The following is a 110,890-nucleotide window of genomic DNA, read 5'->3' as shown; positions in this document are numbered from 1 at the left end:
GTCCTGAACACCCTCCTGGCTGGCGTCGTAGAGGATCAGCGGATGAAGGTTGCCGTCCCCGGCGTGAAAGACGTTGGCCACCGGCAGGGAGTAGCGGCGGCTGAGCAGCTCGATCGCCGCCAGCACCGCCGGAAGGGCGCTGCGGGGAACTACACCGTCCTGGACGTAATACGTGGGCGTGATCCGGCCCACGGCAGCGAAGGCCGACTTGCGGCCCTTCCAGAGCAGGGCCCGGTCGGTGTCTGATTCGGCCCGGCGCAACGACCGGGCCCCGGCCCGGCGGCAGAGCTCCATGGTCCGCAACGCCGCGGCATCCACCTCCTCCAGGCGACCGTCGAGCTCGATCAGCAGCACTGCCGCCGCATCGCGGGGGTATTCATCGCAGCCGAAGAGGTCGTCGACGGCATTGATCGTGAAGTTATCCATGATCTCCATCCCCGCCGGCAGCACCCCCGCTTCCGTGACGCGTCGCACCGCTTCCCCGGCGGCTTCCATCGAGGGGAAATCCGCCAGCAGCACCTGCACGGTCTGGGGCTGACGCAGCAACCGCAGGGTGATGGCCGTGGCGATGCCGAGGGTGCCCTCGCTGCCGATGAAGACTCCACGCAGATCCAGGCCGGGCATTTCGGCGAGGGAGCCCCCCAGCCGGGTGATCCGGCCGTCGGGAAGCACCACCTCCAGCTCCAGCACATGGTTGCTGGTGACGCCGTACTTGAGGCAGTGCACCCCCCCGGCGTTTTCGGCCACGTTGCCGCCGATGCTGCAGACCACCTGACTGGAGGGGTCGGGGGCGTAATAGAAACCATCGCCGGAGACGGCGCGGGTGACCCAGCTGTTGATCACTCCAGGCTGAACCGTGATCCGCTGATTCTCGAGATCGAGGGCCAGCACTGAGCGCATCCGACTGGTGACCACCAGCAGAGACTCCTGCTCGGCCACGGCTCCGCCGGAGAGGCCGGTGCCGCTGCCCCGGGCCACGAACGGCACCCCTTCCTCGTGACAGAGGCTCAGCACAGCCGCCACCTGCTCGGTGGTTTCCGGCAGCACGGCCAGGGGAGGCTCCTGCCGGTGCAGGGTCAGGCCATCGCTGTCGTACGTGAGCAGCTCCTGGCGCCGGGCCACCACTGCCCTGCCGGGCAGAAACTGGCGCAGGCGCCGCTCGATCCGCCCCCAGGGCAGGGTCAGGGCAGGCGGCTCGGCCAAGGGGTCAGCCAACAAGGACATGCATCACTCAGACCATAGCGAGGGTGGCGTTAGGACACCCCCCCCGGAGCAGGGCCATGGGGATCACAGGGGGAGGAGGCGCCGGCATTCCTTCTTCCAGCCGTGCGATCCGCACCGCTTTGGGCGAGGATGGATCATGGTCTGGTGGTGGAGAGGGTGGTCCCCAGGGATCAACCCGATTCCAGACTTCTTGAACGTCCGCGGATCACGCTTTGACTTCGGCCCCTGTATCGGTTCCTGCCCTGAACACCTCCCGTTCCCAGGACCTCTTCAGTGCCGCCCTGCAACTGATGCCCGGGGGAGTCAGCTCGCCGGTGCGGGCCTTCCGTTCGGTGGGCGGTGAACCGATCGTCTTCGACCGCGTCAAGGGGGCTTACGCCTGGGACGTCGATGGCAATCGCTACATCGATTACATCGGCAGCTGGGGTCCTGCGATCTGCGGTCACGCCCGCCCCGAGGTGATCGCCGCCCTGCACGAGGCCCTCGACAAGGGCACCAGCTTCGGTGCTCCCTGCGCTCTGGAGAACACGCTGGCGGAGATGGTGATCGATGCCGTCCCCAGCGTCGAGATGGTGCGCTTCGTCAACTCAGGCACAGAAGCCTGCATGTCGGTGCTGCGGCTGATGCGGGCTTTCACCGGCCGCGACAAGCTGATCAAGTTCGAGGGCTGCTACCACGGCCACGCCGACATGTTCCTGGTGAAGGCTGGGTCGGGCGTCGCCACCCTGGGGCTTCCCGACTCCCCCGGGGTGCCCCGAACCACCACCACCAACACCCTCACCGCCCCCTACAACGACCTGGAGGCGGTGAAGCAGCTGTTCGCCGACAACCCCGGCGAGATCGCCGGGGTGATTCTCGAGCCCGTGGTGGGCAACGCCGGATTCATCACCCCTGAACCGGGCTTCCTGGAAGGACTGCGCGAACTCACCACCGAGCACGGTGCGCTGCTCACGTTCGATGAGGTGATGACGGGCTTCCGCATCAGCTACGGGGGTGCCCAGGCCCGCTTCGGCATCACACCCGATCTCACCACCCTTGGCAAGGTGATCGGCGGCGGCCTGCCCGTGGGCGCCTACGGCGGCCGGGCGGAGATCATGGCGATGGTGGCCCCTGCCGGCCCGATGTATCAGGCCGGCACCCTCAGCGGCAACCCCCTGGCGATGACCGCCGGCATCAAGACCCTGGAGCTGCTCAAGCAGCCCGGCAGCTACGAACGGCTCGAGGCGATCACCAAGCGCCTTTCAGGCGGCATTCTTGCGGCGGGTCGGGAAGCCGGTCTGCCGATCTGCGGTGGCTCCATCAGTGCCATGTTCGGCTTCTTCCTCTGCGAGGGCCCTGTGCGCAACTTCGAGGAAGCCAAGGCCACCGACAGCCAGCGCTTTGGCCGGTTGCACCGGGCCATGCTCGAGCGCGGCGTTTACCTGGCTCCCAGCGCCTTCGAGGCTGGGTTCACCTCCCTGGCCCACAGCGACGCCGACATCGAGGCCACCCTCAGTGCCTTCCGCGACTGCTTCGCCGCCATCGCCTGATGGAGGCCGGCCAGCGCTCTCTTCCCGGCGCTGCCCTGGCGGGCGCCCTGGCCCTGGCTGCCGCTCTGGCCGCCTGCGGCCCCCGCGCCGACGACCTGCCGCTTCAGGTCGAGGGCGGGGTCCCCGTCGGGGCTGTGCTCTCGCTCACCAGCAATGCCAATGCCTACGGCCAGGATCAGCAGATCGGGCTCGAGCTGGCCCAGGCCTGGCACCAGAAGCGGAGAAAGGCTGATTCCCCCGGCGCCCCGGAGCTCAGCCTGCGCCTGGAGGATGGCGGTGGTGATGAGGCCACCGCCACCCAGGCCTTTAATCTGCTGATCGATGCCGGCGTGGTGGCCCTGGTCGGTCCCACCCTCTCTCAGCAGGCTTTCGCGGCCGACCCGATCGCTCAGCGCCGGGGGGTGCCGGTGGTGGCCCCGTCCAACACCGCCACCAACATCCCCCAGATCGGCGGCTTCATCAGCCGCGTGTCGGCTCCAAGCACCGAGATTGCCCCCCTTTCGATTGCCAAGGCCCTGGAGCTGAACCCCTCGATCCGGCGAGCGGCGGTGTTCTATGCCCAGGACGACGCCTACAGCACTTCCGAGAGCGCCATTTTCCAGAAGGCTCTCGCCGACAAGGGGCTGAAGCCGGTCACGGTGCAGCGCACCCAGCTTAATGACCAGGATTTTCAGAACCAGATCACCGGCGCCCTGCGCCAGACACCTGATCTGATCGTGATCTCCGCCCAGGCGGTGGATGGGGGCAATCTGATCCGTCAGCTGCGGGAACTGGGCTACAAGGGCTCAATCGTGGTGGGCAACGGCATGAACACCCCGAACATCTATCCGATCTGCCAGGCCTATTGCGACGGCATCCTGATCGCGCAGGCCTACAGCCCGGAGCTCGACACGCCCATGAACCGTGAGTTCGTGGCCCTCTACAAACTGGCCAAGGGTGGGGCGATTCCGCCCCAGCTCACCGCCCAGGCTTTCAGCGCCTACCAGGTGGTGGCCGAGGCCCTGCAGCGACTCAACAAACGCCAACCACTGAGCCAGTTCTCCCTTGCCGATGCCCGAAAGGCGCTGATGGCGGAACTGCTCTCCGGCCGCTATGACACCCCCCTCGGCGAGATCGCCTTCAGCCCCGATGGCGAAGTGGTGCAGCAACGCTTCCACGTGGCCCAGGTGCAGATGAAGCCCGGCAGCCTGAACGGCCGTTTCGCCCTGCTGCCCTGAATCTGGCGTGGTTCACCTCCTGCAGATTCTGATCAACGGCCTGGCTTCCGGGGCGGTCTATGCCCTGTTCGCCCTGGGTTACACCCTGGTGTTCTCCGTGCTGGGGGTGATCAACTTCGCCCACGGGGCCGTGTTCACGATCGGGGGCTACCTCACCTACCTGCTGATCGGTGGCGCGGTGGGCGCCAATGGGCTGCTGGCTGGCCTGCAGTTGCCCCTGGCCCTGCCGTTCTGGCTGGCCCTGGGGCTGGCCGGGGCCGGCTCCGCGCTGGTGAGTCTGGTGGTGGAGGCCGTGGCCTTCCGCCCCTTGCGAAAGCGCCAGGCAGAGCCGCTGCTTTCTCTGATCTCCAGTCTGGGGGCGGGGGTGGTGCTGGTGAATCTGGTGCAGCTGCTGATGGGGGCCGAGAGCTACTCGATCCCCTCCTCCACCCTGGCTGGGCTGCCGGCTGCGCTGAACCTGGGCGGCGCCCAGATCCGCACCGTGCAGCTGCTCCTGCTCCTGGTGGCCACCCTGCTGCTGGTGCTGCTCACCCTCTGGCTGGAGGGCAGCCGCGGCGGCAAGGCCCTGCAGGCGGTGTCGGAGGATCCCGTCACCGCGCGCCTGCTGGGGATCGATTCAGGCGCGATGATCCGCCTCGCTTTCGCCGTCAGCGGCTTCCTGGCGGGGGTGGCCGGTGGGCTGGTGGGGCTGAGCGTGAGCATCGCCGGGCCTTACTTCGGAATCGGCTACGGGCTCAAGGGTCTGGGGGTGCTGGTGCTGGGTGGGCTGGGCAGCGTCCCGGGGGCGGTGCTCGGCGGCCTGATCGTGGGGCTGGCCGAGGCCCTCGTGCCCTCTGATTTCTCCGGCTACAAGGACGGGGTGGCGTTCGCGATTCTGTTCCTGGTGTTGCTGCTGCGGCCCCGGGGACTGCTCGGCAAACCCCTGGCGAGCAAGGTGTGAGGGATCTGTCCCTGCTGGTGCAGATGGGCTTCGGGGCCCTGCTGGCCCTTTCGGTCTATCTGCCTCTGCGCTGCGGGCAGTTGTCGCTGGCCACACCGGGCTTCTACGCCATCGGCGGCTATGTGGCCGCCCTGCTCTCCACCCGCTGGCCCGCCCTTTCGGGCGGGGGAGCCAGCTATCCCCTCACCTCCCTTGCCCTGGAGCTGCTGCTGGCGGCCCTGGTGGCAGGCGCTGTGGCCCTGGTGCTGGGGCGACCGGTGTTGCAGCTGCGTGGGATCTATCTGGCCATCGCCACCATCGCCCTGGTGGAGATCCTGCGGGTGCTGAACCTGAACATGGCCTGGAGTGGCGGCGCCGTGGGGATCTTCGGCATTCCCCAGCCTTTCGACGGCCCCGCGGGCTATGCCCTGGCCACAGGGGTGCTGCTCGCCCTCACCTGCTGGCTGTGCTCCCGGCTGGAGGCCATGCGGCTGGGGCGGGCCATGTCGGCCATCCGAGAAGACGAACTGGCCGCCCGCTGCATGGGCATTCCCACCGCCGACGTGAAACTGATCGCCTTCGTGCTCAGCGCCGTGATCGCTGCCCTCACCGGCGTGCTGGCCGCCCACTTCCTCAACACCTGGAACGCCCGTCAGGGCAGCTTCGATGCCAGCATCACCACCCTGGCCTTCGTGGTTTTCGGCGGCTCCCGGATCTGGCTGGGGCCGGTCCTTGGTGGACTGGTGATCACGGCTCTGCCCGAACTGCTGCGACCGGTGGGGGATCTGCGCCTGATCCTGTTCGGCCTGGTGATCCTGGTGGGTCCGATCCTCTTTCCGCAGGGGGTGATCACCCCAGAGGGCCTGGCCCGCATCCGAGCAGCCGTGAGAAGAGCCTGATGCCGGCACCCCTGCTGGAACTGGAGGCGGTGACTTGCCGCTTCGGTGGCCTGCTCGCCCTCGATCAGGTGTCCCTGCAGGTGGAGCAGGGGGAGATCTTCGGGTTGATCGGCCCCAATGGGGCCGGCAAGACCACCCTGTTCAACCTGATCTCCGGGGTGGGCCGTCCCACAGCGGGGTTGATCCGCTGGAGCGGGGAAGCGATCGGCGGCCTCCCGCCCGATCGCATCAACCGGCTGGGCATCGCTCGCACGTTTCAGAACCTGCGCCTGTTCGCCAGGCTGAGCGCTCTGGAGAACGTGCTGATCGGCCTGTACCAGCGGGGGCACTCCCCCCTGCTCGGCGCCCTGATCGGCGGGAGGTCCTTTCGCCGGCACCAGGTGGAGTTGCGGCAGCAGGCCCTGCAGTTGCTGGAACTGGTGGATCTGTCCGCTGTGGCCCAGCAGCCGGCGGGCAGCCTTCCCTACGGATCGCAACGGCGTCTGGAGATCGCCCGTGCACTGGCCACCGGCCCGCGCCTGTTGCTGCTTGATGAACCGGCCGCCGGCATGAATCCGATCGAGAAAGAGGAACTTTCAGCCCTGATCCTCGGCCTGCGCGCCCGCTCCGAACTCACCGTGCTCGTGATCGAGCACCACGTGCCGCTGATGATGCGCCTCTGCGACCGGCTGGCAGTGCTGAATTTCGGCCGTCGCCTTGCCCTGGGCACCCCTGAGCTGGTGCGGCACGATCCCGCCGTGATCGAGGCCTACCTGGGGGTGAGTTCATGAGCACCCCCGCCGCGCCGCCGTTGCTGGCCCTGCGGGGGGTGTCGGTGCGCTATGGCCCGATCAGCGCCCTGCAGGACATTGATCTGCAGATCCAGCAGGGAGAGCTGGTGGCCCTGCTGGGCTCCAACGGCGCCGGCAAGAGCACCACCCTGCGGGCCATATCTAGGCTGGTGAAGCCGGTCGCCGGGCTGATTGAATGGCGGGGCCGCTCCCTGGCCAGGACCGCCACCGAGCGAACGGTGCGGCTCGGCATCGGCCACTGCCCCGAGGGACGGCGGGTGCTCGCCCGCCAGAGCGTGGCGGTGAACCTGGAGCTCGGAGCCTATCTGCGCCGCGATCGGCGTGCCATCGCTCGCGATCTGCAGCGCTGCTACGAGCGCTTTCCGCGCCTGGGCGAACGTCGCTCGCAACCTGCCGGCAGCCTCTCCGGCGGCGAGCAGCAGATGCTGGCGATCGCCCGATCCCTGATGGGTCGGCCTCGGCTGCTGCTGTTGGATGAACCCAGTCTTGGACTCGCGCCGCTGTTGGTGGCCGAGGTGATGGCAATCCTCCAGCAGTTGCACCGTGAGGGGCTGACGATCCTGCTGGTGGAGCAGAACGCCCATGCCGCCCTGGCCATCGCTGACCGGGGGGTGGTGCTCCAGGCCGGCAGCATCAGCCTCAGCGGCAGCGCCGCCGAACTGATGGCCCACCCCGACCTGAAAGACACCTACCTGGGGGAAGGGGAGCCAGGCGATGGTTGATCTGATCCGACAGCTTCTGGTCAGCCGCTGGAGCCTGCTGCTGCCCTTCACCCTGCTGACCCTGCTCTCCAGCGCGGGGTTGGGCCTGAAGGGGATCCCGGTGGTGCTGAGCTTCGCGCTTCACGGTCTGGGGCTTGCACCGCTCGGACGGATGGTCGCCGTGCTGGTGCATGCCCTGGCCCGGAGGCTGGGCAACCGTCTCGGGGGTCTGGTGAGCGTGACCCTGGGCAATCTGGTGGATCTGGTGGTCCTGTTCACCGCCCTGAACAGCGGCCTCTATCCGCTGGTGGTCACCAGCCTGGCGGGCGCCGTGATCACCAACTGCCTGCTGGTGCTGGGGTTGAGCACCCTGGTGGCCAGCCGACGGGTGATCGCCGTGCCGATCCATCCCCACAGCACCCAGCTGCAGACCCAGCAACTGCTGATCAGCTCCATCCTGCTTTCAGTGCCGACGATCTTCCTGCTTCACCAGGGGGAGGGAATCTCGGCCGGCACCAACAGCTTCGAGGGCTTTGCCCTCTACTCAGTTCTGGTGTCGGCCCTGGTGCTGGGCTACTACCTGCTCTCGTTCGTCTATCAGCTCGGCACCCATCGTCGGCTGTTCGCCCAGCAGGAGTCCTCGGTGAGCGAGCGAATCCAGCCCCAGGCTTCGATGGCCTCGATCCTGGGGCTGATCGCCCTGGTCAGTCTGATGCTGGTGGGGGTGTCGGATGCCCTGGTGAACTCCCTGGAGCAACTGGTGGAGCAGCTGAACCTGAGTCCCCTGTTCGTGGGGCTGTTCCTGCTGCCACTGTTCGGCAGCTTCGCGGAAGCCCTTGTGGCGATCCAGGCGAGCGCCGACGGCAACATGGATCTGACCATGAGCAGCACGGTGGAATCCAGCCTGCAGCTGCTGCTGTTCGTGCTGCCCGTTCTGGTGCTCTCGGGCCTGGTGATGGGGCGCTACCTGCACCTGGCCTTCCCTCCAGTGGCCCTGGCCTGCCTGGGCTGCACCGTGCTGGTGGTCGACTGGATCAGCAAAGACCGCCAGCTCAGCTGGTACGAGGGCCTGCAGCTGCTGCTCCTGTATGCCAGTTTCGCGCTCGGGGCACTGCTGCTCCCAGCCGCTTCATGACTCAGCCCAGCATCAGCCCCCCCTCCTGGCGCAGGCACTCCTGGGTGCTGCGCAGGTCGTAGAGCAGTTCCTCCAGGGTGAGACGGGCCAGCTCACGCTCCAGAGCCAGTTGCAACCGGCTCTCCAGGGCCAGGGCCACCTGTTCTCCCGCCTGCTCAGGGGCTGCCGCAGTGGAAGCCTGCTGGGAGGGGTCCGCCTCCACGGCCCGCAACACCTCCAGCAGGGGAATGGCGGCGGCAGCACGCTGGAGCCTGTACCCGCCATGGCGGCCGCGCCGGGCCTCCACCAGCTCGGCGCGGCGCAGCTGGAGCAGCACCTGCTCCAGCATCGGCTCGGGAATCGCCTGGCTGGCGGCCAGATCAGGGCCCGAGCGCCAGCTCTCGGGCTGCAGTGCCAGCTCCAGCAAGGCCTGAATCGCCTGAAGGCCCCGCCGCTTGAGCATCACCGCCAGGGGGAGAGCATCGCCCTACGCCCTGCGAGCCGCCAGCCTCTCGAGCACATGCTCGAGGGTGTAGCCGAACAGCGCCGGATCGGGATCACTGGCGTCGATGTCGGAGAGGCCCAGCTCGGCCCAGCGGCGATCCACCTGGGCCTCCTGCTCGGCTGTGCGGCGCAGCGGTTCTCCCCAGTCGTGTCGCTTCTCAGGGCCGATCTTGGTGGTGGCGTCGATCGCCAGGCGACCACCGAGACCGAGCCGCTCGCTGGCGAAATCCAGGCTGTCGAACGGGGTGTCTTCAAGCACGAACAGATCCCGCTGGGGATCCACCTGGGCACTGATCGCCCAGATCACCTGGCGTGGATCGCGGATGCTGATCGTCTTGTCGACCACCACCACGAACTTGGTGTACGTGAACTGGGGCAGGGCGCTCCAGAAGGCCATCGCCGCCCGCTTGGCCTGGCCGGGGTAGGCCTTGTCGATCGCGATGACCGCCAACTTGTAGCTGAGGCCCTCCATCGGCAGGAAGAAGTCGACGATCTCCGGCACCTGCTGGCGCAGGATCGGGGTGTACATCCGGTTGAGAGCGATGGCCAGCATCGCTTCCTCTTTGGGAGGGCGGCCGCTGAAGGTGGTGAGGAAGATCGGATCACGCCGCTGGGTCACGCAGTGGAAGCGCACCAGGGGGGAATCCTCCACGCCGCCGTAGAAGCCCATGTGATCCCCGAATGGGCCATCCGGGAGCACCTCCCCGGGAGCGATCGTTCCCTCCAGGACCACCTCGCTGTGGCTGGGCACCTCCAGATTCAACGTCTTGCACTTCGCCAGCCGCACCCCTTCGCCGGCATAGATGCCGGCGAACAGCCACTCACTCAGCTGCACCGGAATCGGCGTGGCGGCGGCCATCACCAGCAAGGGGTGGACGCCGATCGCCACCGCCACCTCCAGGGGCTTGCCCAGGGCCGCAGCCTTGCGCAGGTGGCGGGCGCCACCGCGCACACTCAGCCAGTGCACGGTCATCGTGTTCAGCGACTGGCGCTGCAGCCGGTAGACCCCCACGTTGGGCACGCCGCTCTCCGGGTCCTTGGTGATCACCAGCCCGAGGGTGATCACCCCACCGGCATCACCGGGCCAGGGGCGCACCAGCGGCAGGGCGTCGAGGTTCACCTGGTCCCCCTTCATCACCTGCTGATGACAGGGGGGAAGCAGGTCGAGGTCGGGACGGGCCTTGACCACATCCCAGAGCACACCGCCGAAACGGGCTGCTTCGCGCAGACCCTTCGGGGGGCGGGGCTGCTGCAGAAGCGCCAGCCGCTCGCCCAGGTCTTCCAGCTGCTCAGCCCGCTCGAGGCCCATGCTCCAGACCACCCGCTCCACCGTGCCGAGCAGGTTGACGGCCACCGGCATCGGGCTGCCGATCACGTTCTCGAACAGAAGTCCGGGCCCACCGCGGGCGAGCACGCGGTCGGCGATGGCGGCCAGTTCCAGATCGGGATCAACCGGAGCGGTGATCCGCCGCAGCTGGCCGCGCTGCTCCAGCAGCGCCAGAAACCCTCGCAGGTCGCGGGTGGTGCTCCGCGGCAACACTGCCTGCATCCGTCCTGTTCCGTTGCTGACTACTGTGGCGCACCCTCCCCGTCCGCCGTGCCGTGCTGATCCATACCTTCCACACCTCAGAACGTGTCCCCGCCGCCGAGCGAGCGGAAGGCGGCAGCCCCGATGCTGCGGTGGTGATCGATGTGCTGCGGGCCACCACCACCATGGCCTGGGCCCTGGAGAACGGTGCTGAGGCGATCCAGGCGTTCGCCGACCTGGAGGCCCTCAAGACCAGTGCCGCCGCCTGGCCCGCCGAGCGCCGGCTCACCGCCGGCGAACGCGGCGGGGCCAGGGTGAAAGGCTTCGATCTGGGCAACTCCCCCCTGGGGGTGACCCCGGAGCTGGTGGCGGGAAAGCGGATCTTCATGAGCACCACCAACGGCACCCGCTCCCTGGATCGGGTGCGGGAGCTGCCGCTGCTGCTCACGGCCTGCCTGCCGAACCGCACAGCCGTGGCACGGCGGCTGATCGAGCGGGGTGTGGAGAACGTCTGGATCGTGGGCAGCGGCTGGGAAGGGTCCTATTCGCTCGAGGACAGCCTGGCGGCGGGCGCGGTGGCCGCCGCCCTGCTCGACCTGGCTCCCACCGCCGGAATCATTGTGGAGACCGGCAACGACGAGATGGTGGCAGCCCTGGCCCTCTGGCGGCAATGGCAGCACGACCCCGAGGCCTGCCTGCGCACCGCCAGCCATGGCCAGCGACTGATCAGGCTGGGCAACCACGACGCCGACTTCCAGTGCTGCGCAGCCGTTGACAACCTCACGATCGTGCCGATGCAGGCGGAGCCCGGGGTGCTCAAGGCCAGCTGAGGCCAGCCCGTGAGGGGGCCGATCCGGCCGGAACCCCGACGAACCTCCCCCTAAAGTTCCGCCGACCTGGCACTTCCTAACGGTGACGAGCTTTCTGGCTGCCGCAGTGCAACTCACCAGCACGCCCGATCCGGACGCCAACTTCGCCGCCGCCGAGGAGCAGATCGAACTGGCCACCCGGCGCGGCGCCGAACTGGTGGGCCTGCCGGAGAACTTCGCCTTCATGGGCGACGACGAACGCCGACTGGAGCTGGCTCCGACCCTGGCGGAGCGCTGCAGCCGCTTCCTGGTGACGATGGCGCGCCGCTACCAGGTGACCCTGCTCGGTGGTGGCTTCCCCGTCCCCGCCGGCGAGCGACTCACCTACAACCGGGCGGAGCTGGTGGGCCGCGACGGCCAGCTGCTCTCCCGCTACGACAAGATCCACCTCTTCGATGTGGATCTGCCTGACGGCAACACCTACCGGGAATCGGAAACCGTCCGATCCGGCACTGCCCTGCCGCCCGTGGTCGATGCTCCCGGTCTCTGCCGGATCGGTCTCTCGATCTGCTACGACGTGCGCTTTCCTGAGCTCTACCGCCATCTGGCCGGTGCCGGCGCCGAGCTGATCATGATTCCGGCGGCCTTCACCGCCTTCACCGGGAAGGATCACTGGCAGGTGCTCCTGCAGGCCCGGGCGATCGAGAACACGGCCTATGTGCTGGCCCCGGCCCAGACTGGCCTCCACTACGGCCGACGCCAGAGCCATGGCCATGCGCTGGTGATCGATCCCTGGGGGACTGTCCTGGCCGATGCCGGCATCGGCGTGGGGCTTGCGGTGGCCCCCGTCGACCCGGACCATGGCCAGCGGGTCCGCAACCAGATGCCCAGCCTCAACCACCGCCATCCTTCGCTGTTCTGATCCTGAGGACACCACGCCTACCCCGTCTCGGCCCCCTGAGCACCCTTCTCCTCGGGGGAGTGATTCAGGGCGCCCTGCTGCTGGCGGCACTGCCGGCCATGGCAGCCAGTGCCCTCGCGGCCTGGCGCATCAACAGCAATGGGGTTCTGGAGCTGCGCACCTCCCCCTCGATCTCACTTCAGGCCTTCTACGAGGCCGGTAAGGGCAATGTGGGACCCAGGGTGTGGGTGGATCTGCCTGGGGCACCCAGCCGGACCCGCAGCATTCGCGGCAATGGCGTTCTGCGGGAAGTGCGCATCGGCAAACCCGATCCCAGCACAACCCGCCTGGTGCTGGAGTTTCAGCCCGGCACCCGGCTTGATCCCCGGCGTCTGCGCCTGGTGGGCACGTCGCGCGACCGCTGGAAACTCGATTTCGAAGGACTGCCCAGGGGCAGCCTGCGCACCATCGGTGAGGGCAACCTGAACGCCAGGACTGTGCCATGGCGCTCCAGCCCTGGATTCACGCCCGGCTACAGACGCACACCCCTCTCCTCGGCGGGGCTGCCCACTGTTCCCCGCGGGCGCTACCGGGTTGTGATCGATCCTGGCCACGGGGGTCCCGACCCCGGGGCCGTGGGAATCAGAGGGCTGCGCGAAACCGACGTGGTGCTCGACATCAGCCTCCAGGTGGCGCGGTTGCTTCAGGCCCAGGGGGTGCAGGTGGTGCTCACCCGCACCTCTGAAATCGACGTGGACCTGCCGCCGAGGGTGTCGCTCGCCAACAGCAGCAGGGCCACGGCCTTCGTGAGCATCCATGCCAATGCCCTGAGCATGTCCAGGCCGGATGTGAACGGCATCGAGACCTTCTATTTCCAGAGCTCCCGCTCTCGGGCCCTGGCGGCCGCCATCCAGTCGGAAGTGGTGGCGGCCTCGCCGGGAAGTCCGGACCGGGGCGTGCGCCCCGGGCGCTTCTTCGTGATCCGCCGGACGGTGATGCCCGCCGCGCTGGTGGAAACCGGGTTTGTCACCGGCAACATCGATTCTCCCCGGCTGGCCACGGCTTCCCACCGGCAGCGGCTGGCCCAGGCAATCGCCCGGGGTATTCTCCGCTATCTGGCAGGGGGCTGATGGAGCAGCGGATCGGCCTGCTGGACAGCGGATTGGGCGGGCTGACGGTGTTGCGGCGAATGCTGGAGCATCACCCTGAACTGCCCTTTGTCTATCTGGGCGACACGGCACGGGTGCCCTACGGCCATCGCTCCCCCAACGAGATCCGGCGGATCGCGGCGGAGGTGGTGGTCTGGTTGAGGGAGCAGCAGGTGGACGCGGTGCTGATGGCCTGCAACACCACCAATGCCCTGGCCTTCGACATCGCCGTGGCCGAGGCCGGTGCAGGTGTGCCGGTGTTCGGGCTGATCGACTGCGTGGCCAGCCACCTGCGTGGTGGACGGATCGGGGTGCTTGCCACCCCAGCCACGGCGGCGAGCGGCGCCTACGGGAGAGCCCTGCGCCAGGTCGATCCCTCCCGCCATGTGATCGAGATCGGCTGCCCGGCCTTCGTGCCCCTGATCGAAGACGGCAATTTCGAGGATCCGCGCCTGCGGGCAGCGGCGATCGCCTACCTCGAGCCGCTGCTGGCCGAACGGGTGGAGGCCATCGTGCTGGGCTGCACCCACTACCCACTGCTCGAGGAACTGCTGCGTGAGCTGCTGCCCCCCGAGGTGGTGCTGGTGGATCCGGCCCAGTCGGCGGTGGACCAGCTGGGTCAGCGGCTTGGCAAGACTCCCCTGTTCACGGCACGCTGCTGCGGCCTGCACCCCCGGGTCGTGCCGGTGGAGCGGGGGCGGTTCTGCGTCACGGGCGATCCAGAGGCCTTTGCCCTGGCCGCTGCTCCCTGGCTGGGCTGGCAACCTCAGGTGGAACGGGTGAGCCTCCGCTCCTCGGTGGGAGCCTTCTAGGATCTGCTCCCCGGTCGGGAGACATGGCCACCGTTGCAGAGCTGCTTCAGCCGGTCGAACACGACCTGGAAACCCTGCTGAGCGATCTGCGCAGTCTGATCGGAGCGGGCCACCCCATTCTCCAGGCCGCTGCCGAGCATCTGTTCAGCGCCGGAGGGAAGCGGATCCGGCCCGGCATCGTGCTGTTGCTCTCCCGCGCCCTCTCCCCCGACGGCGAGCTGAGCAGCCGCCACAGGCGCCTGGCGGAGATCACCGAAATGATCCACACGGCTTCCCTCGTGCACGACGACGTGGTGGATGAGGCCTCCACCCGGCGCGGTGTGGACACCGTGCACAGCCGCTTCAACAATCGCCTGGCTGTTCTGGCTGGTGATTTTCTCTTCGCGCAGGCCAGCTGGCACCTGGCCAACCTCGATGACCTCGCCGTGGTCAAGCTGCTCTCCAGGGTGATCATGGACCTGGCCGACGGCGAGGTCCGTCAGGGTCTCTACCGCTACGATACCGGCCAGAGTTTCGAGACCTACCTCGACAAGAGCTACTGCAAGACGGCCTCTCTGATCGCCAACAGCGCCAAAGCGGCCGGGGTGCTCAGCGGCCTTCCCAGCGACCGCCTCGAAGACCTCTACCGCTTCGGCCGCCAGCTCGGTCTCGCCTTCCAGGTGGTCGACGACATCCTCGACTTCACCGGCAGCGATCAGCAGCTGGGCAAGCCGGCAGCCAGTGATCTGGCCACGGGCTACCTCACCGCCCCAGTGCTGTATGCGCTCGAGGAACGCCCGGCTCTGGCTGGACTGATCGAGAGGGAACTCTGCGAGCCCGATGATCTGTCCCAGGCACTTGCGCTGGTGCGTGGCTGCGAGGCGATCCCTCGCTCCCGTGCTCTGGCCGAGGGATTTGCACGGGAAGCCGGCGAAGCCCTGCAGTGGATCAGACCATCACCCTCCTGCACGGCTTTGGTCAGCCTTCCCGAGTTCGTGCTGAGCCGGCTTTACTAGCGCCGAAGCCTCGGAGGACGCTCACCCGGCTGGTTGGCCACCAGCAGCAGGCCAGCCATGATCGCCAGATTCTTGAGCAGCTGGATGCGCTCGGCAGTGTCGCCCAGCTGGCCATGGAAGATCAGGCTGGTGGGGACCAGGAAGATCAGCAGCAACACAGCCCCCAGACGCCGCTGCCAGCCGCTGATCAGCAGAGCCGATCCCACAGCCAGCAGGGCGATGGCCAGCGACAGGAGCACGGGGGCCAGGGGCAGGCCCTTGGCGGCGATGGTGGCCGTCACCGCGGGGAAGTTCATGAGCTTGCCCACCAGGGCATGCACGAAGATCAGCCCGAGCAGAACCCGGGCGACCGTCTCGATCCAGGGGTTACCGCGCGGGCGCTGGGCTGAACGGGACAGGCGCAACTGGGGCCTGGAACTCCTCATCGGGGACGGTGCAATGGCCTGCAGTCTGCTGGCACCAGATTGGGTCCCGTCCTGGCAGAGTGCAAGGGCACGGCAGGATTTCGAGAATGATCGGCCCTGGCCTTACCCGTGCTGCATCCGTTCTGGCCGAAGGCTCTGCCGCCCTGGCAGCTGCGCTTCTGCTGATCCAGCCCGCCGTGGCCGAACCGGCGATCCGAGCGGAGTACCGCTGCGGCGAACCTGGAGAGGAGCGCCTCGCCACGGCGTTGTTCTTCCCCCTGGAACCCCGGCAGGTGGTGCTGATCGTGGACGGCCAGGCTGAGCGGTTGCTCCAGGCCCGCTCCGCCAGCGGTGCCCGCTACAGCTCCCAGAGCCAGGAGTTCTGGGTGAAGGGTCGAGAGGCCAGCTGGATTCGCAGCGCCGCCACCAGCGAACAACCCCTGCCCTGTGTGGTCACTCCCGCCTCCCCCTGAGCCCAGGTGTATGGCAACAACAGCTTCTGCCTGAACAGGGGCTTCCGTTCATGATGGATCGACACCCCGACAGCAGCACGAGCGTGAGCGAGCGCGCCTCCCATCCAGCCGAGGCCGGCGAATCGGCAGCCGCAGCCGACTCCCCCGGCCCCGAGCGGCTGGCTGCCCTGGTGGATCTGGGGCGCAAGCTCGCCGAAGCGCGTCAGGCCCAGGGCATCCCCCTGCCGGTTCTTGCCGAGCAGAACTACCTCTCCGCCGACCGGCTCGATGCCCTGGAATGCGGAGATCACACCCGGCTCCCGGAGCGGATCTACCTGATCGCCCAGGCCCGCCGGGTGGCCACCAGCCTCGGTCTTGATGCCGATGAGCTGACCGAGCCCCTGCTGAACATCCACCTGCCTGGGGTGAGCCGCAGCGCCAGAACCAACCCGGCCTCCCCGGCACCGGGGCAGACCTCGGCACCCGTGGCCAGGGTGAGCCTGGCGGCTCCCGCCATGGCCCCCCGGGAGTCGAGCACCGGCGCCCTGCTTCAGTCGACCCGCAAGCCCAGGCGGGGCGCGATGCCCTGGCTGCTGGCGGGGGGCGCCGGCGTCCTGGCCCTGGCGGCGGGTCTGGCCATGGGCTGGAACCAGAGCCGACCCACGTCCAGCAAGCTGCCGACCCCACCGCTCACCCCAGAGGCCAGAGAAGCTGCAACCTCCACCCAGGAAGAGCCTGCTGAGTCCGCCGCTCAGGCTCAGCCGGGACAGGGAAGTCTTCAGCTGAGCAGCCGTGAGCCCAGCTGGCTGGAAGTGCGCAACGGTGAGGGGAAGGAACTGTTCCGGGGCCTGTTCACCGGCACCGGAAACTTTTCCCTGGCCGAGGGTCTGCAGGTGCTGGCCGGGCGACCGGACCTGATCACCGTGACCACAGCGTCGGGCGAGTCCGAGACCCTGGGCACGATCGAGGAGATCAGCTGGCAGCGGTTCAGCAGCTCGGGAGAACGAGACTCCCCCCCAGCCGATCCTCTCGAGGAGACACCCTGATCGAGCGCGTCTGCGAACCTGAACTGATGGAGGGGGCCGAGCAGGCCCAGGCCTATGCCGAGGCAGATTTCAGTGCCACGGACCAGGCCATGGTCGAGCGGATCGCCGACCTCTATGGCGACAGGCTGGGAGCGCGCATTGTGGATCTCGGCTGCGGCCCGGGCAACATCAGCTTCAGGCTTGCTGAGCGCTATCCCCTCTCTGAGGTGCTGGGGGTCGACGGGTCAGAAGCCATGCTGGCCCTCGCCAAGGCGCGATTGGAGCAAGAGCAGCAGTGCTCCAGTCCAGCCGGTTCACTGCGCTTCCAGCAGGTCCTGCTCCCCGCCCCAGGGCTGGAAGGGGGGTATGACGCCGTGGTGAGCAACAGCCTGTTGCATCACCTCCACGATCCCCAGGTGCTCTGGAGAACGGTGCGCCAGCTGGCGGCCCCTGGAGCGGCGGTCTACATCAAGGATCTGCGGCGGCCCGCCGACCAGGCCGCGCTGGAGCGGTTGGTGGCCACCCATGCTGCCCAGGCCCCGCCCGTGCTCCAGCACGACTACCGCCAGTCTCTGCGGGCTGCCTTCACGGCCCCGGAGGTGGAGGAGCAACTGCGCCAGGCTGGTCTCGAGCAGTTGCTGGTGAGGGACCTCGATGATCGCTATCTGGAGATCATGGGCCGACAACCGGCCTGAGCCGGCCATCACCCTTCCCACTACTCTCCCCTGAGGGAAGTTCATCACCCAAACCATTTGTTCACTCTGCTCTCGTCTGGAGGTTGATGCGGCCCCAGGCTCTGCTGCTGCTTGGCCTTGCCCTGATCCAGCCTCTGATCGAGTCTGGAGTCGCCCTTGCTGAAGAGGGAACCACCGAGGCGATCCCAGGCAGTGCCGACGAAGGCCCTACCAGCACAGAGGAGAAGCAGATGGCCGAGCCCCCCCCCTCCCCCTGGAGTGCCACGGCGGAGATCTACGGGTTTTTCCCCCTGCGCACCACCGGCAGCACCACCGTCAAGGGATTGACCGCCGATTTGGACCTCGATCTCGAGCAGGTGCTGCGCCCGCTGACCATGGCCGCCTATGTGCGTGGCAGCGTGGAGTACAAGCGGCTGGGGCTGCTCACTGACCTGAGCTATGTGTCCCTGCGTGGGGAGGAGGCCACGACATCTCCCTCAGGGGTGAGGAAAGTGAGCGCGACGCTCAACAACATCCAGGGGATCTATGACCTGGCCTTGCGCTATCGCTTCGGCGACAGGGAACAGGCCATCGCCAAGGGGGGCAGCTTCAATGTGATCCCCTACGCGGGCGTGCGTTTCGTCGATATGCGCTACGAACTGAGTGCCCAGTTCGACGGACCGAACCGGAGCCTCTCCGGTTCCAGGAGTTTCGGTGGCACTGTGACCCAACCATTGCTTGGAACCCAGGCCAGTGTGTTCCTCTCGCCGCGCTTGCGCCTGTTCGCCCGGGGTGATGTCGGTGGCTTCGGCGTCAACAACTCCGATGATTATTCCGCCAATGCCCAGGTGGGAGTTGGCTATGCGGTGGGCAACAACACCCAGCTCAATCTCTCCTGGCGCTACCTGCATCTGGGAGGCACCAACGATCAGTCCCCGGAGAATGCTTACAGCATCGACCATAATGGAGTGGAGATGGGGGTGAAATTCTTTTTCTGAGTTGAGCCAAGGCAGGCTTTCCAGCCAGGCGCCAGCCGATCGAACCGAATCGCCCACCCATGGCCTGGTTTCCGCTGCTGCTTTACGTGGTGCTCAAGGGGCTCAATGCCACCGCGTTGAAAGGGCTGCAGGCCTTCGGGGCGTCTCACCCGATCGGGGGCGAGAACCCGATCAGCTTCTGCAACGTCTTCTTTGTGGCTCAGATGATCGTGGGCCTCACGGTCCTGCTGCCCGGACGGGCCCAGCTGCCGGCACTGCTGGAGCAGTTGGAGGGGGGTGATCGTCGTCTGCTGGTGCTGGACACGGTGCTGGGGCTGTTCCTCGGACCCGTGGCCTTCTACTTCGCCCTGGACGCCCTTTCGGTGATCAGCCAGACCCTCCTGTTCGCCCTGGTGCTGCCGCTATCAGCCCTTCTGGCCAGGCGTCTGCTGGGGGAAACGCTGCCGCGGGGTTTCTGGCTGAGCTTCGGGCTGATCGTGCTCGGGCTGCTACTGCCCCAGCTGGCGATGGCCCGCATGGACGGACCGATGGACGAAGTGCGAGGGGTGATCTGGGCCCTGGTGGGGGTGGTTGCCTTCGCGGGTGCCGGGGTGAGCGGCCGCGCCATTGCCCAGCGCGGCTGGCCGGCGGCTCTCACGGTGGGGCTCACCACCACGGTCTCGGCCCTGGTGTTCGGCGCCCTGGCCCTGATCCTGTTCGGACCCTCCCATTTCCACCTGCTCAGCGCCGCGTGGGTGGTGGGGGTGATCGTGATCTACGGAATCGGCCTGTCCCTGGGCAGTGAACTGGCCCTGCGTCAGGCCTACCGCCACTGGAGTGTGGCCCAGGTGTCGTTGTGGGGATCGCTGACGATCGTGGTGGCCGTGATCAGTGCAGCCCTGGTGCTGGGGGAGGCCATCCACCCCGTCACGGTCGTCGGTCTGCTGCTGGTGCTGCTGGGCACCAGGATGGGCACCGGTGTCCGCCCAGCCTGACGTGATCCAACGCAACACGCCTGCTGCGGCCAGCCTGGCCCTCGGGGCCCTGCTGGGGTTCAGCTCCCTGCCGGCACACGCCCAACCCGACCACTCCCCCCGGTCCAAGGCAGCGCCTGCTGCGACGCTGGAGGGAAGCGCCTGGCTGCTGGAGTCGATCCCAGGACAGCGGGCGGTGCTGCCGCCGGCACCGACCCTGCGCCTCGAGGCGGGTCGGATCAGCGGCAGCGATGGCTGCAACCGCTACAGCGCTCCTGTTCAGGTGAAGGGCTCCAGCTTCCGCGTCAACCAGCCGGGTCCATCAACCCTGATGGCCTGTCCCCCCAGGCAGAGGCGCCAGGCCGAGACCTTCCGTGCGGTCCTGGGATCCGCACGGCGCTATCGACTGCGCAACGGCAGATTGGAGCTTCTCACCACGGGCGGCAGGCCGGTGGCACGCTTCAGGCCCCAGCCGCAGGAGATCGCAGGCAGCGTCTGGATCGTGACAGGGTTCAACAACGGCAGGCAGGCGGTGGTCAGCACCCTGGCCGGCAGCACCCTCAGCCTGGAGCTGAAGAGTCGCGGGCGACTGACGGGAACGGCCGGCTGCAACCGCTATGCCGCGGCGGTGCAACTGGGTGAGGGCACCCTCAAGGTGAAGCCGCCGGTCGCCACCCGCAGGATCTGCAGCCAGCCCAGGGGGGTGATGGAGCAGGAGGTCCAGTTCCTGAGCGCCCTTGAATCCGCCGGCCAGTGGAGGATCGAGGCGGAGCGCCTGGAGCTGCGCCGCCCCGATGGGGCCCTGGCTGTCACCCTTCGCAGGGCCGGCACCCCATGAATGGGCTGGCCACCGCACTGGAGCTTGGGCTGGCCAGCCTGATGCCACAAGCGATGGCGGGCACAACCACGGCGGCCTTGATTCAGCTGGGGGGTCCACCCCTGGCCGCTGGCACGAGCAGCGGCCAGGTGAGCGTTCCCCTGGTGCGGGCCACGGGCGGCGACACCCCCGTGCTCAGCCTGCGGAGCGGACGCGGCCAGGTGCGTGTGCTGCTCGACACCGGGGCCTCCACCACCCTGGTGACACCAGAGTTGGTGCGGCGGCTGGGGCTGCGGAGCCAGCCGGTGGATCCGAAGGCGTTCTCGCTCGCCGGAGCCGGTGATGGTTGCCCGGAGCTGCGGCCCCAGCGGGTGCAGCTGCCGGAGCTGGTGCTCGCCTCCGGCGCTGACCGCCTGAGGATCAGCGGCATGGAGGCGCTGGTGCTGCCGGTGGCCGGGCTGCCGGAAGGGGTCGATGGAGTGCTGGGAGCACCGCAGCTGCGGCAGCAACCGCTCTGGATCGATCCCCAGGGCGGACGTCTCAGCCTGGGCCAGCGGGCCATTGCCGAGGCGGAGTCCCACAGCCGAGCAAGCTCTGAGCGTGGCGAGCGGCCCACCACCCTGCCATTGGTCTGGCGCCAGCAGGTGCCGCTGCTGCCCCTGACCACGCCGGCCGGCCCATCCCGGGCCCTGGCCGACACCGGGGCGGAAGGGCTGTTCATCACATCGGCGCTGGCGGCACAGCTGCGGCCACTGGCCCCGGCCAAGGGCCTGCGGCTGACGGGATTCTGTGGTGAACAGCGGGTCCGGCGCCAACCCATGGCCGGACTGGCCTTGCCCGGTGGAGATCCGCTCAGGGCCGTCGATGCCATCGTGACCGACAACCCGATCTTCACGAGCCTGAGGGTGGAGGCGATCGTGGGCCAGGAGCTGTTGCGAAGGCGGGCCCAGCTCTGGCGGTTGGACGCCACGCCTGCGACGCTGACTCTCTGGCCCTAGGGCAGCCCCGATGCCGCCAGGACTCCCATGGATCGAAGGCCTGAGAGGCGCCCGTCGCCGGCTGGGGCGTCTGCTCAAGAGCCTGCTGCAGCGATCGGGGACCCTCAACGACCAGCCCCTGAACAAAGCCAGCCTGCTGGTGATCGTCCTGGTCGATCTGGTGCTGCTGGTCAACATCTTCAGCGGCATGGCCGCGATCGGCCAGTGGCCCCTCAGCCCGCAGCAGGCCTTCCCCTGCGAGGCCGAGTGGAGCCTCTACCGGGAGGCCGGTGGCGACCGTCGAGAGCAGGGTCTGGCGATCCTTCGCCGGGCGATTCCGCGCCGGGCCCCGGGCGAGACGCAGAGTTCAGCTCCCGCGCCGGGCTTCCGAGCCAGTGCACAGGAGGCCAGCCGTGATCATCTCGGTCGTGTGGACCCCCTCTGCCTGAAGTTCGCCGGCCACCAGGACCGCATCGCCGCCCAGCCGGGGCTGCGACGGCTGCAGCGGGACCTGGATCGGGCCGAGCGCGAGATCGCCACCCTGGAGCAGAGCAACGCCACGATCCGCTCGCAGTACGACTCCAGCCTGCTGGAGCAGATCGCCGCTCAACCTGCCTCCCAAGCCCTTCAGCCGGTGCCCGCCGCCGAGGCGCGGCAACGGATCGAGGCCAACGACGCCCGCATCAGCGTGCTGCGAAGTCAGGTGGTGGCCCTCCAGGAGAAGCTGCTGGAGGCCCCTGAGAGCCAGGCCTTCCTCGGTTTCCTGAACCGCACGGCGAGCTTCGAGGCCATGGAGCAGCGTTTCGAGAGGGCTCTGTTCTGGGCCCCGAGCCAGCGCCTGCTGCTCCAGAGCCTGTTCCTGATGCCACTGGTGCTGCTGAGCCTGCAGATCCACCGCCTGGCCCTGCGCGGCGGCCATGGCCTGCTCGCCCTGGTGAGCTGGCACCTGCTGGTGCTCACCCTGATCCCGCTGCTGCTGAAGCTGGCTGAGATGGCCCAGGTGGGGGTGATCTTCAGCGTGGTGCTTCAGGCCGTGCAGGCCCTGGTGGGCAACCTTCGCTTCCTGGTCAGCTATCTGTATCTGCTGGTGGTGCCCGTGGTGGGCTTCGCCCTGATCAAGTTGCTGCAGACCCTGGTGTTCAACCCGAGGGTGCAGGCGGCGGAGCGGGCACAGCGCCACCGCTGCCTGCGCTGCGCCCGCAGGCTCCCGGCCGGAAGCCGCCACTGCCCCCACTGCGGCTACGGGCAGTTCCGCGACTGCGTGCTGTGCCACCAGCAAACCCACCGCCATCTGTCTTACTGCAGCCAGTGCGGAGCCGCCCAACTGGACGTGGCTCCATCAACGCTGCCCCCACGCCGATGAGATCAGCCCCTGCCCTGCGGGTTCTGCTGCTGCTGCTGACCCTGGCCGTGTCGCTGCTGCTGACTCCGGTCCAGGCGGGCGGACCCACACCCTCCGGGTCAGCCAGCGACCCCATTCCCGGCAGCAGCTACGCCCTGGCGCAGGCCGCACCCTTCAACCGTCCCAGTCACTACCCGCTCAGCCAACGGCCCGACCCGCGGCGCTACCGGCCCCATGCCGACTGGATCGGGCGGCTGATCCTGCCCGGCGCCGAGGAGACCGGCCGGGAGCCGGGTGACTGGGTCTGGATCGAGATCGAGCACGCCCCTGCCACGGCCCGGGGGCTGGAGGGGCAGGTGCTGCGGCTGGGCTGGGTGGATCAGCCGGAGCTGAAGGAGCTGGTGGAGCGGGTGAGCACCGATGTGCGCTTCACACCGGCCGCGCTGAAGATCGAGAAGCAGGGGAATCTGCTGCCGCGGCGCCTGGACGGGCGCCGGAAGGTGGGCCCTCTCCAGTCGCTGGCGGGGGCACGCCCCAACGACGATCTGATCGTGCAGCTGGAGAAGGTGCAGCTGGAGCCGCGACCGGATGGCTCGACGCAGCTGCGCATCGGCGAGCCACCGGTGCAGATCAGCGGCCGCTACGTGGGGCTGGTGCGGATTCTCGGGCCCGTTCCCGGAGAGAAGGAGCGCTTCCGGGTGCGCCACTGGAATCCGGAGCGGCATGACTTCAGCGGCCCCACGGACGTGGTGCGGGTGCCCCAGCAGCCGCGGGACCGTTACGGCCGCTGGATCTCCACGCCCCTGGGGCTGATCACCAATCCCGTGGGCCGCCAGGGCTGGTACCTCTACGGCGCCCCCGACGCCGAGGGGACGTTCACGGCCCAGGCACTCAGGCCCCGGGCCCTTCATCAGCTCCGCCCCGAGGCCATCCTGCCGGCGGGCCGGGAGGGGATTCCCTACATCCTGCGCGGTAACTGGGCCGACACCCCGCAGCAACGGGGGCGCCTCAGGCGGGTGCTGCTGGAGCCCTCCGCCGCCACGGGGCCTCTGGCCGAGCACTGGCGGCCGGGGGAGAGGGCCCTGCTGATCCACAGCTTCGGCGGGATCGGTGGCCCGGGAGGTGAGCGGATCAGCGGCGCCACCGTGACCGGCCACTTCGCCTTCGGAGACGCGCGGGTGGTGAGCGATGCCATCACCGGCGAGCCCCGCTTCGATCTGCATTACCACCAGATCTATGCCAACAACCCCAACGGCATCGTTGCGGGGACGCAGGACTGGACGGCTTTCAGCGGAGATCTGCAGCGGGGCTGGATGGGCTCCCGGCCGATCTCCGATGTTGTGATCAAGCTGCAGCCCTTCGACGACCTGACAGTGGACGGGCAGGAGCTCTCGCTGCTGCGGGAGCTGGCGATCCAGGCGGAGGTGCTGATGGCCCGCTACCGCAGTGGCGATGGCAGCGGGGTCTCGACAGTGACGCCCTCCACCTCCTGCGTGCAGGATTCGAGCCAGGCGCTCTTCATCGCGATTGATCGACTAAGGCGCCGGGTGGAGGCCGATCCAGGTCTGAGGGGCTGGCTTGCGGAGCATCCTCAGGAGAGCTCGAGCCTGGCCTTCCTGAAGCTGGCCAGCCTGGCCCGCTCCCTCGACGACCTGCTCACTCCCTTCGGCACAGTCCGCGCGGATTGGCGTCACAACGCCGAAGTGGTGGCCGGTGAGAGGTTCATGCGCGGCGAAACTGGCCTGGATGCCCTGCTGAGCTGGCGCTCGATGCTGCCCCGCCGCGCCCACGACGACATGGCGCGGGTGTTCCTGCAGCACGGTGCCGGCATCTGGTTCCTGCGCACCAACCAGCTCGCGGGCGGTGACACCACGATCGAGCCCCTCGCTCCCACCCTGCTGCTGGGTCAGATCCCACCACTGTCCACCCTGCTGCGGCGCCTCAGTGATGCCCTGTTCGCCCCCCTGGGCCCAACCGCCCTGGCCCGCAGTCTGGCGATTCTGGCGGCCTACGCGGCGCTGGCCCTGTCCCTGGGCTGGCGCTCAGGCTTTCTGACCCCCTGGCGGCTGGAGGCAATCGGTCCGGCCCTGCGGGCGGCGCCCCGCCTGATGCTGATGCCGGCCCTGGGGGAGGAACTGCTCTTCCGCGTGGCCCTGATGCCCCATCCCCTCGAAGGCGGCTCGATAGCCAGCAGTGCTGCCTGGGGGGCCCTGAGCGTGGGCCTGTTCGTGCTCTATCACCCCCTGGCCGCGATGGTCTGGTATCCCCCGGGCCGGGGAGTGTTCCGCGACCGGCGCTTCCTGGTGCAGTGCACCCTGCTGGGGGTGGCCTGCGTGCTGGCCTACGGGACCACCGGCTCGCTCTGGCCACCGGTGCTGCTGCATGGGCTGGCCGTAACGCTTTGGCTCTGGGGCCTGGGGGGGAGGGCGAGGATGCGAGGGCAGACGCAGGCCCCGACGTGACCCTTGATCGTTTCAAGCAGGCCCTGGCGGCCCTGATGGAGAAGGCGCCGGCAGATCCGCTGGAGCGGGATGAATTCTTTGAGGTCACACCCCTACCCGCCGAGGACGGGCCGTTCGAGGTGGTGGTGGTGGATGAGGAAGCGGCGATTTTCGCGGTGCTCTACCTCGATCGGCTGTTTCCAGATGAGGACAGCACCGGACAGCAGGAGGTGGAAGCCCTAGTACCGCCCTATCTCAGCTCCCGGTTCCAGCTGGAGCCAGGGGAGTGGACCTCCACGGCCCCGTTCGATCTGGGCTGGAGAAGTCGCGATTTCCTCTGGTTCCAGGAGTTCACGGTGCCTGGCCTGACCCCGGAGTGCCGCTACGACTGAGCCGAGGCTGTGGGGAGCCCCGGCTTGCGCACCACCATCAGCGGCGGCCGTTGACGATCACCGGTGTGCCGCCGCCCGCCGTGCCCGGCAGGGCAGGAACCACAGACGTCTGACCATCCCACTTGTCGAGGAAGAGCTTGAAGAGCACCTGATCATCCAGGCTGGAGTTGAGGATCTGGTAACGCTTGGCTTCCTGCTCGGCAATCTTCACTTCGGTCTGGGCGCGCAGCAGCCGCTGATCGGCGATCTGCTTCTGCTCAATCGCCGAACGGTATTCCTCCGCGATCTGCAATCCGGTGAGGTCAAGTCCCTGCACTTTCACATAGTCAAACTTGCTCAGTTCCTGGGCCACCATGTCCTGAACCAGCTCGGAGATGCTGTTCCACTCGGTGGCGATGGTCACCAGTTCGTACTGGGAGAACACCGATTTGAGTGCCTTGAGCAACGACGGCTGGATGATGCGCGGATAGATCTGCTGGTTGTCTGTGGCAATCGTTTCGTAGATCCGGCCCGCTTCCTGCGGCTTGATCGAGTACTTGACCGTGGCAGTGGCCTCGATCACCTGCAGGTCCTTGGTGAGGGTGGAGAACTGCTCAGGCCGTACCTGGGTACGCACATCAAAGAAGGAGGTGGCCTGAATCAGGGGCACCTTGACGTTGGGGCCGGGGCTGCGCTGGCCGCCCGTCACCCGTCCGAGGGTGGTAACCACTGCCACGGTGCCGGCCGGCACGATGAAAATGGTCTGGGTGAGCAGGATCAGCAACGCCACGGCCACAGCGGCGATCAGCTGAAAACCAGCTCCTGGTCCGTCGCCACCGGCCGGGCGCATCGAGCTCTGCATCAAGAAAGGACTCTGAAGGCTCAGACCCTAGGGCCAAGGCCTCGTCCAGTGCGCCTGGGCCGTCCGGCGTCAGCACCGATCTAGGGTTGGATCAAGACCGACCATCCCATGCAACCCCTGGATCTGATCGATCACCCCGAAGGAGGGCGATTCCGAGAGGTGTTTCGATCAACCGTCCACGTGAGTACCACCACGGCCGTCGATCGCAGCGCGCTCACCCACATCTATTTCGAGCTCAGGGCGGGGGAACGAAGCCTGTTTCATCGTGTGGCCTCCGATGAGGTCTGGAATCTTTACCGGGGACATGGCCTGAAGCTCTACAGCTGGGATGGCACAAGCCAGCTCCCCAGCTGCGTCACTCTTTCAGCAGAAGCCAACACCTTCTGTCATGTGATTCCATCGTGCCTCTGGCAGGCGGCGGAACCGATCAGCGAGGCGGTCCTGGTGGGTTGCAGCGTGGCGCCTGGCTTCGAGTTCGGTGATTTTCAGCTGCTTGATCCTCACTCCCCCCAGGCCCGGGCGCTGCTGGGCCGTGATCCGGCGCTGGCACGGTTTCTTCCCCATGAAGAAGATCAGCTCTGCGCAAGCCAGCTTCGGTGACGGTGAGTACCGCTACAACGACCCGCTCCTGGGAGCATGGCATCGGCTGTTGCCTATTGCCGCCCGTGCCTGAAGTCCATCTCACCCTGCAGTGGCCCGATGGCCTGAGCTCACAGCTCTATTCACCTTCCACCGTGATCCTTGAGCATCTTCCACCTGGAGAACAGATGACCGTGGCGCAACTGCAAAGCAGAGGGATTGAAGGCTTGCACCGGGCCTCCGAGCGGGTGAGGGCTCGCTATGGATTCGCCTGTACGCGCACCGACGAGGAGGCCCTGAAGCTCCGACAGAGCCTGAGCGCCTACCGCTCTGATCAGCTGGTGACGATCATGGCCGGCAGCTGAGACACCATCACTCGATACAACCAAGGATTTCCCTGTGACCCCGAAACCTCCCCTGCCACCCTTCGATCGCGATGGGGCGCTTCAAAAGGCCCGCATGGCCGAGAATGCCTGGAACTCCCGCGATCCAGGCAAGATTGCTCTGGCCTACAGCGAAGACAGTGTCTGGCGCAACCGCTCGGAATTCATCCGTGGCCGCCAGGAGATTGAAGCATTTCTGAAACGCAAGTGGGCCCGCGAACTCGACTACCGGCTGATCAAGGAAGTGTGGGCTTGGCACGACAACCGCATTGCCGTGCGTTTTCAATACGAATGGCATGACGACTCCAACAACTGGTTTCGAGCCCATGGAAACGAGAACTGGGAGTTTGATGAGCAGGGATTGATGCGTCGCCGTGAGGCCAGCATCAACGACGTTCCGATCCAAGAAACCGACCGGCTGTTCCTCTGGCCCCAGGGCCCCAGGCCTGACGATCACCCAGGTCTGAGCGAACTGGGGCTGTGAACCCTCCGGTCTCAGGTCTGCAGGATCACCCCCTGGCCGGTGCCATCCAGAACCTGGCGGAGCTGCGGCTGTTCATGGAGCACCATGTCTTTGCGGTTTGGGACTTCCTGCTCCTGGCGAAGGCGCTGCAACATCAGCTCACCAGAGCACCTCGCTCCGATCAGTCATGCAGACTGGATGGGGCCATTGCCGTGATCAACCGCATCGTTGCGGAAGAGGAGTCTGATCAGGCACCCGCCAATCCCTTCGGCGCCAGCCGTCTGAGCCATCTGCAGATCTATCTGCTGGCGATGCAGGAGGTGGGGGCCTCCACCTCCTCGATCCAGCAATTGATGGCACGGTTGCAGGGGATTGAGACCTGGGCCCTGAGCGGCGCTGAGCTCTGCGCTGTTCTCGATGGTGTGGCGATTCCCGAGCCATCGCGCCGGTTCATGGCGTTCACCTTTCAGGTGATCGGCAGCGCTGATGCGCTCACGATGGCTGTGGCCTTCACCCATGGCCGTGAGCTGCTGGTGCCGTCGTTATTCCAGGCCCTGTTGGATCGGGCCTTGATCCCACCGCAGCGGGCCCCCTCCCTGCATTGGTATCTGACCCGGCACATCGATCTGGATGGCGATGACCATGGCCCCGGGGCCTTGGCCATGGTGGACGAGCTCTGCCACCACTCCCCGTTCAGGCTTCTGATCGCTCAGGTGATGGCCCGTCGTGCCGTTGAGGCCCGCAGACAGTTCTGGGATGGAATCCACCGGTCCCTGACCATTCCTGGTCAGGCTCCAATTACCGTGTAAGCCATACACCCCATCCCAACAATGAGATCAACGGAAAGGATCATTCGGTTTGGGGGCGTGGGGATTGCAGCCACCTCCATCCATTATTTCTTTCTTTATAGCTTATCTCTGTATTCACAGAATTTATCTGCAGTCAACGTCATTTCGTTCTTGATTGCAACGGGTTTCTCGTTTGTCATGCAACAGCGATTTACATTTAGGGATCGGCTTCGCGGGAAGAAACTCAATGGATATGCTCTTTTCAGCTTAATTCTGATCAACTCAGCCATTAACTGGCTCGGTGGGATTCTGGCTCTAGAGAATCTCTGGCTGAAGCCTGCTCTTCCCCTGCTGGCAGCCGGGGCTAATTTCTGCACTTACGGCATCATGGTGTCACGGCCATTCTTCCATAGAATGAGATAAGAATCCATGGATCAGAGGCCCAAAGTTTCACCGCGAGGCTTTCGAGGCTTCTCCCAAGAGTCCTTTGCAAGAAATTGCTCAAGATAATCCAGCGGGCTTGCTCGCAGCGAAGAGCTCGAGGTTATAATCAAGAGCAAGGCGAGTCCAAACAAGTTAATTGCAATCATAGATCCAAAGCCAATCAGAACCAGTGAAACGATGGACGCCCAACCTGGGAACACTTCGATCATCCCCGTAAATCGTATTAAGCCGGCTGCAAATACTCCAATCAGCACCATGCCCAAGCCCAGCAAGACAAACATCATAAGGCGTACGGCTATTCTGTCTCCAAACACCGTGTAGGCGCGAAAGCCATGCAAGACTAGGGACGAATACCCACCCATCCGCGATTCTCCACTATAACGCTTGCGGCGATCAGACGAAACCTTCCTGAATGGCATCCTAGAGTGCAGAACGGAAGCCGCAATGTGGACAGTTGTTTCTGGTTTTCTGGCAAGAATCTTCAGCGCAGCTGGACGAAAACAAATAAAGTTGCCATAGTCGATGGATGTACCGATAAGTAAGTACGAGAAGGACTTGTAAGCCTTGTAGCCCATTCTAAACAGAAGCCTCTCCATTCTCACCCTCCTCCTGGCTACGCAAGCGAGGGAAGACGGAGAATCATTGCTTAGTGTTTGGATCATTCTGATGATATCAGAGGGATTATCCTCACCATCTGCATCAATAGTCACGATGTATTGATAGTCATCAAGCTCAGGCAAGAGCCATGCCAAGCCAATAGCCAATGCCGCCTGGTGACCAAGATTTGCATTGAGTTCAAGCACTCGAAGATCCATTTCACGTCTCTCCAGCTGGCTTCTGGCAAGCAACTCATCACTGATTTCAACCCAAGGAGAGTCATTGACAACAATCACTCTGAACCTGATATTTCCTACAGCATTGGATAGACGATCCAGCTCCCTGACGAGCTCCAGGACACAACGATAGTCATTAAATGATGGGGTAACGACAGCTACAGATGTCATCGTTAACATGAAAGCTGCATCGGTGTTGACTTACGGCACGATCGAAGGATTCATTGAAGCAACGATCACTGTACTTCCTGGCTTGAGCTGCGCGAGCAAGCTGTTGCCATGGGATTGATGATGTGATTGGCATGGCAGGAGAACCTCGTGACCGGCACCCATCAAGCAAACAAGGTAGCGTTTCCGATTTTACGCATTGTTATCATTGCAGACAGTGCATCAGGACTGCCTTGCCAGGAATCTTATTGCCCGTTGGCTCACACGTTCAATACACCTTTGATCCAGAGTCTTTTCCCGTATCCAATGAGAAGATCATGCGTTGATTGAACGGGCAGGGAGCCTGGTCTACTTGAAGCCAAGAGATAGATGGGCATTGAACGCTAAACATGCTAGACTTGATTTGGGTTGAATATCTAACGCCGGTGATTCCATCAAGGCCTGAGCATCTCTTCACCAGACGCACTCTTGTTTTAGCCACGCTTCTGGTTTGGCTTTTTGGTTTTTCCGCGTTTCGATCGGAAGTTTCATCTCTTCAGGGGTCTGGTTTTTTTCACTTCCCTTTCTGGGACGACTGGGATACACCCTTGAGCTTCTTACAGAGTCTTGAAATAGCAAAGCCAGGAGATATCTTCAAAGAACTCTTTGATCAACACAATGAGAGCCGCAAGGTAACGACCAAGCTGCTTACAGTTGTGATTGAGCGCTTTGCTGTCTTTCACTCAGACTTGACAGTCAACATATCGTATTTCGTTAGGGTTATCACCGTCCTGATTGTATGCCTTCCTCTGTTGACGAGGTCATTATCAGGATCCCTGGATTGGGGTGTGCGTCTGAGTGTCATAGCTTTTTCGACAAAGCTTTATGCCGTAGGTCCGGCGAATTTATACAATGGTCTTTGGTATGTTCAGATCAGTTTCTTCCTCGGCATCCTGTTCGCTTTCGGCTGCCTGTCTGCACTTACAGTTGCACTGTCTTTGAAGGGTATGGCCCTCAGCAATGAAAAGACATTTCAACGATCTCTTTCGATAGCGGCAGGGTTGATGGGAATTCTTTCCATCTTCTCATTTTCCGGAAATGTTCTACTTTTACCTTGCTCAATCATAACGATATGTTTGATGGCCCCATCCACCAGTCTTCGGTCTTTGAGGCAGGTTGTCCGCAGTTCTCCCAGCCTTGTTGTTCTTTCATGTCTTGTGCTTGCGATTATAGTCTTTTTCTATGGTTACCAAAGTCCTGCGCACCACGCATCGCTAAGGGCTAACTTTATTGACCCGCGCTATATTGTCGCATTTCTTTCAAACTTCTACAAGTATCAACCGAGTGTCTTATTCGTCTTGATGAATGCGGTAACGGGCGTAGTATTGGTAGCCATGGCTATGGCTGTCATCTGGAGAGCTGCCAGAGCTGGAGGAAAGACTCCATCCTGGGAGTTTGTCCACTGCATCAGCCTGGTCTTCTTTCTGTTCGGCCTGGGTGCTGCGAGTTCAGTGGGTCGCGGTGGCACCCCGATTGGTTTCCGTGCAGCACTTGCTGATCGTTACAACAGCCTATCCATTCTTTTTGCTTCCATCGTTTGTGTTTGCATTGTCCTGACCCTTGCGACTATGCTTCGTGGGCGAGTGAACGGAGCTGGATCAGCAGCCAGCCCCGTTCGCAAGTCTCTGCAGTCGACTGTAATTGCCTCAGTCGTTCTTCTTCTGGTCTTTGAGATGAATGGTTTAAGTGCCAATGCGGCCTGGAGACCACACATTATAAAGCATTTCTCAGGGCGACAACAAGCCGTCAACTGCATGAAAATGTATGTTCGCGCTCAACCAGACCTTGTGGATTCAGAGCTTTCCGGTCTGAACCGCTCCTGTGCCGCAGCCCTTTACCCAAACCCTGACCACATTGCCGGTCGATTCAAGGGATCATGGTGCCGGACTCCTGTTGGTCTCCCGTCAAGAACAATCAGAGAACTCTGCAATGATTTACGAGGTTGATCTTTCTCGCCTGCCCTTCCCCAGCCCTCGCCGAACCAACACCGCCGAGCTGAAGCCCCAATGTGGCTCCCTCAGAGCCAGACGTGCCCTCGATGACGGAAGCGAGGCTGGGGTTGGTTGTCAATGTGCTTGAGCACAACCTGGCTGAGCCATTCGCGGTCTTGGCTCGCCTGTCACGCACGGCGCAGGGTTTTCAGCCGTGCCCGCCAGTGCTCCCACAGCGCCATCAGCACAGCCGAGTCATCCAGGTCCGTCCGAGAATCCACTACCACGCTGCATTCCTGCTCACCTGGGGTGAGTGGTTCGGCAGAACGCATCTGCTCCTGCAGGACGGGCAGATTCGCATCGCTGGGATCGTCATCCAGCAGCCCGCGCCGCTCCAAGCGCTGCTTTAGCAAGGCCTGATCGGCCTGAACGTCCAGCACGAGGCTGATCGCCCCGAGGCGCCCTGCCAGTTGCATGGCTCTCTCCCGGCTGGCGGACTTCAGGTGTGTGGCATCCAGCAGCACCCAGTCCCCCCTGGTCAGGCTGGCCGCGGCGGCGTCGAGCAGGGCAGCCTCGGTGCGTTGATCGGCGATGGGGCCGTAGAGCTGCCGTGTCTCCTGGAGTGATGGCCGCTGCAGGGGCTGCAGACCGTGCAGCCGTTTGCGGATCAGGTCGCTGCGGTGGAGGCCGGCCAGCAGCCAGGGGGTCAGTCGTTTGGCCAGATGGCTCTTGCCACTGCCGGAGAGACCATGGAGCAGGATCAGGGCCGGGGGGCTCAGCCCCCTGAAGGCATAGGCCAGCGCCAGGCTGAGGTAGCGCCGCGCCATCACCTCGGCGCCCTGGCGCTGGGGCCGGGGGATCTCCGCTTCGCCGCTGGTGGCTGCTTCCACCTTGGCCCGCACGTGGGCACGGTAGGCACAGAAGAGCCCAAGCACGGCTGGCTCGATCATCTGGCCGTAGCCCTTCAGCAAGGCTGGGATGCAAGCGGCGTGACCCGAGGCCTGCAGGTCCATCACCAGAAAGGCGAGGTCGGAGGCCCGATCCACCTGGCGCAGGTCGGCGTTGAACTCCACTCCATCGACCACGGCCAGCGCCGGCTCGAGCAGCACGTGCTCAAGCCGCAGGTCGCCGTGGCCATCCACGACCGCTCCCGCCGCCAGCCGCTGGCGCAGGACGTGGCGGGATCGGCGAAGGGCCAGGGCCAGGCCGCCGACGAGCAGCTCATGAACACCCGCAGGAAACAGCTCAGGAACCGAGCGGCGGGTGGCGCAGACATTGCTGCGCAGCACCGCCGCAAAGCGCCGGTCGGCGCCCTTGGCCAGGGCGGGCTCCAGCCGGTTCTGATCGTGGAAGCCGGCGATGCGCTCGCCCAGACGCTGCAGATCCGCTTCGCTGACCCGGCCGGCCGCCAGCCGGCTGGCGAGGGTGGCTCCGGCCTCGAAGCGGCGCATCACCACCACGTGCTCCCCCCCCTCCAGCTCCGTGTCGAGGGCACCGACCCTGGCCCCGCCGTCTGTGAAGCGCAGCACCGGCGCCACCCCGAGGTAGAGATCAGGTGCCAGGCGGCTGTTGAGCCTGACTTCTTCGCGACACCAGTGCAGACGCTGCTCGGCACTGCCGTAATCGAGCAGACCCCAGAAGCTCAGGGGCTTCTTGAGCTTGTAGGCGCGCCGGCCGCTGAGGAAGACCACGCTGATGTGGGTCTGAACCACCTCCACCCGGCGTTGCTCCACTGGAAGCTCTCCCCAGGCGTCGTCTGGATAGGCCTCGGCGCGGCTCAGGGCCCTGATCAGACTGGCCAGATCCAGCGGCGGTTCCGGGCCGGTGGGATGAGCAGGGGTAGCCGATGTCACATCAGTTGGAAGCAATTGAACGCGGAGGCCATGGGCCGGCTCCGTACCTTGCCTGCTCGATCAGTTTTCGTCCGTGACTCAGCATCGTCCCCCCCTGATTCGCTCCAGGGCGCTCGCCCTCGCCGGAGCGCTCGGCCTGGCCGTCCTCACTGGTTGCGCAGCGCCGCAGAAGTCAGACGGGGAAGTGAACATCTACTCCGGCCGCCACTACAACACCGACAAGGAGCTTTACAAGCAGTTCACAGCCGAGACCGGCATCAAGGTGAACCTGCTCGAGGGCAAGGACGATGAATTGATCGTGCGCCTCAAGAGCGAAGGGGAGAACAGCCCCGCTGATGTGCTGGTGCTGGTGGACGCCGCCAGGATTCAGCGTGCCCGCCAGGACGAGCTGTTCCAGCCGATCAGCTCCGAGGCCCTCAACCGCGACGTGCCTGCCAACCTGCGGGATCCAGCCGGCAGCTGGTACGCCCTCACCCGCCGCGCCAGGCCGATCATGGTGAACCCTGCCCTGGTGGACCCCTCCAGCCTGAACAGCTACGCCGATCTGGCCAAGCCGGAACTGAAGGGCAAGCTCTGCCTGCGCAACCGGGCCAGCGTCTACAACCAGTCACTGGTGGCCGACATCCTCCAGCAACAGGGAGCCGCCGCCACCAGAAGCTGGCTGGAGGGCCTGGTGGCCAATGTGAAACCACCCTTCTTCACCAGCGACACCCCGATGCTGCGGGCGGTCGGCCGTGGTGAGTGCGGGGTGACCGTGGCCAACCAGTACTACCTGGCGCGCATGCTCTCCAGCGAGGCCAAACCGGAGGACAAAGCCCTGGCGCAGAAGATCAAGGTGGTGTTCCCATCCCCCACCCACGTGAACATCACCGCCGCCGGTGTCACCCGCCATGCCAGCAACCCCGAGGCGGCCACCCGGTTGATCGAATTTCTGGCCTCCCCGAGCTCAGGCAAGGGCTATGCGGCCGCCAACAATGAATACCCGCTGCAGGGCTTCGGGGAAAACCCGATCCTCAATGGCTTCGGCAACTTTCAGCCTTCGCCGGTCAGTGCGGATCAACTGGCCAGCGGCAACCGAGAGGCCAGCGCGCTGATGGCGGAAACTGGGTGGAAGTGACCCTGCTCGCCCCACGCCCGCTCGCGCAGGTCAACCCCTCCAGCCGTCCGGCGCTCACCGCCATGGTGGTGGTGATTGTTGTGCTGGCTCTGCTGCCGCTGGCTGCGTTGTTCGGCGATGCCGTCATGCAGCCCTCGCTGCTGGGGGGGCTGGGTCTGGGCTTCGATGGTGCGGATCAGATTCGCGGCACCCTGGTGCTGGTGCTTGGAGAGGGGGTCTGCGGTGCCGTGATGGGCACCGCCATCGGCTGGCTCACGGCGGCCTGCCGCTTTCCCGGTCGGCGCTGGTTGCGCATGGCCCAGTTGCTGCCGCTGGCCTTTCCGGCTTATCTGCTGGCGGCCAGCCTGATCGACTGGGGCAGCAGCCATGGCCTGCGCATCCACGGTCTGGGCTGGGCTGTGCTGCTCCTCGCTCTGGGCAATTACACCTATGTCTTTCTGCTGAGCACCGAAAGTTTCTCGATCACCGGTGGCCAGTTGCTGGAAGCCAGCCGCAGCCTGGGCGTGGGGCCCTGGCAGGCGTTCCGGCGGGTCGCGCTGCCCATCGCCCTGCCGGCGATCGGAGCCGGGGTGGCCCTGAGCGCGATGGAGGTGGTGAATGAACTGGGGGCTGTGCGGCTGCTGGGGGTTCCCAGCCTCTCGGCGGGCATCCTCGATCGCTGGCAAGTGGAAGGTGATCCCCGCGGGGCGGCGTTGCTCTCACTGATCGCCCTGGGGATCGTCGTGATCCTTGTGGCCGCCGAGCGTTCCCTGCGTCGGCGCAGTCGGCGCTGGAATCTGGGTTCCTCGAGTGGCGAGGCGCAGGCCTACGTGTTGCAGGGCTGGCGGGCGCTGCTGGCCCAGCTGGTGTCAGCCCTTCCACCCCTTCTGGTGCTGGTCATTCCACTGGTCTGGGTGACGGAAGGTTGGCGCAACCTGCTGGAGGAACCGCTGGGTGAGCAGCTGGTCCTGGCGGGCCGGAGCCTCGCCCTGGCGCTGGTGGCCACACTGCTCACCGGCGTGGCGGCCCTGCTGCTGGCGATCATCCGCCGCTGGAGCCCGCGTCTGCTGGTGCGGCAGCTCAGTTTCCTGGCGGGGATGGGCTACGCCGTTCCGGGCAGCGTCCTGGCTCTGGGTCTGATGCTGCTGGGGGGTCCCTGGTTGCTCAGCCCACTGCTGCTGCTGCTCTGGGGCTATGGGGTGCGCTTCATGGCCGTGGCCAAGCAGGGCCTCGACGCCGGCCTGGAGCGGATACCCCCCAGCATCGATGAGTCGGCCACCAGTCTGGGTTGCAGCTGGACCCAGGTGCTGCGGCGGGTTCACCTGCCCCTGCTGCGCGGTCCGGTGCTGGTGGGCGGGTTGATGGTGTTCGTGGATGTGGTGAAGGAACTGCCGCTGACACTCTCCCTGCGTCCGTTCGATTTCGACACCCTGGCCGTGCGTGTCTTCCAGTACGCCAGTGATGAGCGGGTTGGTGCGGCGATGGCCCCGGCCCTGATCATCATGACCCTGGGGATGGTGGCCTCACTGGCCCTGATCCCCACCCTCGAGAGCCGCGACTGAGCCATCGCTGCAGCCGGGTTGCCGGCGTGGGGCAAGGCGGGCCAGGCGGCTGGCCTGCAGGGGGCTGAAATTGTCGTCGCTCACCAGCAGCACTGTGGGACGGCCATCCGGCAGGGGAGGCCCCATAACCAGTCCCTCCCAGTTGTCGGGGGGAAGTCCCGTGGCCAGCAGATCCCAGCGCATGAGTGGACGCTGCACCGAACCGGCCGCTTCCGGGGAAGGCAGCTGCAGCAGCTGGGCCCACCAGCGGGCGGGGGGCTCAAATCCTCGCACCAGTCCGAGCAGACCACCGCTCGGAAGGGCGAGCAGCTCGGTGAGCCCCCAGTGAGGACCTGGCAGAGACAGGCGCAGTGCCCCCGCCGGCCGGAAGCCATCGGGTCCGTGCTTGAGCAGACGCAGCTGATCGGGGGGGTCCTGAAGCAAGGGGCGCTCCGCCGCCAGCAGCAGGACCAGGGGAGCGCCCGGGAGGCGTGTGAGCGATTCCGGGCCCTGGTTGGCGCCGAGGCCCTGGTCAGGGGCTGCCCTCCACGCCGGAGGCAGAGGCAGAGCCTGACGCAGCCGGCCACTGCCACGATCGAAACGGAGCAGCTGAGCGGGCCGATCAGCGCTGCGACGCTCCTCGCTCACGATCCAGGCGTCGGAACCCTCAAGCACCAGGCCTTCGCCGTCCAGGGGCACCGGGAAGCGATCCCCTGCGCTGGGGCGCAGGGGCAGACGATCACCGATACGCAGAGGGCGCCGGCCGAGGCTGGCCAGGTCCCAGATGGGCAGCAGTTCGGGCTCCGCACGGTCGCTGAGCAACCAGAGGCGCCCATCGTGGGGATCGGTGGCCGCAGCGGAGAACCCCCCCAGGCGTCGTCCATCGACTCCCTGAGACGGAAGGACCGCGTGGGCGACCAGCTCCCAGCCGGCCGTGAGCGGGCAGGGCAGGAGCGGGGGTGGTGGCGGGGCCGGCGTGGGCAGGGGGATCAGGCGGCGGCCAGGGGAGCGGATTCCACCAGGGAAGGCGCCAGGCGCAGGCCGGGTTCGCCCGCAGGGGCTTCCAGCAGCTGGGCCTGGCGGATCCTGGAGATCAATCGGGTGGTGGTGACGCGGGTGGTGCCGATCAACTCACCGATGCGTTCGTGGGTGAGGCGGAAGGGCAGATCACACCAGGGTCCGCAGCGTCGCCCGAGACGACGCACCAGCAGCCCGAACAGGGCATGAAGCCGCTGCTCCGCTGAGCCGAGATGGCGGATCCGCAGCAGCTGCAAGGTCCATTCGTTCACCGCATCGAAGCCGGTCTCACCGGCCGGCTCCACCTCCGAGCGGAAGCTGAGCGGAGTGAGGGCCTCCACGCAGACCCCTTCACTGCAGAGCCGATCGGTGCGGAGCTGATCACCAGGCTGGAGGAAAGCGAGAGTCATGCTCTCGGTCTCCTCGCAGGGGCAGTAGACGCGGGCGATGCCTTCCAGCACCTCGATGGAACTGCCACCGGGGCGGCGGGTGGGGTCAAGCAGCGCGGTCTGGCCGGCCGGCATCCGCACGCAGGAGAGGGGCTGCTCGGGCAGGAAACGGAAGCTCACGGAACAGACGCTATTGCGAATGACTCGCAATCTAATCAGTGGAGGCCCCTTTTTGCAATCTGTTCTCAATAACTCCCATTGTTGAAAGCCCCGGCCCGGGCGCAGACCGTCGTGGAAGCGTCGCCGGGATGTGCCTTTTCACGCCTGCAGTCGTGCCCCCTGGGGCGCCGGCCCGCCCCGGCTGGGCCCAGCCTCAGGTCGTTGCCGCACCACTGCGATGCTCAGGCTCCACGGCGATCGCGCCACCCTTCTCGCCGCTCTCACTGCCCACGGGGCCAACCACCCCCCGCTCAGGCGGGTTCGCCGGCGGCGCAGCGAGGACACAAAGCCCTCACGTTGAGCACGCACTCGATCAGGCGGAAGCCAAGACTGCTGGCGGCCTGGCGGCCTTCCGCCAGCACCACGGCACTCTCGAACTCCTCGGTGCGCCCGCAACCCACACAGACCAGGTGATGGTGATCGCGGTGGGCATCACTGGCCAGCTCGAAGCGACGCCCCCCTTCGGGCAATTCCAGTTCCCGCAGCAGCTCCATCGAACTGAGCAACCGCAGGGTGCGGTACACGGTGGCCAGAGACACCCGTTCGTCCGCACGCAGGAGGCGCTGATGGACTTCCTCGGCGCTGAGGTGACTGCCTTCACCGATCCGCTCGAACAGCGTGAGCACCTTCTGCCGCTGGGGCGTGAGCCGCTGGCCTCTCCCATGCAGGCTGGAGCGCAGCTCCGTGGCCGGACTTGTGCTGGCAGGAATGGTGGCGGCTGAGGCGGAGCGGGACTGCGACCCTGCCGGCGATCGGGATGGCACCGGATCACCCCGTACGTCAGGGTGATCCTAGCCTGCAATTCTCAACAGGTCCTTCAATTGCGAACTAGCTGATCAGACGTCGTGCTGCTCAGGTTGGGCGCCATGGGCGTGCTGCCGATCGATGGCCTGATCCAGCCGGGCTGTCAGGGCACCCAGCAGATCAGCGGCCGTGACCACCAGGCGGTAGCTGAGCGCCACGGCCAGCAGGGGCGCTTCCGCCAGCTGACCCCCGAGCTGAAGCAGAAGCACCGCCTCGAACACGCCAAGTCCCCCTGGGGCGCCCGGCACCACCAGTCCTGCCGTCCAGGCCAGACAGAAGCCCAGCAGCCAGGCGCCCCAGGCCAGGGAGAGCTGCTGATCGAACGCCAGCACGCAGGCGGCAAATCCCGCAAAGCGAAAGACGACGAACAGGGCCTGAGCCAGCAACGGCACAAGCGGATAGCCGGGCAGCAGAAACCCGCCTGAGCCAGGGAGCGCAGGCTCACTTTCACTTCGTTGGGCCCGCGCGAGTTGCCGCTCGCGGGAGCGCTCCAGACGCTGCAGAAGCGGCTGGAACCAGCGTGGCGCGAGGACCAGCAGCGGCAGCAGGCCCAACAGGGGCCAGCCGACCCTCCAACCCGCCACAGCGGCGATCGCCAGGGCGGCACTGGCCGCCAGCAGCGGATCCAGCAGGGTTGCCGCCAGGGCCAGGGGTGTGCCCACCGGGCTGGCCTGACCAACGAGCAGTGGCTCGCCCAGGCCGAGCAGGCGCACGCGCGCCGCCAGGTGCCAGATGCCCCCCGGCAGGTACTTGAGCAGGTTGGTGCTCAGGTACTCCCTCACACTCAGACCCCAGCGGGGCCGAAGCCTGAACCAGCGCAGCCCCACCGCCCAGGCCAGGCCGTTGATCACCAGGCTGAGCAGACTCAGCCCCACCCCGATCAGCAGCCAGAGCCAGCCCTGGGAATCAGGGCGCTGGGCCAGCAGCTGCTCACCATTGCCCTTGAGAGCTGCCAGCAGAAAACCGAGGCTCAACAGTGTCACCCAGAGGCGGGCGCCCCCAGGGAGAGGCGGCAGTCGCCAGGACACCCGCTTCAGGCCTGCTGCAAGGGACTGCGCCCGGGTGATCAGCAACGACCACAGCTGCGGGGGGGAGGGCATCAGCCACTCTCGGGTGGGGCGAGGGCATTGTCCTTCGCCAGGGCGTCATCCACTGCCATGCGCACCTCGGCGAGGCTGAGGCCATGGCGGCGGGCAAGGGCCGCCAGGTCGTCGTGCTCGGCTTTGTAGCGGGGTGGGCCGCCGGGCACGCCGGCCTGCTTGAGGCGAACCATCCCCAGATCGGTGCTGAGGCTGAGCGTGCGGCGAGGCAGGGCCCAGCGATGCTGCAGCTGTTCGCGCACACCCAGGCTGGTGCCATGGCGCCACCAGACCTCGCGCAGAGCACCGGCCTGATCCGGCCACGCCAGTGCGGTGAGCAACACCCCCAGACGGCCCTTCTTCATCTGAATGGCGGCAGTGAACACCTCGAGAGCTCCAGCGCGGCGAAGCTCCTCCACCACGAAGGCGAGGTCTTCGGGGGTGGCGTCATCAATCTGAGCCTGCTGCTGCAGCACCGTTTCCAGCGCAGGCCCGCTGCGTGAATCACTTTCAGGGGAAGGTGTCGCGAGCCAGAGCCGCAGCAGGTTCGGGCGATCCAGCTCCCGATGGCCCAGGCCGATCCCCACCCGTGAGGGCACCAGGGCCGGAGCCACTCCGAAGCGATCGGCCCAGCAAGCCATCAGGGCCAGCCCCGTGGGTGTGGTGAGCTCCCCGGGAGGGAAACCCTCAGCGCTCGCCAGGGGAACGAGACAGCGGCTGGCCAGCTCCAGCACCGCCGGCGCCGGCAGGGGCAGCCGGCCATGGGCGGTGTCCACGCTGCCATGGCCGGCAGGGGGAGACCCGCAGATCAGCCGGTCCACCTCAAAGTGCAGGAGGCCGGCACAGACCCCCACCACATCCACCAGGGCATCGAGAGCACCCACCTCATGGAAGTACACCTGCTCCGGGGCATGGCCATGGACCGTCCCCTCCACCTCCGCCAGCAGGCTGAAGACCGCCAGCACCCGCTCGCGCAGGGGCGGCTCGAGCGCACTGGTGGCGATGGTCTGGCGCAGGCTGCCCCAGGAGCGGTGGGGAGAGTCGGCCTCGAGGGTCTCCACCGTGAGCCTCCGCCCACGCAGGCCGCCGCTGCGGCCATCCTGGTGGTGAAGGCGATAGCGGCCCTCCAGCCCCAGCTGGGCCAGGGGCCGATGGATCGCCGGCTCAGGCAGCCCCAGATCCAGCAGGGCGGCCAGGAGCATGTCGCCGGCCAGGCCGGTGGGGCAATCCAGAAAGGCCAGCACCATGGAACTCAGGCAGCGCTCCGAAGCAGCCGGGGGGCCGCCTGCAGAAGCTCCTCGGCGCGGGCCACCAGTTCCGGCTGGCGGCGGCGCAGCAGTTGCTCCACCTCGCGGCGGGCGCGCCGCTGTTCCCGCTGGGCGGTGTCGACATCGAAGCCGGAGAGACCCCAGAGGCGACCCAGGAGAGCGCGATCGTCGGCGCCACCGCGGGCCTGCTCGTAGAGGAGACGCTCAGCGAGCATCCCGGCCTGGAGCACCCGGCTCCAGCGGCGAAGATCCTCCGGGGGCAGCTTGGCGTGCTCGGGGGGCTCGAATTCGGTGCTGCCACTGGCGCCGATGCCGGCACGCAGGCAGGCCAGGCTGCCCACCAGCACCTGCTTCACGGGCAGCCCTTCCTGCTCGGCCACCAGGGCATGGCCAGCCTCGTGGATGGCGATGCGGCGCAAGCGCCAGAGACCACCGGGGAGGGTTTCCGCCAGCAGGTGGCCGCCCCGGCCACCGAACCGGGCCGCGTCGACAGTGAGACCAGAGAGACCCCCTCCGGCGGCGAGGGCCACCAGCCAGGGCGACAACCCCAGGACTGGACCGAGCACGGCCAGCAGGGTGCCCCCGGCCACCACGGCTCCCACCCGCAGAGCCGTGGACGAGCCATCACCAAGCTGGGGTCGCGGCTCCATCTCAGCGGCCGGGGCGGCTCACGGCGCTGCGGTGTCCGCCCCTGGCGCCACCGCTGCCTCCCCGCTCCGGGCGTCCCTTGCCGCCGCGGTTGCCGCGTTGGGCCACAGGAGCGATCACCTCATAGCGCTCGACGTGCAGTTCCTCCCCGATTCTGCGCAGGTCCAGCGCAACGAAGTGACGGAGATGCTCCAGAGGAACCTCGCCGCGGAGGGGCAACTTGAATGGCTGGGGCCGGTTGCCATCAGGACGGGGTCGTTGGCGCACCTTCACCACCAGCTCCTGGGAGTCAGGGCGGGTGTAGATGAGCTCACCCCGCACCGAGAAGTAGTCGTCGCCTTCGGGAAGGTCGTCAGGGGAGGGCTCAGCGGCGGGAGGCTCAGCAGCAGCGCTCGATTCCGGTTCCGCTTCCGCCTCGCTGAGGGTGCTCGGCTCCCACACCCCCACCATCTGGAGATGGAGGGAGCCGGGTTCGCGGCAGCGCGGGTAGACCACCCAGAGGTGGGAGCGCTCCAGGTCGAGATGACGGCGCACCAGGCTGAGCACCCGGCCGAGCACAACGGCGTCGATCTCGGTGCCGTCGTCGGTTCGGATCAGACCGCGGGTGAGCTGCTCGGGGTCGCTGGGCACGTACTGACCACGCACCACGCCGATGGCCCGGTACTGGAGCGGTTCGGTGACCGGGGAAATGGGATGGTGACGCATTGTCGGTGGGGGCAACCAATGGCCCGGATCTCAATCTAGCCAGGGCACCAGGAGCCAGACTTGCTGGAACCGGCTCCGGATCCATGCCATCCCGCCCCTCAGCCGCAGCCGTGAACACCCGATCAAGGCCCTGGCTGTTGGCGCTTGGAGCCGTGGCCCTCACCATGGCCTCGCTTCTGGCGGGGTGGTGGTTGGGACAGCGCAGTCCGGAACAAAAGCCTGTGGATCGCTCCCGACTGGAGCTGGAGCAGCAGGCGATCCGGCTGCGGGCAGAGCTGAATCGGGGGCAGGCCAGCGAGGGCCAGCAGCAACGACTGTTGCAACTGCTGCTGGCTCTCGACGACAAGGCTGAGGCCACAGCGCTGCTGGAGCGCATGGCCGACCAGCAGCCCCAGCGCTGGAGTCTGCGCCTGATGCTGGCGGAACTGCGCCGTGACCAGAAGGACCCCACTGGGGCTGAACGGGAGGTGCGCCAGCTTCTGAACCTCAGACCGGAGCTGCTCGAGGCCTTGCAGCTGATGGCCCTGATCCAGCTGGAGCAGGGCCGCGGTGCCGAGGCCGAGGCCCTGCTCACCAAGGCCTACCAAAAGGCCAGCCGAAAGAAGGAGAAAGAGCAGACCCTGGCGATCGGGCTGCTGCTGGCCGACCTGCACCAGCGCCGCGGACAGCTCAAGGCCGCAGAGGGCCTCTACAAACAGCTGAGCGCCACAGAACCGGAGGATCCCAGGCCGTTGCTGGGCCAGGCCCTGATGCGACAGCAGCAGGGGCAGACCCGGCAGGCCCTGGAGTTGCTCGATCGAGCCCGGCGCCTCAAGCCGAACCAACCGGACCCACGCCTTGATGAGGTGGCAGCCGCCTGGGGACTGGAGCCATTGCGGCGTGCCAGGGGGGGGAAGCCGCCTAAGGAGGCGTCACCAGGGGTCCAGCCGGCCCAGGGGCAGGAGCCGCCTGGACCTCCAGGTCCTTGAGGGCCTGATCGATGGCATCGCCGGGCTGGGTGGCGTTGTCGAGGGCGCTGTTGCGCCGCAGTTTGTTCATCAGCTCCAGCGGGTTGCCCGATTCGAGAATGCCGCCAGTGGGTCGGCCTGTGGGGCTGTTGTCGTAGATCTGCTGTTCCTGGACCGATTGCCCGAAGGAGCTGAGCTGGGCCTGGGCGGTTGGGGGGAGAAGAGGAAGTGCGAGCAGGGTGAAGGCCGCAAGGGCCAGGGGACGGGCCATGGCAGGCGTGCGACGGGACAGGATGATGCCTCAATGCTAAGGGTCACCGATGGTGGCTGATTGGACGGGATGCGGATCGCCACCTGGAACGTGAACTCCGTGCGCAGCCGGCTGGAGCAGGTGGTGGCCTGGCTGGAGCATGAAGCCCCCGACGTGCTCTGCCTGCAGGAAACCAAGGTGGAGGATGCAGCTTTCCCCACCGAGGCGTTCACCGCCCTGGGCTACACCGCCGTGATCAGCGGCCAGAAGGCGTACAACGGAGTGGCGATCCTCAGCCGCCTGCCGCTGGAGGATGTCCGCATCGGCTTTGACGCGCTTCTGCCCGATGACCAGGCGCTGGCCCTGAGCGAGCAGAAACGGGTGATCAGCGCCTTGATCGAGGGGGTGCGCGTGCTCAACCTCTATGTCCCCAACGGTTCGTCGTTGCGCTCGGAGAAGTACGCCTACAAATTGGAATGGCTGGCCTGCCTGCGTCGCTATCTTCAAGCCCAGGGCGGCGACGGCGATCCCCTCTGCATGGTGGGCGATTTCAACATCGCCCTGGAAGACCGCGACATCCATGACCCCTCACGGCTCAGCGGCGGGATCATGGCCAGCGAGGCGGAGCGGCAGGCCCTGCGCCTGGCCCTGGACGAACGCCTGAGCGACGTGTTCCGGATCTTCGAGCCGGAACAGGGCCACTGGAGCTGGTGGGACTACCGCAGCGGAGCCTGGGACCGCGACAGCGGCTGGCGGATCGATCACATCTATCTCTCCGAGGAGCTGCTGGAGCGGGCCACCGGCTGTCTGATCCACAAAACAGTTCGCGCCAACGAGAAGCCCAGTGACCACGCCCCGGTGGTGGTGCAGCTGCAATGGCCGCCGGAGGACGGGGACGAGGTTCCTTGGTGAGAATCAGAGCAGGGCTGGAAGCCGAGCAGGATCCTGGTGCTCAAGGGAGGGGTTGGAGCTGTCTTTCAAGGAGAGCTGCACGGTCACGCCCGGCGGCAATTCAGGCCAGAGGATCCCCACAGCAGGGTCGCTCCAGAGAATGCCCTGTTCTGACTCAGGGTGATAATAATTGGAGCAGAGATAACAGAAGTCGGCCAGCTCCGAAAGCACCAGGAAACCGTGGGCGAAACCAGGTGGCACCCAGAGCTGGTGGTGATTCACGTCATCCAGAATCGCTCCGACCCACTGGCCGAAGCTCGGCGATCCACGACGTACATCCACCGCCACATCGAACACCGAACCCCGGGAGCATCGCACCAGCTTCCCCTGGGGTTGCACCAGCTGATAGTGCAGTCCGCGCAGCACACCACAACCTGAGCGTGACTGATTGTGCTGCACCATGGGCGGAATACCCGCCTCGTTGAGAACAGTCTGCCTGGCCGTTTCCACAAAGAAGCCACGCTCATCACCGAACACCTTCGGTACGAACAGAAGAACGTCGGGAATCGACTGGGGAACGATCTGCATCAGATGAAACGGGGTTGAACGGTCAGGCGAGCCGAGACGCGTACTGGGACTCGAGGTAACTGGCGTACTCCTCGGAGAGAAGGGGCTGCCACCAGGAACGGTGGCTGAGATACCACTGCACTGTGCGGCGCAGGCCCTCCTGCACCGTCACCTGGGGCTGCCAGCCCAGTTCCTCCCGGATGCGGGTGGCGTCGATGGCATAACGCCGGTCATGGCCGGGGCGGTCGGCCACGAAACGGATCAGCTCGCGGCTGGGACGTACAGGTAGTTCAGGAGCCTGCTCATCCATCAGATCACAGAGCATCCGCACCAGATCAAGGTTGGCCACCTCGTTGCAGCCACCGATGCAGTAGGTACGACCAGGGTCCCCGGCCAGCAGAATGCGCTCGAGGGCGCGGCAATGATCCTGCACGTAGAGCCAGTCACGCACATTGCTGCCATCGCCATAGACGGGGATCGGTCGACCCAGCAGGATGTTGATCAGGGTGAGTGGAATCAGCTTCTCAGGAAAGTGAAAAGGCCCGTAATTGTTGGAGCAGTTGCTCACCAGAACGGGGAGCCCGTAGGTGTGTTGCCAGGCCCGGGCCAGGTGGTCGCTGGAGGCCTTGCTGGCGGCATAGGGGGAGCGGGGGCTGTAGGGGGTGGTCTCAGAGAATGGGGGATCACCCGGCTCGAGGCTGCCGAAGACCTCGTCGGTGCTCACGTGCAGGAAGCGCCACACTTCGGGAGAACCTGCGGCCTGCCAGTGGGCACGGAACGCTTCCAGCAGCGTGAAGGTGCCTGTGACGTTGGTGCTGAGAAAGGCTCCAGGCCCGGTGATCGAACGGTCCACATGGGATTCGGCGGCCAGATGGGCCACATGGGTGATGCCGTGCTCTGCCAGGAGGTCGTCCACCAATGGTCGATCGCCGATATCACCATGCACGAAGCTGATGCGCCCGGCCTTGATCAGGGGCGCGATCGTGGCCCGATTGCCCGCGTAGGTGAGGGCATCGAGCACGACGATCCGATCGTCGGGGTGGGCAGCGGCCCAGTGGTGAACAAGATTGGCGGCGATGAAACCAGCTCCGCCGGTGATCAGGAGATGACGAGGGATCGGGGGCATCAGGCTGTGGTGGTGGTGGAACTGGCCCAGGCCTGGAGACAGGAATGGAGGTCACGGCGCCAGTCGGGCATGGGGCATCCGAAGTCCCGGAGAAAGGCGGAGCCGTCCAGTCGGGAATTGGCGGGGCGTTCGGCCGGGGTTGGATAGGCGCTGGTGGAAATCGGGGTGAGTTCCGGGGCTCGCTCCAGCAAACCGACTCTCACGGCCTGCGCGAAGATCTCGGTGGCAAATCCGTACCAGCTCACGGCTGGAACCCCCGCCAGGTGGTAGGTGCCCCAGGGGAAAGAAGCTGCGGCGTTCAGGGGTGAACGGTCGGTGATCGCCAGCTCGAGAAGGTCCAGCAGGGTGGTTGCTATCGCCTCAGCGCTGGTGGGACCACCGATCTGATCAGCAACGATGGAAAGGGCAGAGCGCTCGCGCCCCAGCCGCAGCATGGTGCGCACGAAGTTGGCGCCCTCCTGGCCGAAGACCCAGCTCACCCGCAGCAGCAGATGGCGGCCGCCAGCCTCACGCAGGGCCTGTTCGCCGGCGAGCTTGCTGGCGCCATAGACGCCCAGCGGGCCGGTGGGATCATCCTCCCGCCAGGGGACCTCACCGCTGCCATCGAAGACGTAGTCGGTGGAGAGATGGATCAGGGGAATGGCATGGGTGGCGCAGACCCGGGCCAGGACACCGACGGCTCTGGCGTTGACCGCATGGGCCAGCGCCGCTTCGCTCTCGGCCCGATCCACCTGGGTGTAGGCGGCAGCGTTGATCACCAGGGCCGGGCTGTGCTCGCCGACAAGGGCATCGAGCTGCTGGGCCAGGTCCTCGACCGGGGTCGAGAGATCGAGGGTCGGACGACCGACGGCGATCAGCGGACGCCCAGGGAGCCGGCTGGGCGCCAGCCGCCGCAGGGCGCAGGCCACCTGGCCCTGGTGTCCGATCACGAGCACGGGTGCAGGCCCGTTGGCCGTGGTCATGGGGTGGAACCCTCCAGGAGGAGATTTTCCAGGTAAGAGCCATAGCCTGACTTGCGCAGGGGGACCGCCAGGGTCTCCAGCTCCGCGTCTGTGATCCAGCCCAGGCGCCAGGCCACCTCCTCAGGGCAACCGATCTTGAGCCCCTGGCGGTGCTCGAGGGTGCGGATGTAGCTGCCGGCTTCATGGAGGGAGTCGCAGGTGCCGGTGTCGAGCCAGGCCATGCCGCGACCGAGCAGCTCAACGCGCAGGTCGCCGCGATCGAGGTAGAGCTGATTCAGGGTTGTGATCTCCAGTTCGCCGCGGGAGGACGGCCGCACCTGGCGGGCCAGCTCCACCACATCGGCGTCATAGAAGTAAAGCCCCGTCAGGGCGTAGTTGGAGGCGGGCCGCTCGGGCTTCTCCTCGATCGACACCACCCGGCGCTGCTCATCGAAGCCCACCACGCCGTAGCGCTGGGGATCAGCCACGCGATAGGCGAACACCGAGGCGCCACTGGAGCGGACGTTGGCGGCCTGCAGGTTGCGCGAGAGATCATCCCCATAGAAGAGGTTGTCGCCGAGGACCAGCGCTGCTGGTCGGCCGGCGAGGAACTCGGAACCGATCAGGAAAGCCTGGGCCAGGCCATCGGGGCTGGGTTGCTCGGCGTAGGAGAGGGAGATCCCCCAGGCGGACCCGTCGCCGAGGAGATCCCTGAACTGGGGCAGGTCGCGGGGGGTGGAGATCACCAGGATCTCGCGCAGTCCCGCCAGCATCAGGGTGCTGAGCGGGTAGTAGATCATCGGTTTGTCGTAGACGGGCAGCAACTGCTTGCTCACCGCCTGGGTGATCGGGTGCAGGCGAGTCCCTGAGCCCCCCGCCAGGATGATCCCGCGCCGATCGGGTGGGCCGTCAGACATTGGTGACATGGCAGCGGCAGCGGGACACGGGGATTGTGACCGATCGTGCCCACGCAGAAGTCCCGATCGGGTCTGGATCGAAAGGGTAGGGATCAGACCATGGCCAGTTCCCGGCTCCTGGCGAGCTGCAGGCGCAACCGACCCTGCTCGGCCGCTGGATCCACATCCACAGCGATGGTGCTGCCTTCGGGGAACTGACCCGCCAAGATCGCCTTGGCGATCGGGGTTTCGAGCTGACGCTGGATCGCCCGCTTCAGGGGCCTGGCGCCATACACGGGGTCGTAGCCGACCCCCGCCAGCCAGTCGAGGGCGCCGCCCTCGAGCTCGAGGCCGAGCTTGCGATCCTCCAGGCGCTGGCGCAGCCGCTGCACCTGCAGCTCCACGATCTGACGCAGTTCCTCGGCTCGCAGGCTGTGGAAGATGATCGTTTCATCGAGGCGGTTGAGGAACTCGGGGCGGAAGTGGGCCCGCAGGGCCTCGTTCACCCGTTTCTCCATCTCGCCGTGGCGGGCGGGATCACCGGCCAGATCGAGGATCGAGCTGCTGCCGATGTTGCTGGTGAGGATCAGCACCGTGTTGGTGAAATCCACCGTGCGGCCCTGGCCATCGGTGACGCGGCCGTCATCGAGGATCTGCAGCATCACGTTGAACACATCCGGGTGGGCCTTCTCCACCTCATCGAACAGGATCACGGCGTAGGGGCGCCGCCGCACAGCTTCGGTCAGCTGACCGCCCTCTTCGTAGCCCACATAGCCCGGAGGCGCTCCGATCAGACGGCTCACGGCGTGCTTCTCCATGTACTCGCTCATGTCGATGCGCACCATGGCGTCGTCGCTGTCGAACAGCTGGGCGGCCAGGGCCTTGGAGAGCTCCGTCTTGCCCACGCCGGTGGGACCCAGGAACAGAAAGCTGGCGATCGGGCGGTTGGGATCCGAGAGCCCGGCACGGGAGCGCTGGATGGCATCGGCCACCGCGGTCACAGCCTGGCTCTGGCCGATCACCCGGGTGTGCAGCTCATCCTCCAGATGAAGGAGTTTTTCCATCTCGCTCTGCACCAGTCGCGAGACGGGGATGCCGGTCCACTTGGCGATCACCTCGGCGATGTCGTCTTCACTCACCTCCTCACGCAGCAAGGTTTTCTCGCCATCGCCGGCGTTGAGCTCGGCCTCCTTGGCCGTCAGTTTCTTGTGGAGGTCCGCCAGGGTGCCGTATTCCAGCTCGGCGGCCTTGTTGAGGTCGTACTGACGCTTGGCCTGCTCCACCTGGAGCTGAACCTGCTCAATCTCCTCCTTGATGGCGCTGAGCTGATCGATCGCCCCCTTCTCCTGCTGCCACTGAGCATTGAGGGTGCTCTGCTGCTCACTCAGATCGGCCAGTTCCTTCTCCAGCCTCTCCAGGCGGTCCTTGCTGGCCGGATCGGATTCACGGCCCAGGGAGAGTTTCTCCATCTCCAGCTGCAGGATGCGGCGGTCGAGTTCATCGATCGCCTCCGGCTTGGAGGTGATCACCATCTTCAGGCGCGCTGCTGATTCATCCATCAGGTCGATCGCCTTGTCAGGCAGGAAGCGATCGGCGATGTAGCGGCTGGAGAGCACCGCGGCCGCCACCAGAGCGTTATCGGCGATGCGCACGCCGTGGTGCACCTCGTAGCGCTCCTTGAGGCCCCGCAGGATCGAGATCGTGTCTTCCACCGTGGGCTGGTCGACGAACACCTGCTGGAAGCGGCGCTCCAGGGCGGGATCCTTCTCGATGTGCTGGCGGTGCTCATCAAGGGTGGTGGCACCGATGCAGCGCAGTTCGCCGCGGGCCAGCATCGGCTTGAGCAGGTTGCTGGCATCCATCGAGCCGCCGGCAGCACCGGCACCCACCACGGTGTGGATCTCATCGATGAACAGCACGATCTGACCCTCGCTGGAGGTCACCTCCTTGAGCACGGCCTTGAGACGCTCTTCGAACTCGCCGCGGTACTTGGCCCCCGCGATCAACGCGCCCATGTCGAGGGCAATCAGCTGACGGTTCTGCAGGGCCTGAGGCACATCACCGTTGACGATCCGCTGGGCCAGGCCCTCCACGATCGCGGTCTTGCCGACGCCCGGCTCCCCGATCAGCACGGGGTTGTTCTTGGTGCGGCGGCTGAGGATCTGGATCGTGCGGCGGATCTCCTCGTCGCGGCCGATCACCGGATCCAGCTTGCCGTCACGGGCCGCCTGGGTGAGATCGCGGCCGTACTTCTCCAGGGATTCGTAGGTGCCTTCGGGGTTCTGATCGGTCACGCTCTGGTTGCCGCGCACGGCCTGGACGGCATCCTTCAGTTTGTCAGCGCTGGTGCCGGCCGCCGACAGCAGCTGCTTGCCGCAGCGGTCGTCGATCGCCAGGGCCAGCAGCAGGTGCTCGATCGAGATGAAGCTGTCGCCGTAGGTCGCCTTCAGCTGCTCGGCCTGATCGAGCACCTCATTGAGGCCTTTGCCCAGAAAGACGTTCTCGGGCGCTGCACTCAGGCTGGGCTGACGGGAGAGGAAAGCCTCCACCGCCAGACTCAGGGCCCCAACGTCGACTCCGGCCTTCTCGAGGATGCGGGTGGCCAGCCCCTGCTGGCTGAGCAGGCTGGCGAACAGATGCTCGCTCTCCAACTGTTGCTGCCGGCGCTGCTGGGCCAGCTGCTGCGAGGCCACGACGGCGGCCCAGGCCTTCTCGGTGAACGCTTCGGCGGTGGGGTGCATGGATGAACTCCTCTCAATCATTCGCTGAGAGAACGCTATGAACAGCTGGGGGTTCGACGCAGGATGGGCAGGCCGAAACAATTGGCGAATCAACCGAACGACGGGCCAGGCCTGTCCTTAACTTCAAGCCCACCCCCCAGGCCCCATGCCCAGGACCCTTTCCCTAGCCACGTTCGCCTCACTCTCCGCCCTGGCCATGGGCCTGGCCCCCGGCGCTGCGGCAGCCAGCTGCACTTACCTGACGGCCGTGGGAGGAGGCACCAGCGTCAGCAAGTCGATCCAACTGAACGGCCCGCTCGTGTTTCCCTTCGGGCGCACCAACTTCAACACCGATTTCACCGTGAGTCGGGCCTACTCCAGCTACAAGGTGAACTTCAAATCCACCTCCACCAAGGCAGGTCCATTCCCGATCCAGGCTTATCTGAAATTCAGCGATGGCACCAACCTGCAGGTGGTGAATGAAACCCTCGATGCCCAGCCCGGTCAGTTTCGCCAGTTCGGTCCCTTCCACCCACCGGCCGGCAAGCTGGTGAGCCAGGTGAACGTGAAGGTGGGCTCGGGGTACAACGCCAATGCCACCGGTTTCAGCTACACGATCTCTGTGTTCGGCTGCCGCTGAGCATCGCTCGGAGCTCCAGGCACCCCACCACCGTCAGCAGGGCCTTGTTGCCATGATGTCGTCAGGCCACGGACCTGGAACAGCCATGAGCAGCGAGGCGAGAGAGGCCCTGGTCCAGCGTCTGGCCCTGGAATCCCTCGACTTCGAGGGCACCAGCAAGGATCCGGAGCGGAACTGCTGGCTCGCTGTGCATCGTCATGCCCATGGCGTGCTGCCCAGCGAGTACGACATCCGCGATGTGCCCGAAGACCTCTACCTCGACGTGCTCGCCAGGCGCCGAGAGCTCAGCTGAGCCCTCCGGCCAGGCACGGAAGCCATCAGATCGGCCACAGGCTCGATCCTGGCCTGGCTCAGGAACCGAGCGGCCTCCTCAGCGGAACAGGCCTGCTCCAGATCCGCCCAGTTGATGGCATAGCCCAGGGTTCTGGCGCGCTCAATCAGATGCCCCCAAGGCCTCTGGCCCCTGGCTGGTCTCGCCGCTGGGCCAGCCTGCCGGAGCAGGGCCCTCAGGCTCGGCTGCTGCTCGGCATCGGCCACCAGGCGTCGCAGTTGCTCCAGAGACATCTCAGCCGCTTCGTCGGGCCTGCCCACCATCGCGCCGCAGCCCGGCACTGAACAGCTTCAGGACACAAAGACAAAAAAACCACCCCTGAGGCAGGGGTGGAGAAGGGAAGGCATGCAAGCCGATGACCGCAGACCAGAGGAGCGGGTACCGGCGAATCTGGATCAGGCCCAGCCCTTGGAGGCCATCTCTTCGATGTAAGCGGCAACATCGGCGATGTCACCGTCGGTGAGCTTGCCGGCAAAGGCGGGCATGGCGTTCTTGCCGTTGGCGATCTGGTAAGCGATGGCGCCCTCATGGTCGGTGCTGTAGTTGGCCAGGTAGGCCTCCAGAGCGTCGGCCTTGAGGGTGCGCTCGGCGTTCACCACATTGCCGCCACCCATGTGGCAGGCCGCACAGTTGGCGGAGAAAATCTGCCCGCCGTGGGCAGCGTCTGCGGCGAAGCTGGGGGAGGCACCCAGCAGTAGCGCCAGGCAGACGGCGAAGAACGAAAGCAGGCGACGCATCACGGGAGCGAGCAAGGGAGCGGGCAACCCGACAAAAATAGAGTCCCGCCGCCAGCTGAACGCCGGCGACGGGAAAGGATCGAAACAATCTCGTTACCGAGCCCCGATGGGGATCACTCGACGATCACCTTGCCGACCATGCCGGCACCGCGGTGGGGCTCACACCAGTAGTCGTAGCTGCCGGCTTCGGAGAAGGTTTCCTCCCAGGATTCCCCGGGGGCAAAAGCAAGGGTGCTGTGGCTGAGCTCCTCGTGGCCGTCAAAGACGGCGTTGTGGGGGGCCAGCTTGTTGTTCACGAAACGAACCGTGTCGCCCTTGCTGATGGTGATCACGCTGGGCTCGAAGGCCAGCATGCCGGCATCGGTGCCGAGCTTCACCTCCACGGTGGCCGCCTGGGCGGGCTGCACGGAAGCGAAACTCACCAGGAGCAACAGAGCCCCCAGAAGAGCGGAACCCGCCAGGGCCTTCACGAACCGGGCCTGGGCTGCCAAGAAAGCTTGAACCATCAGGAATTCCAAACACTGGCGGCATTGTATGTCGTCTTCAGATACGTCCGCGGTGGGGCAGCCCTGCCTGCTCGAACACCGCCTCGAGGGTGGGGGCATGGCTCACCATCGCAAAGCGCTCCGGCGGGCTCACCGGGTCGTGGATGAAGTGACGCTGACGGATGCTGAAGCGATCCCAGGCATTCACCTCGATCGGCAGCACCCGGATCAGAGCTTCGATCCACCAGCCGTTCAGCGACAGCCCCAGCGGTGGCCTCCAGCTGCGGCGCCAGCGGCAGAGCCTGGTCACGGTGTCATCGACCGTGACGGCCGGCTGGCCCAGAACAAGCCGGCGCACCGGCCCCTGACCCGGCTCGGGATTGGACTGGTGAGGGTTGAGGGCCAGGTGGGCGCAGACCAGGGCGATGTCGGCCGCATGGATGAAATGGAAGCTGGCCTCAGCCCGAAGCCACTTCGCCAGCCACAGCCAGCGCACCGCTTCCTTGAGGCCGGCTGTGAGGTAGCTGGTGGGGTGGGGATCGCCTGGGCCCACCGAACCGCCGAACACCAGCGTGGGGAAGACCGCCACGATCCGCTCGGCCAGGGGATGGCGCTCCAGCTGCTCCAGGCAGAGGGCCTTGGTCTGGATGTACTCGGTGCCATAAGCCGCCGCTTCGGGAAGCAATCGCAACTGACGATCGAGGATGCTGGCGGTGGAGAAATAGATGATCTGCTCCAGCCGGGCGGGATCCAGGCGGCCCAGCAGCTCCTTGACGGCCACCACGTTCACCTGATGAGCCCGCTCGGGATCGCCCCAGGCGGTGGCGGTGTGGATCACCCTGGTGGCCGAGGCGATCGCGGCGGCATGGGGCTCCTGATCACGCAGATCACCCACCAGCAGGGTGATGCGCGGATCCTGCCGGGGTACGGCGGTGAGCTTGGCAGGATCCCGCAGCCAGAGAAGCAGCTCGACATCGGAACTGACATAGAGCTGTTCGGCGATGGCCTGACCGACGCAGCCGCTGGCGCCGGTGATCAAGACACGGGCGTGCCCGTTGGCGCCGCTCAAACGGCTGCCCCCAGCAACTCATTCACCGACTTGCCCGCCTCGAAGAAGACCCGTGCGTTGTCCTCGGGGGTGCCCGGCAGGATGCCATGGCCCAGGTTGAGGATGTGTCGGCGGCCACGGGCCTTGCGCACGGTGTCGACGATGCGCTCCCGGATCGCTTCCGGGGTCCCAAAGAGCAGACCAGGATCCACATTGCCCTGCACCCCGAGGTGTTCGGGCAGGCGGGCACAGCCATCGGCCATGTCCACGGTCCAATCCAGGGAGATGAAATCGACGCCGGTGGTGGCCATCCGCTCGAGCACACCCGCGCTGCCGGAGATGTAGAGAATCAAAGGGGTGTCGGGGTGCTTCGCCTTGACCTGATCCACCACCCGTTTCTGATAGGGAGCTGCGAACACGTCGTAGTCGATCGGGCTGAGCTGACCGGCCCAGGAGTCGAACAGCTGCACCACCTGGGCACCGCTTTCGATCTGATAGCTCACATAGGCGGCGATCGAATCAGCCAGGAGGCCCAGCAGGCGATGCAGCAGCGCCGGCTCCTGGAAGGCCATCGCCTTGATCACGGCGTAGTTCTTGCTGCTCTTGCCTTCCACCGCGTAGGCGGCCAGGGTCCAGGGGGCACCCACGAAGCCCAGTACCGCGGCTTCATTGCCCACACTCTGGCGCAGCCGGCCCAGCACCTCACCCACAAACGGAAGTGAAGCCGCGGCATCCAGGGGTCTCAGTGCCTCCACCTGCTCCAGGCTGCGGATCGGCGGATCGATGATCGGTCCCTTGCTCTCGATGATGTCGAAGTCGATCCCCATCCCCGGCAGGGGCGTGAGGATGTCGGAGAAAAGGATCACCCCATCGGGCTGAAAGGCCCGGAAGGGTTGCATGGAGATCTCGTAAGAGAGATCGGGCTGCTCCGATCGCTCCCGGAAGCCCGGGTGACGATCGCGCAGGTCGCGGTAGACCTTCATGTAACGCCCGGCCTGGCGCATCATCCAGACCGGTGGACGCTCCACCTGCTCACCTCGGGCGGCGCGCAGCAGCAGGGGAAGCGATTCGACCATGGGTGAAGGGAATGCCAGGGGCGAACCTACCCGAGCGCACCGCCTGTTTCGGTGGCTTCGTCACAGAGGGGCTGGCTGCGAACCGGGTCGCGCTGCAGCACCAGCACGCTCAGAGGCGGCAGGCAGAGGTCGAGCGACTGGCTGTAGCCATGGAGCGCCCACTCCTCGGTGAATTTGCCCCCCAGATTGCCGAGGTTGCTGCCGCCATAGCGGCTGCCATCGGTATTGAAGACTTCGGCGTAGTAGCCCTCCATCGGCACCCCCACCCGGTAATGGGAATGGCTCTGGGGGGTGAAGTTGGCCACCACAACCACCCAGCGACCCGTAAGGGTTTCCCGACGCATGAAGCTGATCACCGAATGGCGGCTGTCGCTGCAGTCGATCCACTGGAAGCCGTAGTGGTCGAAATCCTCCCTCCAGAGTGCCGGCTCCTCGCGATAGAAACGGTTGAGATCGTCGACCAGATTGCGCAGCCCCTGGTGGGCCTCGTACTGCAGCAGGTCCCACTGCAGATCGCCCCAGACGTTCCATTCCGAGCGCTGGCCGAACTCCATGCCCATGAAGATCGTCTTCTTGCCCGGGTGGGTCCACATGTAGGCGAGCAGAGCGCGCACATTGGCGAACTTTTGCCAGTCGTCACCTGGCATCTTGTGCAACAGGTGGCTCTTGCCATGCACCACTTCATCATGGCTGAGGGCAAGCATGAAGTTCTCGGTGTAGTGGTACATGATCGAGAACGTGACATTGTTCTGGTGGAACTGGCGGAACCAGGGATCCAGCTCGAAATAATCGAGCATGTCGTGCATCCAGCCCATGTTCCACTTGAGGTTGAAGCCGAGGCCACCCATGTCGGTGGGCTTGGTCACCATTGGCCAGGTGGTGGATTCCTCGGCGATCGAGAGGGCACCGGGGAAGTGGTGGAACAGCACTGAATTGGCCTGCTGCAGAAAGCGCACCGCCTCGAGGTTTTCACGGCCGCCCTCCTCGTTGGCCAGCCATTCGCCATCGGGGCGCAGGTAATCGCGGTAGAGCATGGACGCCACCGCATCCACGCGGATGCCGTCGAGGTGAAACTCCTCGAACCAATAGACCAGATTCGCCACGAGGAAGTTGCGCACCTCGTTGCGGCTGTAATTGAAGATCAGCGTTCCCCATTCCTTGTGCTCGCCGATGCGGGGATCGGCATGCTCGTAGAGGTGGCAGCCATCGAAGAAGGCCAGGCCATGGCTGTCCTTGGGGAAGTGGCCAGGCACCCAGTCGAGGATCACCCCAAGGCCTTCGGCGTGGCACCGGTCCACGAAGGCACGGAATTCATCCGGCGGCCCGAAGCGGCTGGTGGGGGCGTAGAAGCCCGTCACCTGGTACCCCCAGGAGCCGTCGAAGGGATGCTCGGCGATCGGCATCAGCTCGATGTGGGTGAAACCCCGCTCCTTCACATAGGGAATCAACCGGTCGGCCAGCTCGGGATAGGTGAGCAGCCGTGCGCCGGGTTTGAGATCGGCGGCAGCCACGGGCGGGCGCGGGCTGCCATCGGCCTCGATGTAGGGCTGATCAGCCGGGCCATGCATCCAGCTGCCCAGGTGCAGTTCGTAGACCGAGATCGGCTGATTGAGGGGGTCGCGGCTGTCGCGCTCGGCCAGCCAGGCCTGGTCGCCCCAGCGGTACTGGCCCAGCTGGGTGACCACCGAACCGGTCTGGGGGCGGACTTCGTGCTGAAAGCCGTAGGGATCCGCTTTCTGATAACAGTGGCCCTCGGGGGAGCGCACCTCGTATTTGTAGAGCGTGCCGGTCGTGAGACCGGGGACGAACAGTTCCCAGATTCCCCCAATGCGCAGCTGCATCGGGTGATGACGGCCATCCCAGCTGTTGAATTCGCCCAGCAGGGCCACGCTGCGGGCATTGGGGGCCCAGAGGGCGAACTGCACACCGGCGATGCCCTCGCGCTCACAGGGATGGGCGCCGAGGCGGCGCCAGATGTGATGGTGGTTGCCCTCGGCGAACAGATGGCGATCGAGCTCGCCCATCCATTCCTCACGGAAGGCCCAGGGATCGTGTTGCTGGTGCTCGATGCCACCGCGCTGCACCCTGTACTGGTAGCGCCGACCGGGATCGGCGCTCAGCTCTGCTTCGAACACCCAGGGATGGTGGGGTGTGGCCATGGGCAGGATCTGGCCGTCGAGCAGGAGGTGCACCTGGCTGGCCTCCGGCATCCAGGCCCGCACCACCCATCCTTCGCCGTGGGGCTGGGGCCCCAGCACGGCGAAAGGATGATCGTGCCGGCAGTCCTGAAGCCTCTGCCCGTCTTGGACCATCCATTCGAGGCTGGTGGAAGGCATCGATCAACGGCAGGCGGAAGGGGAGCTTAGGCCCGCCGTTCCTGCCGCCTCCCTGGGTCAGGGCAGGGGAACGCCTGGGCGCTCCGGGTCCTCGGGGAAGTCGATGCCGATGATGTGACCCTCCGGATCAAAGATCACGAAGAGGTTGTCGGTGACCCTCTGAAACTGGGTGGTGACGAGCACCAGCTGCTGGGGACCACCTTCACTGGCCACCACGGTGCCGCGCAGGCGCTGAAACGAACCCGTGAGTTTCTCGAGATCCTTCCAGCGGTTGAGGAGGTCCTGGGGCGTGATCTCCTCCTGAAGCTCGCGGATCAGCAGACTGCGGGCATCCACCACACGACCCTCGCTGAGGGCGGTGATGAAGGTGGTGGCGATCTGCTTGATCGGCTTGTCCTGCTGATCCAGTTCCCAGCCCAGGAGTCGTCCTTGGCCATCAAGCACCAGCACCAGGGGCCGGCTGCCGGAGGATCCCCTCAGCTCCGCCTCCACGGTGCTGTCATCCACACCCGAAGACACCTCAGTGATCCGGCTGCCGAGGATCGGTCCCTGTTCGCGCAGTCGTTGGCGAACACGCTCCACCGTGGTGAGCTTCCTCAGATCAGGGGCCAGGCGATCGAAGACGGCCTGACTGTCCTGGCGTTTCAGGGCATCGAGCAACACCTGACCGGCCGCGCGGGCCTGGGCCGGAGGCAGGGCGGAGGTGGCCAACGAGGGACCCCCATGCAAGCCAGCAGCCAGGGCCATCGCCAGCAGAGGGACACGCAGGTTCATGGAGATGACTGAGAACAGCAGGCTCGCGTCAGTCTGCCCCAGGATCAAGCGGCAGCAGGCGCAGGTGGGCATCGGCCAGGTGCAGTTCGAGGGTGATCACCCGGTGGGCCGGGCCCACAGGACCCAGCGGACACTCGCCTGTGCCCGGGTTGACCGCCACCTGGGGCCAGGCTGAAGCGGCCAGGGACAGCCGCAGCCGTTCCCCGGCGGAGATGGTGGCCACCAGAGGCTGAAGGCTGAGGCGCCGCCGCTGCCTGCGACGGCAGTGGGGGCCGAGGAAGCGCGCCACACCCGTGCTCAGTTGCCAGGACGTTCCCCGGCGGATCACCGAGAGAGCTCCACAGAGATCGAAACCGTCCTGATCAGCGCAGATCTCCAGCTCAAGCTCAGGCCGCCCCGCCAGCTGCAGCGGCTCATCCAGGGGGGCCGTGGTGAAGCAGGCCACATCGGAGCGGGCATCGAGATCCGTGCGGGCCACCAGGCCGGCGTCGAGCCCCAGGTGTCCCCCCCGTCCCGGGACCGGCCGCCACGGGTCGTGAACGAACCAGAGGGCACCTCCTCCGTCGCCATCCGCGAGCAGGCGACCTTCGTCGGCGTCAATGGCGGCCAGGCCCCCGCTGGCCAGGGCCCAGTCCCGTCGACCGCTGCCGGCGTCGCTCAGGCCCTGCCACTGACCGCTGCCCAGATCGGCGATCGCCTCCTTCGGATGAACCTCCAGTCCCTCCCTCCCCCGCAGGTGCCGATCAAAGAAGCTCAGCTGCAGGCGATCGAGTCCCCCGCTCCAGTTCAGGTGGCTCCAGGCCCCGATCCGCACCCAGGGATCAGCGCCCGCGGCGCGGCCACGGGCCAGCAGATCCAGCACCCCCGACAGGTGGGGATCATGCCAGCCCCCCACCAGCAGCATCGGCTGGCGGAAGAGGGCTTCGGGAGGCTCATGCCGCCGCCAGCCCTGGGGCTGGCCAGGATCCAGCCGTAACCAGCCCAGCCCCATCCCCCCCGGGTCATGGCACTCCAGCAGGGCCAGGCCATCGGTGGGAAAGGTGCCGTCCTGCAGGCTGCGGCGGATGCGATGCCAGGCGCTCGGGTCCCCGGCGCGGCGCATGGTTTCAGCCGCCAGCTGAAGCGCCCAGCCGAGGCCCAGTCCCCACCAGTGGGCGCCCCCCTCGCTGGCCCAGTGCAGCCGTTCGTCAAGACCGGCCATCGCTGGTGCCAGGGCATCGGGAAGCGGACTTCCCGGGCTGAGCAACAGCTGGCTGAGCCCCTGGTAGGAAAACCCATAGGTTCCCACCCGTCCATTGGCATAGGGAAGGGTGCGGGCCCAGGCCAGGGCCAAGCCGCCATCGGCAGCCTCCTGGGCAAACCCCCTGAATTCTCCCTGGGACGCCCCCCGCCCACGCACGTCCTGCACCGCCACCGCATAGCCCTGGCTGGCGTACCAGCGTGGATGGGCATAGGTGACAGTGGACGCGATCGCCCGCCCGTAGGGCTGTCGCATGAGCAGCAGGGGCCAACGGCCCGGCTGCGTCGGTTTCCAGACTCGGGTCGCCAGCAACACCCCGTCAGGGCAGGGCATCCAATCCTCGAGAACTTCGGTGTCCAGCTGGAAGACTCAGCGCACGTCGGGACAGTGCAGGCCCACCACATAGGTGGTGAGAATCTCGGCATCGGTGGAGTTCAGCCCCTGGCTCTTGGCCACCATCGCAATCGCTTCCGGTGATTTGGAGGTCACCCCGCGTCCGTTGAGCTGCCGAAGGTCGTCGCAGAGACGCTTGGCCAGCTGCGGATTCTGCTTGACCGACTCCAGCAGGGGTGAGGCGGCCTGCAGCGGAGGCAGGGGAAGGGCAGCGCTGAGAAGCACCGCGAAGCAGGTGAAGGCCAGTCGTCTCACTGCTGGCTGGAGTGGGCGTTGTCGTCCGGGGAGAGAAGGCAAGGGCAAGAAACGTCCTCCACTCGGGGGATCATTCCATTTGAGGGGCTGCCGGCGTCTGGATGGAGAGATCCTGGTCAGTTTGCCGGGCGACCGGAGGCCCGCCGGGCCGTGGCGATCCAGGCGCGCACCTCGGGAAGGGTGGGCACCGGCAGGGCGGATCCGATCAGCGAGCGCTGCAGGCGGCCGAGCTGGCGGTGGGCCTGCTGGGGGGAGGCCTCAGCCAGAGCCGAGGAACTGGCCAAGCCTGCATGCAGCAGCAGAGCGGCCTGCTCGGCGGCCAGACCCAGCTCGCTGATCAGGCGAGCCTGGGCGCGCAACCTGATCAGCCGCTGCTCGGAAGCTCCGTGGCGGGCCAGGCGCCGCAGGGCCGGATCGCTCAGGGCGGCCAGGGAGGACCAGTCGTGCAGGCCTGCCTGCTGCAGCTGGGTCTGCTCAGCGCTGAAGTGGGGAGGAACATCAAGCATCGGCAGCAGGGGGATCAGCGCAGCACGGTCACCGTGCCGTCCTCGAGGCTGCGGGTGGCCTCGGCCAGCACCACCGGGCGGCTGCTGCCGGCACCGGCAGGCTCGACCCGCCGCAGGCGCACATGCACCAGCCCATCGCCACTGCTGCGACCGCTGCCGCGCAGGTTGAGGGCCAGCTGCTCCACCGTGGGGCCATAGGTGTCGCTCGACAGCTCCGGGGGCGCTGCAGCGACCACAAGATTGGTTCCGTTGTCGAAGACCACCGGCACCGTCACGGCTCCCTCCACCTGGGTGCGCGGCGAATAACTGATGGCAAAAGCGAGGCAGGACAGGGAAAGCAGGACCGTGAAGCTGGTGACCCCCACCAGGCGGAAGCGGATTCCCCAGCTCCGCACGAATCCCGCCACCATCAGCAGGGCCAGCACTCCACTGGCAGCCCCCAGCCATAGTCCGGCTTTGAGCAACAGCGGATCGACGGGCATGGCGGCCTGGGCAGAAGCGGAAACCCCTTTATATTGCGGCGTCCTCAGGCGGTGACAGCAACGAGCCGATGGGGTCCCCGCCTTCGCCTGAGACGGGTACCGAGCCCCGCAGTCGCCGCAATCAGCTGCTGCTGGCGGCCGTCCTGGGGGGAAGCGCAGGCCTGCTGGGAGCCTGGTGGGGGTCTGATCATCTGGCGCGCTGGGCCTACGACAGCTGGCGGCCCCGGCTGGAAACCCTGATCGGTCGTGGGCTTGGCCACCCGATCCAGCTCGGTCCCTATCAGGGGCTGAGGCCCTGGGGTCTGAGCATCGGTCCCACCCGTGTGCTGAGCGGGCCGGCCGACCGCTCCAACCTGCGCCTGAAAGGGCTTGGGGTAAGCCTGGACCCGGCGGGCACACTCCTCGAGCGTGCCCTGGTGCTGCAACTGCGGCCCCGGGGGGCCCAGCTCAACCTCATCCCGAACGCCAAGGGACAGGTCTGGGTCTTCGGGCCGGCAGGCACGAAACCACCGCCAAGACTGTCTTTCAAGCTTCTGCTGGACCAGCCCGCACGCTTTCGCCTCGGCGCTGGCGATCTCGACCTCATGCTGCAGGGTCGGGGGGAGGTGAGGTTGCACCGTCGCAGCGCCGACTGGCGTGTCACGGCCAGGCCGCGGGCTCAGGGCAGCGCTGGGGCCAGCAGGGCCCGTGGTCGTGCCCTGCTGCGGGGGTCGGCGAACTGGGGCAATGGCGATGTTCGGCTTGGCCTTGATCTGCGCCGCTGGGATCTGGCCCCCCTGGCGTCGCTGATCCCCCGCGCCCGTCCCCCGCGCCAACAGGCTCTGAAGGGAACCGCCAACGGCCGTCTCGAGCTCAGCAGAAGCCAGGGGAAGGCCAGCTGCAGAGGTTCCCTGCGCCTGGCCGCACTCGAGCTGCGTGATCCCCTTCTGCCGGCTCCACTCCAGGCCAGACGCCTGTCGCTCGGCTGCCGAGGGCAGCGGATCCTGCTGGAGGGTGACCCCTGGCGGATGGCGAACTGGCAAGGGACTCTCAAGGGCTCCCTGGTTCCCGGTAACCGTTTCGATCTGAGCCTCACCGCCAACGATCCCAAGCGCGGCGATCGGCTGGGACTGGGGTTGCGCGGACCCTGGCGGCAGCCCCTTCTGGCACTGGATGGCCACATCCCCCTGGGCAAAGGAACCCCCACCAGCCCCCAACCGCTGAAGTTCAACGCCCTGTTTCGCGCCGACTGGCGGCGCAGCCTTCAGCTGCGTCTCGAGAGCCTGAAAGCGCGCTCCGGCCGCTCCGAACTCACGGCACAGGGACAGGTCTGGCCCAGGCTTGATGTGCGCAGCCAGCAGCTGAGGCTGCATCCATCCCTCTGGCAACCTGCCGGAGCAGTGGCCCAGGGCCTGCTGGGCCGTGACTCTTGGCTGGAGGGGGGGCTTCTGCTGGGGGGAAGCCTGAGGGAGCCGACCCTCAGCGCCACCTTCCAACGCCAGGGAACCACCCTGCTCAACCTCCAGGCCAGCGCCGGTCCTGACGGCGACCGCTCTGGTCCCCTCGGACGCCTGAAAGCCAGGCTGAGCGCCCCCTCCGGACTCCGCCTGGAGGACACCCTGCTGCTCGGGCCCATCAGCGCCGATCTGGCCTGGTCCAGCAATCGCCTCAGTCTGCTGAGTTTCGAGAGTCCGGAGCTCAGTGCCGACGGCGACCTCCCCCTTCGCTGGCAGCGCCGGCGCGGCCTGGTGGCGGGTGATCTGGGGCTGAACCTCCAACTCAGGCCTTACGCCCTGGCCCGGATCGGCCCCTTGCTGGGCACCACGCTTCAGGGGGATCTCAGTGCCCGGGGCCGCCTGAGCGGACCCCTCTCGGCCCTGCGGCCCGACCTCTGGCTGTCGGTGCGTCAGCCCGGCGGGGGGCCGCTGCAACTGCTGGAAACCTGGGAAGGAAGGCTGACGGCACGCTCAGGCGGCGGCGGCGACCTGGCTCTGGACGCCGTTGCCCCTGCCTCGGGGGGAAGCCTGAAGGCACAGCTGAACCGCTCCTGGTTGCCCACCCAGGTGGAGCTGCGGCGCCAGCAGGGACTGCTGACCTTCAACGGCGATGCCCGTCGCTACCGCTGGCAGGCGTCCCGCTTCCCCCTCAGGGGCCTGCGCCTGGCCCTGGGGGATCCCGCCAGGCCCAGGGCCCTGGATGGTCTGCTCAGCGGCAAGGGGATTCTGGATCTTCAGCCTCTGGCCATGGAGGGGAGCGTGGCCCTGGAGAGGCCGATGCTGATGGGAGTGCGCGGGCAGCGGCTGGCCGCCTCCGGCCGTTACAGCGCCGGGCGTTTCCGCCTGAAGGGCGAGTTCACCCCCCTGACCGGGGGAACGGTGGCCCTCAGTGCCGATGGGCAGCGCAGGGGAAGTCTGAGCACCCGCATCGAAGGCCGGGGATTGCCACTGCAATTGTTCCAGGAGTTGGCCCAGGCCCTGACGATCTGGCGAGGCGAAGCTCCACAGCCCAGGGGGAGGGCCAGCGATCTGGGCACACTCGTGATCGACACCCTCGGGGGCTCGATCGATGGCCAGTTGCAGGCCCTGCAGGCCGCTCAGGCAAGGCTGGCGGAGTTTCGGCCCACCAGGCCCGCCGGATCACGAATGAAACTCGAAGACCTGCGTGGTCTGGTCGATCTCGACGTCAACCTGACCGGAGCCGATCTGGAACGCCTCAACCTCGACGTGGCCGCCAAGGGCCACGTCTGGATGCGGGCCGACGACCGCGACCAGGCCCTCGAGCTCGATCCCTTCCGGGTGCGCATTCAAGGACCGATCCAGGGCGGGAAGGGCAGCTTCAGCCTTGAGAACCTCCCCCTGACCCTGCTGGCCCTGGCCACACCCGTGCCCAACAGCCTGCGTGGGGGGGTGAATCTGGAGGGCTCTTATCAGCTGGGATCCGGCACCCGTGAGCGCGCATTCCGCACCAGCCTGAGCCTGAGCAACGCCAGCCTCAACGGCATCCCACTGCGGCTCGAGGACGCCGATGTGAGCCTGGAAGGGGAAGCCCTGGCCCTGGCGGCCTCCCTGCGCAGCGAAGGGGCCGACGGCAGCATCGACCTCAGCGGCACCATTCCCCTCGATCCCCGCGAGGAGGGGTTGAAGCTGCGGCTCTCAAGCCGCGGCGATGGCCTGCGCTTCATCAGCACCCTGGTGGGACAAGGACTGCAATGGCGCAAGGGCAACGCCGACCTGGAGCTGCTGATGCGGGGCAGCCTGCTCCAACCGCTGGCGAACGGCTTCCTGCGCTTCCGAGACGGCGAGCTGGTGGTCGGCGGTCAGGAGATCCGCCAGCTCCAGGCCACGGTGCTCTTCGATTTCGAAGAGTTGCTGGTGCAGGAGTTCAAGGCCCGCATGGGCAGCCAGGGCGAGCTCGACGGCAGCGGGGGGCTGGGTCTGTTCAAAGACATCACCCAGCGTCAACCCCTCAACCTGACGATCAGCAAAGCCCGCATCAGCGGGCCCCGCCTCAACGCGCTCACCGACGGCAGCCTGGCCCTGCGCGGCAGCTTGCTGCGACCGCAGCTGAGCGGCGAATTGCGCTTGAGCAAGGGCACGATCAATGGTCAGCCCGGGACCCTGGCCCAGGAAGACGCCGACGGGGTCCTCAAACCGAAGCCGGCGAAGCGGCTGACGGAGGAAGACTGGAACTTCGAGAAACCCCTGGTGTTGCTCGGCCCCGAGGTGGAGAGTGACACGGCCCAGTCCCTGCGTGAATCGGTGCCACGGGTACCCCTTCTGCGTCTGGACAACCTGCGCCTCGCCCTCGGCCCGGATCTGGAGGTGGTGGTGCCACCGGTGGCCAACTTCAAGACGGGCGGCAGCCTCGCCCTCAATGGCCCGATCGACCCCAGCCTCAGCATCAGTGGTGTGGTGCGGCTGCTCGGTGGTCGCCTGAGCCTGTTCACCACCAATTTCACCCTCGATCCCGACGCCCCCAACGTGGCGGTGTTCACCCCGAGTCTCGGGCTGATCCCCTATGTGGACATCGCCCTGCGCACAAGGGTGTCGGATACCCTCAGGGTGGGCCGGAGCCGGGGAGGGATCGACGACGCCGACCTCCGGGGGGATTTCACTCCGCTCGATCAGCTCAATCTGGTCAAGGTGGTGGTGACCGCCAGTGGTCCGGCCGACCGGATCCAGGAATCCCTCACCATCCGCAGCTCCCCACCCCTGTCGCAAGAGCGGCTGGTGGCGCTGATCGGCGGCAATTCCCTGGCGGGTCTGAGCGGCGGCAACGCCACGACGGCCCTGGCCACGGTCTTCGGTCAGTCGCTGCTCTCGCCACTGATCGGGACCCTCAGCAACGCCTTCGGCCAGCGGGTGAGTTTCTCGATTTTCCCCACCTTCTTCTCCCCGTCGGCGAACGAGGTGGGCAGCAATGCGTCGGGATCACGGCGGGAGTCCCGCCGGGCTCCCGCCCAGCTGGTGCTGGGCTCGGAGCTGGGCCTCGACATCACTGAGCGCTTCAACTTCTCGGTGCTGGCGGCACCGAACCGCACCGACATCCCCCCCCAGCTCACCCTGCGCTACCAGGCCAGTGACACCCTGGGCCTGCAGGGATCCTTCGACACCGAAGGGCGCTGGCAGAGCCAGCTGCAGTTGTTCTTCCGCTTCTGATGGGCTCCGCTTGAGATGGAACTGATCGGCGCGGATCTGGGGGGCACCGCCATCAAGCTGGGCCGCTTCGACGCCGGCGGTGCCTGCCTGGCCGAACTCGAGTGCCCCACCCCTCAACCGGCCCTGCCCGGAGCGGTGAGCATGGCGCTGGTGGAGGCGATCACGGCCGTGGATCCTGAAGGCAAGGCCGATCGGGTGGGGATCGGCCTGCCCGGACCGATGGACCGCAGCGGCCGGGTGGCGCGGGTGTCGATCAACCTGCCCGGCTGGCACGATGTTCCCCTGGCCGACTGGCTGGAGCCCCAGCTGGAGCGGCGGGTGATCCTGGCCAATGACGCCAACTGCGCCTTGCTGGGGGAGGCCTGGCTGGGGGCGGCCCGGGGCCGGAGCGACGTGCTGCTGCTGACCCTGGGCACGGGTGTGGGTGGAGCGGCCCTGCTGGGGGGCCAGCTGTTCACCGGCCGGGATGGGGCGGCGATCGAGCCCGGCCTGATCGGCATCGACCCTGAGGGTCCCCCCTGCCGCAGCGGAAACCGGGGCTCGCTCGAGCAGTTCTGCAGCATCACGGGGCTGGGCCGCCTCAGCCCGCTGGATCCAGCCGAGCTCTGCCGCCGCGCCGACGGGGGTGATCCCGAAGCCCTGGCCGTCTGGGACCGCTACGGCCGCTGGCTGGGGATCGGTCTGAGTTCACTTCTCTATGTGCTCACTCCGGAGCTGGTGCTGATCGGCGGTGGCCTCAGTGCCGCCAGCGACCACATCCTGCCGGCTGTCTGGCGGGAGGTGGAGCAGCGGGTGCTGCCGGAGAGTCGCCAGGGCCTGGAGATTCGCCGCTGTGCCCTGGGCAACGGGGCCGGACGGCTGGGGGCGGTGCGGCTGGCCCTGGACACCCTGCCGGCCTGAGTCGGGGGGGCAGGAATGGGCGGCTGGAATGATGGTCAGATGGCTTCCACCCCAACCGGCGTCCCCGATCCAAGCCCCGAGCTGCTCAGCCGCGCCGGTGCCGTTCGCCGCGCCGCCATGGCCCTGGGGCAGTGCACGGATGAGCAGCGCCGGCAGGCACTGCTGGCGATGGCCCAGGCGCTCGAGCAGGATGGCGACACGATTGTGGCCGCCAATGAGGCCGATCTGGAGGCAGCGGCGGCGGATCAGCTGGCCCCGGCCCTGGTGGCCCGCCTGAAGCTCGATGGCACCAAACTCGCCAGCGCGATCGAGGGGGTGCGTCAGCTGGCCGCGCTTCCCGATCCCGTGGGGCGGCGTCAGCTGCACACCGAGCTGGATGCCGGCCTGGTGCTGGAGCGGATCAGCGTGCCCCTTGGGGTGGTGGGGGTGATCTTCGAGGCCCGGCCGGATGCCCTGATCCAGATCGCGTCGCTGGCGGTCCGCTCCGGCAACGGCGCTTTGCTCAAGGGGGGACGCGAGGCCAGCCGGAGTTGCGCAACGATCTTCCAGGCTCTGCAGACGGGTCTGGCGGCCAGTGCGGTGGATCCGGGGGCCATCGCCCTGCTCACCACCCGCCAGGAGAGCCTTGGGATGCTCAGGCTTGATGGCCTGGTGGATCTGATCATTCCCAGGGGATCGAACGCGCTGGTGCGCTTCATCCAGGACCACACCCGCATCCCCGTGCTGGGCCATGCCGACGGGGTCTGCCATCTGCTGGTGGACCGGGCTGCGGATCCCCAGCAGGCCCTGCGCCTGGCGATCGACAGCAAGACCCAGTACCCGGCCGCCTGCAACGCGATCGAAACCCTGCTGGTGCATCGGGAAGCCGCTCTCAGCTTCCTGCCTGCGGCGATCGCCGCCTTCGCGGCGGAGGCGGTGGAACTGCGGGGCTGCCCCGAGGCCTGTGCCCTGGGGGTGGCCAACCCAGCCAGCGAAGACGACTGGGGCAAGGAATTCTCCGACCGAATCCTGGCGGTGAAGGTGGTGGACAACCTCGAGCAGGCCCTCGAGCACATCGCCCGCCACGGGTCCCGGCACACCGACGCGATCTGCACGAACGATCCCGAAGCGGCCCGGCGCTTCCTCGCTGCCGTGGACAGCTCAGGAGTCTTCCTCAACTGTTCCACCCGCTTCGCCGATGGCTTCCGCTACGGCTTCGGTGCCGAAGTGGGCATCAGCACCCAGACCCTGCCACCCCGAGGCCCCGTTGGGCTGGAAGGCCTGGTCACCTACCGCTACCACCTGCGCGGAGAGGGGCACGTCGTGGCCGACTACGCCAGTGGCGAGCGACGTTTCACGCACCGTTCCCTGCTCCTCTGACGACCCGATGAACGCTCCGCCCCCCCAAATGCATCCAGTCGTCGCGAAGGGCGAGGCGATCCATGTGCACGGATTGCGGCTCTGGGCTCACGTGGGTGTGCTTGAGCAGGAGCGGGACCTGGGGCAATGGTTCGAGCTCGCCTTCAGCCTCTGGCACGACCTCGGCCCCGCAGGCCGCAGCGATGATCTGGCCCTCAGCCTGGATTACGGCCTGGCGATCCAGGCCCTGCAGGAGCAGGCTCGATCGATCCGCTGCCTCACGCTCGAGCACTACGCCGAGAGGATCATGGAGCGGATCGACCAGCTCTACGGCCCGGTGACCCAGCGGGTGATCCTGGGCAAATGCGCTCCCCCCGTGAGCGGCTTCAGCGGCCTGGTGCAGGTGGAGCGCTGGCGCCATGCCCCTGCAGGCGGCTGAGTCGATGACCTACCCACCCCTGGTGATGGTGCATGGGCTCTGGGATTCGCCCCGCCTGTTCCGGCGCCTGGAGAAGCTCCTGGCGGGGGCCCGCGATCCGCTGCTGGTTCCCCACCTGAGCCACCGTCTGGGCGCCACGCCCCTGCTCCACCTGGCCGAGCGGCTGGGTCAGGCCATCGAGGCACGTTTCGGAGCCGAGGAACCGATCGATCTGCTCGGGTTCTCGATGGGCGGTGTGATCGCCCGTTGCTGGCTGCAGCTGCTGGGTGGAGAGCAGCGCACCCGCCGCTTCATCAGCGTGGCCAGCCCTCAGCAGGGAACGATCACCGCCCAGCCCTGGCCGTCGTTCCTGCTGGGGGGAATCGCCGACATGAAACCCGGCAGTCCGCTGCTGCGCCAGCTCAACGAGGATCCTCAAGCCCTGGCAGGGGTGGAGTGCCTGAGCTTCTACACTCCAACCGACCAGGTGGTGGTGCCTGGCTGGAAGGCGATCCTGCCCTTCGGGCCGGCCAGGGCCCTGCCGGTTTGGCTGCACCAGAACGTGCTCAGCGCACCGGCGTCGCTGAAGGTGCTGCATCGGGAGTTGTTGCGCCCCTGACGGCCTCCGCGGTTGTGCGCATCAGGCTGCCAACAGGCCTGAATGACGGATCAGGGCCTCGGCGGAGGGCTCCCGGCCGCGAAAGGCTTCAAACACCTCGGAGGGGCTTCGGCTGCCGCCGAGGCCGAGCACCGTGTCGCGGAAGCGACGCCCCGTGCTCTTGACCTCTGGCTCATTGTCCAGGCCCACCTCCTCGAAGGCGCTGAAGGCATCGGCGCTGAGCACCTCGGCCCACTTGTAGGAGTAATACCCGGCTGAATATCCTCCCGCAAAAATGTGGCTGAAGGCGCAGAGAAAGGAATCCTCCGGAATCGGAGGCAGCACAGTGGTGGTGGTGGCGATCTGGCGGCGCAGGTCCTCAGGGCTCAGGCCCGTGGCGGGACTCCAGGCACTGTGCAGGCGCAGATCCACCAGGGCGAAGTGCACCTGGCGCAGGGTGGCGCTGCCGCCCATGAAGGTGCGCGCCGCCAGCAGCTTGGCGAACTCAGCCTCGGGAAGGGGCTCACCGCTCTGCCAGTGCCGGGCCATGCCCAGCAGCGTGGAACGGTCGTAACACCAGTTCTCCATGAACTGGCTGGGCAGCTCAACCGCATCCCACTCCACATGGTTGATGCCCGCGGCCTGGGGACGCTCGACGGTGGTGAGCATGTGCTGCAGCCCATGGCCGAATTCATGGAAGAGAGTTTCCACCTCCTCGAAGGTCATCAGGCTGGGGGTGTCCCCCACCGGCGGACTCTGGTTGCAGATCAGGTAGGCCACCGGCAGCACAGGGTTGCCGGCGGCATCCCGGGAGCGACCCAGGCAATCGTCCATCCAGGCGCCGCCACGCTTGCTGCCCGGACGGCTGTAGGGATCGAGATAGAAGCCGGCGATGGCTTTGTCGTTGGCCGCATCGAAAACACGGAAGAACCGCACATCGGGATGCCAGACCGGCGCCTCGCCATCAGCAGCTTCGATGCGGATGCCGAACAGCCGCCCGCAGAGGGCGAACAGCCCTTCGAGCACCCGCGGCAGGGGGAACCAGGGACGCAGGGCCTCCCCATGCAGGTCGAAGCTCTCCCGACGCAGCACCTCGGCCCAGAAGCTCACGTCCCAGGGTTTGAGCGCGCCGGCTTCGGGAGCGCCATGGCGCTCGGCGCAGGCGGCCAGGGCCTTCAGCTCCCGCTGCGCCGCCGGATAGGCCGCCGCGCGCAGGTCCTCCAGCAGGCGTTCCACCGCATCGACGGAGTCGGCCATCTTCGAGGCCAGGCTCACCTCGGCCCAGGTGGCGTAGCCCAGCCGAGCAGCCTGCTCACGTTTGAGGGTGAGAATGCGCTCGATCAGCGGACTGTTGTCGAGATCCCCCGATGAGGCACGGCTCACCTGGGCCTTGTAGAGCCGCTCGCGCAGGTCGCGGCGGCGGCTGTATTTGAGGAACGGCATGGCCCGGGGCATGTCCAGCCCCAGCAACCAGGGGCCCTTCTCAGCGCTGGGCTCGCTCCCGTCCGCCGCCTTCAGACCCGCATCCCGTGCCGCCTGGGCCAGCAGCTGGCGCAGGCTCTCAGGCAGACCGTCCACCTCCTCGGTGGAGTTCAGGGCGAGGCTCCAGCCGTTGGTGGCATCGAGCACGTGATTCCCGAAACGGGTGGCGAGCTCGGCGATCTCCTCACTGGCCGCATTGAAGGCGGCCTGGGCTTCGCCCTCCAGAGCCACCCCCCGCAGCTGCATGTCAAGCAGCTCAGCCTCGAGAATGCGCTCCTGGGTGGGATCCAGGGGCAGACTGCCGGCCCCGTGCTGCTCCTGCAGGCGCTCCAGGGCGTGGTAGATCGAGCGACTCTGGCCAACGCGATTGCCGAAGGCCACCACGGCCCCCTGCTGGCTCCGGTGCGCCTCACGCAGCTCCGGGCTGTTGCAGACGCCATTGAGATGGCTGACCACGCCCCAGCTCCAGCGCAGCCTCTCCCCCAGCCGCTGCAGGGGGTCCATCACCTGGGACCAGCCCAGGGGTTCGCCAGACCCCAGGGTCATGTTCAGGCCATCCTCCAGATCACTCAGGCCGGCATTGAGCTCCTGGAGCAGCAGCGGAATCTGCTGGCGCACCTGCTCGGGCTTGATCGCTGGAAAGTCAGGCAGGCCTTCGCCCCGCAACAGGGGAGGGGACAGCAGGGAGGCGCTCATGGCGGTGGTCCGCTTCGGTGAGCCCATTCCAGCCGATCAGCGGCGCCTTGGCGGTTCAGCCGAGAGCGGAAAGCCGTCCGATCGCCATCACGCTGGGACTGCTCAGACCCTCAGCCAGGGCCGTGGTCGTGGCGCCGTAGAAATCGATCGCCAGACGCGGCCAGAAGCCGATGGCCAGGGTGGGCACCAGCAGGCAGAGGCCGATCACCAGCTCCCGGGGCTTCATGTCGCCCACCACAGCCAGAGCCGGAATCCTGGGGCCGAAGAAAACACGACGGCAGAGAGAGAGCAGGTACACGGGAGTGAGCACCAGGCCGATGGCCGCCAGAACGATCGTGACCACCCTGAAGGGCACGGTGAAGCCATCGTTGGAGGTGATTCCGAGGAACACGGTGATCTCGCTGATGAAACCGCTCATCCCCGGCAGGGCCAGGGATGCAAGCGAACTGGCCAGGAAGAAGGCGAAGGTGATCGGCAGCACCTTGGCGAGGCCGCCCATGTTGGGAATCGAGAGGGTCCTGGTGCGCTCGTAGAACACCCCTGTGACGAAAAACATCGAGGCGGCGATCAGGCCGTGGCTGATCATCTGCAGCATCGCGCCACTCATGCCGAGGCTGTCGATGGCCCCGATGCCCAGCAGGACGAAGCCCATGTGGCTCACGGAGCTGCAGGCGATGCGCCGCTTGACGTTGTCCTGGGCAAAGGCGTTGAGGGCCCCGTAGATGATGTTGACGATGCCCAGCACCACCAGGGCAGGAGCGAGTTGCACATGGGCCTCTGGCAACATCTGAACGTTGAAGCGCAGCAGGGCATAACCACCCATCTTCAGCAGCACACCCGCCAGCAACATCGACACGGGCGCATTGGCCTCACCATGGGCGTCGGGCAGCCAGGTGTGCAGAGGGAACATCGGCAATTTGACCCCGAAGCCGATCAGGAAACCCAGATAACAGAGCAGACCGAAAGTTCCCCCGTAGGACCGCTGGCTGAGCTCCTGAAGATTGAGGGTGAAGCCGTCACCGCCCAGGGCCAGAGCCAGGCCGCTGATCAGAATCAGCAGGGAGGCTGTGGCGGTGTAGAGAATGAATTTGGTGGCGGCATACTGACGCTGGCTGCCACCCCAGATCGCAATCAGCAGATAGACCGGCACCAGCTCCAGTTCCCAGGCCAGAAAGAAGAGCAGGAAATCCTGGGACAGAAAAACCAGGGACTGAGCCGAAGCCTGCAGCAGCAACAGACCGAAGTAGAGCTGGGTTTTGCGGTTGACATTCCAACTGGCCGCCACAGCCAGCAGGGTGACCAGACCACTGAGGACCACGAGGGGAGCCGAGAGGCCATCGGCTCCAAGCGACCATTCCAGACCGAGGAGTGGCACCCAGGGCAACCGCTCCACGAGCTGCAGGCCACTGAACCCGCCATCGAAGTGCTGGCTGAACACCCACAGCATCAGAAGCAGGTCGAGCAGCAGGACCACCAGGGCGATGCTGCGGGGGGCCCGGGGGTCGGTGCCATCACCGGGGAGCAGGGGCATCAGCAGCGCACCCGCCGCTGGCAGCAGGGCGATCAGGCTGAGCCAGGGAAATGATGCAGGCAGGCTGGACGCAACCGTCAGGGGCAGAGTGACGTCCATTCGAGCCGGCGGCAGCGTTGGTTGTAGCCGGCTGGACCGGCTTTCGGGCACTGAATGTATCAGTTAGGTAGTTGTACTCAGGCGTGACCGCTCAGGGGCGATCGGGGAGGTCATGCCAGCGGCTACCGCTCAACTGGATCTGCAGCACCTCAGCCCGGGATGCGACGCCCTCCCGCTCCCAGGCCGCCACCATCGCCCGGCTCACGGCCTGGGCATGGTCGGCGCTGGCCAGGGCCAGCAGGCTGGGCCCGGCGCCGCTGATCACACAGCCCCACGCACCGGCGCCGAGGGCCGCCTGCCGCACCTGGCGCCCCCCCTGGATCAGCCCCCAGCGGTAGGGCTCATGCAGGCGGTCGTGCATACCATCAGCGATCAGATCGCCATTGCCGGTGCGCAGACCCTGCAGCAGGAGAGTGAGTGAACCCAGATTGACCACGGCGTCGGAAATCGGAATCACCTTGGGCATCACCCGCCGTGCCTCACTGGTGGAGAGACGGATGGCTGGAATCGTCACCACCACCTTGACGCTCTCGTGCCACTCGCAGCGCACCACCCTCCAGCGGTGGGAGGCCGCTTTCGCGGTCATGCAGAGGCCACCCAGCAGGGAGGGCACCACGTTGTCGGGATGCCCCTCGATGTCGATGGCCAGTTCCAGCAATTTCTCCTTGCTCAGCGGTTCACCCACCAGGGCGTTGGCACCGATCAGCCCCGCCACGATCGCCGTGGCGCTGCTTCCCAGCCCCCGGGCCGGAGGAACCGCCAGGCGAACCCGCGCCTCGAGAGCCACCGGCTGCTGCCCCGCCTCCTTCCACACCCTCTGGGCGGAGCGGTAGACGAGGTTGTCGGGTCCACCGCGCAGGTGGGCGCCCTCGCTGCCCTCGATCAGCAGATCGAAGCGCTCGCCATCGCCCTCGATGCAGCGCAGTTCGAAGCGGTTGTTCAACTCCAGGGCGGCACCCAGACAATCGAACCCTGGACCGAGGTTGGCGGTGGTCGCCGGCACATCCACCTGCACACCCTGCCCGATGCGGGGCCTCACCATCACGACCGTTCTGCTCGGGCCAGTGTCCCATCCACCCGATCAGCCCCGGGCCGAGCAGCCTCAGCCCAGCAGCATCCTCGCCCTGCAGGCGGCGCTGAACAGACCGGCCTCGGGATCACTCAGGGCGCGCAGCGGGATCTCCTCAAGCACGGGCGTCAGGCGTCCCTTGGCGGCAAAAGGTCCGAGAAAGGCCTGGGATCGCAGCCGGGGCAGCAGCTTCGCGGCGGTGCCGCCCCCCAGCCAGAGGCCACCGCGGCAGAGGCTCTGCAAGGCCAGATCTCCGGCCACGCTGCCGTAGGCACCCAGCCAGAGGTCGAGGGCATCACCGGCCGGGGCGTCCCCTTCGCCCGCGGCGGCGGCCACCAGGGCGGGCAGATCCGGTCGCTCCGCCTCCCCCCGGCGTTCGGCCAGAGCCCACAGGCCTGCGGACTCCGCCAGGGCATGGGTGGAGCTGGTCCCGGAATTGTTGAGGACCCAGCGGAAGACATGGCCCAGCCCGGTGCCGCTGACGATCCGCTCGATCGAGACCCGCTCCAGCGCCAGATCCTCCTGCAGCCACTGCTTCAACCGCCACTCCCGCTCCAGACGCGGCGCGAATTCCCCGTGGGCGGCCTCGCTGGCCAGGGCGATCAGACCCTGGGGGCCTGGGACCCCGATGGCCACCCCCAGGCCTGTTCCGGCCCCGAGGATCGCCAGGGGCCCAGGCCTGGACTGGCCCGGACGGACCATCGCCTGTTGCTCGGCCCCGAGGTGGGGCAGCCCGTAGATCAGCACGGCGAAGTCGTTCACCAACTCCAGCCGCTCCAGGCCGCAGGCCGCCTCCAGCTGGGGCTCCTCCAGCTCCCAGGGGAGGTTGGTCAGCCGCACCCGCCGGTCCTGCACAGGCCCGGCGATGGCCAGACAACCGTGGCTGGGGCGCTCGGATCCGGGATCGCCGCCGGCGAGGAAATGGCTCAGCAGGGCCGAAAAGTCGTCCCAGGCCGCCGATGGGTAACGCTGGCAGCGAAGCTGCACCAGCGAGCAGCCCTCCAGCCGGTAGATGGCCAGCAGGGTCTTGGTGCCACCGATGTCACCGGCCAGCAGGGTGGTCATGGAGAGGGCCGCTCAGGAAAGGCCACCGTCAGGCGCTGGAGGCCGGCGACGGCTCCAGGGACAGACCGGAGGCGCGGGTCTCACTGGCTGCCCGTGCCGCCGTCACCAGGGTTTGAGCCCGCACGCTGCCAAGGTCGCCATCGCGGCGGGAGCGGAGGCTGACACTGCCCTGCTCTGCCTCCTTGGCACCGATCACCGCCAGCACGGGGATCTTCTGCTGCTCCCCCTGGCGGATCAGCTTGCCGAGGCGATCGCCACTGCGATCGATGGCGGCGCGCACGCCTGCAACCCGAAGCTGACCCAGCAGCTCCTCGGCATAGGGAATCACCCCATCGGTGACCGGCAGCAGGCGCACCTGTTCGGGGGCCAGCCAGAAGGGAAAGTCCCCGGCATAGTTCTCGACCATGATCCCGAAGAATCGCTCCAGGGAGCCGAAGATGGCCCTGTGAATCATGATCGGCCGCTGGCGTGTTCCATCGGCGGCAACGTAATGGAGATCGAAGCGCTCAGGAAGATTGAAATCAAGCTGAATCGTGGAGCATTGCCACATCCTGCCGATGGCATCTTCGATCTTGATGTCGATCTTGGGGCCATAGAAGGCTCCGCCACCCTCATCAACTTTGTAGGGCCATCCCTTGCGATCTAGGGCCTCCATCAAGCCGGCGGTGGCGAGATCCCAGACAGCATCGTCTCCGATCGATTTCTCCGGCCGGGTGGACAGGTTCACCTCATAGGTATGAAAGTCGAAGCTGGAGAGAATTGTTTCGGTGAGGTTGAGCACTCCGAGAATCTCATCGCCGATCTGCTCGGGCAGACAGAAGATGTGGGCATCGTCCTGGGTGAAGCCGCGCACGCGCATCAGACCATGCATCACGCCGGGTCGCTCGTAGCGGTACACCGTTCCCAGCTCGGCCCAGCGGATCGGCAGCTCGCGGTAGGAGCGCAGGGTGCTGGCGTAGGTGAGCACGTGGAACGGGCAGTTCATCGGCTTGAGCTGATACTTCCGCTCATCCACCTCCATCGGCCCGAACATGCTCTCGCTGTAGAAGTCGAGGTGGCCGGAAGTTTTCCACAGGCTCAGGTCCGCCACATGGGGCGTGTAGAGCAGGTCGTAGCCCGCCGCGAAGTGGGCCTGCCGCCAGTAATCCTCAATCAGCAGGCGCATGCGCGCGCCGCGGGGATGCCAGAACACCAGACCGGCGCCGGCCTCATCCTCGATCGAGAACAGCTGGAGGTCGGTGCCGAGGCGGCGGTGATCACGGCGCAGAGCCTCCTGCTTGCGGTGCTTGTATTCCGCCAGCTGCTCCGCTGTCTGCCAGGCGGTGCCGTAGATCCGCTGCAGCTGGGCCCTGGTTTCATCACCGCGCCAGTAGGCGCCGGCCACGCTCTCGAGCTCGAAGGCCTTGGGGTTGAGCTCGCCGGTGTCGGCCACGTGGGGCCCGGCGCAGAGATCCCACCACTCCTCGCCCAGGGTGTAGAGGGTGATGGGCTCCTGGATTCCGGCAAGAATCTCAAGCTTGTAGGGCTCGTTCTGGGCCTTGATGCGCGCCTCGGCCTCCGCACGGCTCACTTCGAGGCGCTGCAGGGGCAATCTGCGGGCAATGATCTTGCCCATCTCCTTCTTGATGGCCTTGAGATCGGCCTCGGTGAAGGGTTCGGGGTTGTCGAAGTCGTAGTAGAAGCCGTTCTCGGTCCAGGGACCGATCGTGACCTGGGCCTTGGGAAACAGCTTCTGAACCGCCATGGCCAGCACATGGCTCATGGAATGGCGAATCCGCAGCAGCTCCGGACTCTCGCTCGTGCGCGGCAAGCGGAGCGGGGCGGTGTCACCGCCCAGGGTCACCGCCGGCTCCATGCTCGGGCCATGGCCAGCGGCCTGGAGCGTCGACGGGGTTGGGGACACGGAATTCGGCGAGGCCAGGGCAGATCCTACGCATCGGATTCAGCCTCGCAGGCCCATCGATTCCTAAGCTTGAGAGGTGAGTGACGTTCCCTCCACACCGGATTCGACCCCGATTCCAGGGGCAGCGGGCGAGCTGCTGGACCAGCTGCTGGGCTCGCTCCTGGTGGATTTCGACTTCTGGTTCCAGCGCGGGCTGGTGCTGCTGGAGCACTGTCCCGCCACGGTGCTGGCCACCGTCGAGCAGAACGCCCTCTGCGAGCGCCTGCAGACCGCCCGCAAGGAGCTGGTGGCCGCGCGGACCCTGCGTTCGGCCGCGCCGGTGAGCATGGCCCTCGACATGCAGGCCATGGCCCCCTGGCACCGGCTGGTGCTGAGCGTCTGGAACCTCTCGTCTGAGCTGCGCCAGGCGGGGGTTGTGCTGCCCGAGCTGCCCCCACCCCCCAAGTCTTGAACCGCCCAAGATCTCGATCGATCACACCGCGCCACCGCCAGGTGGCGCCTGGGTATCTGCTCTGGGCCCTGGGTTTGTTCGGGATCTGCGGTCTGCAGCGCTTCTATGCCCGTAAGCCCGTGAGCGGGACCCTCTGGCTGCTCACCTTCGGCCTCTGCTACATCGGTCAGCTGGTGGATCTGTTTCTGATCCCGGAGCTGGTGGATCAGGCCAACCAGCCCCTGTTGCTGGCGGAAGCCCTGGAGGCCCTTGAAGCCAGTGATCCCGCTGGAACGACCCTGCCACCCCTGGATCTCCAGCTGCTGTCCCTGGCCCGCAGGGCCGGCGCGAGCGGTTTCACATACAACGATGCCCTGCTGGAGTGCAAGCTCCCCCGCGACACCCCCCGCGAGACAGTCCGCCAGGAAATCGAGCGGCTTCTGCACGACGATCTGCTGGATGTGGGCAACGACGAGCGCGGCCGGGTGGTCTACCGGGAGCCCTGATCAACCCAGACGGCTGTCCGCCAGCTGCGGTGGCTGGCGATCGAGCTGCTGCTGAAAGAAGCGGCGCAGCTGGGTGGCGCTCTTGACCGGCTGGCCGTAGGCACTGCCTCCGTGGTGCAGGGGGAAGGAGGCCCACTCTCCGGCCAGGCGCGCCATCGCCTCGTTGCAGAGCTGACCCCGGTCGATCAGCTCGAGGGCCCCGCGCTGATCGGCCAGGTAGAGAGCCGCCTGGTCCTGGTTGGCGGGCCCGAAGCCGCGCAGACTCAGACTCCGGCTGGCCGACCTCCAGGTGGCGGGCAACATCTGATAGGCACCGGCGGCGGCACTGGCGTAGCGCTTCACCACCACGGTGTCGGGGTGGCGCTCCAGAGAACCCACCAGCTGGCCTCCGTAGAGGGTGCGGTAGCCCTGGGGGGAACCGTCGGCCCATGTGCCCTCCGCGAAGCGGATCGTGGCCAGCAGGGCCCTGCGATGGGGGGTGAGGTCGTAGCGGGCGGCGTTCTCCGAGGTGGGCGGCACGAGCGTCTCCGGCTTGGCCTCAGGCTCCGTGGTGGAGGGGGTGGAGCTGGCGGCAACAGCAACCGGAGGACTGGGGACGGCGGCCAGGGCCGAGCTGTAGCGGCTGGAGATCAGGGCCGGCAGGGCCAGCAGCAGGGCGGTGCTGCCCAGGGCGTCGATGGGCCCGCGGGATTTTCCCTTGCCAACCATGCAGAATCAAATCTTAAAGATTGCGAAACTGTGCTGGTTGGCACACCACATCCGGAACAGTGGTCGCCCAGGGCTGGACAATTAGGCTTCGATGTGTACATCGCGTGCTACGGCGGGCCCACCAGGGCCGAAGCAGGGCCAGCACTGGGGCCCTGACCCTCCGACCTACCACACGCAACTCAAGAAGCAAGCCCTGCCCGGGGGGCTGGATGATCAGGGCCGCTGATCCATCTCAAGCCGACGATCAGCTTGCCGGCAGGAATCCCATCGCCTCACGCACCCGCGTCAGCGAGCCCTCCGCCACTGCTGAGGCCCTCTCACGGCCGCTGCGCAGCACCTGATCGAGATAGCCCGGTTCCGCGAGGATGGCCTCGTAGCGCTCCTGCAGGGGGCGCAGGGCTTCCACAGCCGCCTCCGCCAGCAGAGGTTTGAACTGGCCCCAGCCCATCGAGGCGCACTCCCGGGCGGCGGCCTCGCGGCCCACCCCACTCAGCAGGGCATAAAGCGCCAGCAGGTTATCGGCCTCCGGACGCTCGGGATTGTCGAACTCCAGCCCCATCACCGGATCGGTTTTGGCCCGTTTGATCTTGCGGCTGATCAGCTCGGGGGGATCGAGCAGGTTGATGCGAGAGCCCTCATTGGGATCGCTCTTGCTCATCTTGCTGCGCCCATCCGCCAGGCTCATCACCCGGGCCCCCTCCGTGAGGATCAACGGCTCAGGCACCTTCAGCAGCGGCCGCTCCTCAGGGGCGAAGCGGGCATTGATGCGTTGCTGAGCGATGTCGCGAGCCAGTTCCAGATGCTGCTTCTGGTCTTCCCCCACCGGCACCAGATCGGCGTCGTAGAGCAGGATGTCGGCCGCCATCAGCACGGGATAGTCCAGCAGCCCCACCGAGACGTTCTCGCCCTGCTTGCGGGCCTTTTCCTTGAACTGGATCATCCGCTCCAGCCAGTTGAGCGGCGTGACGCAATTCAGCAGCCAGGTGAGTTCGCTGTGGGCCGTGACCTGGCTCTGCACGAAGACACAGGAGCGGGCCGGATCGATGCCACTGGCCAGGTACTGGGCCGCCGTGCGACGGGTGTTCTCCGCCAGCAGCGCAGGGTCGTGGGGAACGGTGATGGCGTGAAGGTCGACGACACAGAAGAAGGTGTCGTGGCTGTCCTGGAGGCTGACCCAGTTGCGAATGGCCCCGAGCCAGTTGCCGAGGTGAAGTGCGCCGGTGGGTTGCACACCGGAGAGAACCCGGGGCCTGCCGCTCACGGTTGGATCTCAGCCGCCTCGACGGAGGGCTGAGGCGCGTCATCCACTGGAGCGGAGATCTCCGCCTCGGCTGGAGGGGCCGGGGGACGACTGGGCCGGGCGAAAGGATCCGGTCGGCTGGAGCGCCGCTCACCACGACCCTCCGCCGCTCCGCGGCGGGTACGTTGCCCCTCTCGGGGAGCGCCTTCGTGGCGGGCGCCGCCGCCATGGGCACGGTGCTCGGCCAGCACGGCCTCAAGCTGCCCCTGCTCCAGCAACTGGGCGACGGTTCGGATCGAGAAACCCAGTGCCGCCACTGTGGAGCGGAGCTGGAAGGCCTCCTGAATGGCATGGGCGGCCCGCAGCTCGTTATCGCTCAGGCGGATGCGGAAACCGCCCGCATCACGATCACGCCCGCCGCCGCCGCCACGTCCTGACTCGATCCGCCGGGTGCGGGCGGCCTGCTCCTGCTCAGGCTGGGGCACTGCTGCTGTGTTCTCGTCGGCCATCGCCGGAGCCCTTCAATCAGGGGGCAAGTGTGCCGCATCAAGCGTTCCCGGGGCCACCAGCCAGAGCAGCCGATGGGGCTCGCCACTACCGATACGGGCCATCACCAGAAGCGGCAAGGGCCGAGGCCCCGCCATGGCGAAGCAGCGGCGGTAGCGGGAGAGGAAGTCGAGATACATCGTCAGGGTCCAACCGCCATGACCCCGCTCCTGGGCCTGCCAGTGGCGTTTCAGAGCCAGACCGCAGGCCTCCTGACCGAACTCCTGCCAGCAGTGGGCCTCGGCCGCTTCCGGACTCAGGCCCTGCCTGCACCAGTTGCGGAATGCCGCCAGCTCGGGAGCGGCGGCAGTGCAATCCGGGGGAAGCTGAGCCGCCAGCCGCTCCACAGCCACCTCCTGGAGCTGCAACCAGCAACGATCCAGCAGCAGCACCGGCAGGCGTCCGTGCCAGTGATCCTCCCGCTGCTGCCCGCGCAGGCGCCGGGCCAGCTGCAGCTCCAGGCGTGGGGTGAGCTTCAGACTGGTGGGCAGAGCCGTCTCAACCATGGCGAGGCCGCACGACTCCTCCAGTCTGGGGGTGATCCAGCCACTCTGTGCAGGACTGGTCGGCTGAGCTAGAGAGACTCTGCTTCGGCAGAGCCCCACCCCCTTGACCACTCCCGCCGCCTCCCAGGCCCAGGCCGATCACTCCAGCGAAGCCAGGGCCGCGACGTGGCGGCCGGGGATGCCCTGGATGCCAGCGGCGCTGGTGCTGGCAGGTGGGCTGGTAGTGGGAGACAGCCTGCATGGCGGCTGGTCAGGAGCTGTGATGGCCGCCGCCGCTGCCGCCGGGATGTGGTGGCTGAGCAGAGGCAAAACACCGATCAAGCCCCGCCTTCCCTCCAGCTGGAGCGGGTGGATGGAGCGCCTGGAGGGATTGCTCGAGCAGTTTGAGCAGCTCCGGGCAGGGCCCGCCGGCCCCGAAACGGCTGCTGACCAGCAGTTGCGCAGGCAGCGGCTCCAGGAATTGCGCGACCGTCAACCCCGCCGGCAACTTCAGGTGGGCCTTGCCGGGATGACCCTGCCGCCCGCAGGCCTCCAGCCAGCGCTGACGCAGGCCCTGAGGGCTCCCCTGCCGCTCTGTCTGCATTGGGGTTATCCGCTGAGCGGCCACAGCTCCGACTGGCGCTGGCCGCAGCTGTTCGAGCGCTGCGATCTGCTGCTCTTCCACCTGGAGCCCCCCCTGCGGGCGGCTGATCTGCGTTGGCTTGAAGCGCTCCCCGCGGGCCAGACGGTGGCCCTGCTGGTGGCAAGCCCCTGCACTGGGTCGCAGCCAGGGCTGCTTCAGGAATTGCGTGCCCAGCTGCCCGCGAACCTTTCCGATCAGGTGATCCTCTGGAGCGGCCAGGGCGACGATCTCGGCGAGGTGCTCGAGCCCTGCAGCCGGATGCTGCGGGCCCGTGGCCGGAACCTGCTGCTGCAGACCGAGCTTCGCTGCCTGGAGGCCCTCCATGGGGAATGGCAGAGCCTGCTGGAGGGCCTTCGGCGTCAGCGCCTGGAGGGACTGGTGCGGCGAACCCAGTGGCTGGTGGCCGCAGGCGTGTTCACGGCTCCGCTGCCCAGCGTCGATCTGCTGGTGCTGGCCGTGGCCAACGGCCTGATGCTCAAGGAGATGGCCGAGCTCTGGTCCTGCCCCTGGCAGATGCAGCAACTGCGGGAAGCGGCCACGGAACTGACCAAGGCAGCCCTGGCGCTGGGCATCACGGAATGGACCAGCCAGGCTCTGCTCAGCGCGATGCGGCTGGAGGGCACCACCTGGCTGGTGGGTGGAACGCTGCAGGCCCTCAGCGCCGCCTACCTCACCCGGGTGGTGGCCCATGCGATGGCCGACGTGCTCGCCCTCTCCAGCGGTGTTGCCGAGATGGACCTGCAGGCCCTCAAGCAGCAGGCCCCGCTGCTGGTGGCCAGGGCTGCTGAAGCGGAACGGCTCGACTGGAAAGGATTTCTTCAGCAGGGGCAGGCCTGGCTGCTCAGCCAGCCCGGTGCTGGGGTCAGGACAGCAGACTGACCGGCTCGAAACCAATGCTTCATGACGAGTTGATGAAGCAGTTCATGAAGTTATTCAAATACAGGCAACGTTTCGAAGGATTTCCTGACCAACTCAGGGGCTCTACTTAGCGTTGGGAAGCGCTTCTTACGTTTCAAGCTGGGTTCTGGTTGCTTCAGCCCGATCCGAGCCAGAGCACGACAAGCGTATCCATCCCGTCCTCATTCTTCCAATGACCACGGCCGTTCGCAGCGGACGCGCTGGCTCCTGGGAAAGCTTCTGTCAGTGGGTCACCTCCACCGACAACCGCATCTATGTCGGTTGGTTCGGTGTGCTGATGATTCCCTGTCTTCTCTCAGCCACCATCTGCTTCATCATTGCCTTCATCGCTGCTCCCCCCGTCGACATCGACGGCATCCGGGAGCCCGTCGCAGGATCGTTCCTCTACGGCAACAACATCATCTCCGGCGCCGTTGTTCCTTCGAGCAACGCCATCGGCCTGCACTTCTACCCGATCTGGGAAGCCGCCAGCCTCGATGAGTGGCTGTACAACGGCGGCCCCTACCAGCTGGTTGTCTTCCACTTCCTGATCGGCATCGCCTGCTACATGGGCCGCCAGTGGGAGCTCTCCTACCGCCTGGGCATGCGCCCCTGGATCTGCGTCGCCTACTCGGCGCCCCTCTCGGCCGCCTTCGCCGTTTTCCTGATCTATCCCTTCGGTCAGGGCTCCTTCTCCGACGGCATGCCCCTCGGCATCTCCGGCACCTTCAACTTCATGCTGGTGTTCCAGGCTGAGCACAACATCCTGATGCACCCCTTCCACATGCTGGGTGTGGCCGGTGTGTTCGGTGGCTCCCTGTTCTCCGCCATGCACGGTTCGCTGGTGACCTCCTCCCTGGTGCGTGAAACCACCGAGAGCGAGAGCCAGAACTACGGTTACAAGTTCGGTCAGGAAGAAGAGACCTACAACATCGTGGCTGCCCACGGTTACTTCGGTCGCCTGATCTTCCAGTACGCCTCCTTCAACAACAGCCGCAGCCTGCACTTCTTCCTGGCTGCCTGGCCTGTGGTCGGCATCTGGTTCACCGCCCTCGGCGTGAGCACGATGGCCTTCAACCTGAACGGTTTCAACTTCAACCAGTCGATCCTGGATTCCCAGGGCCGTGTGATCAACACCTGGGCCGATGTGATCAACCGCGCCAACCTCGGCTTCGAGGTGATGCACGAGCGCAACGCCCACAACTTCCCGCTCGATCTGGCCACCAGCGAGATCGTGCCCCTGGCACTGACCGCTCCCTCCATCGGCTGATCCAGGCTGGTTCCGCTCCTTCGCAGCGACAGTCCGGATCCTTCCAGCCCCTGCCTGTGGCAGGGGCTTTTTGCTGCCGGGTGAACAGCCTGCCTGCTGTTGCGGACAGAGCTTCTCTAGGATTGTCGTCTCTGAGTGGCGGCGTTTGGGATCTCGTCCAGGGGGAGAGGCATCGGCCGCAGGCCGGAGCCCTGGCGCTGGGGCCCTGAGCTGGCTGATCGCCGCCCTCGTGCTGCCGGCCCTGGTGAGCTGCCGCGGCTCAGAACCCGCCGCCTCGCCCCCTTCCAGCCCTGCCGGTGGGTCAGATGATCGCCCCCTGGTGATCACCACCTTCACCGTTCTGGCCGACATGGCCCGCAACGTGGCCGGTGATCATCTCCGCGTGGAATCGATCACCAAGCTGGGGGCGGAGATCCATGGCTACGAGCCCACCCCGAGCGATCTGCGCCGGGTCGAGGGGGCCTCGCTGGTGCTGGAGAACGGCCTGAACCTGGAGCGCTGGAGTGATCGCTTCCTGGCAGGAATGCCGAAGCTGAAGCGTTCCACCCTCACCGCTGGGATCACGCCACTGCCGATCACCGAGGATGCCTACCAAGGGAAACCCAATCCCCATGCCTGGATGTCCCCTCGCCTCGCTGAGATCTACGTGGACAACATCCGTGAGGCCTTCAGCCAGCTCGATCCGGCCAACGCCGAGGATTACCGTCGCCGCGCCGAGGATTATCGCGGCCAGCTGCGGGCGCTCGACCAGGAGTTGCGCCGCGAGCTGGCCACGATCCCGGCGCCCAGGCGGGTGCTGGCCAGTTGCGAGGGGGCCTTCACCTACCTGGCGAAGGACTACGGCCTCGATGAGGCCTACCTCTGGCCGGTGAATGCAGAGTCCCAGGTCACCCCCCAGCGGATGGCGCGGCTGATCGCCACCGTGCGCCAGCGGCAGGTGCCGGCTGTCTTCTGTGAGAGCACCGTCAGCGACAAGGTGCAACGCCAGGTGGCCCAGCAGAGCGGTGCCCGCTTCGGTGGTGTGTTCTACGTCGATTCGCTCTCCTCGCCGCAGGGGGACGCCCCGACCCTGCTGAAGCTGCAGCGCCACAACGTGAGCACCCTGATCAAGGGCCTGAAGGGAAGCTGATCGCATGGCCGCCCACCCCGACCTGGCCCCCAACGCCGAGCGCATCCGCGTCAGCCACCTCTGCGTGAGCTACCACGGGGTCGTGGCCCTCCACGACGTCTCTCTGAAGGTGAATGCCGGCAGCATCTGTGGCCTGGTGGGCACCAACGGAGCCGGCAAATCAACCCTGTTCAAGGCCCTGATGGGCTTTGTGCGCCCCTCCCAGGGGGAGATCAGCATCAACGGCCTGCCCCTGCGTCAGGCCCTGCGTCGTCAGGCGGTGGCCTACGTGCCCCAGATGGAGAGCGTCGACTGGAATTTCCCGATCCACGTGGCCAACGTGGTGATGATGGGCCGCTACGGCGGCATGAACCTGCTGCGCATTCCAGGCCGTGACGACCACCGGGCCGTGCGCAAAAGCCTGGAGCGGGTGGAGCTCTGGCATCTGCGCCACCGCCAGATCGGTGAACTCTCCGGCGGTCAGCGCAAAAGGGCCTTCCTGGCGCGGGCCCTGGCCCAGGGCGCCTCGGTGCTGCTGCTCGATGAGCCCTTCGCCGGCGTCGACATCCGCACGGAGCGGTTGATGATCGAGCTGTTCCAGCAGTTCCGCGCCGAGGGACGCACCCTGCTGATCTCCACCCACGACCTCTCCCATGTGACCGGTTTCTGCGATGAGGTGGTGCTGATCAACAAGACCGTGCTGGCCTACGGCGAGACCTCCGAGGTGTTCACCGAAGAGAACCTGGCGCGAACCTTCGGCGGCAGTCCGGCGCAACTGCTGACCAGCCCGGGAGTGGAGCCACAGCCGGAAACGGGGAGCGAGCCCTGATGGATCCCCTGGTCTGGCTGCTGGAGCCGTTGCGCCACGACTTCATGGTGCGGGCTCTTCTGGTGAGCGCTCTGGTGGCGGGAGTCTGCGGGCTGCTCTCCTGCTTCATGACCCTCAAGGGCTGGGCCCTGATGGGGGATGCGGTCTCCCACGCCGTGATGCCGGGGGTGGTGATCGCCTATGCGCTGAACCTGCCCTTCGCCCTGGGGGCCTTCGTGTTCGGGGTGGGCTCGGTTGCCGTGATCGGCTACATCAAGCAGATGACCCGGATCAAGGAGGACACGGTGATCGGCCTGGTCTTCACCGGGTTCTTCGCACTGGGTCTCACGCTGGTCTCAAAGGTGCGCAGCACCATCGACCTCACCCACATCCTGTTCGGCAACGTGCTGGGCATCAGCGCCGACGACATCCGGCAGACCGTGCTGATCAGCCTGCTGGTGCTGGCGTTGCTGCTGCTGTTCCGGCGCGACCTGATCCTGTTCTGCTTCGACCCCACCCACGCCCGCTCGATCGGGGTGAACACGGGCTTCCTCCACTACCTGCTGCTCTCGGTGCTCTCCCTGGCGGCGGTGGCGGGCCTGCAGACCGTGGGCATCATTCTGGTGGTGGCGATGCTGGTGACACCGGGAGCCACCGCTTACCTGCTCACTGACCGCTTCGACCGGATGACCTGGATCGCCATCGGCTCAGCCGTTCTCTCCAGCGTGCTGGGCATCTACTGGAGCTATTGGATGGATGCCTCCACGGCGGGCTGCATCGTGCTGGTGCAGACGGGGCTGTTTCTGCTCAGCTTCCTGTTCGCCCCCCGGCACGGCCTGCTGGCCCAGCAGCGCCGTTGACGCCGGTGGATCAGCCAAGGCCAAGCCGGAGCTGGCCCTGGTGGCCCCTGCTGCCCCTCTACCCCTACGGCCTTCGCCGCACCCTGGTGCGCACACTGATCCCCGCTCAGGTCTGGAGCTTCGAGCAACTGCAGGGGATCCTCTACGTGGCAGTGCCGATCCGCATGACGGTGCTGCGTCTGCGAGAGGGCCTGTTGCTGTACGCCCCGGTGGCCCCCACCGAGGAGCTGCTGGGGGAGCTGCGTGCCCTGGAGCAGCGCTATGGAGCCGTGCGCACGATCGTGCTGCCCACCAGCTCGGGCCTTGAGCACAAACTGCCGGTGCCGGCCATGGCCAGGGCCTTCCCTCAGGCGGAGGTGTGGGTGAGCCCCAGGCAATGGAGTTTTCCACTGACGCTGCCGCTCCCCTGGCTGGGCTTCCCCCCCTCCCGCACGCGGGTGCTCTTCGAGGATGGTGTGCCCCACGGGCAGGAACTCTCCTGGCACCCGCTCGGCCCCATCGACCTGGGGGCAGGCACGTTCATGGAGGTGGCCTGTCTGCACCGAGCCAGTGGGAGCCTGCTGGTCACCGACGCCCTGGTGGCCATCCCGCCGGAGCCGCCTGAGCTGTTCGAGGCCGACCCCACTCCGCTTCTCTTCCATGGCCGTGACCGGGGCGATCAGCCTCTGGCCGACAGCCCTGAGCAACGACGGCGCGGCTGGTGGCGGATGGTGCTGTTCGCCTCCTACCTGCGACCCGAGGCCGTATCAGTGCCTGGGATCAGAGAGGTGTTCAGCCAGGCCCTGCAACCGGGCCTGCGCCATCCGAGCGCCTACTTCGGCCTCTATCCCTTTCGCTGGGCGCCCGGCTGGGAGCAGGAATTCAGGTCCATGCTGGGCCCTGACGGGCAGCCGCGCCTGCAGGTGGCACCAGTGCTGGAGCGTCTGGTGTTCCCACGCTGCCGGGAGGCCCTGATCCACTGGCTCGAAAACCTGGGCACACTGAAGGAGCTGCGCTGGCTGGTGCCAGCGCACTACGACGCCCCGGTGGCCTGCTGCGGAGACGATCTGCTTGCTCTGGCAGCGGCCCTCAACGAACGGGCCTGGGCTCCGTCTGAGGGCTCCTGGTCGTATCTGGCCGGCATCGATCAGGCCCTGGTGCGCTGGGGAGTCGTGCCGATCGAACCAGTGAGCTGAGCAGAGGGTCTGGCGGCTGGTCGGCCGGATCTCAGAGCTTGAGTTCGCCCGGGTCGGCATCCAGACCGCCCTCGCCGAAGAGCGTGGTTTCCAGCTCCATGCGCTGCTCCATCTGGCGCAGGAAGTAGCCGGTCATCATGGCGGAAGCAAGCAGACCGGCCAGATTGTCGCGGCTGGTCTGAATCTTCACTTCGAACTGCTCACCGGGGAGCATCCCCAGCAGGCCCTGAACGTTATGGCGAATGATGTCCTGGATGTCGCCGCTGGCCGAGCGTGCAACCCTCTGAAGCACATCGGGTGACTGATCCTGCAGGTATTCGATCAGGGAATTGCCGCTGATCGCTTCGCTGTCGGTGGTCAGGAACTCCGGGTTGAACATGCCCCTCCGGCGTGATCCGTTTCTGAGGCTGCACCATAACGCAAGCGTTCAGCTCACCCAGTCGCGGTGGTGGGTGAGAACCGTATCGGGCCCAGATGGCGCAGGGGCCAGTAACGGAACACGGCCGTACCGATCACGTGATCGGACGGCAGGGGTCCCCAGAGGTGGGAGTCGAGGCTGGCATTGCGGTTATCCCCCATGACCAGCAGATGCCCAGCCGGCACGGTCAGCGGTGGGAGCTCGTAATCGATCGGCTCGGCCCGCCAGGGCTCGCTCACCACCGCGCCGTTGCGCCGCAGCTCACCATCAGCCACCTCAATCCGATCGCCAGGCACCCCCACCACCCGCTTGATCAGGGCGGCCCGGGGGTCGTAACCGGCGGCGAGCAGAGGATCGGGTGGATGGAACACCACGATCGACCCCCGCGGCAGCGTTGCAACCAGCCGGGGCCTGAGCTTCTCCACCAGGATCCGGTCCTCCAGCTGAAGGGTGGGCAGCATGGAGCCGGAGGGGATCCAACGGGGTTCCATCACCTGCCAGCGCAGCAGCAGGGCCACCCCCACCCAGAGCAGCAGGGGAATCAGCTGGCGGGCCACGCCCCAGCGGCGGCTTGCGCCGGACGGGGACATGGCCGAAGGAGATGGAGGGGGATTGGGCATGATCGCTCCATCCTGAAGCGGTGGCGGACCCGGTGAGCCAGGAGCAGCCCAGACGGCAGGGTGATCGGGCCGAGGCCAATCTCAGGGCAGCGGCGCACCTGCTGCTGGAGCTGCTGGCGCTTGGGGTTGAGCGAGTCGTGCTCTGCCCGGGCAGCCGCTCGGGGCCCCTGGCGGCGGCGGCCGGGCTGCTGCTGCACCGGGGGCTGAAGCTGCACACGGCCATCGATGAGCGATCGGCGGGGTTCTTCGCCGTGGGCCTGGCCAGGGCCGAGGGCAAACCGTCGGCGGTGATCACCACCTCCGGGACCGCCGTGGCCAACCTTCTGCCCGCTGTGGTGGAAGCCGACAGCGGCGCCATTCCGCTGCTGTTGCTCAGCGCCGACCGTCCGCTGCGGCTGAAGAATCGCGGGGCCAATCAGACCGTGAACCAGGAGGCATTCCTCGCCCCCTGCTGCCGCTGGTTCGGCCAGGGCGACAACCGGGGCCTGGACGCCATGGACCGCGCTGCCCTCCAGGCCCTGGCCAGGCGGGCCCATCGGATGGCCCTGGCCGCTCCGATGGGGCCCGTGCACCTGAATCTGCCCTTCGAGGAGCCGCTCCATGCGGGAGCGGAGGCCCTGCAACGGCTGGTCGATGAGCTTGGAGGAATCGATCGGACCGCTGCAGAGATCAGTGGTGGACCGGGCCAGGATCCCGGAGTCAGCCCCGCTGAGCCGGCCAGCGCCGGCGAAACCATGGGCAGCGATCACCTGCTCGGCCTGGATCCCGATCGCCCCGGTGTGATCGTGGCGGGACCCTGGCGGGGCAGGCCCGAGCACTGGCCCGGCTTCGCCGCCGCTGTAGGGCGCTGGCAGCAGCGCAGTGGCTGGCCACTGCTGGCGGATGGGCTCTCCGGCCTGCGGGGTCAGGCGGGGCTGCAGCTGGTGGCCGGCTACGACCTGATCCTCGAGGACCCCGATCCCGCCCTGGCCCCCGGCCAGATGCTGAGGCTGGGGCCGCTGCCGGCCAGCCGGCGGCTGCAGGCCTGGCTCTCAGCCAGCGGCGGCCATCAGGTGCTGATCAGCGAAGCGGATCCGCGTGACCTTGATCCCCTGGGCACAGCGACGGCGCGCCACAGCGGTGGGCTGGAGGCCTGGAGCGCTGCCCTGCCCGCCGCGCTCTGGCAGGGGAGCACCGGCACCAGGGCCAACCAGGACTTCCTGGCCCTCTGGCGGACCTCCGAAACAAGCAGTCAGAGCTGGCTGAACAGGCAGCTCCAGCAGCAGACCAGCGGCGCCAGGCCCGATGAACCCAGCCTGGTCCGGGCCCTCGGCCGGCTGTTACCGCCGGGCCGGGCGGTGATGCTGGCCAGCAGCAGCCCCGTCCGTGACTGGGAGAGCTTCTCCGATCCCAGCGGCCCCGCCAGGCCCCTGTACGGCTTCCGGGGGGCGTCGGGAATCGATGGCACGCTCTCACTGGCGGCCGGCCTGGCGGAGAGTCTCGGTGGGCTGGTGCTGCTCTGCGGCGACCTGGCCCTGCTCCACGACAGCAACGGCTGGCTCTGGCACCACCAGCTGCGGGGCCAGCTCACCGTGGTGCTGATCGAGAACGGAGGCGGCGGCATCTTCGAGCAACTGCCGATCCGGGCCTCACCGCCCCTGGATTTCGAGCGCCTGTTCGCCATGGGGCAGCCGCTGGAGCACACCGCCCTGGCGGCCGCCCATGGGGTGCCCTGGCGTCGGGTGGCGGCCCTGGCGGAGTTGGGCGAGGCCCTGGGCTGGGCCCTGAGGCAGCCGGTGGCTCTGCTGGAGGTGAAAACCGACCGCCTCGCCGATGCCCAGCTGCGCCAGCGCTTGCGCCAGGACTGCCCACGCCCGCAGCTCAGAATGGCTCCTCCCCAGCCCCCGCCGCGATGAGCGCCGATCCCACGCCGGCTGACGTCCCAAGCCCCGGCCCGGTGCTGCCGGGGGAGAGCCCGGTGCGCTGGCAGCCCGCCGCCAGCTACGACGACATCCGCTTTGACCTCTGCGACGAGGGAATCGCCCGCATCGCCATCAACCGTCCGGCCAAACGCAACGCCTTCCGCCCTCGCACGGTGGTGGAGCTCCACGACGCCTTCAGCCGGGTGCGCGACGACCCACGGGTGGGGGTGGTGCTGTTCACCGGCGTGGGCCCGGCGGCCGACGGGGGCTACGCCTTCTGCGCCGGCGGGGACCAGAGCGTGCGCGGCGATGGCGGCTACCTCGATGACAGCGGCCTGCCGCGACTGAACGTGCTCGATCTGCAACGCCAGATCCGCTCCCTGCCCAAGGTGGTGATCGCCCTGGTGGCGGGCTACGCCATCGGCGGCGGCCAGGTGCTGCATCTGCTCTGCGACCTCAGCCTGGCGGCGGAAAACGCGGCGTTCGGCCAGACGGGGCCGCGGGTGGGCAGCTTCGACGGCGGCTTCGGCGCCGGCTATCTGGCGCGCCTGGTGGGCCAGCGCAAGGCCCGTGAAATCTGGTTCCTCTGCCGCCGGTACAACGCCGAGGAGGCCCTGGCCATGGGACTGGTGAACGCGGTGGTGCCGCTGCAGGAGCTGGAGGCTGAGGGGGTGCGCTGGGCCCGGGAGGTGCTGCAGCACAGCCCCACGGCGATCCGTTGCCTCAAGGCCTCCTTCAACGCTGAAACCGATGGCCTGGCCGGCATCCAGGAACTGGCGGGCCAGGCCACCCATCTCTTCTATCGAACCGCCGAGGGTCAGGAGGGCCGCAATGCCTTCCTGGAGAAGCGCGATCCCGACTTCAGCGATGCCCCCTGGCTGCCCTGAACCCAAATGGCCATCAAGCCACTGGACCGGCGCAACTACTGAAGCCGCCGGAAGCAGAGCGGCTCACGGCGCTCCAGTCCCAGGGTCCAGAGCCCACCCGCCAGCTCCCTCAGCTGTTGCAACAGAGCCATGGTGTCGCCGGTGGCGATCCACCGGGCCTTGATCGCGGGCAAGGTCTCCTGTAAGGCCTCGATCGGCAACTCCAGCAGCAGCAGGCTGTGCTCGCCGGCCGCCCTCCGCAGCGCACCCTCCTCACTGCGCTGCCACACCCGCACCAGGAGCTCGAGGGCCTGCTGGCGGCCGACGTCGCCAGGATCCCCTTCAGCCGGGAGAGCCTCCACCAACGACTGTCCCTGGAGCGGCATCGCCCGCTGCCCCCCCTGCTCCAGCAGGGCCAGGGCGATCAGATAGGGAGCGGCAGTCATGGGTTGAGCAGCGGAAGGCACTGACACAGTGGCCCCTGGAGCCAAGCAGCTGAATTTCGCAAGCTGGCGTCGCGGGTTGTCAGCCAGATCTGCGGCAGCAAGCATTCAGCCAACTCAAGTACAACAAAGTCGGCTGCAGATCGAGTCCCTGCAGCCATCTCAGAAACGTGAAACCACACAGATCTCCTCCTGCGAACCATCCAGAACCCAGTAGATCGTTGGTGGCTTCAGGCTTCGAGGCAGCGCAGGAGTTGATTGCAATCTGCTGACAGCCTGCTCAGGAGCCAGCTCCTTAAACTGGATTCAAAAGTTTCTGAACCGACGCCTGGCTGTGCCTCCCCGCTTCACGTTCCCCCTGGTGACCCTGCTGCTCGGTGGCGGCCTGCTGACGCCAGCCGGAGCCATGGCTCAGGCCCAGCCTCCCGCCTCGGCTCAAGAGACATGGCATCCCCCTGTGGCGCTCCCCCACACCCCTGCTCTGCAACCGCAACCGCAACCTCAGCCGAAGCCGCAGGCGCGGCGAGACGCCGAAGTGGCGATCAGCTCACCACGCCCTGAACGCAGCCTGGTGATTCACCGCAGCAAGCGGCAGGTGGTGGTGATCGAAAATGGCCGCGAGCTGCGTCGCTTCCCGGTGGGTGTGGGCATGCCCGGCTGGGAAACTCCTCTTGGCCGTTTCCAGGTGATCGAAATGGCGCCCGATCCGGTCTGGAAGCACCCGGTGAGCGGCAAGCTCTACCCTCCAGGGCCGAACAACCCCCTGGGAAGCCGCTGGATCGGCTTCCACCGCGATTGCGCCGGCAAGCGGGGGTTCAACGGTCAGCAGCATCTTGAGGTGAAGGGCTGTGTCACCGCCGGCTTCCACGGCACCCCCCATCGGGAGACGGTCGGCCAGGCGGTCTCCCACGGCTGCGTGCGCATGTACGAGGAAAACGTGCGTGACCTCTTCGAGCTGGTGCGCATGGGAACCGTGGTCACGGTCCTGCCCTGAGCGTTCGCTCAGGGCAGGAAACGTAGAGTTCGGCCCTTCCCTGGGTTCTCCCCATGCGCGTGTTGTTCGCCGCCGCCGAGTGCGCCCCGATGATCAAGGTGGGGGGCATGGGTGATGTGGTGGGATCCCTGCCGCCGGCGGTGGCAGCCCTGGGCCACGACGTGCGCACGATCATGCCGGGTTACGGGAAGCTCTGGAGCCGCCTGAAGATCCCCTCGGAGCCCGTCTTTCGTGGCTGGGCGATGGGCAACGACTTCGCCGTCTACGAAACACAGCATCCAGTCCATGGGCTGCCGCTGTATCTGGTCGGTCATCCAGTGTTCGATCCGGAGCGCATCTACGGCGGAGAAGATGAGGACTGGCGCTTCACCTTCTTTGCCAACGCCGCCGCCGAATTCGCCTGGAACCACTGGAAGCCGGAGGTCTTTCACTGCCATGACTGGCACACGGGCATGATCCCGGTCTGGATGCACCAGGACCCCGAGATCAGCACCGTTTTCACCATCCACAACCTCGAATATCAGGGCCCCTGGCGCTGGAAACTCGAGCGCATGACCTGGATTCCCTGGTACATGCAGGGGGACCACACCATGGCCGCCGCCCTGCTCTATGCCGATCGGGTCAATGCCGTCTCGCCCACCTATGCCCAGGAAATCCGCACGCCCGAATACGGCGAACGCCTCGAAGGCCTGCTGAATTACATCAGCGGCAAGCTGCGCGGCATCCTCAACGGCATCGACACCGAAGCCTGGAATCCTGCCAGCGACAGCCTGCTGCCTGCCCGCTACAGCGCCAGCGACATGGCGCCGAGGGCCACCAACAAACAGGTGCTGCAGGAGCGCATGGGCCTGGGGGTCAATGCCGACACCTACCTGATGGGGATGGTCAGCCGTCTGGTCGACCAGAAAGGGGTGGATCTGCTGCTGCAGGTGGCCGATCGGGTGCTCGCCTACTCCGACAGCCAGATCGTGGTGCTGGGAACAGGCGACCGCAACTATGAATCGGGCCTCTGGCAGATGGCCGCCCGCCATCCCGGCCGCTTCTCGGTGTTCCTCACCTACGACGATGCCCTGGCGCGGTTGATCTATGCCGGCGCCGATGCCTTCCTGATGCCCAGCCGCTTCGAGCCCTGCGGCATCAGCCAGATGCTGGCGATGCGCTACGGCTGCATCCCGATCGTGCGCAAGGTGGGGGGCCTGGTCGACACCGTCCAGCCCCATGTGCCAGCAAGCCACAGCGGCACCGGCTTCTGCTTCGATCGCTATGAGCCGGTCGACTTCTACACCGCGATCGTGCGCTCCTGGGAGGCCTACCGCCACAGCCAAAGCTGGCGGGAGCTGCAGCTGCGCGCCATGGCCGTCGACCACAGCTGGACCCGCTCGGCACTCGACTACGACGCCATGTACCGCGATGTACGTGGGGTCAAGCAGCCCACCCCCTCGGCCGCCGATGTGGAGCAGTTCTCCCTCGGCCAGGAGGCCGATCCCAGCCTCAGCCCGGGGGGTGCCCCAGCCAAGACAGCTGAACCTGCAGCCAAGCCCTCCAGGCAGGAAGGCGGCGGCCCGCGCAACCCCCTCTCCGCCCTGCTGCGCCGCGGCCAGAGCTGAGCATGGAGCGCTCCGGCTCCGAGCTGCCGGTCGTCTACGAAAATCCCTGGCGGGCCCTGGGGAGGGACCTGCGCGCCGTGGCCGCCAGCTGCATGCTGGCCCTCAGGCGGCTGTGGCGCCGCCAGTGGGAGGGGGATCTGCCGGTACCTCCGTTCTGGCCCCGGCGTCAGGCCACGCTGTTCTGGCCGGCCCTGCTGCTGGCTTTGCTCCTGCTGACGCTGGGGGGCGGGGTTGCCGTGCAACTGCTGCGTTCGCCCAGCGCGGAGAACCCAGGCCAGGCCTCCGTTGAATCGCTGCCGATCGCAGCTGAAGGAACTGCGGCAGAGGTGGAAGCCACGGAGCCATCCCTGGAATCTCCTGCTGTGGCAGGACCAGATCCACGCGAGGCGGAGCCGCAGGAACCGGTCGCACCCAGTCCCGGCCTTGAAGCGATCGCGCTGCCCCCGGGCTTCAGCGACGACTCAGGGTTGGTGATGGCGGCACCGGAGAGCGGCATCGCAGCGCTGCTGGAGCTGCGGATCTCGCAGGCCTTCAAGGCCCTGGAGGAGCCCGAACGGCAACGGCTGGCGCAGCAGTGGTGGCAACAGGCCCTTGGCCTCGGCTACGAGCGGCTGCGGCTGATCGACAGCGGCGGCGCGGAACTGGGCCGGAATGCGGTCGTGGGCGGCGGCATGATTCTGCTCGATTGATCCGATGCGAGCGGAACCGATGCGGCTGGAGAACCTGGTGGAGCTCTGGGGAGCGCCGATCGAAGCGGCTCCCGCCGATCCGGACACCAGCTTCAGCGGGGTCTGCACCGACAGCCGCGAACTGAAACCTGGCTGCCTGTTCGTGCCACTGGTGGGAGAGCGCTTTGATGGCCACCGCTTCCTGGCAGCGGCCCTGGAGCAGGGGGCGCTGGCCGCCCTGGCCCAACGTGACCGCCTCAGCACCGAGCAGGCCGAAGCCCTGGTGCGCTCCAGCGGCGGCCGGATCTGGCTGGTGGACGACACCCAGGGGGCCTACCAGCAGCTGGGGCGCCTCTGGCGCCGCCAGGGCACCGCCCCGGTGATCGCCGTGACCGGCTCAGCCGGCAAGACCACCACCCGCGAGCTGATCCGCACCGTGCTGGCCCCCCTGGGTCCGGTGCTGGCCAGCGTGGGCAACGAAAACAACGACGTGGGCGTGCCCCTCACCCTGCTCAAGTCCGGTGGGGAGCACCGGGCCGTGGTGGTGGAAATGGGGATGCGCGGTCTGGGGGAGATCGAGCGGCTCAGCCGCTGCGCCGAGCCCGACATCACCGTGATCACCAACATCGGCACCGCCCACATCGGCCGGCTGGGCAGCCGCGAGGCGATCGCCACCGCCAAGTGCGAGATCGTGGCGGCCCTGCGTCCCGATGGACTGGTGGTGATCCCGGCCGGTGACCCCCTGCTCGAGGCCAGCCTCGCCGCCGTCTGGAGCGGGCGGGTGATCCGCGTCGCCCTCCACGACGATCCCCCGGGTCCTCAGCCAGCCCAGCTGCTGGGCCGCCTCCAGGCCGGCGCCGACGGCGACCGCTTGATCTGGGGGCAGGCGGAGCCGGGGGGCACGCAGTACAGCACCGAGTTGCCGCTGCCGGGCCGCCACAACGCCCGCAACCTGCTGCTGGCCCTGGCCGTGGCCAGCGAACTGGGGGTGGATCCTCTGCAGCTGCGCCACCTGGAGGTGGCCCTGCCGGGCGGACGCAGCCGGCGGATCCGGCTGGGGGGGATTGAGGTGCTGGATGAGACCTACAACGCCTCCCCCGAAGCGATGCTGGCGGCCCTGGATCTGCTCTCGGCCCAGCCGGGCCGTCGCTTCGCGGCCCTGGGCACCATGCTCGAGCTCGGGGAACAGAGCAGCGAGCTGCACCGCCGGGTGGGGGAGCGGGCCAGAGCCCTCGGGCTCGATGGCCTGGTGATCGTGGCGGGGGGCGCTGAAGGGGAAGCCCTGCTGGCGGGGGCCGCCGGCCTGAGGCGCCTGCAGCGGCTCGACTCACCAGCGGAGGCAGCCCAGACCCTTCTGGGCTGGCTGGAGCCAGGTGATCACCTGCTGCTGAAGGCCAGCCGAGGGGTGGCCCTGGAGCGCCTGCTGCCGCTGCTGGAGCAGGGGCTCAGCCCCGCGGCGGGCTCCAGTCGGCCTTGATCAGCTGAGGGGCGCGACCCAGGGCGAGGGAGCCTGCCGGCACGTCACGGGTGAGGGTGGAGCCCGCCCCGACGGTCACGCCCTCACCCAGCACGATCGGTGCCACCAGCACGGAGTTGGCGCCGGTCTTGCTGCCGGCACCGACCACGGTGCGGTGTTTGCGCACGCCGTCGTAGTTAGCGGTGATCGTGCCCGCCCCCACATTCACCTCGGCCCCCAGATCGGCGTCACCCAGATAGCTGAGGTGGTTGGCCTTGCAGCCAGCGGCGAGATGACTGTTCTTGACCTCCACGAAATTGCCGATGCGGCAGCCGCTCTCCAGGCGGGCGCCCGCCCTGAGCTGGGCAAAAGGACCCACCACACAACCTTCGGCCACGCTCACCCCGCGCAGCACGGAATAGAGCACCTGCACCCCATCGCCGAGCTGGCTGTCCTCGATCAGGCAACCGGGGCCGATGCGGCAACCGCTGCCGATGCTGGTGCTGCCCCGGAAATGGCACTGGGGCTCCACCAGCACGTCCCGACCGAAGCGGGTGCCATCGCTGAGGGTGCAGCTGGCGGGATCCACGAAGCTCACCCCCTCGGCCATCCAGTGGCGCCTGAGCCTCTCCTGCAGGGCGGCCTCACACTGGGCCAGCTGCAGGCGGTCGTTGATGCCTGCGATCTCGGCGGGGTCCTCCACCTCCAGATGCACGGCGGGGCTGAGCATCGCCACGGTGTCGGTGAGGTAGAGCTCCCCCTGGTCGTTGTCGGTGCTCAGCTTCGGCAGCACCGCCGCCAGGGCGCGCCAGTTGAAGCAATAGATGCCGGCATTGGTGAGGTCATTGCGGCGCTGCTCCTCGCTGCAGTCGCGGTGCTCCACGATCGCCTCCACCTGACCCTGGCCATCGGTGAACACGCGCCCGTAGCCACTGGGATCAGCCAGGCGAGCCGTGAGCAGGGTCACCGCGGCCCCTGAGGCCCGGTGCCGCTCGAGCAGCGACTCGAGGGTGGCGGGCCGCAGCAGGGGCACATCGCCGTTGAGCACCAGCAGCTCCCCCTCGAACTCAGCCAGAGGAGCCAGCAGTTGCTGCACGGCATGGCCGGTGCCGTTCTGGGGCTGCTGCAGCGCGAACTCCAGGCCCTCCAGGCCGGCCAGGGCGGAGCGCACCCGCTCGGCCTGGTGACCCACGATCAACACCTGCCGCTGGGGATCGAGGTGGCGGCAGCTGGCCAGCACCCGCTCCACCAGGGTGGAGCCCGCCAGGGCCTGGAGCACCTTGGGGAGATCGCTCTTCATCCGGGTGCCCTTTCCGGCGGCCAGCACGGCAACGGCGAGCATCGGCGGATCAAGGCGGCTGGGCACGGAATCTACCGGTCTCCTCCCTGCAACCCCCAGCGCCGCCGCCAGGCACTGGCCGGTTCCGCATCACTCAGGGCCTGGGCCCGCTGACGGCTGGCCAGAATCGTCTTCCCATCGGCCTGTCCTTCCGGGTCGCGGTAGGGCTCGCCGGCCCTGCTGGCCAGATGCTCCAGCTCCATCGCCGAGAGGGGCCGCCACCAGCGCGAGGTGGCTTCCAGAGCCTGAGACGCCACGGTCCCCTGGCTCCAGGCCTGGCCTGCAGCGGCGCCCTCAGATCCCAGCGCCGCCACCTGCAGGCCCGCCGCCGCCAGGCTGCGGCGGGGTGCGGCGGCCGAGCAGTAGGTGAGCAGACGCCCCCGGGGGGCCAGCAACGCGGCCAGCGCTGCCAGGAACTCCTGGCTCCAGAGCTGGGGGCAATGGCGCGGCGAGAAGGCATCCAGCATCACCAGATCGCAGCGACCAGCTGCGCACTCCAGCACCGCTTCGATCGCTCGGCGGGCATCACCCCAGTGCAGCTGCCCCTGGCCGTGGGAGCTCCGCCAGCAGCTGGTGTCCCGCAGCTGCCGGAGCAGATCAAGCCCCAGCGGGGCCTGCCACTGGGCACGAAAGCTCGGCTCTGCCAGAGCCAGGGCCAGAGGGGCCGGATCGATCTCCAGCCCGAACCAGCGCAGGCGCAGGCCGCGGGGGGCGGCCGCTTCGAGCAGGGCGGCGCTGTTGGTGCCCAGACCCACGCAGACATCCACCACCCAGAGCTCCTCACCGGCACAGAAGCGCTCCAGCTGGGCGGGCCTGACAAAGGTGCGCTGCGCCTCGAGCAGGGCGCCGCTGCGGCAGTGGAACCCCTCGCCGTACTCGACGCTGTACAGACTGAAACTGCCGTCGCCGCTGAAGCGGGGGCTCAGATGGGCCGTCCCCTGACTGCCGAAGGTCACCCCGCCTGGCCTCAGGCTTCCGCCTGCAGGCGCGCCAGATCGTCCCAGAAGCCCGGGTACGAGACCGCCGCCGCCTCACTGCGATGCAACCGGGTGGTCCCACCCGCCACCTGGGCGGCCACCCCCAGGCTCATCGCCACCCGGTGATCGGTTTCACTGTCCACCTCGGCGCCGCGGAGCGGGCGCCCCCCCTCGATCACCAGGCCGTCGGCGGTTTCTTGCAGGCAGGCCCCCATGGCCCCCAGCTGGCGGCTCATCACCGCCAGGCGATCGGTTTCCTTCACCCGCAGTTCCTCGGCATCACGGATGCGGCTCACCCCTTCGGCGCAGCAGGCGGCCACCGCCAGAATCGGAATCTCATCCACCAGGCGGGGAATCAGATCCCCGGAGATCTCGAACGCCTGCAGCGGGCCATGGCTGACCCGAACATCCCCCACCGGCTCACCGGCCACGTCGCGGGGGTTGAGCACCTCCAGACGCGCCTCCATCTGCTCGAGAACCTCGAGGATGCCGGTGCGGGTGGGGTTGAGGCCCACATTCTCCACGGTGATCTCGGCTCCCGGGGTGATGGCGGCGGCCACCAGCCAGAAGGCCGCCGAACTGATGTCGCCGGGCACCACCACCGGCAGACCATGCAGCGAGGCCCCGGGATGGAGCCGGATCAGGCGTCCCATCTCACCGTCCACCTCCAGCTCGGCACCGAAGGCTCTGAGCATGCGCTCGCTGTGGTCACGAGAACGGGCCGGCTCGATCACGGTGGTGGAGCCGCTGGCCGTGAGGGCCGCCAGCAGCAGGGCCGATTTGACCTGAGCCGAGGCCACGGGGGTGCCGATCACCGCGCCGTGGAGCTTGGTGCCTTCGATCGCCAGAGGGGCCAGGTTGGCACCCGCCCGCCCACGGATCAGGGCGCCCATGGCGGCCAGGGGCTGCCCCACCCGGGCCATCGGCCGCCGGCGCAGGGAGGCGTCGCCATTGAGCACGAAGTGACGTCCGCTGCGCCCGGCCAGCAGCCCCAGCATCAGGCGCATGGTGGTGCCGGAATTGCCGCAGTCGAGCACGTCCTCGGGCTCCCTGAGGCCATCGAGCCCGACCCCCCGGACCAGCACCGGTTCACCCGCTTCGATCGGACTGATCGTGACCCCCATGGCCCGCAGGCAGGCGGCTGTGCTGAGGGGATCCTCGGCGGGCAGCAGGCCCTCGATGCGGGTCTCTCCTTCGGCGATGGCGCCGAACAGCAGAGCCCGGTGGGAAATCGACTTGTCGCCTGGCACCCGCACCGTGCCGCGCAGGCTGCCGCCAGGGCCTGCTCCGGCGTTGGAGCCCAGGGTCAGGGGGCTGCCGGAAGCAGGGGCGACGGCCATGCGAAGGGGGTGGTGAGAAGGGTCAATCGGGGGAGCCTAGGGCTGAGCTTCCGCTGGAAACACGGGCGACTGGGAGCCATAGAGCCGATCACCGGCATCCCCCAGGCCGGGAACGATGCGGAAGGCCTCATCCAGCTCGGGATCCACGCAGGCGGTGTACACGGTGAGATCCGGAAACCGCTTGCCGAGGGTCCCCAAGCCTGAACTGGCCGCCAGGGCCGTGATCACCCTCAGCCGCTGACCGCTCACCCCCCTGGCCTGCAGACGCTCGAGCACCTGGATCAGGCTGCCGGCGGTGGCCAGCATCGGATCGAAGACCATCACCCCCACCCGCTCGCCGATCCGCTGGGGCAGGGCGTCGAGGTAGCAGTCGGCCTCACCCGTGCGTTCATCCCGCACCAGACCGACATGGGCCACCCGGGCGGAGGGGAGCACCGCCTGCCCCCCCTGCCACAAGCCAAGTCCAGCGCGCAGCACAGGCACCGCCAGCACCGGCACGGACGGATCCACCACCATCCCCTCCGTGAGGGCCAGCGGGGTCTGGACCGCCACCGGTCGCTGGGGCAGCCAGTCGCGCACCGCTTCGTAGGTGAGCCAGCGCCCCAGCTCGGCCATGGCGGTGGCGAACAGCGGGGAGGGGGTCTCCTGATCCCGCAGCACTGCGAGCCAGTGGGCGATCAGGGGATGGGGTGGAACGACCACCCGCAGCGACATGCTCATGTGCCATAGCTTGGGGCGTCACGCTACGTGCGACGTGCCGCTTGCCCCTCGGGTTTCCGGGCCCCACCCTTCAGGCTTCCGGCCCGCACCTGGGCGCTGGCTGGCGCTGCTGGCTGGTCTGATCGTGCTGGTTGGCGGCGCCCTGTTCACCGGGGTGGAGAGTGCCAGGGCGATCACGGCTCCGGAGCTGAGGGGCCAGCGTGCACTGCAGGACCTTCAGCCCGACATGCGGGGCCGTGATCTGCACCAGCAGGAGTTCCTCAAGGCCTCGATGGGCGGTTACGACCTCAGTGGCAGTGACCTGCGCGGGGCCGTGTTCAATTCGAGCGACCTGACCAACACCAACCTCCGTGAGGCCAACCTCGAAGACGCCGTGGCCTTCGCCACCCGCTTCGATGGAGCCGATCTGAGCGGAGCGGTGCTGCGCAACGCCATGCTCATGCAGAGCCGCTTCACCGGCGCCTCGATCGAGGGGGCCGACTTCAGCGATGCGGTGCTGGATCTCTCACAACTCAAGGCCCTCTGCTCCCGCGCCGACGGCATCAACCCCAGCACAGGGGTCTCCACCGTGGAAAGCCTGGGGTGCCGGTAACATTCGAGTCCGGTTCCGGTGGAGAACAGCCACCGGGGGCAAGGGGGAAAGTCCGGTGCAACTCCGGCACTGTCCCGCAGCTGTGAAGCCCGTGCTCCGGTCTACCGCCGCCGCACGCGCCAGTCAGAACACCCGCCGGTTCTCCCTCTCGTGCCGGCGCGGACCGGAACTCCAGACCATGACCTCCCTTTCTCGGGACCCGGCTCCGCTGCGGCAGCCAGCCCGTCCTTCTCAGCAAGCTCCTCGGCGGCAACAACGGGTCCAGCGTGAGCGTCCTGCTGGCCCCCGTCCCCTGCACCTGATCGCCCTGGTGGGACTGGTGCCGCTGGCGCTGATGGCGGCGCCGGCCTCTGCCCACCACCTGATGGACACGTTCGGGCTGCAGGAAGGAGCCCTGGCTGGGTTCCTCAGCGGTCTGGGGCATCCCCTGCTCGGCCCTGACCACCTGCTTTTCCTGCTGAGCCTCGGCCTGGTCGGACTGCAGCAACCGCTGCGCTGGGTGATCGCCCTGCTGGCGATCGGCCTGGGCTCCACCGCCCTGGGCCTGATCCTGCCGGTGCTACCCGGTAGCGAGCTGCTGGTGGCCCTCTCTCTGGTGGCCACAGGCCTGGTGGTGCTGGGCCGCTGGCCCCGCTGGATCCTGCTGCCCGCCATCGCGCTGCACGGCAGCGTGCTCAGCCAGCCGGTGCTCGCGTGGTCGATCGGGACCCAGAGTCTGTATCTTCTCGGCCTGCTGATCAGCCAGGGTGCCCTGTTGATCACTGCCGTCACCGTGGTGCGCTCCTGGGCCCAGAGCCTTCAGACCGCCAACCTGCGTCTGGTGGCGGGTTTGCTGATCGGAATCGGCGCCACGTTCGCCTGGACCCAGTTGGTGCCCTGACCATGGCCGTTTCCCCCGCAGCCCCCCCGGCGTCAGTTGCCAGCAGGCGGCTGCCGGTCACCGTGGTGACCGGATTTCTCGGTGCCGGCAAGACCACCCTGCTGCGCCAGCTGCTGCTCAACAGCGGCCAGCGTCTGGCGGTGCTGGTTAATGAATTCGGCGAGGTGGGCATCGATGGAGCCCTGCTTCGCAGCTGCGGCTTCTGCCCAGAGGAGGAGCTGGAGGGGCGGCTGGTGGAACTGGCCAATGGCTGCCTCTGCTGCACCGTCCAGGATGAGTTCCTGCCCACCATGCAGATCCTGCTGGAGAAGGCGGATCGCCTCGACGGCATCGTGGTGGAAACCAGTGGTCTGGCCCTGCCCGAACCACTGGTGCAGGCCTTTCAGTGGCCTGAGATCCGCACCCGCACGCGTGTCAATGGCGTGGTGGCGGTGGTGGATGGCGAAGCTCTGGCCCAGGGCAGCGTGGTGGGGGACCCCGCGGCCCTGGAGCGGCAGCGGGCAGCTGACCCCAGCCTGGATCACCTCAGTGACCTCGAGGACCTCTTCCGGGATCAGCTGGAGGCGGCTGATCTGGTGCTGATGAGCCGGGCCGATCGGCTGGATGCCTCCCAACGCGAGGCCGTGCAGCGGCAACTGGGGCCGCTCTGCCGCCCTGGAGTCGCCGTGCTGCCGATGGCACGCGGGGACGTGCCCGCCGATCTGATGCTCGGCCTTGATCGGATTGATCAGGCAACCGGGCAGCACCACCGGTCTCCGGGAGATCATCCTCAGGACCACAACCACAGCGACGAGCCCCACGACCACGTCCACGACCACAGCCATGTGCCGATGCAGTCGCTGGCGCTGCAGCTGCCAGGGGATTTCGATCGGGGGGCCCTGGAGAGTCTGCTGATCGAGCAGATCGTGAAGCAGGGGATTCTGCGCCTGAAGGGCTGGTTGCGGCAGAGCGGCAAGCCCAGACCCCTGCAGATCCAGGCGGTGGGCCCGCGGCTCGAATGCTGGTACGACCGCCAGCCCGTCGCCCCTGCTGCCGACGCAGGTCGTCCTGGTCTGGAGCTGGTGGCGCTGGGCCTGCGGCTGGATCGCAACGAGCTGGAGGAGGCCCTGGCCGGGGCTGCCTGCAGCGCCGGCGGCTGAAGGCACCGCCTGCGCTCAGTCCAGCGGGAAGGAGCCCTTGGCACAGAGCCCATCCCAGCAGAGGGCATGGTCCTCCTGCCAGTTACCGCTCACGCGCTGCCAGGGACCGCTGGAACGGCGCATCTCCACGCTGCCCCGCCCGTCATGACGGAAGAGCACCCGCAGGCCCTCCAGGTCGATCCACCAGCGCTCTCCCACCGATTCCACCGTCATCACGCACGGGTTCCAGGGGCCACCCTCCAGGCGGCACTCCACCTGGTAGCTGGGCGGCTCATCGGCTCCGACCGCCGCTCGCGACAACCAACCGAGCCCCAGCACGAGTATCGCCAACAGGGTCATCAGGCTGGGGGCGGAGAAGGGCAGCCGCGCCGGCAGCGCCAGGGCTCGGCCTTGCATGGCTTGGTCTCCTCCGTCTCATCCCTATCAAGCTGGATCGAGCCCTGGCGAAGGGGGAGCATCGGCTGCCAAGATTTAACAAACGTTCTGGCTGCCTGGTGCCCCGCTTTCACGCCCGCGTGCTGATCTCCCTGAGGCCCTCGGTTCTCGATCCAGCTGGCGAGGCCACCCGCGCCGCCACCGGCCGCCTGGGGGTGGAGGGAGTGAGCCGGCTGCGCATCGGCAAGGCGGTGGAGCTGGAGATCGAAGCTCCCGATGCCGACACAGCCCGCTCCCGGGTGGAGTTGCTCAGCGACAGGCTTCTGGCCAATCCCGTGATCGAGAACTGGGAACTGGAGCTGAGCCAGATTGTCACCAACGGGGCGAGCCTCTCGGCATGACGATTGGTGTGGTGGTCTTCCCCGGCTCCAACTGTGACCGGGACGTGCGCTGGGCGGCCGAGGGGTGCATGGGGATTCCTACCCGGTTCCTCTGGCATGAGGAGCGTGATCTGAGTGGGCTCGATGCCGTGGTCCTGCCCGGTGGCTTCAGCTACGGCGACTACCTCCGCTGCGGCGCGATCGCGCGCTTCGCACCGGTGCTGGAGGAGGTGGCCTGGTTCGCGTCCAGGGGCGGACCGGTGCTGGGCATCTGCAACGGCTTCCAGGTGCTCACCGAGCTGGGTCTTCTCCCCGGAGCCCTCACCCGCAACAGCCGACTCCACTTCATCTGCGAGCCCACCGGCCTGAAGGTGCACCCAGGAGCTTGCCGCTGGCTGTCCGACTATGGAGAGGCTGAAGCGATCAGTCTGCCGATCGCCCACGGGGAAGGCCGCTACCAGTGCGAGCCGGCCACTCTCGAGGCCATGGAGCAGAGCGGCCAGGTGGTGCTGCGCTACCAGAACAATCCCAACGGCTCGGTGGGCGATGTGGCCGGCCTGTGCAATCCCACTGGCAACGTGCTCGGGCTGATGCCGCACCCGGAGCGGGCCTGCGACTCCCGCACCGGTGGGCTCGACGGTCAGCGACTGTTCGCGAGCCTGCTGGGCTGAGCTGCCCAGACCCCCCCGGACATCAAAAAGGGGGCCGGTGGGGGCCCCCGTGGCTCCTGATCATGGAGCGATCAGAGCAGGGTGATTGGCTCAGTGAGTGCGGTCAGTTGACTGCAGCGAAGAACTCCTTGCTGCCGACGGGGTCGGGCTTCATGGTCTTCTCACCCGGGGTCCAGTTGGCAGGGCAGACCTCATCGGGGTTGGCCTGGACGTACTGGAAGGCCTGGAGGACCCGCAGGGTCTCATCGACACTGCGACCCACCGGGAGGTTGTTGATTGTGCTGTGCATGATCACGCCTTCCGGGTCGATGATGAACAGGCCGCGCAGAGCAACGCCGGCCTCCTCATCGAGCACGTTGTAAGACGAAGCGATCTCCTTTTTGAGGTCAGACACCAGGGGGTAGGCGATATCGCCGATGCCACCCTGCTTGCGATCGGTCTGAATCCAGGCCAGGTGAGAGAACTCGCTGTCGACCGACACGCCCAGCACCTCAGTGTTGCGGCTGGTGAAATCGGCGTAGCGGTCGCTGAAGGCGATGATCTCCGTGGGGCAGACGAAGGTGAAGTCGAGGGGATAGAAGAAGAGCACCACGTACTTGCCGCGGTACTGGGAGAGGGAAACCGTCTGGAACTCCTGGTCCACCACAGCGGTGGCCGTGAAATCAGGGGCCTGCAGACCGACGAGCCGGGACATGCGTGAGGAAGGGGGGTGACGGACGGAATCGCAGGCGGGCTGTCCGAACTCGGACCGACTACCACTTGCGCATGCAACAATTTATCACGGAACCCTGGCAGCAATGGCCCCTAAGATGAAGGAGGCGACGACGGCTGAAGCCGCGACCCCATCCACAGCTTTTTTATGATGTCCTGGGACCCCGTCCTGCTGCGCAAGTACAACAACACGGGGCACTTCCGTCTGCTCAATCAGCTTCGCAATGAGCTGAAAACCAGCCCGCTCAACCGGGAGGAACCCGGCGACGAGGACGGCGGAGGCCGCTCACGCACCGGCACCCTGGTGCGCGCGGTGGATGTGCGGCCCAAGGTCTATGGGCGCGCTCGGCGCTATGCCGGGCCGGCTCCGGCACCCAATCTCCCCCCGGCAGCACCCGGCGGCGAAGGGGGATCCAGCGGTTCCGCCAGCTTCCGCGAGCGCCTCAACGCCATCGAGATGCGCTGAAAAGCCCCTGAAGGGAACGAGCCCAACCCCCGCGAAGGCCAACCAGGCTGAAGAAGGGTGGGTGGAGTGGATTGGCGCTGATTCGCCACAATGGCTCGGGGGAGACTTGAACTCCCGACCTTGGGGTTATGAATCCCACGCTCTAACCAGCTGAGCTACCGAGCCGCGTTGTAAGGACTTTAAACGATCGACCCCCCTCTCCCAGCAAGGAGAGAGGGGGGTGACCAAGATGGAGATCAGGCTCTGCCGGGGAGGAATTGAAGCGGGTTTGCAGCGCCACGGCCAGGGGGGTGGATCTCGAAGTGGAGATGCGGACCCGTGCTGCGCCCGGTGCTGCCCATTTCGGAGATCTTGGTGCCCTGGGCCACCTGCTGGCCCACCCTCACCAGCACACGACTGTTGTGGCCGTAGAGGGATTTGCTGCCATCCGGGTGCTGGATCTCCACCAGGTAGCCATAGCCCCCGCTGTGCCAGCCCGCATAGGACACCTGACCACCCTGGGCCGCCACGATCGGAGTTCCGACGTTGCTGGCGATGTCGATGCCTTTGTGCATCCGGCCCCAGCGCCAGCCATAGCCGGAGCTGAACACACCACGGGCCGGCCAGATCCAACCACGTCCGATCTGGTTCGGCGGCTTGGGCTTCTCGCCAGGGCGGTTGAAACCGGGAAGATCAGGCCAGCTCAGCCCGCCACTGCCCGTGGGCTTGAGCCCCAGCACCATGCGAGAGCGGGTGGGACGGGCCCGGGCCACCCTGATCTGACTGCCTTCCACCAGGCGGGCGGCCTCAAGACCAGGGTTGAGCCGAAGCAGGTCCTGGATACTGAGCCTGTAGCGCTGGGCCAGCTTCACGAGGTTGTCTCCGAAGCGCACCACACCGGTGCCCTCCACTGGCGGGGGCTCGCTCAGCGGAGCCGAGCGGCGGAGTTGGCTGGTATCGAGGGAAGCGAGCTGTTTGGCCGCCGAGGCTTTCTGGGAGGGAAGCACCACCCAGTCACCCGGGCTGAAGCCGTGGTCTTCATTGACATCGTTGAGCTTGGCCAGGGGGGTTTCCTGAACCCGCAACTGGCTGGCCAGCTCCTCAAGGGTGATGTCGCTGCGAATGCGAACCCAGAGCTTGTCGCGGAACGAAGCCGGCAGGGAGGCCAGCAGCTGGTGTTCGCCGGACAGCGAAGGTTCGACCTCCAACCGCTCAGGCATCGTTTCGAAACCTGGGCGGCGCGCGTCGGCGATGCCGGGGATAGCTCCGACAGCCACAAGCGAGAGAACCGGCATGGCTCCCAGCAGCGGCAGGATCAGATGCGAAGGCTTCATAGAGAATTTCACCCGTCGGACAAGGCCCGGTGGAGAAGCCACCATCCCCGAGCCGCGCCGAGGGTAGCGGCCTGAACCATCCGGCACAACCCTCTGGGGCCAGCCCTCTGATCGTCAGGCACGATCTGGGCAGCGTCTGATCGCTCAGTCGCTGGCCTCCAACTGGCGCAGGGCCTCAAACAGCACCACCGCGACCGACACCGAGAGGTTCAGGCTGCGCACCCCACCGCCGCGGCGCACGGAGCCTGGCATCGGAATCGTCAGCCGCTGGTCGGCCTGCTCGAGCAGCTCCGGCGGCAGGCCATCACTCTCCCGGCCGAACAGGAGCCAGTCATCGCTGCGGTAGGTCCAGTGCTGATAGGGCTGATCAGCCTGGCTGCTCAACGCCAGCAGACGTCCTCCCCGCCGGGTCCGCTCGGCGAGCAGGGCCTCGAAGCCTGGATGGATGTGCAGGGGCACCCATGGCCAGTAGTCGAGCCCCGCTCGCTTGAGCTGCCGGTCATCGAGGCTGAACCCCAACGGTTCGATCAGGTGAAGCTCGGCGCCGGTGGCGGCACAGGTGCGCGCCACATTGCCTGTGTTGGGCGGAATCTGAGGCTGAAACAGCACCACCCGGGGAAGGGCGCTCACAGTCCCGGCACCGGCTGGCTGAGAGTTCTCAGATCCAGTGCACGGCCCTGGATCACCAGCCAGCTGGCCTGGGCCAGGGGCTGCAGGCGCTGCTGCAGCCGGCCCAGGCGATCGCGGAAGCGGCCGCCTATCGCCGTGGCGGGCACCACGCCCCAGCCGGTCTCCTCTGTGACGATCAGCAGGGGAGCCCGGCAGCTCAGCAGAGCCTGCAGCAGCGCATCCTGCCTCTGCTCCCAGGCCTCGCCGTCGAGATCGAGGTGGTGAGCCAGCCAGGTGCCGAGAGAGTCGATCAGCAGCTGGTGATCGGCTGGCGCTCGCGCCAGGGCCGACTCCAGCTCCCCTTCCACCTCCCAGGTGGTCCAGGTTCTGGGGCGACGACGCTGGTGCAGCTGGAGGCGATGCTGCCAGGCCTGATCGTCCGGAGCCAGGGCTCCGGTGGCGATGTAAAGGACAGAGCGTCCACTTTGCGCCGCCAGGTGCTCGGCCCAGCGGCTCTTGCCACTGCGGCTGGGGCCGCTCACCAGAGTCAACCCCGCAACCGGTCGCCGCTCAACCACCCCCATTCATGTTGCGCAGGGTGGCCACGGAGGAGGGCGAAACACGGTTGAGATACCTGAAGATCCAATACTTGAAGATGGTTGCCAGAATCACCGGAAATGTGGCGATGAACAAAAGAATGAAATTCTGCCGCTGGGGAAGTCCCAGGTGGTTGGCCACACCATCCAGCAGAACAGTCCAACCCTCAGGGCTGTGGAATCCAACAAAGATGTCCGTGAACAGAATGATGGCGAAAGCCTTGGCACTGTCGCTCAGGCCATAGACAGCTTCATCCAGGAAGCCCCGCAAGACCCGGATCTCCTCCTGGCCGAACACACAGACGAGCACGAAGCCCAACAGGGCCACCCCATCGGAGATCACGTTCTTGATCGCGCGGGTGCTCTGACGGTCGGCCTCATCCTTGAGCTCGGCAGCACGGGTCGCCAGGGCCTGATGCAGCTCCTCATTGGTGGGCAGCACACTGCCTTTGAGCAGAGCATCAAACTCAATCTCGGCTTTGTAGATGCGCAGTTTCTCCACCGCCTCCTCCTCCAACTGCGGTTTGGTGTAGCTCAGGAAGGGCACATGGGGCGCAAAGCGATCCACCAACGGAGAGATCACGAAGGAGCGGCTGGCCTGCTGCATCAGCAGAGGAACCAGCACCAGCAACAGGAGAACGCGGAGGGACACCAGCGTGGAATCCCGCCGGCGCCGGAAACCCGCCACAACGCTGGCCTCGGCTTCCGGGTCCAGTTGCTGACGCACCCGCTCCACAGCCCCCATCAGACTGCGGGGCAACAGCTCGGGGGTGCGGCTCAGGCTGGCGGCGCCGGAGCGTGAGTTGTAGCGGGCTTCGACTGACTCGATCAGCTGGAGTTGACGCTGCTGCTGGGAATCCAGCTCGTGCCGGCGAGGCTGGATCTCCTCGATGCTCTCGCGACACACCTGCAAGGCCGCACGAAAGCGGCGCAGCATCTGACTGCGCACCTGGCGGGGCACACTCAGCTCGAGATCGGTTCGAACCGGACGATCGGCAAAGAACTCGATCTCGATGCTCTGAATCAGCAGGGCAGCCTCATAGGCACGCTCCAGCCGATGGACGAGATCGCTCGAGCGTGCCTTGCCGAAGGCACCCATCCAATTGCGCAGCGCCATCGGTGATCAGCGTGAGAAAACCCACCAGGTGAGCATCGGCACGATGGTGCCCACCACCAGCAGCACGATCACCCACTGGAAGCCGTTGCCCGCAGCGGTTTCCTCCCGAGTGGGGATGTTGCTCACCACAGGAGCGGCCGTCTCTTCCAGAGGGGGGCCAGGATCCTCCCCGCCCTGCAGGACCGTGTTCAGACGGGCTATGGCGTCGAGAGAGGCCTGGCGATAGCGGGTTCCCAGCCGCAGGGGAACCGCCATGGTGCTGTCGGCGGTGTCCCGCAGCAGCGAAGCCGGCAGTTGCTCCAGCAGCTCGGTGCTGGCGACAACAGCCGCCGTGTTGGTCTGAGCGTCGATCAGCAGCAGCAGGTCACCCCCGGAGCTGGGCTCCGCTCCCGACCAGGCCTGCAGGAGCTGCTGACCGAGAGAGTCGAGTTGCAGGCCGTAGTCGAGACGGGGCACAGTGAGCAACCTCGCCTGAACGTGGCCACTCTCCAGCTCGGCCAGGCGACGCTCCAGCTCGGCCGAAGTGGCGCGACTGAACAGTCCTGCCGTATCGATCAGATGCTGTGAGGCCGGTGGCGCCGGCAGATCTCCGACTCCCACAGCCCAGGTTGCCGGGACCAGCACCAGCAGGGGGATGACCAGGGCGGTGAACAGAGCCAGCACTCGGGGCAGCAGACGCACGGGAACCTGGAGATGAATCGTTGCCCCACAGTTTGCCCTCAGCTGGACAGGCTGTCGCGGTTGAGAGCCTCAATCGCTGCGAGAATCTGCCCGGCCTTCCCTCCAGGCAAGGCGAGCTGAACCGCCAGGCTCTGCAGGAACACCTGCTCGCTGGCCTGGACGACCCGATCGCTGTGAACCAGCTGGGCCGCCACCGCCAGGGCCGTTTCCCGCTGTTCGGTGTTCAGCACGGGGACCGCGGCAGTGACGAGAGCCTCAAGCCCCCCCTGGCGCAGGGCAGCCAGAAGGGAATCGAACAGTTCCG

The 110,890-nt window shown here is 66.9% G+C and carries 114 protein-coding genes, 1 tRNA gene and 1 riboswitch (2 of these 116 cut by a window edge); of the genes, 60 read left to right on the top strand and 55 right to left on the bottom strand.

The window, feature by feature from the left end:
- Positions 1-1,185, bottom strand: partial view of an FAD-linked oxidase C-terminal domain-containing protein gene (locus tag FPZ61_RS02960; RefSeq protein ID WP_370594262.1) — the 5' portion only. The gene continues 309 nt to the left of window position 1, outside the view; only the first 1,185 of its 1,494 coding nucleotides appear in the window; it begins with the start codon at positions 1,183-1,185; the stop codon falls past the left edge of the window.
- Positions 1,186-1,436: 251 nt separating this feature from the next.
- Between FPZ61_RS02960 and hemL the strand changes: the two genes are divergently transcribed.
- From hemL to FPZ61_RS02925, 7 genes are read left to right on the top strand one after another with little or no spacing between them, the layout of a single operon-like run.
- Positions 1,437-2,753 carry a glutamate-1-semialdehyde 2,1-aminomutase gene (gene hemL / locus FPZ61_RS02955; protein ID WP_185464461.1) on the top strand — a complete coding sequence of 439 codons (1,317 nt, stop codon included), beginning with the start codon at positions 1,437-1,439 and terminating at the stop codon, positions 2,751-2,753.
- The gene (locus tag FPZ61_RS02950; protein WP_185464462.1) at positions 2,753-3,970 is read left to right on the top strand and encodes an ABC transporter substrate-binding protein; all 1,218 of its coding nucleotides are present in this window, start codon (positions 2,753-2,755) and stop codon (positions 3,968-3,970) included. Before hemL ends, FPZ61_RS02950 begins: the two co-directional genes overlap by 1 nt.
- 7 nt (positions 3,971-3,977) lie before the next feature.
- Positions 3,978-4,910, top strand: a complete 933-nt coding sequence (locus FPZ61_RS02945; RefSeq protein WP_185464463.1) for a branched-chain amino acid ABC transporter permease — start codon at positions 3,978-3,980, stop codon at positions 4,908-4,910.
- Entirely contained in the window at positions 4,907-5,788 is an 882-nt protein-coding gene (locus FPZ61_RS02940) for a branched-chain amino acid ABC transporter permease (protein ID WP_370593322.1), read from the top strand. Before FPZ61_RS02945 ends, FPZ61_RS02940 begins: the two co-directional genes overlap by 4 nt.
- Positions 5,788-6,558 carry an ABC transporter ATP-binding protein gene (locus FPZ61_RS02935; protein WP_185474738.1) on the top strand — a complete coding sequence of 257 codons (771 nt, stop codon included), beginning with the start codon at positions 5,788-5,790 and terminating at the stop codon, positions 6,556-6,558. The genes FPZ61_RS02940 and FPZ61_RS02935 overlap by 1 nt, the downstream gene beginning before the upstream one ends.
- Positions 6,555-7,301, top strand: a complete 747-nt coding sequence (locus FPZ61_RS02930; RefSeq protein ID WP_185474737.1) for an ABC transporter ATP-binding protein — start codon at positions 6,555-6,557, stop codon at positions 7,299-7,301. The genes FPZ61_RS02935 and FPZ61_RS02930 overlap by 4 nt, the downstream gene beginning before the upstream one ends.
- Entirely contained in the window at positions 7,294-8,415 is a 1,122-nt protein-coding gene (locus tag FPZ61_RS02925) for a calcium:proton antiporter (protein ID WP_185464466.1), read from the top strand. The genes FPZ61_RS02930 and FPZ61_RS02925 overlap by 8 nt, the downstream gene beginning before the upstream one ends.
- Position 8,416: 1 nt before the next feature.
- On the opposite strand, the gene FPZ61_RS02920 is transcribed toward FPZ61_RS02925, so the two are convergent.
- Both FPZ61_RS02920 and FPZ61_RS02915 read right to left on the bottom strand, forming a co-directional pair.
- Positions 8,417-8,857 (bottom strand): Rrf2 family transcriptional regulator, encoded by a 441-nt coding sequence (locus tag FPZ61_RS02920; RefSeq protein ID WP_185474736.1) that lies wholly within the window; start codon positions 8,855-8,857, stop codon positions 8,417-8,419.
- A 24-nt stretch (positions 8,858-8,881) separates the two neighbouring features.
- Complete coding sequence (locus FPZ61_RS02915) at positions 8,882-10,447, bottom strand: UbiD family decarboxylase (RefSeq protein ID WP_185464468.1); 1,566 nt, start codon at positions 10,445-10,447, stop codon at positions 8,882-8,884.
- A gap of 53 nt (positions 10,448-10,500) precedes the next feature.
- Between FPZ61_RS02915 and FPZ61_RS02910 the strand changes: the two genes are divergently transcribed.
- From FPZ61_RS02910 to sds, 5 genes are all read left to right on the top strand, one after another.
- Entirely contained in the window at positions 10,501-11,256 is a 756-nt protein-coding gene (locus FPZ61_RS02910) for a 2-phosphosulfolactate phosphatase family protein (protein ID WP_185464469.1), read from the top strand.
- A gap of 82 nt (positions 11,257-11,338) precedes the next feature.
- Positions 11,339-12,157, top strand: a complete 819-nt coding sequence (locus FPZ61_RS02905; RefSeq protein WP_185464470.1) for a carbon-nitrogen hydrolase family protein — start codon at positions 11,339-11,341, stop codon at positions 12,155-12,157.
- Positions 12,158-12,216: 59 nt separating this feature from the next.
- Positions 12,217-13,266, top strand: coding sequence for an N-acetylmuramoyl-L-alanine amidase (locus FPZ61_RS02900; protein WP_185464471.1), 1,050 nt, complete (start codon positions 12,217-12,219; stop codon positions 13,264-13,266).
- On the top strand, positions 13,266-14,096 hold the full coding sequence (gene murI, locus FPZ61_RS02895) for a glutamate racemase (protein ID WP_185464472.1): 831 nt from the start codon (positions 13,266-13,268) through the stop codon (positions 14,094-14,096). The genes FPZ61_RS02900 and murI overlap by 1 nt, the downstream gene beginning before the upstream one ends.
- Positions 14,097-14,119: 23 nt before the next feature.
- On the top strand, positions 14,120-15,091 hold the full coding sequence (gene sds / locus FPZ61_RS02890) for a solanesyl diphosphate synthase (RefSeq protein ID WP_185464473.1): 972 nt from the start codon (positions 14,120-14,122) through the stop codon (positions 15,089-15,091).
- Here the strand turns inward: sds and FPZ61_RS02885 are convergent.
- Positions 15,088-15,516 carry a DoxX family protein gene (locus FPZ61_RS02885; RefSeq protein WP_185464474.1) on the bottom strand — a complete coding sequence of 143 codons (429 nt, stop codon included), beginning with the start codon at positions 15,514-15,516 and terminating at the stop codon, positions 15,088-15,090. The two genes, sds and FPZ61_RS02885, sit on opposite strands and share 4 nt — an antisense overlap.
- Before the next feature lie 86 nt (positions 15,517-15,602).
- Between FPZ61_RS02885 and FPZ61_RS02880 the strand changes: the two genes are divergently transcribed.
- The 10 genes from FPZ61_RS02880 (at position 15,603) to FPZ61_RS02835 (ending at position 25,566) form a co-directional block, all read left to right on the top strand.
- A complete protein-coding gene (locus tag FPZ61_RS02880) occupies positions 15,603-15,968 on the top strand; it encodes an MliC family protein (RefSeq protein WP_185464475.1) in 366 nt (121 codons plus the stop codon).
- A gap of 53 nt (positions 15,969-16,021) precedes the next feature.
- Positions 16,022-16,993: a helix-turn-helix domain-containing protein gene (locus FPZ61_RS02875; RefSeq protein ID WP_185474735.1), complete on the top strand. Its 972-nt coding sequence runs from the start codon at positions 16,022-16,024 to the stop codon at positions 16,991-16,993.
- 26 nt (positions 16,994-17,019) lie between these two features.
- On the top strand, positions 17,020-17,667 hold the full coding sequence (locus tag FPZ61_RS02870; RefSeq protein WP_185464477.1) for a trans-aconitate 2-methyltransferase: 648 nt from the start codon (positions 17,020-17,022) through the stop codon (positions 17,665-17,667).
- Between the two features lie 86 nt (positions 17,668-17,753).
- Positions 17,754-18,644 (top strand): hypothetical protein, encoded by an 891-nt coding sequence (locus FPZ61_RS02865; protein ID WP_185464478.1) that lies wholly within the window; start codon positions 17,754-17,756, stop codon positions 18,642-18,644.
- A gap of 59 nt (positions 18,645-18,703) precedes the next feature.
- A complete protein-coding gene (locus tag FPZ61_RS02860) occupies positions 18,704-19,618 on the top strand; it encodes a DMT family transporter (RefSeq protein WP_185464479.1) in 915 nt (304 codons plus the stop codon).
- Positions 19,602-20,435 carry an META domain-containing protein gene (locus FPZ61_RS02855; RefSeq protein WP_185464480.1) on the top strand — a complete coding sequence of 278 codons (834 nt, stop codon included), beginning with the start codon at positions 19,602-19,604 and terminating at the stop codon, positions 20,433-20,435. The genes FPZ61_RS02860 and FPZ61_RS02855 overlap by 17 nt, the downstream gene beginning before the upstream one ends.
- Entirely contained in the window at positions 20,432-21,412 is a 981-nt protein-coding gene (locus FPZ61_RS02850; RefSeq protein WP_185464481.1) for an aspartyl protease family protein, read from the top strand. The genes FPZ61_RS02855 and FPZ61_RS02850 overlap by 4 nt, the downstream gene beginning before the upstream one ends.
- Positions 21,413-21,422: 10 nt before the next feature.
- Positions 21,423-22,754 carry a hypothetical protein gene (locus FPZ61_RS02845; RefSeq protein ID WP_185464482.1) on the top strand — a complete coding sequence of 444 codons (1,332 nt, stop codon included), beginning with the start codon at positions 21,423-21,425 and terminating at the stop codon, positions 22,752-22,754.
- Positions 22,751-25,195 carry a type II CAAX prenyl endopeptidase Rce1 family protein gene (locus tag FPZ61_RS02840; RefSeq protein WP_255441299.1) on the top strand — a complete coding sequence of 815 codons (2,445 nt, stop codon included), beginning with the start codon at positions 22,751-22,753 and terminating at the stop codon, positions 25,193-25,195. The genes FPZ61_RS02845 and FPZ61_RS02840 overlap by 4 nt, the downstream gene beginning before the upstream one ends.
- Positions 25,192-25,566: a hypothetical protein gene (locus FPZ61_RS02835; RefSeq protein ID WP_185464483.1), complete on the top strand. Its 375-nt coding sequence runs from the start codon at positions 25,192-25,194 to the stop codon at positions 25,564-25,566. The genes FPZ61_RS02840 and FPZ61_RS02835 overlap by 4 nt, the downstream gene beginning before the upstream one ends.
- 37 nt (positions 25,567-25,603) lie before the next feature.
- Here FPZ61_RS02835 and FPZ61_RS02830 read toward each other — a convergent pair whose 3' ends face one another.
- Positions 25,604-26,407: a prohibitin family protein gene (locus tag FPZ61_RS02830; protein WP_185464484.1), complete on the bottom strand. Its 804-nt coding sequence runs from the start codon at positions 26,405-26,407 to the stop codon at positions 25,604-25,606.
- A gap of 108 nt (positions 26,408-26,515) precedes the next feature.
- Here FPZ61_RS02830 and FPZ61_RS02825 point away from each other — a divergent pair, with 108 nt between their 5' ends.
- From FPZ61_RS02825 to FPZ61_RS02805, 5 genes are all read left to right on the top strand, one after another.
- The gene (locus FPZ61_RS02825) at positions 26,516-27,007 is read left to right on the top strand and encodes a cupin domain-containing protein (RefSeq protein WP_185464485.1); all 492 of its coding nucleotides are present in this window, start codon (positions 26,516-26,518) and stop codon (positions 27,005-27,007) included.
- 65 nt (positions 27,008-27,072) lie between these two features.
- On the top strand, positions 27,073-27,351 hold the full coding sequence (locus FPZ61_RS02820; RefSeq protein WP_185464486.1) for an MSMEG_0570 family nitrogen starvation response protein: 279 nt from the start codon (positions 27,073-27,075) through the stop codon (positions 27,349-27,351).
- A 34-nt stretch (positions 27,352-27,385) separates the two neighbouring features.
- Positions 27,386-27,853, top strand: coding sequence for a nuclear transport factor 2 family protein (locus FPZ61_RS02815; protein ID WP_185464487.1), 468 nt, complete (start codon positions 27,386-27,388; stop codon positions 27,851-27,853).
- A complete protein-coding gene (locus FPZ61_RS02810; protein ID WP_185464488.1) occupies positions 27,850-28,641 on the top strand; it encodes a DUF3050 domain-containing protein in 792 nt (263 codons plus the stop codon). Before FPZ61_RS02815 ends, FPZ61_RS02810 begins: the two co-directional genes overlap by 4 nt.
- Positions 28,642-28,698: 57 nt before the next feature.
- Positions 28,699-29,043 carry a GtrA family protein gene (locus tag FPZ61_RS02805; RefSeq protein WP_185464489.1) on the top strand — a complete coding sequence of 115 codons (345 nt, stop codon included), beginning with the start codon at positions 28,699-28,701 and terminating at the stop codon, positions 29,041-29,043.
- Positions 29,044-29,054: 11 nt separating this feature from the next.
- Here the strand turns inward: FPZ61_RS02805 and FPZ61_RS02800 are convergent, their stop codons facing one another.
- The gene (locus FPZ61_RS02800; RefSeq protein ID WP_185464490.1) at positions 29,055-30,077 is read right to left on the bottom strand and encodes a glycosyltransferase; all 1,023 of its coding nucleotides are present in this window, start codon (positions 30,075-30,077) and stop codon (positions 29,055-29,057) included.
- Between the two features lie 377 nt (positions 30,078-30,454).
- Here FPZ61_RS02800 and FPZ61_RS02795 point away from each other — a divergent pair, with 377 nt between their 5' ends.
- Complete coding sequence (locus tag FPZ61_RS02795; RefSeq protein ID WP_185464491.1) at positions 30,455-32,050, top strand: hypothetical protein; 1,596 nt, start codon at positions 30,455-30,457, stop codon at positions 32,048-32,050.
- A gap of 173 nt (positions 32,051-32,223) precedes the next feature.
- On the opposite strand, the gene FPZ61_RS15850 is transcribed toward FPZ61_RS02795, so the two are convergent.
- Positions 32,224-33,888: a bifunctional aminoglycoside phosphotransferase/ATP-binding protein gene (locus FPZ61_RS15850; RefSeq protein WP_185474734.1), complete on the bottom strand. Its 1,665-nt coding sequence runs from the start codon at positions 33,886-33,888 to the stop codon at positions 32,224-32,226.
- Between the two features lie 73 nt (positions 33,889-33,961).
- On the opposite strand from FPZ61_RS15850, the gene FPZ61_RS02785 reads away from it, so the two are divergent.
- Positions 33,962-35,005, top strand: coding sequence for an extracellular solute-binding protein (locus FPZ61_RS02785; protein WP_185464493.1), 1,044 nt, complete (start codon positions 33,962-33,964; stop codon positions 35,003-35,005).
- Positions 35,006-35,067: 62 nt separating this feature from the next.
- Positions 35,068-36,546 carry an iron ABC transporter permease gene (locus FPZ61_RS02780; protein WP_255441319.1) on the top strand — a complete coding sequence of 493 codons (1,479 nt, stop codon included), beginning with the start codon at positions 35,068-35,070 and terminating at the stop codon, positions 36,544-36,546.
- Here the strand turns inward: FPZ61_RS02780 and FPZ61_RS02775 are convergent.
- The 7 genes from FPZ61_RS02775 to FPZ61_RS02745 form a co-directional block, all read right to left on the bottom strand.
- Complete coding sequence (locus tag FPZ61_RS02775; RefSeq protein ID WP_370593323.1) at positions 36,508-37,347, bottom strand: esterase-like activity of phytase family protein; 840 nt, start codon at positions 37,345-37,347, stop codon at positions 36,508-36,510. The two genes, FPZ61_RS02780 and FPZ61_RS02775, sit on opposite strands and share 39 nt — an antisense overlap.
- Before the next feature lie 167 nt (positions 37,348-37,514).
- Positions 37,515-38,111, bottom strand: coding sequence for a helix-turn-helix domain-containing protein (locus FPZ61_RS02770; RefSeq protein ID WP_185464494.1), 597 nt, complete (start codon positions 38,109-38,111; stop codon positions 37,515-37,517).
- Between the two features lie 290 nt (positions 38,112-38,401).
- Entirely contained in the window at positions 38,402-38,860 is a 459-nt protein-coding gene (locus FPZ61_RS02765; protein ID WP_185464684.1) for a Fur family transcriptional regulator, read from the bottom strand.
- Positions 38,861-38,986: 126 nt separating this feature from the next.
- Entirely contained in the window at positions 38,987-40,054 is a 1,068-nt protein-coding gene (locus tag FPZ61_RS02760) for a lysylphosphatidylglycerol synthase domain-containing protein (RefSeq protein WP_185464495.1), read from the bottom strand.
- Entirely contained in the window at positions 40,054-41,280 is a 1,227-nt protein-coding gene (locus tag FPZ61_RS02755; protein ID WP_185464496.1) for a LarC family nickel insertion protein, read from the bottom strand. Before FPZ61_RS02755 ends, FPZ61_RS02760 begins: the two co-directional genes overlap by 1 nt.
- Positions 41,281-41,285: 5 nt before the next feature.
- Positions 41,286-41,951: a hypothetical protein gene (locus FPZ61_RS02750; RefSeq protein WP_185464497.1), complete on the bottom strand. Its 666-nt coding sequence runs from the start codon at positions 41,949-41,951 to the stop codon at positions 41,286-41,288.
- A 1-nt stretch (position 41,952) separates the two neighbouring features.
- Positions 41,953-42,654: a hypothetical protein gene (locus tag FPZ61_RS02745; protein ID WP_185464498.1), complete on the bottom strand. Its 702-nt coding sequence runs from the start codon at positions 42,652-42,654 to the stop codon at positions 41,953-41,955.
- Between the two features lie 83 nt (positions 42,655-42,737).
- Here FPZ61_RS02745 and FPZ61_RS02740 point away from each other — a divergent pair, with 83 nt between their 5' ends.
- Positions 42,738-43,622, top strand: coding sequence for a lipopolysaccharide assembly protein LapB (locus FPZ61_RS02740; protein WP_185464499.1), 885 nt, complete (start codon positions 42,738-42,740; stop codon positions 43,620-43,622).
- Here FPZ61_RS02740 and FPZ61_RS02735 read toward each other — a convergent pair.
- Positions 43,555-43,872, bottom strand: coding sequence for a hypothetical protein (locus FPZ61_RS02735; protein ID WP_185464500.1), 318 nt, complete (start codon positions 43,870-43,872; stop codon positions 43,555-43,557). The genes FPZ61_RS02740 and FPZ61_RS02735 overlap by 68 nt on opposite strands.
- A gap of 69 nt (positions 43,873-43,941) precedes the next feature.
- On the opposite strand from FPZ61_RS02735, the gene xth reads away from it, so the two are divergent.
- Positions 43,942-44,763, top strand: coding sequence for an exodeoxyribonuclease III (xth, locus tag FPZ61_RS02730; protein WP_185464501.1), 822 nt, complete (start codon positions 43,942-43,944; stop codon positions 44,761-44,763).
- Between the two features lie 3 nt (positions 44,764-44,766).
- Here the strand turns inward: xth and rfbC are convergent, their stop codons facing one another.
- The 5 genes from rfbC to clpB form a co-directional block, all read right to left on the bottom strand.
- Positions 44,767-45,330, bottom strand: coding sequence for a dTDP-4-dehydrorhamnose 3,5-epimerase (rfbC, locus tag FPZ61_RS02725; RefSeq protein ID WP_185464502.1), 564 nt, complete (start codon positions 45,328-45,330; stop codon positions 44,767-44,769).
- A 22-nt stretch (positions 45,331-45,352) separates the two neighbouring features.
- A complete protein-coding gene (gene rfbB, locus FPZ61_RS02720) occupies positions 45,353-46,435 on the bottom strand; it encodes a dTDP-glucose 4,6-dehydratase (protein WP_185464503.1) in 1,083 nt (360 codons plus the stop codon).
- Complete coding sequence (gene rfbD, locus FPZ61_RS02715) at positions 46,435-47,397, bottom strand: dTDP-4-dehydrorhamnose reductase (protein WP_185464504.1); 963 nt, start codon at positions 47,395-47,397, stop codon at positions 46,435-46,437. The genes rfbB and rfbD overlap by 1 nt, the downstream gene beginning before the upstream one ends.
- Positions 47,394-48,302, bottom strand: a complete 909-nt coding sequence (gene rfbA, locus FPZ61_RS02710) for a glucose-1-phosphate thymidylyltransferase RfbA (RefSeq protein ID WP_255441295.1) — start codon at positions 48,300-48,302, stop codon at positions 47,394-47,396. The genes rfbD and rfbA overlap by 4 nt, the downstream gene beginning before the upstream one ends.
- Before the next feature lie 83 nt (positions 48,303-48,385).
- Complete coding sequence (gene clpB, locus FPZ61_RS02705; protein WP_185464505.1) at positions 48,386-51,013, bottom strand: ATP-dependent chaperone ClpB; 2,628 nt, start codon at positions 51,011-51,013, stop codon at positions 48,386-48,388.
- Positions 51,014-51,158: 145 nt separating this feature from the next.
- Between clpB and FPZ61_RS02700 the strand changes: the two genes are divergently transcribed.
- From FPZ61_RS02700 to FPZ61_RS02690, 3 genes are all read left to right on the top strand, one after another.
- Positions 51,159-51,632 carry a hypothetical protein gene (locus FPZ61_RS02700; RefSeq protein ID WP_185464506.1) on the top strand — a complete coding sequence of 158 codons (474 nt, stop codon included), beginning with the start codon at positions 51,159-51,161 and terminating at the stop codon, positions 51,630-51,632.
- 85 nt (positions 51,633-51,717) lie between these two features.
- A complete protein-coding gene (locus FPZ61_RS02695) occupies positions 51,718-51,924 on the top strand; it encodes a hypothetical protein (RefSeq protein ID WP_185464507.1) in 207 nt (68 codons plus the stop codon).
- A 149-nt stretch (positions 51,925-52,073) separates the two neighbouring features.
- On the top strand, positions 52,074-52,247 hold the full coding sequence (locus FPZ61_RS02690) for a hypothetical protein (RefSeq protein ID WP_185464508.1): 174 nt from the start codon (positions 52,074-52,076) through the stop codon (positions 52,245-52,247).
- Positions 52,248-52,358: 111 nt separating this feature from the next.
- Here FPZ61_RS02690 and FPZ61_RS02685 read toward each other — a convergent pair whose 3' ends face one another.
- The 10 genes from FPZ61_RS02685 to FPZ61_RS02640 all read right to left on the bottom strand — a co-directional run bounded on the left by FPZ61_RS02685 (position 52,359) and on the right by FPZ61_RS02640 (position 61,295).
- A complete protein-coding gene (locus tag FPZ61_RS02685) occupies positions 52,359-52,700 on the bottom strand; it encodes a c-type cytochrome (protein WP_185464509.1) in 342 nt (113 codons plus the stop codon).
- Between the two features lie 113 nt (positions 52,701-52,813).
- Complete coding sequence (gene petE / locus FPZ61_RS02680; RefSeq protein WP_255441294.1) at positions 52,814-53,206, bottom strand: plastocyanin; 393 nt, start codon at positions 53,204-53,206, stop codon at positions 52,814-52,816.
- A gap of 37 nt (positions 53,207-53,243) precedes the next feature.
- The gene (locus tag FPZ61_RS02675) at positions 53,244-54,254 is read right to left on the bottom strand and encodes an NAD(P)-dependent oxidoreductase (RefSeq protein ID WP_185464510.1); all 1,011 of its coding nucleotides are present in this window, start codon (positions 54,252-54,254) and stop codon (positions 53,244-53,246) included.
- The gene (gene hemE / locus FPZ61_RS02670) at positions 54,251-55,309 is read right to left on the bottom strand and encodes a uroporphyrinogen decarboxylase (RefSeq protein ID WP_185464511.1); all 1,059 of its coding nucleotides are present in this window, start codon (positions 55,307-55,309) and stop codon (positions 54,251-54,253) included. The genes FPZ61_RS02675 and hemE overlap by 4 nt, the downstream gene beginning before the upstream one ends.
- 26 nt (positions 55,310-55,335) lie before the next feature.
- A complete protein-coding gene (gene glgB / locus FPZ61_RS02665; protein WP_185464512.1) occupies positions 55,336-57,645 on the bottom strand; it encodes a 1,4-alpha-glucan branching protein GlgB in 2,310 nt (769 codons plus the stop codon).
- Positions 57,646-57,702: 57 nt separating this feature from the next.
- Entirely contained in the window at positions 57,703-58,419 is a 717-nt protein-coding gene (locus tag FPZ61_RS02660; RefSeq protein ID WP_185464513.1) for a DUF3887 domain-containing protein, read from the bottom strand.
- Positions 58,420-58,447: 28 nt separating this feature from the next.
- Entirely contained in the window at positions 58,448-59,992 is a 1,545-nt protein-coding gene (locus FPZ61_RS02655) for a CocE/NonD family hydrolase (RefSeq protein ID WP_185464514.1), read from the bottom strand.
- 36 nt (positions 59,993-60,028) lie between these two features.
- Entirely contained in the window at positions 60,029-60,349 is a 321-nt protein-coding gene (locus FPZ61_RS02650; RefSeq protein ID WP_370593324.1) for a hypothetical protein, read from the bottom strand.
- 74 nt (positions 60,350-60,423) lie between these two features.
- A complete protein-coding gene (locus FPZ61_RS02645) occupies positions 60,424-60,813 on the bottom strand; it encodes a DUF4332 domain-containing protein (RefSeq protein ID WP_185464515.1) in 390 nt (129 codons plus the stop codon).
- A 14-nt stretch (positions 60,814-60,827) separates the two neighbouring features.
- On the bottom strand, positions 60,828-61,295 hold the full coding sequence (locus tag FPZ61_RS02640) for a Ycf51 family protein (RefSeq protein WP_185464516.1): 468 nt from the start codon (positions 61,293-61,295) through the stop codon (positions 60,828-60,830).
- 68 nt (positions 61,296-61,363) lie between these two features.
- Here FPZ61_RS02640 and FPZ61_RS02635 point away from each other — a divergent pair, with 68 nt between their 5' ends.
- Genes FPZ61_RS02635 through FPZ61_RS02615 form a run of 5 tightly spaced genes read left to right on the top strand, consistent with a single transcriptional unit; the run spans position 61,364 to position 69,207 of the window.
- Positions 61,364-65,932 carry a translocation/assembly module TamB domain-containing protein gene (locus FPZ61_RS02635; RefSeq protein ID WP_185464517.1) on the top strand — a complete coding sequence of 1,523 codons (4,569 nt, stop codon included), beginning with the start codon at positions 61,364-61,366 and terminating at the stop codon, positions 65,930-65,932.
- 15 nt (positions 65,933-65,947) lie between these two features.
- The gene (locus tag FPZ61_RS02630) at positions 65,948-66,832 is read left to right on the top strand and encodes an ROK family protein (RefSeq protein WP_185474733.1); all 885 of its coding nucleotides are present in this window, start codon (positions 65,948-65,950) and stop codon (positions 66,830-66,832) included.
- 39 nt (positions 66,833-66,871) lie between these two features.
- The gene (locus FPZ61_RS02625; protein ID WP_185464519.1) at positions 66,872-68,191 is read left to right on the top strand and encodes a glutamate-5-semialdehyde dehydrogenase; all 1,320 of its coding nucleotides are present in this window, start codon (positions 66,872-66,874) and stop codon (positions 68,189-68,191) included.
- 28 nt (positions 68,192-68,219) lie between these two features.
- The gene (locus FPZ61_RS02620) at positions 68,220-68,609 is read left to right on the top strand and encodes a dihydroneopterin aldolase (protein WP_185464520.1); all 390 of its coding nucleotides are present in this window, start codon (positions 68,220-68,222) and stop codon (positions 68,607-68,609) included.
- Positions 68,590-69,207, top strand: coding sequence for an alpha/beta fold hydrolase (locus FPZ61_RS02615; RefSeq protein ID WP_185464521.1), 618 nt, complete (start codon positions 68,590-68,592; stop codon positions 69,205-69,207). Before FPZ61_RS02620 ends, FPZ61_RS02615 begins: the two co-directional genes overlap by 20 nt.
- Before the next feature lie 21 nt (positions 69,208-69,228).
- Here the strand turns inward: FPZ61_RS02615 and FPZ61_RS02610 are convergent, their stop codons facing one another.
- From FPZ61_RS02610 to thrS, 5 genes are all read right to left on the bottom strand, one after another.
- On the bottom strand, positions 69,229-71,364 hold the full coding sequence (locus tag FPZ61_RS02610; RefSeq protein WP_185464522.1) for a M3 family metallopeptidase: 2,136 nt from the start codon (positions 71,362-71,364) through the stop codon (positions 69,229-69,231).
- Between the two features lie 55 nt (positions 71,365-71,419).
- Positions 71,420-72,994, bottom strand: coding sequence for an NAD(P)H-quinone oxidoreductase subunit 4 (locus tag FPZ61_RS02605; protein ID WP_185464523.1), 1,575 nt, complete (start codon positions 72,992-72,994; stop codon positions 71,420-71,422).
- A gap of 91 nt (positions 72,995-73,085) precedes the next feature.
- The gene (gene thrB / locus FPZ61_RS02600) at positions 73,086-74,036 is read right to left on the bottom strand and encodes a homoserine kinase (RefSeq protein WP_185464524.1); all 951 of its coding nucleotides are present in this window, start codon (positions 74,034-74,036) and stop codon (positions 73,086-73,088) included.
- 60 nt (positions 74,037-74,096) lie between these two features.
- Positions 74,097-75,128: a glucokinase gene (locus tag FPZ61_RS02595; RefSeq protein ID WP_185464525.1), complete on the bottom strand. Its 1,032-nt coding sequence runs from the start codon at positions 75,126-75,128 to the stop codon at positions 74,097-74,099.
- Positions 75,129-75,156: 28 nt separating this feature from the next.
- Entirely contained in the window at positions 75,157-76,983 is a 1,827-nt protein-coding gene (gene thrS, locus FPZ61_RS02590) for a threonine--tRNA ligase (protein ID WP_185464688.1), read from the bottom strand.
- Positions 76,984-77,107: 124 nt separating this feature from the next.
- Between thrS and FPZ61_RS02585 the strand changes: the two genes are divergently transcribed.
- Together FPZ61_RS02585 and FPZ61_RS02580 are read left to right on the top strand one after the other, a co-directional pair.
- Entirely contained in the window at positions 77,108-77,482 is a 375-nt protein-coding gene (locus tag FPZ61_RS02585; RefSeq protein WP_185464526.1) for a DUF2605 family protein, read from the top strand.
- A gap of 41 nt (positions 77,483-77,523) precedes the next feature.
- Positions 77,524-77,967, top strand: a complete 444-nt coding sequence (locus FPZ61_RS02580; RefSeq protein ID WP_259738663.1) for a TM2 domain-containing protein — start codon at positions 77,524-77,526, stop codon at positions 77,965-77,967.
- Here the strand turns inward: FPZ61_RS02580 and FPZ61_RS02575 are convergent, their stop codons facing one another.
- The 4 genes from FPZ61_RS02575 to FPZ61_RS02560 all read right to left on the bottom strand — a co-directional run bounded on the left by FPZ61_RS02575 (position 77,968) and on the right by FPZ61_RS02560 (position 80,967).
- Positions 77,968-78,675 carry a glycoside hydrolase family 104 protein gene (locus FPZ61_RS02575; RefSeq protein ID WP_185464528.1) on the bottom strand — a complete coding sequence of 236 codons (708 nt, stop codon included), beginning with the start codon at positions 78,673-78,675 and terminating at the stop codon, positions 77,968-77,970. It abuts the gene before it with no gap.
- A 244-nt stretch (positions 78,676-78,919) separates the two neighbouring features.
- Positions 78,920-79,936 carry a tryptophan--tRNA ligase gene (gene trpS, locus FPZ61_RS02570; protein WP_185464529.1) on the bottom strand — a complete coding sequence of 339 codons (1,017 nt, stop codon included), beginning with the start codon at positions 79,934-79,936 and terminating at the stop codon, positions 78,920-78,922.
- Complete coding sequence (locus FPZ61_RS02565; RefSeq protein WP_255441292.1) at positions 79,933-80,424, bottom strand: hypothetical protein; 492 nt, start codon at positions 80,422-80,424, stop codon at positions 79,933-79,935. Before FPZ61_RS02565 ends, trpS begins: the two co-directional genes overlap by 4 nt.
- 12 nt (positions 80,425-80,436) lie before the next feature.
- Positions 80,437-80,967 carry a hypothetical protein gene (locus FPZ61_RS02560; RefSeq protein ID WP_185464530.1) on the bottom strand — a complete coding sequence of 177 codons (531 nt, stop codon included), beginning with the start codon at positions 80,965-80,967 and terminating at the stop codon, positions 80,437-80,439.
- Between the two features lie 103 nt (positions 80,968-81,070).
- On the opposite strand from FPZ61_RS02560, the gene FPZ61_RS02555 reads away from it, so the two are divergent.
- From FPZ61_RS02555 to FPZ61_RS02530, 6 genes are all read left to right on the top strand, one after another.
- A complete protein-coding gene (locus FPZ61_RS02555) occupies positions 81,071-82,468 on the top strand; it encodes a YcjF family protein (protein ID WP_255441291.1) in 1,398 nt (465 codons plus the stop codon).
- Between the two features lie 211 nt (positions 82,469-82,679).
- Positions 82,680-83,756 carry a photosystem II q(b) protein gene (gene psbA, locus FPZ61_RS02550; RefSeq protein WP_185464531.1) on the top strand — a complete coding sequence of 359 codons (1,077 nt, stop codon included), beginning with the start codon at positions 82,680-82,682 and terminating at the stop codon, positions 83,754-83,756.
- 205 nt (positions 83,757-83,961) lie between these two features.
- Positions 83,962-84,885 (top strand): metal ABC transporter substrate-binding protein, encoded by a 924-nt coding sequence (locus FPZ61_RS02545; RefSeq protein ID WP_185464690.1) that lies wholly within the window; start codon positions 83,962-83,964, stop codon positions 84,883-84,885.
- Between the two features lie 4 nt (positions 84,886-84,889).
- Positions 84,890-85,693 carry a metal ABC transporter ATP-binding protein gene (locus FPZ61_RS02540; RefSeq protein ID WP_185464532.1) on the top strand — a complete coding sequence of 268 codons (804 nt, stop codon included), beginning with the start codon at positions 84,890-84,892 and terminating at the stop codon, positions 85,691-85,693.
- Positions 85,693-86,532 carry a metal ABC transporter permease gene (locus FPZ61_RS02535; protein WP_185464533.1) on the top strand — a complete coding sequence of 280 codons (840 nt, stop codon included), beginning with the start codon at positions 85,693-85,695 and terminating at the stop codon, positions 86,530-86,532. The genes FPZ61_RS02540 and FPZ61_RS02535 overlap by 1 nt, the downstream gene beginning before the upstream one ends.
- Positions 86,529-87,707 (top strand): DUF4336 domain-containing protein, encoded by a 1,179-nt coding sequence (locus FPZ61_RS02530; RefSeq protein WP_185464534.1) that lies wholly within the window; start codon positions 86,529-86,531, stop codon positions 87,705-87,707. Before FPZ61_RS02535 ends, FPZ61_RS02530 begins: the two co-directional genes overlap by 4 nt.
- Positions 87,708-87,738: 31 nt before the next feature.
- On the opposite strand, the gene FPZ61_RS02525 is transcribed toward FPZ61_RS02530, so the two are convergent.
- Both FPZ61_RS02525 and lepB read right to left on the bottom strand, forming a co-directional pair.
- Positions 87,739-88,086, bottom strand: a complete 348-nt coding sequence (locus FPZ61_RS02525) for a DUF760 domain-containing protein (protein WP_185464535.1) — start codon at positions 88,084-88,086, stop codon at positions 87,739-87,741.
- Between the two features lie 53 nt (positions 88,087-88,139).
- Complete coding sequence (gene lepB, locus FPZ61_RS02520; RefSeq protein WP_185464536.1) at positions 88,140-88,715, bottom strand: signal peptidase I; 576 nt, start codon at positions 88,713-88,715, stop codon at positions 88,140-88,142.
- Between the two features lie 50 nt (positions 88,716-88,765).
- On the opposite strand from lepB, the gene menD reads away from it, so the two are divergent.
- Both menD and menB read left to right on the top strand, forming a co-directional pair.
- Positions 88,766-90,640, top strand: a complete 1,875-nt coding sequence (gene menD / locus FPZ61_RS02515; protein WP_370593325.1) for a 2-succinyl-5-enolpyruvyl-6-hydroxy-3-cyclohexene-1-carboxylic-acid synthase — start codon at positions 88,766-88,768, stop codon at positions 90,638-90,640.
- Positions 90,637-91,533 (top strand): 1,4-dihydroxy-2-naphthoyl-CoA synthase, encoded by an 897-nt coding sequence (menB, locus tag FPZ61_RS02510; RefSeq protein ID WP_185464537.1) that lies wholly within the window; start codon positions 90,637-90,639, stop codon positions 91,531-91,533. Before menD ends, menB begins: the two co-directional genes overlap by 4 nt.
- 35 nt (positions 91,534-91,568) lie before the next feature.
- On the opposite strand, the gene FPZ61_RS02505 is transcribed toward menB, so the two are convergent.
- Entirely contained in the window at positions 91,569-91,958 is a 390-nt protein-coding gene (locus FPZ61_RS02505) for a hypothetical protein (protein WP_185464538.1), read from the bottom strand.
- Positions 91,959-92,289: 331 nt separating this feature from the next.
- On the opposite strand from FPZ61_RS02505, the gene FPZ61_RS02500 reads away from it, so the two are divergent.
- From FPZ61_RS02500 to murF, 4 genes are read left to right on the top strand one after another with little or no spacing between them, the layout of a single operon-like run.
- Positions 92,290-92,949: a L,D-transpeptidase gene (locus tag FPZ61_RS02500; protein ID WP_370593326.1), complete on the top strand. Its 660-nt coding sequence runs from the start codon at positions 92,290-92,292 to the stop codon at positions 92,947-92,949.
- A 53-nt stretch (positions 92,950-93,002) separates the two neighbouring features.
- Positions 93,003-94,556, top strand: a complete 1,554-nt coding sequence (glgA, locus tag FPZ61_RS02495) for a glycogen synthase GlgA (RefSeq protein ID WP_185464539.1) — start codon at positions 93,003-93,005, stop codon at positions 94,554-94,556.
- Positions 94,557-94,558: 2 nt separating this feature from the next.
- Entirely contained in the window at positions 94,559-95,245 is a 687-nt protein-coding gene (locus FPZ61_RS02490; protein ID WP_185464540.1) for a hypothetical protein, read from the top strand.
- A 4-nt stretch (positions 95,246-95,249) separates the two neighbouring features.
- Positions 95,250-96,701 (top strand): UDP-N-acetylmuramoyl-tripeptide--D-alanyl-D-alanine ligase, encoded by a 1,452-nt coding sequence (gene murF, locus FPZ61_RS02485; protein WP_255441289.1) that lies wholly within the window; start codon positions 95,250-95,252, stop codon positions 96,699-96,701.
- Here the strand turns inward: murF and glmU are convergent.
- From glmU to upp, 4 genes are read right to left on the bottom strand one after another with little or no spacing between them, the layout of a single operon-like run.
- Positions 96,670-98,022 carry a bifunctional UDP-N-acetylglucosamine diphosphorylase/glucosamine-1-phosphate N-acetyltransferase GlmU gene (glmU, locus tag FPZ61_RS02480; RefSeq protein ID WP_185464693.1) on the bottom strand — a complete coding sequence of 451 codons (1,353 nt, stop codon included), beginning with the start codon at positions 98,020-98,022 and terminating at the stop codon, positions 96,670-96,672. The two genes, murF and glmU, sit on opposite strands and share 32 nt — an antisense overlap.
- A gap of 29 nt (positions 98,023-98,051) precedes the next feature.
- The gene (locus FPZ61_RS02475) at positions 98,052-98,975 is read right to left on the bottom strand and encodes an MnmC family methyltransferase (protein WP_185464541.1); all 924 of its coding nucleotides are present in this window, start codon (positions 98,973-98,975) and stop codon (positions 98,052-98,054) included.
- A gap of 11 nt (positions 98,976-98,986) precedes the next feature.
- Positions 98,987-100,336 (bottom strand): 3-phosphoshikimate 1-carboxyvinyltransferase, encoded by a 1,350-nt coding sequence (aroA, locus tag FPZ61_RS02470; protein WP_255441288.1) that lies wholly within the window; start codon positions 100,334-100,336, stop codon positions 98,987-98,989.
- A gap of 36 nt (positions 100,337-100,372) precedes the next feature.
- Positions 100,373-101,056 (bottom strand): uracil phosphoribosyltransferase, encoded by a 684-nt coding sequence (upp, locus tag FPZ61_RS02465; RefSeq protein ID WP_185464542.1) that lies wholly within the window; start codon positions 101,054-101,056, stop codon positions 100,373-100,375.
- A 106-nt stretch (positions 101,057-101,162) separates the two neighbouring features.
- On the opposite strand from upp, the gene FPZ61_RS02460 reads away from it, so the two are divergent.
- From FPZ61_RS02460 to cobW, 3 genes are all read left to right on the top strand, one after another.
- Complete coding sequence (locus FPZ61_RS02460; RefSeq protein ID WP_255441314.1) at positions 101,163-101,648, top strand: pentapeptide repeat-containing protein; 486 nt, start codon at positions 101,163-101,165, stop codon at positions 101,646-101,648.
- Positions 101,642-101,803: riboswitch (cobalamin riboswitch) on the top strand. Its footprint overlaps the gene before it by 7 nt.
- Positions 101,804-101,826: 23 nt before the next feature.
- A complete protein-coding gene (locus FPZ61_RS02455; protein ID WP_221629723.1) occupies positions 101,827-102,528 on the top strand; it encodes a HupE/UreJ family protein in 702 nt (233 codons plus the stop codon).
- A 2-nt stretch (positions 102,529-102,530) separates the two neighbouring features.
- On the top strand, positions 102,531-103,667 hold the full coding sequence (cobW, locus tag FPZ61_RS02450; protein WP_185464543.1) for a cobalamin biosynthesis protein CobW: 1,137 nt from the start codon (positions 102,531-102,533) through the stop codon (positions 103,665-103,667).
- Between the two features lie 15 nt (positions 103,668-103,682).
- Here the strand turns inward: cobW and FPZ61_RS02445 are convergent, their stop codons facing one another.
- On the bottom strand, positions 103,683-104,063 hold the full coding sequence (locus FPZ61_RS02445; protein ID WP_185464544.1) for a hypothetical protein: 381 nt from the start codon (positions 104,061-104,063) through the stop codon (positions 103,683-103,685).
- 98 nt (positions 104,064-104,161) lie between these two features.
- Between FPZ61_RS02445 and purS the strand changes: the two genes are divergently transcribed.
- Both purS and purQ read left to right on the top strand, forming a co-directional pair.
- Positions 104,162-104,443 carry a phosphoribosylformylglycinamidine synthase subunit PurS gene (gene purS / locus FPZ61_RS02440; RefSeq protein WP_185464545.1) on the top strand — a complete coding sequence of 94 codons (282 nt, stop codon included), beginning with the start codon at positions 104,162-104,164 and terminating at the stop codon, positions 104,441-104,443.
- A complete protein-coding gene (gene purQ, locus FPZ61_RS02435; RefSeq protein WP_185464546.1) occupies positions 104,440-105,093 on the top strand; it encodes a phosphoribosylformylglycinamidine synthase subunit PurQ in 654 nt (217 codons plus the stop codon). The genes purS and purQ overlap by 4 nt, the downstream gene beginning before the upstream one ends.
- Positions 105,094-105,196: 103 nt before the next feature.
- On the opposite strand, the gene FPZ61_RS02430 is transcribed toward purQ, so the two are convergent.
- Entirely contained in the window at positions 105,197-105,787 is a 591-nt protein-coding gene (locus tag FPZ61_RS02430; RefSeq protein WP_185464547.1) for a peroxiredoxin, read from the bottom strand.
- Between the two features lie 168 nt (positions 105,788-105,955).
- Between FPZ61_RS02430 and FPZ61_RS02425 the strand changes: the two genes are divergently transcribed.
- Positions 105,956-106,270 carry a hypothetical protein gene (locus tag FPZ61_RS02425; RefSeq protein WP_185464714.1) on the top strand — a complete coding sequence of 105 codons (315 nt, stop codon included), beginning with the start codon at positions 105,956-105,958 and terminating at the stop codon, positions 106,268-106,270.
- A gap of 91 nt (positions 106,271-106,361) precedes the next feature.
- Here the strand turns inward: FPZ61_RS02425 and FPZ61_RS02420 are convergent.
- The 7 genes from FPZ61_RS02420 to FPZ61_RS02390 form a co-directional block, all read right to left on the bottom strand.
- A tRNA-Met gene (locus FPZ61_RS02420) sits at positions 106,362-106,435 on the bottom strand.
- A 71-nt stretch (positions 106,436-106,506) separates the two neighbouring features.
- Positions 106,507-107,583, bottom strand: coding sequence for a M23 family metallopeptidase (locus FPZ61_RS02415; RefSeq protein WP_185464548.1), 1,077 nt, complete (start codon positions 107,581-107,583; stop codon positions 106,507-106,509).
- A 144-nt stretch (positions 107,584-107,727) separates the two neighbouring features.
- A complete protein-coding gene (locus tag FPZ61_RS02410; protein ID WP_185464549.1) occupies positions 107,728-108,213 on the bottom strand; it encodes a tRNA (cytidine(34)-2'-O)-methyltransferase in 486 nt (161 codons plus the stop codon).
- Positions 108,210-108,734, bottom strand: a complete 525-nt coding sequence (cobU, locus tag FPZ61_RS02405; protein ID WP_370593328.1) for a bifunctional adenosylcobinamide kinase/adenosylcobinamide-phosphate guanylyltransferase — start codon at positions 108,732-108,734, stop codon at positions 108,210-108,212. The genes FPZ61_RS02410 and cobU overlap by 4 nt, the downstream gene beginning before the upstream one ends.
- Positions 108,735-108,762: 28 nt before the next feature.
- Positions 108,763-109,905 (bottom strand): proton extrusion protein PcxA, encoded by a 1,143-nt coding sequence (gene pxcA, locus FPZ61_RS02400; RefSeq protein ID WP_185464551.1) that lies wholly within the window; start codon positions 109,903-109,905, stop codon positions 108,763-108,765.
- A 6-nt stretch (positions 109,906-109,911) separates the two neighbouring features.
- The gene (gene psb32, locus FPZ61_RS02395) at positions 109,912-110,586 is read right to left on the bottom strand and encodes a photosystem II repair protein Psb32 (RefSeq protein ID WP_370593329.1); all 675 of its coding nucleotides are present in this window, start codon (positions 110,584-110,586) and stop codon (positions 109,912-109,914) included.
- Positions 110,587-110,624: 38 nt separating this feature from the next.
- A protein-coding gene (locus tag FPZ61_RS02390; protein WP_185464552.1) for a tellurite resistance TerB family protein crosses the window boundary here: on the bottom strand, positions 110,625-110,890 show its 3' portion. The gene runs 142 nt beyond the window's last position; the window shows 266 of its 408 coding nt (coding positions 143-408); the start codon falls outside the window, past its right edge; it ends in the stop codon at positions 110,625-110,627.

Source organism: Synechococcus sp. BSA11S (assembly GCF_014224355.1).
In the GTDB taxonomy this organism is placed as follows: Bacteria; Cyanobacteriota; Cyanobacteriia; order PCC-6307; family Cyanobiaceae; genus Regnicoccus_A.
This window is presented reverse-complemented; position numbering and strand designations above follow the sequence as displayed.

Bases quoted from the DNA above. Each gene is read 5' to 3' on its own strand.
- rfbD (WP_185464504.1), bottom strand. From the start codon at position 47,397: ATGACCACGGCCAACGGGCCTGCACCCGTGCTCGTGATCGGACACCAG.
- FPZ61_RS02630 (WP_185474733.1), top strand. From the start codon at position 65,948: ATGGAACTGATCGGCGCGGATCTGGGGGGCACCGCCATCAAGCTGGGC.
- upp (WP_185464542.1), bottom strand. From the start codon at position 101,056: ATGAGCATGTCGCTGCGGGTGGTCGTTCCACCCCATCCCCTGATCGCC.
- FPZ61_RS02875 (WP_185474735.1), top strand. From the start codon at position 16,022: ATGGATCGACACCCCGACAGCAGCACGAGCGTGAGCGAGCGCGCCTCC.
- FPZ61_RS02415 (WP_185464548.1), bottom strand. From the start codon at position 107,583: ATGAAGCCTTCGCATCTGATCCTGCCGCTGCTGGGAGCCATGCCGGTT.
- FPZ61_RS02695 (WP_185464507.1), top strand. From the start codon at position 51,718: ATGAGCAGCGAGGCGAGAGAGGCCCTGGTCCAGCGTCTGGCCCTGGAA.
- FPZ61_RS02885 (WP_185464474.1), bottom strand. From the start codon at position 15,516: ATGAGGAGTTCCAGGCCCCAGTTGCGCCTGTCCCGTTCAGCCCAGCGC.
- FPZ61_RS02870 (WP_185464477.1), top strand. From the start codon at position 17,020: ATGGAGGGGGCCGAGCAGGCCCAGGCCTATGCCGAGGCAGATTTCAGT.
- FPZ61_RS02575 (WP_185464528.1), bottom strand. From the start codon at position 78,675: ATGGTTGGCAAGGGAAAATCCCGCGGGCCCATCGACGCCCTGGGCAGC.
- FPZ61_RS02620 (WP_185464520.1), top strand. From the start codon at position 68,220: ATGCATCCAGTCGTCGCGAAGGGCGAGGCGATCCATGTGCACGGATTG.
- murI (WP_185464472.1), top strand. From the start codon at position 13,266: ATGGAGCAGCGGATCGGCCTGCTGGACAGCGGATTGGGCGGGCTGACG.
- FPZ61_RS02615 (WP_185464521.1), top strand. From the start codon at position 68,590: ATGCCCCTGCAGGCGGCTGAGTCGATGACCTACCCACCCCTGGTGATG.
- FPZ61_RS02745 (WP_185464498.1), bottom strand. From the start codon at position 42,654: ATGCGTCACCATCCCATTTCCCCGGTCACCGAACCGCTCCAGTACCGG.
- FPZ61_RS02610 (WP_185464522.1), bottom strand. From the start codon at position 71,364: ATGAGCGCCTCCCTGCTGTCCCCTCCCCTGTTGCGGGGCGAAGGCCTG.
- lepB (WP_185464536.1), bottom strand. From the start codon at position 88,715: ATGTCCCCGTCCGGCGCAAGCCGCCGCTGGGGCGTGGCCCGCCAGCTG.
- FPZ61_RS02740 (WP_185464499.1), top strand. From the start codon at position 42,738: ATGCCATCCCGCCCCTCAGCCGCAGCCGTGAACACCCGATCAAGGCCC.
- FPZ61_RS02425 (WP_185464714.1), top strand. From the start codon at position 105,956: ATGTCCTGGGACCCCGTCCTGCTGCGCAAGTACAACAACACGGGGCAC.
- thrS (WP_185464688.1), bottom strand. From the start codon at position 76,983: ATGGAGCCGGCGGTGACCCTGGGCGGTGACACCGCCCCGCTCCGCTTG.
- pxcA (WP_185464551.1), bottom strand. From the start codon at position 109,905: ATGGCGCTGCGCAATTGGATGGGTGCCTTCGGCAAGGCACGCTCGAGC.
- FPZ61_RS02700 (WP_185464506.1), top strand. From the start codon at position 51,159: ATGCCCAGGACCCTTTCCCTAGCCACGTTCGCCTCACTCTCCGCCCTG.
- cobW (WP_185464543.1), top strand. From the start codon at position 102,531: ATGGCCGTTTCCCCCGCAGCCCCCCCGGCGTCAGTTGCCAGCAGGCGG.
- FPZ61_RS02795 (WP_185464491.1), top strand. From the start codon at position 30,455: ATGCTAGACTTGATTTGGGTTGAATATCTAACGCCGGTGATTCCATCA.
- aroA (WP_255441288.1), bottom strand. From the start codon at position 100,336: ATGGCCGTCGCCCCTGCTTCCGGCAGCCCCCTGACCCTGGGCTCCAAC.
- FPZ61_RS02660 (WP_185464513.1), bottom strand. From the start codon at position 58,419: ATGAACCTGCGTGTCCCTCTGCTGGCGATGGCCCTGGCTGCTGGCTTG.
- FPZ61_RS02750 (WP_185464497.1), bottom strand. From the start codon at position 41,951: ATGGAGCCGCGACCCCAGCTTGGTGATGGCTCGTCCACGGCTCTGCGG.
- rfbC (WP_185464502.1), bottom strand. From the start codon at position 45,330: ATGCAGATCGTTCCCCAGTCGATTCCCGACGTTCTTCTGTTCGTACCG.
- FPZ61_RS02490 (WP_185464540.1), top strand. From the start codon at position 94,559: ATGGAGCGCTCCGGCTCCGAGCTGCCGGTCGTCTACGAAAATCCCTGG.
- petE (WP_255441294.1), bottom strand. From the start codon at position 53,206: ATGGTTCAAGCTTTCTTGGCAGCCCAGGCCCGGTTCGTGAAGGCCCTG.
- rfbA (WP_255441295.1), bottom strand. From the start codon at position 48,302: ATGTCACCAATGTCTGACGGCCCACCCGATCGGCGCGGGATCATCCTG.
- FPZ61_RS02800 (WP_185464490.1), bottom strand. From the start codon at position 30,077: ATGTTAACGATGACATCTGTAGCTGTCGTTACCCCATCATTTAATGAC.
- hemE (WP_185464511.1), bottom strand. From the start codon at position 55,309: ATGGTCGAATCGCTTCCCCTGCTGCTGCGCGCCGCCCGAGGTGAGCAG.
- FPZ61_RS02540 (WP_185464532.1), top strand. From the start codon at position 84,890: ATGGCCGCCCACCCCGACCTGGCCCCCAACGCCGAGCGCATCCGCGTC.
- murF (WP_255441289.1), top strand. From the start codon at position 95,250: ATGCGAGCGGAACCGATGCGGCTGGAGAACCTGGTGGAGCTCTGGGGA.
- FPZ61_RS02625 (WP_185464519.1), top strand. From the start codon at position 66,872: ATGGCTTCCACCCCAACCGGCGTCCCCGATCCAAGCCCCGAGCTGCTC.
- psbA (WP_185464531.1), top strand. From the start codon at position 82,680: ATGACCACGGCCGTTCGCAGCGGACGCGCTGGCTCCTGGGAAAGCTTC.
- glgA (WP_185464539.1), top strand. From the start codon at position 93,003: ATGCGCGTGTTGTTCGCCGCCGCCGAGTGCGCCCCGATGATCAAGGTG.
- FPZ61_RS02950 (WP_185464462.1), top strand. From the start codon at position 2,753: ATGGAGGCCGGCCAGCGCTCTCTTCCCGGCGCTGCCCTGGCGGGCGCC.
- FPZ61_RS02845 (WP_185464482.1), top strand. From the start codon at position 21,423: ATGCCGCCAGGACTCCCATGGATCGAAGGCCTGAGAGGCGCCCGTCGC.
- FPZ61_RS02560 (WP_185464530.1), bottom strand. From the start codon at position 80,967: ATGGTTGAGACGGCTCTGCCCACCAGTCTGAAGCTCACCCCACGCCTG.
- glgB (WP_185464512.1), bottom strand. From the start codon at position 57,645: ATGCCTTCCACCAGCCTCGAATGGATGGTCCAAGACGGGCAGAGGCTT.
- FPZ61_RS02840 (WP_255441299.1), top strand. From the start codon at position 22,751: ATGAGATCAGCCCCTGCCCTGCGGGTTCTGCTGCTGCTGCTGACCCTG.
- FPZ61_RS02880 (WP_185464475.1), top strand. From the start codon at position 15,603: ATGATCGGCCCTGGCCTTACCCGTGCTGCATCCGTTCTGGCCGAAGGC.
- FPZ61_RS02935 (WP_185474738.1), top strand. From the start codon at position 5,788: ATGCCGGCACCCCTGCTGGAACTGGAGGCGGTGACTTGCCGCTTCGGT.
- sds (WP_185464473.1), top strand. From the start codon at position 14,120: ATGGCCACCGTTGCAGAGCTGCTTCAGCCGGTCGAACACGACCTGGAA.
- clpB (WP_185464505.1), bottom strand. From the start codon at position 51,013: ATGCACCCCACCGCCGAAGCGTTCACCGAGAAGGCCTGGGCCGCCGTC.
- FPZ61_RS02925 (WP_185464466.1), top strand. From the start codon at position 7,294: ATGGTTGATCTGATCCGACAGCTTCTGGTCAGCCGCTGGAGCCTGCTG.
- FPZ61_RS02825 (WP_185464485.1), top strand. From the start codon at position 26,516: ATGCAACCCCTGGATCTGATCGATCACCCCGAAGGAGGGCGATTCCGA.
- purQ (WP_185464546.1), top strand. From the start codon at position 104,440: ATGACGATTGGTGTGGTGGTCTTCCCCGGCTCCAACTGTGACCGGGAC.
- FPZ61_RS02865 (WP_185464478.1), top strand. From the start codon at position 17,754: ATGCGGCCCCAGGCTCTGCTGCTGCTTGGCCTTGCCCTGATCCAGCCT.
- thrB (WP_185464524.1), bottom strand. From the start codon at position 74,036: ATGGTGAGGCCCCGCATCGGGCAGGGTGTGCAGGTGGATGTGCCGGCG.
- menB (WP_185464537.1), top strand. From the start codon at position 90,637: ATGAGCGCCGATCCCACGCCGGCTGACGTCCCAAGCCCCGGCCCGGTG.
- FPZ61_RS02635 (WP_185464517.1), top strand. From the start codon at position 61,364: ATGGGGTCCCCGCCTTCGCCTGAGACGGGTACCGAGCCCCGCAGTCGC.
- FPZ61_RS02535 (WP_185464533.1), top strand. From the start codon at position 85,693: ATGGATCCCCTGGTCTGGCTGCTGGAGCCGTTGCGCCACGACTTCATG.
- FPZ61_RS02850 (WP_185464481.1), top strand. From the start codon at position 20,432: ATGAATGGGCTGGCCACCGCACTGGAGCTTGGGCTGGCCAGCCTGATG.
- FPZ61_RS02755 (WP_185464496.1), bottom strand. From the start codon at position 41,280: ATGGTGCTGGCCTTTCTGGATTGCCCCACCGGCCTGGCCGGCGACATG.
- FPZ61_RS02430 (WP_185464547.1), bottom strand. From the start codon at position 105,787: ATGTCCCGGCTCGTCGGTCTGCAGGCCCCTGATTTCACGGCCACCGCT.
- FPZ61_RS02605 (WP_185464523.1), bottom strand. From the start codon at position 72,994: ATGGACGTCACTCTGCCCCTGACGGTTGCGTCCAGCCTGCCTGCATCA.
- xth (WP_185464501.1), top strand. From the start codon at position 43,942: ATGCGGATCGCCACCTGGAACGTGAACTCCGTGCGCAGCCGGCTGGAG.
- FPZ61_RS02525 (WP_185464535.1), bottom strand. From the start codon at position 88,086: ATGTTCAACCCGGAGTTCCTGACCACCGACAGCGAAGCGATCAGCGGC.
- FPZ61_RS02915 (WP_185464468.1), bottom strand. From the start codon at position 10,447: ATGCAGGCAGTGTTGCCGCGGAGCACCACCCGCGACCTGCGAGGGTTT.
- FPZ61_RS02655 (WP_185464514.1), bottom strand. From the start codon at position 59,992: ATGCCCTGCCCTGACGGGGTGTTGCTGGCGACCCGAGTCTGGAAACCG.
- rfbB (WP_185464503.1), bottom strand. From the start codon at position 46,435: ATGCCCCCGATCCCTCGTCATCTCCTGATCACCGGCGGAGCTGGTTTC.
- FPZ61_RS02645 (WP_185464515.1), bottom strand. From the start codon at position 60,813: ATGCTTGATGTTCCTCCCCACTTCAGCGCTGAGCAGACCCAGCTGCAG.
- FPZ61_RS02860 (WP_185464479.1), top strand. From the start codon at position 18,704: ATGGCCTGGTTTCCGCTGCTGCTTTACGTGGTGCTCAAGGGGCTCAAT.
- FPZ61_RS02455 (WP_221629723.1), top strand. From the start codon at position 101,827: ATGACCTCCCTTTCTCGGGACCCGGCTCCGCTGCGGCAGCCAGCCCGT.
- FPZ61_RS02735 (WP_185464500.1), bottom strand. From the start codon at position 43,872: ATGGCCCGTCCCCTGGCCCTTGCGGCCTTCACCCTGCTCGCACTTCCT.
- FPZ61_RS02685 (WP_185464509.1), bottom strand. From the start codon at position 52,700: ATGCGTCGCCTGCTTTCGTTCTTCGCCGTCTGCCTGGCGCTACTGCTG.
- FPZ61_RS02640 (WP_185464516.1), bottom strand. From the start codon at position 61,295: ATGCCCGTCGATCCGCTGTTGCTCAAAGCCGGACTATGGCTGGGGGCT.
- FPZ61_RS02565 (WP_255441292.1), bottom strand. From the start codon at position 80,424: ATGGCCGACGAGAACACAGCAGCAGTGCCCCAGCCTGAGCAGGAGCAG.
- FPZ61_RS02830 (WP_185464484.1), bottom strand. From the start codon at position 26,407: ATGCAGAGCTCGATGCGCCCGGCCGGTGGCGACGGACCAGGAGCTGGT.
- FPZ61_RS02780 (WP_255441319.1), top strand. From the start codon at position 35,068: ATGGTGGTGGTGATTGTTGTGCTGGCTCTGCTGCCGCTGGCTGCGTTG.
- FPZ61_RS02930 (WP_185474737.1), top strand. From the start codon at position 6,555: ATGAGCACCCCCGCCGCGCCGCCGTTGCTGGCCCTGCGGGGGGTGTCG.
- FPZ61_RS02445 (WP_185464544.1), bottom strand. From the start codon at position 104,063: ATGCAAGGCCGAGCCCTGGCGCTGCCGGCGCGGCTGCCCTTCTCCGCC.
- FPZ61_RS02595 (WP_185464525.1), bottom strand. From the start codon at position 75,128: ATGACCACCCTGCTGGCCGGTGACATCGGTGGCACCAAGACCCTGCTG.
- FPZ61_RS02505 (WP_185464538.1), bottom strand. From the start codon at position 91,958: ATGACTGCCGCTCCCTATCTGATCGCCCTGGCCCTGCTGGAGCAGGGG.
- FPZ61_RS02690 (WP_185464508.1), top strand. From the start codon at position 52,074: ATGCCCCCAAGGCCTCTGGCCCCTGGCTGGTCTCGCCGCTGGGCCAGC.
- FPZ61_RS02920 (WP_185474736.1), bottom strand. From the start codon at position 8,857: ATGCTCAAGCGGCGGGGCCTTCAGGCGATTCAGGCCTTGCTGGAGCTG.
- FPZ61_RS02760 (WP_185464495.1), bottom strand. From the start codon at position 40,054: ATGCCCTCCCCCCCGCAGCTGTGGTCGTTGCTGATCACCCGGGCGCAG.
- glmU (WP_185464693.1), bottom strand. From the start codon at position 98,022: ATGCTCGCCGTTGCCGTGCTGGCCGCCGGAAAGGGCACCCGGATGAAG.